Source organism: Streptomyces sp. NPDC107517, assembly GCF_055582645.1.
Genome location: NZ_JBVJPM010000025.1, coordinates 1 through 103,298 on the forward strand (window position 1 = coordinate 1; position 103,298 = coordinate 103,298).

General features: G+C 69.6%; 81 protein-coding genes. 41 read left to right on the forward strand and 40 right to left on the reverse strand.

Going from position 1 to position 103,298, the window contains the following annotated elements; translation table 11 throughout:
- Positions 1 to 64: 64 nt before the first annotated feature.
- A complete protein-coding gene (locus ACZ67T_RS36640) occupies positions 65 to 1,126 on the reverse strand; it encodes an RNA-guided endonuclease InsQ/TnpB family protein (protein ID WP_469990065.1) in 1,062 nt (353 codons plus the stop codon).
- Positions 1,127 to 1,391: 265 nt separating this feature from the next.
- Here ACZ67T_RS36640 and ACZ67T_RS36645 point away from each other — a divergent pair, with 265 nt between their 5' ends.
- Positions 1,392 to 2,066 (forward strand): phosphatase PAP2 family protein, encoded by a 675-nt coding sequence (locus ACZ67T_RS36645; protein ID WP_469990067.1) that lies wholly within the window; start codon positions 1,392 to 1,394, stop codon positions 2,064 to 2,066.
- A gap of 17 nt (positions 2,067 to 2,083) precedes the next feature.
- Here ACZ67T_RS36645 and ACZ67T_RS36650 read toward each other — a convergent pair whose 3' ends face one another.
- The 21 genes from ACZ67T_RS36650 to ACZ67T_RS36750 all read right to left on the reverse strand — a co-directional run bounded on the left by ACZ67T_RS36650 (position 2,084) and on the right by ACZ67T_RS36750 (position 29,919).
- Positions 2,084 to 3,448: a glutamate-1-semialdehyde 2,1-aminomutase gene (locus tag ACZ67T_RS36650; RefSeq protein ID WP_469990068.1), complete on the reverse strand. Its 1,365-nt coding sequence runs from the start codon at positions 3,446 to 3,448 to the stop codon at positions 2,084 to 2,086.
- 7 nt (positions 3,449 to 3,455) lie between these two features.
- Positions 3,456 to 4,007, reverse strand: coding sequence for a dTDP-4-dehydrorhamnose 3,5-epimerase family protein (locus ACZ67T_RS36655; protein WP_469990070.1), 552 nt, complete (start codon positions 4,005 to 4,007; stop codon positions 3,456 to 3,458).
- A 53-nt stretch (positions 4,008 to 4,060) separates the two neighbouring features.
- Positions 4,061 to 5,290, reverse strand: coding sequence for a polysaccharide pyruvyl transferase family protein (locus tag ACZ67T_RS36660; protein ID WP_469990072.1), 1,230 nt, complete (start codon positions 5,288 to 5,290; stop codon positions 4,061 to 4,063).
- Positions 5,287 to 6,234: a glycosyltransferase family 2 protein gene (locus ACZ67T_RS36665; RefSeq protein WP_469990073.1), complete on the reverse strand. Its 948-nt coding sequence runs from the start codon at positions 6,232 to 6,234 to the stop codon at positions 5,287 to 5,289. Before ACZ67T_RS36665 ends, ACZ67T_RS36660 begins: the two co-directional genes overlap by 4 nt.
- The gene (locus tag ACZ67T_RS36670) at positions 6,231 to 7,517 is read right to left on the reverse strand and encodes a hypothetical protein (RefSeq protein WP_469990075.1); all 1,287 of its coding nucleotides are present in this window, start codon (positions 7,515 to 7,517) and stop codon (positions 6,231 to 6,233) included. Before ACZ67T_RS36670 ends, ACZ67T_RS36665 begins: the two co-directional genes overlap by 4 nt.
- Positions 7,518 to 7,522: 5 nt before the next feature.
- Positions 7,523 to 8,821, reverse strand: a complete 1,299-nt coding sequence (locus tag ACZ67T_RS36675; RefSeq protein WP_469990077.1) for a DUF4910 domain-containing protein — start codon at positions 8,819 to 8,821, stop codon at positions 7,523 to 7,525.
- On the reverse strand, positions 8,818 to 9,843 hold the full coding sequence (locus ACZ67T_RS36680; RefSeq protein WP_469990078.1) for an NAD-dependent epimerase/dehydratase family protein: 1,026 nt from the start codon (positions 9,841 to 9,843) through the stop codon (positions 8,818 to 8,820). Before ACZ67T_RS36680 ends, ACZ67T_RS36675 begins: the two co-directional genes overlap by 4 nt.
- A 3-nt stretch (positions 9,844 to 9,846) precedes the next feature.
- On the reverse strand, positions 9,847 to 10,494 hold the full coding sequence (locus ACZ67T_RS36685) for a PIG-L deacetylase family protein (RefSeq protein WP_469990080.1): 648 nt from the start codon (positions 10,492 to 10,494) through the stop codon (positions 9,847 to 9,849).
- A complete protein-coding gene (locus tag ACZ67T_RS36690; protein WP_469990082.1) occupies positions 10,491 to 11,285 on the reverse strand; it encodes a glycosyltransferase family protein in 795 nt (264 codons plus the stop codon). Before ACZ67T_RS36690 ends, ACZ67T_RS36685 begins: the two co-directional genes overlap by 4 nt.
- On the reverse strand, positions 11,282 to 12,517 hold the full coding sequence (locus ACZ67T_RS36695) for a class I SAM-dependent methyltransferase (RefSeq protein ID WP_469990084.1): 1,236 nt from the start codon (positions 12,515 to 12,517) through the stop codon (positions 11,282 to 11,284). Before ACZ67T_RS36695 ends, ACZ67T_RS36690 begins: the two co-directional genes overlap by 4 nt.
- Complete coding sequence (locus ACZ67T_RS36700; RefSeq protein WP_469990086.1) at positions 12,514 to 13,755, reverse strand: glycosyltransferase; 1,242 nt, start codon at positions 13,753 to 13,755, stop codon at positions 12,514 to 12,516. Before ACZ67T_RS36700 ends, ACZ67T_RS36695 begins: the two co-directional genes overlap by 4 nt.
- Positions 13,756 to 13,757: 2 nt before the next feature.
- Positions 13,758 to 15,062 carry an O-antigen ligase domain-containing protein gene (locus ACZ67T_RS36705; protein WP_469990087.1) on the reverse strand — a complete coding sequence of 435 codons (1,305 nt, stop codon included), beginning with the start codon at positions 15,060 to 15,062 and terminating at the stop codon, positions 13,758 to 13,760.
- Between the two features lies 1 nt (position 15,063).
- Entirely contained in the window at positions 15,064 to 16,599 is a 1,536-nt protein-coding gene (locus tag ACZ67T_RS36710) for a right-handed parallel beta-helix repeat-containing protein (protein WP_469990089.1), read from the reverse strand.
- A 193-nt stretch (positions 16,600 to 16,792) separates the two neighbouring features.
- Positions 16,793 to 18,751 carry an alginate lyase family protein gene (locus ACZ67T_RS36715; protein ID WP_469990091.1) on the reverse strand — a complete coding sequence of 653 codons (1,959 nt, stop codon included), beginning with the start codon at positions 18,749 to 18,751 and terminating at the stop codon, positions 16,793 to 16,795.
- Entirely contained in the window at positions 18,748 to 20,931 is a 2,184-nt protein-coding gene (locus ACZ67T_RS36720; RefSeq protein WP_469990093.1) for a bi-domain-containing oxidoreductase, read from the reverse strand. Before ACZ67T_RS36720 ends, ACZ67T_RS36715 begins: the two co-directional genes overlap by 4 nt.
- 30 nt (positions 20,932 to 20,961) lie before the next feature.
- A complete protein-coding gene (asnB, locus tag ACZ67T_RS36725; RefSeq protein WP_469990094.1) occupies positions 20,962 to 22,896 on the reverse strand; it encodes an asparagine synthase (glutamine-hydrolyzing) in 1,935 nt (644 codons plus the stop codon).
- A gap of 3 nt (positions 22,897 to 22,899) precedes the next feature.
- On the reverse strand, positions 22,900 to 24,420 hold the full coding sequence (locus tag ACZ67T_RS36730; protein WP_469990095.1) for a Wzz/FepE/Etk N-terminal domain-containing protein: 1,521 nt from the start codon (positions 24,418 to 24,420) through the stop codon (positions 22,900 to 22,902).
- Entirely contained in the window at positions 24,417 to 25,784 is a 1,368-nt protein-coding gene (locus ACZ67T_RS36735; protein WP_469990096.1) for a YveK family protein, read from the reverse strand. Before ACZ67T_RS36735 ends, ACZ67T_RS36730 begins: the two co-directional genes overlap by 4 nt.
- Positions 25,781 to 27,061 (reverse strand): glycosyltransferase family 4 protein, encoded by a 1,281-nt coding sequence (locus tag ACZ67T_RS36740; RefSeq protein ID WP_469990098.1) that lies wholly within the window; start codon positions 27,059 to 27,061, stop codon positions 25,781 to 25,783. The genes ACZ67T_RS36735 and ACZ67T_RS36740 overlap by 4 nt, the downstream gene beginning before the upstream one ends.
- Positions 27,051 to 28,367 carry a nucleotide sugar dehydrogenase gene (locus ACZ67T_RS36745; protein ID WP_469990099.1) on the reverse strand — a complete coding sequence of 439 codons (1,317 nt, stop codon included), beginning with the start codon at positions 28,365 to 28,367 and terminating at the stop codon, positions 27,051 to 27,053. The genes ACZ67T_RS36740 and ACZ67T_RS36745 overlap by 11 nt, the downstream gene beginning before the upstream one ends.
- Positions 28,368 to 28,440: 73 nt before the next feature.
- On the reverse strand, positions 28,441 to 29,919 hold the full coding sequence (locus ACZ67T_RS36750; protein ID WP_469990101.1) for a sugar transferase: 1,479 nt from the start codon (positions 29,917 to 29,919) through the stop codon (positions 28,441 to 28,443).
- A gap of 1,222 nt (positions 29,920 to 31,141) precedes the next feature.
- Here ACZ67T_RS36750 and ACZ67T_RS36755 point away from each other — a divergent pair.
- Both ACZ67T_RS36755 and ACZ67T_RS36760 read left to right on the forward strand, forming a co-directional pair.
- Positions 31,142 to 31,474 (forward strand): ClpX C4-type zinc finger protein, encoded by a 333-nt coding sequence (locus ACZ67T_RS36755; protein WP_469990103.1) that lies wholly within the window; start codon positions 31,142 to 31,144, stop codon positions 31,472 to 31,474.
- Between the two features lie 246 nt (positions 31,475 to 31,720).
- Positions 31,721 to 32,038: a hypothetical protein gene (locus ACZ67T_RS36760; protein WP_469990105.1), complete on the forward strand. Its 318-nt coding sequence runs from the start codon at positions 31,721 to 31,723 to the stop codon at positions 32,036 to 32,038.
- Between the two features lie 174 nt (positions 32,039 to 32,212).
- On the opposite strand, the gene ACZ67T_RS36765 is transcribed toward ACZ67T_RS36760, so the two are convergent.
- The 3 genes from ACZ67T_RS36765 to ACZ67T_RS36775 form a co-directional block, all read right to left on the reverse strand.
- Positions 32,213 to 33,064, reverse strand: coding sequence for an ABC transporter permease (locus ACZ67T_RS36765; protein ID WP_469990107.1), 852 nt, complete (start codon positions 33,062 to 33,064; stop codon positions 32,213 to 32,215).
- Positions 33,065 to 33,073: 9 nt separating this feature from the next.
- On the reverse strand, positions 33,074 to 34,390 hold the full coding sequence (locus ACZ67T_RS36770; RefSeq protein ID WP_469990109.1) for an FAD-binding protein: 1,317 nt from the start codon (positions 34,388 to 34,390) through the stop codon (positions 33,074 to 33,076).
- 285 nt (positions 34,391 to 34,675) lie between these two features.
- The gene (locus ACZ67T_RS36775) at positions 34,676 to 36,658 is read right to left on the reverse strand and encodes a lamin tail domain-containing protein (protein WP_469990110.1); all 1,983 of its coding nucleotides are present in this window, start codon (positions 36,656 to 36,658) and stop codon (positions 34,676 to 34,678) included.
- 233 nt (positions 36,659 to 36,891) lie between these two features.
- On the opposite strand from ACZ67T_RS36775, the gene ACZ67T_RS36780 reads away from it, so the two are divergent.
- On the forward strand, positions 36,892 to 37,593 hold the full coding sequence (locus ACZ67T_RS36780) for a hypothetical protein (RefSeq protein ID WP_469990112.1): 702 nt from the start codon (positions 36,892 to 36,894) through the stop codon (positions 37,591 to 37,593).
- Between the two features lie 281 nt (positions 37,594 to 37,874).
- Here ACZ67T_RS36780 and ACZ67T_RS36785 read toward each other — a convergent pair whose 3' ends face one another.
- The 4 genes from ACZ67T_RS36785 to ACZ67T_RS36800 form a co-directional block, all read right to left on the reverse strand.
- Complete coding sequence (locus ACZ67T_RS36785) at positions 37,875 to 38,096, reverse strand: helix-turn-helix domain-containing protein (RefSeq protein ID WP_469990114.1); 222 nt, start codon at positions 38,094 to 38,096, stop codon at positions 37,875 to 37,877.
- Positions 38,096 to 38,587, reverse strand: a complete 492-nt coding sequence (locus ACZ67T_RS36790) for a DUF2975 domain-containing protein (RefSeq protein WP_469990116.1) — start codon at positions 38,585 to 38,587, stop codon at positions 38,096 to 38,098. The genes ACZ67T_RS36785 and ACZ67T_RS36790 overlap by 1 nt, the downstream gene beginning before the upstream one ends.
- A gap of 466 nt (positions 38,588 to 39,053) precedes the next feature.
- Entirely contained in the window at positions 39,054 to 39,428 is a 375-nt protein-coding gene (locus ACZ67T_RS36795) for a fic family toxin-antitoxin system, toxin component (RefSeq protein ID WP_469990117.1), read from the reverse strand.
- The gene (locus tag ACZ67T_RS36800) at positions 39,425 to 39,679 is read right to left on the reverse strand and encodes a plasmid mobilization protein (RefSeq protein WP_469990119.1); all 255 of its coding nucleotides are present in this window, start codon (positions 39,677 to 39,679) and stop codon (positions 39,425 to 39,427) included. Before ACZ67T_RS36800 ends, ACZ67T_RS36795 begins: the two co-directional genes overlap by 4 nt.
- 524 nt (positions 39,680 to 40,203) lie before the next feature.
- On the opposite strand from ACZ67T_RS36800, the gene ACZ67T_RS36805 reads away from it, so the two are divergent.
- From ACZ67T_RS36805 to ACZ67T_RS36850, 10 genes are all read left to right on the forward strand, one after another.
- Complete coding sequence (locus ACZ67T_RS36805; protein WP_469990120.1) at positions 40,204 to 41,472, forward strand: MFS transporter; 1,269 nt, start codon at positions 40,204 to 40,206, stop codon at positions 41,470 to 41,472.
- Positions 41,473 to 42,362: 890 nt separating this feature from the next.
- The gene (locus ACZ67T_RS36810) at positions 42,363 to 43,892 is read left to right on the forward strand and encodes a glycoside hydrolase family 10 protein (protein WP_469990122.1); all 1,530 of its coding nucleotides are present in this window, start codon (positions 42,363 to 42,365) and stop codon (positions 43,890 to 43,892) included.
- A gap of 100 nt (positions 43,893 to 43,992) precedes the next feature.
- The gene (locus ACZ67T_RS36815) at positions 43,993 to 46,737 is read left to right on the forward strand and encodes a glycoside hydrolase family 48 protein (RefSeq protein ID WP_469990200.1); all 2,745 of its coding nucleotides are present in this window, start codon (positions 43,993 to 43,995) and stop codon (positions 46,735 to 46,737) included.
- Entirely contained in the window at positions 46,734 to 48,308 is a 1,575-nt protein-coding gene (locus ACZ67T_RS36820) for a GH12 family glycosyl hydrolase domain-containing protein (protein WP_469990124.1), read from the forward strand. Before ACZ67T_RS36815 ends, ACZ67T_RS36820 begins: the two co-directional genes overlap by 4 nt.
- 83 nt (positions 48,309 to 48,391) lie before the next feature.
- Positions 48,392 to 50,503 (forward strand): glycoside hydrolase family 6 protein, encoded by a 2,112-nt coding sequence (locus ACZ67T_RS36825; RefSeq protein ID WP_469990125.1) that lies wholly within the window; start codon positions 48,392 to 48,394, stop codon positions 50,501 to 50,503.
- Between the two features lie 267 nt (positions 50,504 to 50,770).
- Positions 50,771 to 51,760, forward strand: a complete 990-nt coding sequence (locus ACZ67T_RS36830) for a LacI family DNA-binding transcriptional regulator (protein WP_469990127.1) — start codon at positions 50,771 to 50,773, stop codon at positions 51,758 to 51,760.
- Positions 51,761 to 51,861: 101 nt separating this feature from the next.
- Positions 51,862 to 53,082 carry a sugar ABC transporter substrate-binding protein gene (locus tag ACZ67T_RS36835; protein ID WP_469990129.1) on the forward strand — a complete coding sequence of 407 codons (1,221 nt, stop codon included), beginning with the start codon at positions 51,862 to 51,864 and terminating at the stop codon, positions 53,080 to 53,082.
- A gap of 20 nt (positions 53,083 to 53,102) precedes the next feature.
- Complete coding sequence (locus ACZ67T_RS36840; protein WP_469990131.1) at positions 53,103 to 54,053, forward strand: carbohydrate ABC transporter permease; 951 nt, start codon at positions 53,103 to 53,105, stop codon at positions 54,051 to 54,053.
- A 5-nt stretch (positions 54,054 to 54,058) separates the two neighbouring features.
- Positions 54,059 to 54,895 (forward strand): carbohydrate ABC transporter permease, encoded by an 837-nt coding sequence (locus ACZ67T_RS36845; RefSeq protein WP_469990133.1) that lies wholly within the window; start codon positions 54,059 to 54,061, stop codon positions 54,893 to 54,895.
- Positions 54,896 to 54,970: 75 nt separating this feature from the next.
- Positions 54,971 to 57,004 carry a glycoside hydrolase family 31 protein gene (locus ACZ67T_RS36850; protein WP_469990135.1) on the forward strand — a complete coding sequence of 678 codons (2,034 nt, stop codon included), beginning with the start codon at positions 54,971 to 54,973 and terminating at the stop codon, positions 57,002 to 57,004.
- 431 nt (positions 57,005 to 57,435) lie between these two features.
- Here the strand turns inward: ACZ67T_RS36850 and ACZ67T_RS36855 are convergent, their stop codons facing one another.
- Positions 57,436 to 57,849 carry a hypothetical protein gene (locus tag ACZ67T_RS36855; RefSeq protein WP_469990136.1) on the reverse strand — a complete coding sequence of 138 codons (414 nt, stop codon included), beginning with the start codon at positions 57,847 to 57,849 and terminating at the stop codon, positions 57,436 to 57,438.
- A gap of 214 nt (positions 57,850 to 58,063) precedes the next feature.
- Entirely contained in the window at positions 58,064 to 58,891 is an 828-nt protein-coding gene (locus ACZ67T_RS36860) for an SDR family oxidoreductase (protein ID WP_469990138.1), read from the reverse strand.
- Positions 58,892 to 59,065: 174 nt separating this feature from the next.
- On the opposite strand from ACZ67T_RS36860, the gene ACZ67T_RS36865 reads away from it, so the two are divergent.
- From ACZ67T_RS36865 to ACZ67T_RS36880, 4 genes are all read left to right on the forward strand, one after another.
- Entirely contained in the window at positions 59,066 to 60,181 is a 1,116-nt protein-coding gene (locus tag ACZ67T_RS36865; RefSeq protein WP_469990140.1) for a LacI family DNA-binding transcriptional regulator, read from the forward strand.
- A 119-nt stretch (positions 60,182 to 60,300) separates the two neighbouring features.
- Complete coding sequence (locus tag ACZ67T_RS36870; RefSeq protein WP_469990142.1) at positions 60,301 to 62,727, forward strand: polysaccharide lyase 8 family protein; 2,427 nt, start codon at positions 60,301 to 60,303, stop codon at positions 62,725 to 62,727.
- A gap of 69 nt (positions 62,728 to 62,796) precedes the next feature.
- Positions 62,797 to 63,537 carry a heparin lyase I family protein gene (locus ACZ67T_RS36875; protein WP_469990143.1) on the forward strand — a complete coding sequence of 247 codons (741 nt, stop codon included), beginning with the start codon at positions 62,797 to 62,799 and terminating at the stop codon, positions 63,535 to 63,537.
- Positions 63,538 to 63,833: 296 nt separating this feature from the next.
- Entirely contained in the window at positions 63,834 to 65,090 is a 1,257-nt protein-coding gene (locus ACZ67T_RS36880; RefSeq protein ID WP_469990145.1) for an MFS transporter, read from the forward strand.
- Positions 65,091 to 65,532: 442 nt separating this feature from the next.
- On the opposite strand, the gene ACZ67T_RS36885 is transcribed toward ACZ67T_RS36880, so the two are convergent.
- A complete protein-coding gene (locus ACZ67T_RS36885) occupies positions 65,533 to 66,177 on the reverse strand; it encodes a dihydrofolate reductase family protein (RefSeq protein ID WP_469990146.1) in 645 nt (214 codons plus the stop codon).
- 324 nt (positions 66,178 to 66,501) lie between these two features.
- Here ACZ67T_RS36885 and ACZ67T_RS36890 point away from each other — a divergent pair, with 324 nt between their 5' ends.
- Both ACZ67T_RS36890 and ACZ67T_RS36895 read left to right on the forward strand, forming a co-directional pair.
- Positions 66,502 to 67,011, forward strand: a complete 510-nt coding sequence (locus tag ACZ67T_RS36890; RefSeq protein ID WP_469990148.1) for a hypothetical protein — start codon at positions 66,502 to 66,504, stop codon at positions 67,009 to 67,011.
- 228 nt (positions 67,012 to 67,239) lie between these two features.
- Positions 67,240 to 67,473 (forward strand): hypothetical protein, encoded by a 234-nt coding sequence (locus ACZ67T_RS36895; protein ID WP_469990150.1) that lies wholly within the window; start codon positions 67,240 to 67,242, stop codon positions 67,471 to 67,473.
- A 121-nt stretch (positions 67,474 to 67,594) separates the two neighbouring features.
- On the opposite strand, the gene ACZ67T_RS36900 is transcribed toward ACZ67T_RS36895, so the two are convergent.
- On the reverse strand, positions 67,595 to 68,419 hold the full coding sequence (locus ACZ67T_RS36900; protein ID WP_469990151.1) for a maleylpyruvate isomerase family mycothiol-dependent enzyme: 825 nt from the start codon (positions 68,417 to 68,419) through the stop codon (positions 67,595 to 67,597).
- Positions 68,420 to 68,986: 567 nt separating this feature from the next.
- On the opposite strand from ACZ67T_RS36900, the gene ACZ67T_RS36905 reads away from it, so the two are divergent.
- Positions 68,987 to 69,724: a flavodoxin family protein gene (locus ACZ67T_RS36905; protein ID WP_469990152.1), complete on the forward strand. Its 738-nt coding sequence runs from the start codon at positions 68,987 to 68,989 to the stop codon at positions 69,722 to 69,724.
- Between the two features lie 68 nt (positions 69,725 to 69,792).
- The gene (locus tag ACZ67T_RS36910) at positions 69,793 to 70,803 is read left to right on the forward strand and encodes a phosphotransferase family protein (RefSeq protein WP_469990153.1); all 1,011 of its coding nucleotides are present in this window, start codon (positions 69,793 to 69,795) and stop codon (positions 70,801 to 70,803) included.
- Between the two features lie 140 nt (positions 70,804 to 70,943).
- On the opposite strand, the gene ACZ67T_RS36915 is transcribed toward ACZ67T_RS36910, so the two are convergent.
- Positions 70,944 to 71,645 (reverse strand): 2-phosphosulfolactate phosphatase, encoded by a 702-nt coding sequence (locus tag ACZ67T_RS36915; RefSeq protein WP_469990155.1) that lies wholly within the window; start codon positions 71,643 to 71,645, stop codon positions 70,944 to 70,946.
- A gap of 653 nt (positions 71,646 to 72,298) precedes the next feature.
- Here ACZ67T_RS36915 and ACZ67T_RS36920 point away from each other — a divergent pair.
- The gene (locus ACZ67T_RS36920) at positions 72,299 to 72,661 is read left to right on the forward strand and encodes a hypothetical protein (RefSeq protein WP_469990157.1); all 363 of its coding nucleotides are present in this window, start codon (positions 72,299 to 72,301) and stop codon (positions 72,659 to 72,661) included.
- A 194-nt stretch (positions 72,662 to 72,855) separates the two neighbouring features.
- On the opposite strand, the gene ACZ67T_RS36925 is transcribed toward ACZ67T_RS36920, so the two are convergent.
- A complete protein-coding gene (locus ACZ67T_RS36925) occupies positions 72,856 to 75,492 on the reverse strand; it encodes a PEP/pyruvate-binding domain-containing protein (protein WP_469990159.1) in 2,637 nt (878 codons plus the stop codon).
- Between the two features lie 488 nt (positions 75,493 to 75,980).
- Positions 75,981 to 76,484 (reverse strand): hypothetical protein, encoded by a 504-nt coding sequence (locus ACZ67T_RS36930; protein ID WP_469990161.1) that lies wholly within the window; start codon positions 76,482 to 76,484, stop codon positions 75,981 to 75,983.
- A gap of 516 nt (positions 76,485 to 77,000) precedes the next feature.
- Here ACZ67T_RS36930 and ACZ67T_RS36935 point away from each other — a divergent pair.
- A complete protein-coding gene (locus ACZ67T_RS36935; RefSeq protein WP_469990202.1) occupies positions 77,001 to 78,770 on the forward strand; it encodes a flavin monoamine oxidase family protein in 1,770 nt (589 codons plus the stop codon).
- 160 nt (positions 78,771 to 78,930) lie between these two features.
- Here the strand turns inward: ACZ67T_RS36935 and ACZ67T_RS36940 are convergent, their stop codons facing one another.
- Positions 78,931 to 79,950 (reverse strand): LacI family DNA-binding transcriptional regulator, encoded by a 1,020-nt coding sequence (locus tag ACZ67T_RS36940; protein WP_469990163.1) that lies wholly within the window; start codon positions 79,948 to 79,950, stop codon positions 78,931 to 78,933.
- A 284-nt stretch (positions 79,951 to 80,234) separates the two neighbouring features.
- On the opposite strand from ACZ67T_RS36940, the gene ACZ67T_RS36945 reads away from it, so the two are divergent.
- The 4 genes from ACZ67T_RS36945 to ACZ67T_RS36960 are packed head-to-tail and all read left to right on the forward strand — an operon-like array spanning position 80,235 to position 85,260.
- Entirely contained in the window at positions 80,235 to 82,160 is a 1,926-nt protein-coding gene (locus ACZ67T_RS36945; protein WP_469990165.1) for a glycoside hydrolase family 127 protein, read from the forward strand.
- Positions 82,161 to 82,209: 49 nt separating this feature from the next.
- The gene (locus ACZ67T_RS36950) at positions 82,210 to 83,454 is read left to right on the forward strand and encodes a sugar ABC transporter substrate-binding protein (protein ID WP_469990167.1); all 1,245 of its coding nucleotides are present in this window, start codon (positions 82,210 to 82,212) and stop codon (positions 83,452 to 83,454) included.
- 7 nt (positions 83,455 to 83,461) lie between these two features.
- Entirely contained in the window at positions 83,462 to 84,442 is a 981-nt protein-coding gene (locus ACZ67T_RS36955; RefSeq protein WP_469990169.1) for a carbohydrate ABC transporter permease, read from the forward strand.
- Positions 84,439 to 85,260, forward strand: a complete 822-nt coding sequence (locus ACZ67T_RS36960; RefSeq protein WP_469990170.1) for a carbohydrate ABC transporter permease — start codon at positions 84,439 to 84,441, stop codon at positions 85,258 to 85,260. Before ACZ67T_RS36955 ends, ACZ67T_RS36960 begins: the two co-directional genes overlap by 4 nt.
- A 145-nt stretch (positions 85,261 to 85,405) precedes the next feature.
- Here ACZ67T_RS36960 and ACZ67T_RS36965 read toward each other — a convergent pair whose 3' ends face one another.
- Positions 85,406 to 86,053 carry a TetR/AcrR family transcriptional regulator gene (locus tag ACZ67T_RS36965; RefSeq protein WP_469990172.1) on the reverse strand — a complete coding sequence of 216 codons (648 nt, stop codon included), beginning with the start codon at positions 86,051 to 86,053 and terminating at the stop codon, positions 85,406 to 85,408.
- Between the two features lie 290 nt (positions 86,054 to 86,343).
- On the opposite strand from ACZ67T_RS36965, the gene ACZ67T_RS36970 reads away from it, so the two are divergent.
- From ACZ67T_RS36970 to ACZ67T_RS37015, 10 genes are all read left to right on the forward strand, one after another.
- Positions 86,344 to 87,951 carry a GMC oxidoreductase gene (locus ACZ67T_RS36970; protein WP_469990174.1) on the forward strand — a complete coding sequence of 536 codons (1,608 nt, stop codon included), beginning with the start codon at positions 86,344 to 86,346 and terminating at the stop codon, positions 87,949 to 87,951.
- Between the two features lie 28 nt (positions 87,952 to 87,979).
- Positions 87,980 to 89,401, forward strand: coding sequence for a lipase family protein (locus ACZ67T_RS36975; RefSeq protein WP_469990175.1), 1,422 nt, complete (start codon positions 87,980 to 87,982; stop codon positions 89,399 to 89,401).
- A gap of 567 nt (positions 89,402 to 89,968) precedes the next feature.
- Positions 89,969 to 90,175 carry a hypothetical protein gene (locus tag ACZ67T_RS36980; protein ID WP_469990177.1) on the forward strand — a complete coding sequence of 69 codons (207 nt, stop codon included), beginning with the start codon at positions 89,969 to 89,971 and terminating at the stop codon, positions 90,173 to 90,175.
- 621 nt (positions 90,176 to 90,796) lie between these two features.
- A complete protein-coding gene (locus ACZ67T_RS36985) occupies positions 90,797 to 91,639 on the forward strand; it encodes a helix-turn-helix transcriptional regulator (protein ID WP_469990179.1) in 843 nt (280 codons plus the stop codon).
- Positions 91,640 to 91,955: 316 nt separating this feature from the next.
- Positions 91,956 to 93,155 carry an 8-amino-7-oxononanoate synthase family protein gene (locus ACZ67T_RS36990; protein WP_469990180.1) on the forward strand — a complete coding sequence of 400 codons (1,200 nt, stop codon included), beginning with the start codon at positions 91,956 to 91,958 and terminating at the stop codon, positions 93,153 to 93,155.
- A complete protein-coding gene (locus ACZ67T_RS36995) occupies positions 93,148 to 94,437 on the forward strand; it encodes an MFS transporter (RefSeq protein WP_469990182.1) in 1,290 nt (429 codons plus the stop codon). The genes ACZ67T_RS36990 and ACZ67T_RS36995 overlap by 8 nt, the downstream gene beginning before the upstream one ends.
- A gap of 1 nt (position 94,438) precedes the next feature.
- Entirely contained in the window at positions 94,439 to 96,043 is a 1,605-nt protein-coding gene (locus ACZ67T_RS37000; protein WP_469990184.1) for a carboxyl transferase domain-containing protein, read from the forward strand.
- A 9-nt stretch (positions 96,044 to 96,052) separates the two neighbouring features.
- Entirely contained in the window at positions 96,053 to 98,056 is a 2,004-nt protein-coding gene (locus ACZ67T_RS37005; protein ID WP_469990186.1) for an acetyl/propionyl/methylcrotonyl-CoA carboxylase subunit alpha, read from the forward strand.
- 78 nt (positions 98,057 to 98,134) lie between these two features.
- Positions 98,135 to 98,995, forward strand: coding sequence for a 3-hydroxybutyryl-CoA dehydrogenase (locus tag ACZ67T_RS37010; protein ID WP_469990188.1), 861 nt, complete (start codon positions 98,135 to 98,137; stop codon positions 98,993 to 98,995).
- Positions 98,996 to 99,065: 70 nt separating this feature from the next.
- Positions 99,066 to 99,686, forward strand: coding sequence for a biotin transporter BioY (locus tag ACZ67T_RS37015; protein ID WP_469990190.1), 621 nt, complete (start codon positions 99,066 to 99,068; stop codon positions 99,684 to 99,686).
- Positions 99,687 to 99,806: 120 nt separating this feature from the next.
- Here the strand turns inward: ACZ67T_RS37015 and ACZ67T_RS37020 are convergent, their stop codons facing one another.
- Positions 99,807 to 101,072: an RNA polymerase sigma factor gene (locus tag ACZ67T_RS37020; RefSeq protein WP_469990191.1), complete on the reverse strand. Its 1,266-nt coding sequence runs from the start codon at positions 101,070 to 101,072 to the stop codon at positions 99,807 to 99,809.
- Complete coding sequence (locus tag ACZ67T_RS37025; RefSeq protein WP_469990193.1) at positions 101,069 to 101,413, reverse strand: YciI family protein; 345 nt, start codon at positions 101,411 to 101,413, stop codon at positions 101,069 to 101,071. Before ACZ67T_RS37025 ends, ACZ67T_RS37020 begins: the two co-directional genes overlap by 4 nt.
- A 253-nt stretch (positions 101,414 to 101,666) precedes the next feature.
- Between ACZ67T_RS37025 and ACZ67T_RS37030 the strand changes: the two genes are divergently transcribed.
- The 3 genes from ACZ67T_RS37030 to ACZ67T_RS37040 all read left to right on the forward strand — a co-directional run.
- Positions 101,667 to 102,011: a YciI family protein gene (locus tag ACZ67T_RS37030; protein WP_469990195.1), complete on the forward strand. Its 345-nt coding sequence runs from the start codon at positions 101,667 to 101,669 to the stop codon at positions 102,009 to 102,011.
- Positions 102,012 to 102,067: 56 nt separating this feature from the next.
- On the forward strand, positions 102,068 to 102,412 hold the full coding sequence (locus ACZ67T_RS37035) for a VOC family protein (protein ID WP_469990196.1): 345 nt from the start codon (positions 102,068 to 102,070) through the stop codon (positions 102,410 to 102,412).
- A 671-nt stretch (positions 102,413 to 103,083) separates the two neighbouring features.
- Positions 103,084 to 103,298 (forward strand): hypothetical protein (locus ACZ67T_RS37040; protein ID WP_469990198.1); only part of this gene is annotated, 215 nt, incomplete at its 3' end.

The following is a 103,298-nucleotide window of genomic DNA, read 5'->3' on the forward strand; positions in this document are numbered from 1 at the left end:
TGCTCGTGTTGCTCTTCTTGCTCACTACCTGGAACTGCTTCCTCCGGGACCTGTCGTCCCAGTATCAGGCTGTCCAGCTCAGAGGGGGAACTTCACCTTGATCGACACGGTTGCGCTTGTCGGTGTGGCCGCACTCGCAGCACATCTGCGAGGTGTACGCGGGATCGACGTACACCAGCGGCACACCGGCGCGCCGGGCCTTGTAGACGATGAAGTCTCCGAGCTGGGAGAAGGCCCAGGAATGGAGCGTGACCCGTTGCGGCTTGCGGAGCCGTACCCTCTGCCGGATGCCTGTGAGTTCTTCCAGTGCGATACCGGCCGAGGTGCGTTCAGCCTCGGTCACAATCTTCTTCGCGATGACGTGGTTGGTGGTCGTGGCGTGCCGCTGCTCGCGGCGCGAGCGTTCCTTGAGCCTGCGCTTGGCGGACTTGGTTCGCTTCTTCTGGAGTTTGGCCCGCAGCGTGAGCTGCCGCTTGCGGTACCGGTTGAGGCCGCGCCCCGCGGGCTGGTAGCCGGTGGACGTGGTGGCGATGTTGGCGATGCCGAGATCTACGCCGACGAAACCGTCCGGCTCGTACACGTCGGGCTCGGGTACCTCGCACGTGGCGATCAGGTAGAACACGCCGTCACGTTCTATCAGGTCGGCTTCGCCCTTGCGGAACTCGCGGAGTGTCTTGAGCGACTGTGCCGAGCACACGAACCGCACACCTTTGAGCCGGCCGACCGTCGTCCAGATGCTCACGGTCTGGGCGTCGTACTGCCACGAAAGGCACCGGTCGTCGTACGGCTGAGCCGCGTTCGGCCGGAACGTGATCGGCTTCGACTCGGCCTTGATCCGGCGCTTACTGCCGGTCTTGCCGAGGTTCCCGGCGCGGATGTTGGCCTTCAACGTGGTGTAGGCGTCACGCGTTTTCTTGATCACGTGTTGTGCCGCCTGAGCGCCGAGCCCGAGTTCCTTGAGCTGCGCATAGGTGTGCTTGCGCAACTCGTACTCACGCGGAACGCCGTGCTTGAACGCCACCCGCGACACCCAGCACGCGGCCTTGTTAACGGTGCGCAGGGTCGCCGACAGCGCGGCGGCCTGGTCGGCCTCCGGTATCAGCTTCACCTGCGTCACGATCTTCACAAGGCGGGATCGTAGCGTTGATCTATGTCACCTCGCTGGTAACCAAACCCCAACATCCACAGGGGTCGAAGCGTCGTCCACACCCTGCACGCCCGATCAGGTCTTGTAGCCGTCAGGCGCCACTTCCTTTTAACTCCGTTATTTCCTTGCGGAGTTGTTTTGACACGGCTCGTACGTCTCCGTACGCCAAGATGGTGGATCTGACCTGAGGGAAGCTACACGACGGGGGCTCGCGTTGGATCGCCTGGCAGAAGCGGATCTGGAAGTGACCGGGCGGCCGGCGCCCGCTGTGCTGCCCGCGTCACTGCGGGCGTGGCTCGGGCTGGTAGCGGCCCTTGCCGCGCTGGTGGTCGTCGTGCTCGGGGTCTTGTACGCCGGCCACAATGAGCCTGGCGCGGTGGACAGTTGGATCGTCCCACCGACGGCGGACAGTGTGCGGCCGCCGTGGCGGCACGTGGCTGTGGCCCTGGACCTCCTGGGGGAACCCGCGGGAGCAGCGGCGCTGATCGTGGCCATCGTGACGGGGTGCCTACTGCTTCGGCGTCCTCGCGCGGCGGTGTTCGTCGTTGCCGGGGTCGGCGTCACCGTGGGGACGGTGAGACTGCTCAAGTCCCTGGTGGGGCGCACCATCCACGGCGAGGGCAACCTGTCCTATCCGAGCGGGCACACCGCCTTCGCCACCGCTCTCGCCCTCGTGATGGCGCTGCTGGCGACCGGCCGGCTCGGCGTCGGCAGGGGCGCCGGCACGGTACTCGTGCTCTCCGCGGGGCTGGTGGCCGGCGCCGCCATGGGCTGGGCGGAGGTCGCCCTCGGCTCGCACTACCCGACCGACGCTCTCGGGGGCTGGTGCACCGCGCTGGCGGTGACGCCGGCGACCGCTTGGCTGGTCGACCGGCTCGCCGGCCGCGTGGTCGACGTCGGTCGGATGGCGCGCCGCTGACGGTGCGTCACGTCTGGTCATGCCAAGCGGCGGAATACCGGCTTCACCGCACGGCCGGCCATCCAGGGAGTGGGGTCGGCGGCGTCCAGTGCCTTCCGGTACACCGCGCACGCCTGGGCGACCACGTCGACGGTGCGGTCGATGTCGGCGTCGCTGAGCGCGCTGCTCACCACGAACGACGGGGCGAGCACCCCACCCGCGAGGAGCTGGCGCAGGAACAGGGTGCGGTACTGCTGCGACGGCTGCCGGTTCTCGTCGAGGGTGGCGAAGACCAGGTTGCTGGCCCGGCCCCGGACGGCGATGTGGTCGCCGACGCCCATGGTCGCCGCGGCGTCGCGGACACCGGCGGCCAATCGCTCGCCGAGGGCATGGAGGCGCGCCGTGATGCCCTCCTCCACGTAGGTGGTTTGTACGGCCATCGCTGCGGCCAGGGAGTGCGTTTCCGCCCCGTGCGTGGTGGACAGCAGGAACACCCGGTCGCCCGAGTGCCGCAGCCCGCCCCGCTCCATCAGGTCACGGCGCCCGGCCAGCGCCGAGACGGCGAACCCGTTGCCCAGGGCCTTGCCGAACGTGGAGAGGTCGGGGACGACGCCGTACAGACCTTGGGCTCCCGCCTCGGACCAGCGGAGGCCGGTGATCATCTCATCGAAGATCAGTACGCAGCCGTGCCGGTCGGCCAGCTCGCGCAGGCCCACGAGGTATCCGGGAGTGAGGTCTTCGCTGCTCGGACCGAGTTGAGAGCCTGGCGCAGGCCGGGTGTGCCCGGCAGGTTCGAGGATCAGGCAGGCGACCTCGTCCTGGTACCGGGTCAGCAGCTCCTCGGTGGCGGCCAGGTCCCCGTACGGGAACGCCAGGGTGAGCTCGGTGGTCGCCGCCGGGATGCCGGCGGACATCGGTGTGGTGCCGATGAACCAGTCGTCGACGGAGAAGAACGGATGGTCGCCGCAGATGGCCACCCGCGGGCGGCCGGTGACGGCGCGGGCGAGGCGCACCGCGGCGGTGGTGACATCGGAGCCGTTCTTCGCGAACTTCACCATCTCGGCGGTCGGCACCGTGGCCAGGAAGCGTTCCGCGGCCTCGACCTCCACGATGGACGGCCGGACGAAGTTGCTGCCGCGGCCGAGTTCCCGCCGCACCGCCTCGATCACGCGCGGATGGGCGTGGCCGAGGCTGACCGACCGCAGGCCCGAGCCGTACTCGATGTAGCGGTTGCCGTCGATGTCCCACACGTGGGCACCGTGGCCGTGGCTGATGACCGGGGCAAGGTTCTCGGGGTACTGGTCGTCGCCTTTGGCGTAGGTGTGCGCGCCCCCGGGGATCATGGCGTTCAGCCGCTCGTTCGCCATCCGCGACCGGGGCAAGTGGAACTCTTCGGTGTCCACGCTGAGTTCAGCTCTCTTTCTGTTTCAGGACCTCGGCGAGGCTCGGCGCCTCGCGGTCCCGCTGGGACATCGATGTGGCGGGCAGCGGCCAGGGAATGGCGAGCTCCGGGTCGTCGAAGGCGATCGTCACGTCCTCGGCCGGATCGTGCGGGCGGTCGATCCGGTACGAGGTGTCGGCGGTTTCGGTCAGTGCCTGGAAGCCGTGGGCGCAGCCCGCCGGGATGTACAGGGTCGCCTGTGTCTGGCCGGACAGCTCGAAGAAGGCGCGGCCCAGATAGGTCGGCGAGTCGGGCCGCAGGTCCACGACGACGTCGAAGATCTTCCCGTACGAGCACCGCACCAGCTTGGCCTCGCCCGCGCCGGAGCGCAGGTGCAGGCCGCGCAGCACGCCCCGGACCGAGCGGGACAGGCTGTCCTGGACGAAGGCGTCGGGGTCGAGGCCCACCGAGCGGACCACGTCGGCGTCGAAGGTGCGGCAGAAGAAGCCGCGTTCGTCGGCGTACGGGGTCGGCTCGAAAAGGTAAGCGCCGTCGATCGCCGGGACTTCGGTCGCCTTCATGGAGCCTCCCGCAAGGTGTGGGTTTCGTCGGTCGTTGGAAAACCGGGCCGCTTTCAAGGCGACCGCAGGGTGTGGGCCTGGTCGGTCGCCGCGAACAGGGCCGCTGTCAGGTCGGTGAACTGGTGCTGGAGGCGCTGAGCGGCGTCCTGGTTCCGCTCGTCGAGGGTCCGCCGCAGCTCCGCCGAGCGCTCTTCCAGGGCCCGGAACTGCGCGAGCAGCCGGTCGGCGTCCACCGCGCGCGCCGGGTGGCAGTACGCGCCGAGCCCCATCTGGGCCATGAGCGCGTCGCTCTTCGCCGCATAGCTGAGGGCGAGCGTCGGTACGCCGGTCTTCAGCGCGCAGATCAGGTTGTGGTACCGGGTCGCCACCACCGTGTCGGCAGCCACCATCTCCTTCATCAGGTCGGCCAGTGAGGTCGCCTCGGCCGCGGTGACCAGCGGCGAGTCCACCGCGGCGAGGATCGTGGCGACCACCGACGCGTCGCTGTCGTCACCGGTGATCAGCCGGACGGGCCTGCCCTCCTCGGCCAGCGTGCGGACGAACCGGATCGTCCCGTCGAGGTAGCGCCGGTGTATCTCCTGTGCCCGGGCGCGGTCGTCGTTGCCGCCGTGGAAGTCCATGACTCCGACGCAGACCGGGCCCGGCGGGCCCGAGGGCGTGGTCGCGGGCGGCCCCGGCAGGGCGAACGCGAGGTCCGGATAGACCTCGTCGCGCGCGGTGTTCACGCCCATCGCCCGCATCGCGTCGCGGGACTGCGCGTCCCGGTACGACCGGTAGGTGGCCAGCCGTGCCGACCAGCGCACCAGGGCCCGGGTCGGCCGGTTGCCTATCGCGGCGGCGCCGACGCTGACCAGCGCGACCCGGGTGCGCAGCAGCCGGCCACTCGCACAGAGCAGGAACAGCGAGTACGGGAAGCCCCAGGGCCGCAGCGGCAGCGTGGCCTCCAGGACGCCCATGCCCGGCACGATCACCACGTCGTGCCGGCGCACCCAGGCAGCGGTGCGGACGAGGTCGACGAGTTTGCCCAGAGCCTTCGCCGCGATCGCGCCCGCACGCGACGCCGTCCGGTACTCCCCGCGGTACCAGTGCAGCCGCGTCGCGGGGATCCCGTACCGGGTCGCGACGGCCTCGGGTCCGGCGCACAGCGCGTCCACGACCGCCTCCGGGTGCTCGGCGCGGAGGTACCCGAGCACTGCTTCGAGCGACCCGTCGTTGCCGAGGTTGCCGGAGCCGAGAAGGCCGAACACCCCGACGCGCACCGGGGTTTCCTTCTCCGGCGTCACGCCTGCCTCCCCTCACGGCCGGCGACGAGGGCGTCGACGGAGACGGTGAGCTGGGCCGGGTCGACCGGGGCGCGGTCCTCGACCCGCTCGCCGGCGCCGGGCCGGACCCGGCTGGTCATCCATGCGGCGAGGTGGCTGTAGCACGCGCGCCGGTCCGCCGGGGACAACGGCGCCCGCCGGATCGCCGCGACGAAACCCCACATGTACTCGGCGAGCAGCCGGGGCGTGGGGTGCAGCGGGCCCGACCGGCGCGGGTCCAGGTTGACGCACCGGGCGCGCTTGGACGGGTTCGCGCGCTCGGCGCGGGTCGGGTGGTCACGGCGGAAGTACAGCAGTTCCGGCACCTGGTGGAAGGGCCCGTGCAGGGTGATCTCGGCGACGAAGGTGCGGTCCGCGTGGTGGTAGCTGTCGAGCGGCTTCACGCGGCGCAGCATGTCGGCCCGCATCACCCCGTAGAAGTCGTCGCCGCCGGGCTCGAAGAGCAGACTGCGGAAGCGCTCCGGCGCACGCGGCGAGTCGGTGGCGAGCCCGTACTCGTAGGGGACCTTCAGCCGGCCGTCGCCGTCGATGACCGCCTGGCCGGAGTGCGCGAGGATCACGTCCGGCCGCTCGTCCAGCGCCTCCACACAGCGCCGCAACAGGTCCCGGCCGTACAGGTCGTCGTGGGAGGCCCACTTGAACAGTTCGCCGCGGCACTCGGCGAACACGCGGTTGTGGTTCGGTGTGGCGCCGATGTTCCGGGGTAGCCGGAGGTACCGGATGCGCGGGTCCAGCGCGGCGTACCGGCGGCAGATGTCCTGGGTGCCGTCGGTCGAGGCGTTGTCGGAGATGACCAGCTCGAAGTCCTCGTAGGTCTGGCCGAGCAGGGCGTCGAGCGACTCGGCCAGGTACTCCTCGCCGTTGTACACGGGCAGGCCGATGCTCAGCCTGGGGTGGGGGGTCATGACGTCCTCACTTCGGGAGTGGAGTTGTGGTGGCGCTCGCGCAGTGCGGACCGCAGGTGCAGCCACCAGACGGCCGAGCCGCTGACGGTCGCCGCGGCGACGCCCCAGGCCGAGCCGACCGTGCCGGCGACGGCCGCCCCGCCGAGCCCGCCGCCGACGTAACAGGCGGAGGCGAACAACTGGCTGCGCAGGCTGCGCCGGGCCGCGCCGAGCGCGCGCAGCCCAGCCGCCGCGCCGGTGCCGAGGCCGGCGCCCGCGACGCTGAGCGTGACCGGCACGATGAGCTCCGCGGCGGAGTGCCAGACGCCGCCGAGCACGAGATCGCCGAGCCGGTCCGGCATCAGCAGCAGCGCCCCGCCCCAGAGCAGCGCGGCAATGGCCTGCCCGCCACCGAGCAGGAGGCAGAAGTGGCCGAGGCGGTCCGGAGCCCGCCGCAGCACCCGTGCCGCCTCCGGGACGGTGACCAGCGAAAGGCCCATCAACACGGCGAGGAACGGGCCGAGCAGCAGTTCGGCGCCCCGGACCGCGCCCACCGCGCCGACTCCGACGATCGCGCCGAGCCCGTACGCCCGCAGCTGGCTCGCGCCGCTGAGGCTGACGTTCTCGACGAGGTACCGGTAGCCGAGGTCGCGCTGCTCACGCAGCCATCCGCGCGCTCCGGTCAGTTGTGGCCGGATTCCGGACTGGAGGCAGCCGTACCCGGCAGCCACTGTGGCGGACGCGCCCCAGGCGAGCACGAAAGCGTCCACGGTGTCCACGTGGGCCGCCACGACCAGGGCGGGGACGAGTGCGACGCCCCACACGAGGTCGTTGACGAACGCCTTCCGCCCGGTGCCGGCGGCGAAGAACGAGAACCGCCATGCGTCCTGCAACAGCAGCCCCGGCAGCATGACACCGAGGCAGGCGAAGGCGATGCCCACGCGGCCGCCGAGAGCAAGGCCGACCACCACGGCCGCGGCGCCGAGCGCGGCACCGACGCCGAGCGCGGTACCCGTCGACCGGGCCACCGCCCCGCGCCAGGACGCGTCCGACACGCCGCTGAAGCGCACGACGAGCGGGTCGGTGGCAAGGCCGCGGGAGACGTTGAGCACCACGCCGTAGGTCACCCAGGCCAGGCTGAACACGCCGAACGCGGTCACCCCCAGCGAGCGGGCCACGTAGATCCCCACCACGAAGTTGCTCAGGCTGGAGGCGGCCTGGTCCGCCAGTCCCCAGGACAGCCGGCCGACGAGGGCCCGCCGGGCGGACCCGGCCGGTGTCGTCGCCTCTCCCTCGGTGGTCATCGGCGTCATGCCTTGATCAGCCCGGCGCCCTGCAGGGCGTCGGCCGCGCCGGCCACGGCGCTGAACGGCAGCCCGGACCGCTCGGCGACGTCCAGCAGACTGTGCTCGCCGTCGGACAGACTGAGCACCCAGAGCATGGCCATCTGGGCCTGTCTGGTGTCGCTGCGGCCGCCGAGCGCGTCGTACAACCCCCGTCGGCCCAGCTGTGGTTCGCCGTAAGGGCTGAGGTTGACGTAGCGCCGGTTGCGGTCGAGGACGCCGAACGCCTCGCGGCAGACGGCGAGGGTGTCCGCCATCGCCTCCGGGGAGACGAAGTCCGGGTTGTCCGCCGAGGTGTGGTACTCGGGGTACCCGGCGTACGGGGTCCGGCTGAGCGAGCCGACGCCGAGGTCGAACCCGGGCGAGCAGTACTGCCGCTCGTCGTAGCCGTACGGCGTGAACTCGTTGACGTGGTGCGGGCGTTCGGAGTCCGCCAGGACGTGCCGCATCACCCGGTCGATCTCCGCGTCGCCCCGCCTGCTCTGCTTGTACGTCAGCTGTCCCGAGTCGCCGGCGCAGGCCAGTACGAGGCCGTGCTTGACCCGCTCGATCCGCTCCGCGTTGCGGGCCAGCCACGTGATCGCCCCGATGGTGCCGGGCGCGAAAATGAACCGGTAGGTGTAGTACGGCGTCTGCTGCGCCAGCGTCCGGGCCAGGTACGTCGCCACCGCGATGCCGGCCAGGTTGTCGTTGGCCAGCGAGGGGTGGCACACGTGGCAGGAGACGATCACCTCGTCGGAGACCTGCCCGGGGACGACGTGCTCGGCGTAGGTGAGATGGCCGTCGGCGAGGGTGGAGTCGACGCGCACCTCGTAGTCGCCGTCCGGCATCGCGTCCAGGGTCTCCTGGGCCAGGCAGAACCCCCATTCCGGCTTGTAGTAACTGGTGCGGTAAGGCACCCAGTTCGGGTGCTCCGGCAGGGTGTGCAGGTGTTCGCGCAGCTCGGCCAGCGGCAGGGTCGCCGACACCGGCACGCTGTAGCCGAGCACGTGCAGGCTGGACGCGGCGAAGTCGACGATCCGGTTGCCCGAGGCGTCGGCGACGTACGCGTCGCGGATGTTCCACTCCTGCGGCACCGTCCAGTCGAGGACCTGCGTCCCGGTCGGCACCTCGTGCACCTGCAGCGGAACGTACTCGCCGATGATGTCCAGCGTGGCGCGCACACCGTCGCCGGTGATGCTCCGGCACAGCGGGTACAGCCGCTCCACCAGCGCATGCATCTCCTGGCCCGCAGAGGTCGTCGTCTGCGCGCCGGCCGCGGTCATCGGCGCCACCGCAGGGTGTCGTCGACGGTTCCGGCGTCGGACGCCGCGCGCAGCACGGCGAGGCGGGTGAAGCGGCTCTCGAAGTCCTCCCGGGTCAGCCCGAACTTCCGGTAGGCGTCGGCGAGTTCGAGTGCGCCCTGCTTCACCGTCCACTCGCATTCGAAGCCGGGGATCGCGGCGCGGAAGCGGGAGAAGTCCACTCGGTACGACCGCGGATCGGCACCGGTCTCCCCCGTGATCACGACCTTCGAGCCGGACACCGCCGCGGCGACCTGCTCGGCGATCTCGGCGACCGTGACGTTGTTGATCTCGCTGCCGATGTTGAACGCCCGGTCGTGCACGGCTTCGCGCGGCGCGGTGAGCGCGGCCGTGAAGGCCCGTGCGATGTCGGCGGCGTGCACCAGCGGGCGCCAGGGGGTGCCGTCGGAGAGCACGAGCACCTCGCCGGACAGGAGCGCGTGGCCCACCAGGTTGTTCAGGACGATGTCGGCGCGCAGCCGGGGTGAGTAGCCGAAGGCGGTGGCGTTGCGCATGAACACCGGGGTGAAGTCGCCGTCGGCCAGGGCGTGCAGGTCGTCCTCCACCCGCACCTTGGACTCCGCGTACGGGGTCACCGGCCGCAGCGGGGCGTCCTCGGTCACCAGGTCGCTGCCGCCGGCGGCGCCGTAGACGGAGCACGTCGACGCGTACAGGAAGCGCCGCACTCCGGCGTCGCGGGCCAGCCGGGCGAGACGCACGGACGCGTGGTGGTTGATGTCGTAGGTGAGCTCCGGTGCGAGGGATCCCAGCGGGTCGTTGGAGAGCGCGGCCAGGTGGATCACGGCGTCCACCCCGGCCACGTGGTCGGCCGTGACGTCGCGCAGGTCCACCCGCGGTCCCTGCGGGTCCGCGGGCTGCGGGCCGAGGACGCAGTCGGCGAACAGGCCGGCGTCGAGGCCGACGACCTCGTGTCCGGCTGCCGTGAGTACGGGGGCCATGACGGTGCCCAGGTATCCCTGGTGTCCGGTGAGCAGTACGCGCAAGGTTCAATCCCCCAGGTCGAGAGTGAGTTTGGTGACGGCGAACGCCTCGGCGTAGCGCGCGTGGCATTCGATGCCGCGGATCCGTGCGAGACCCAGGAAGGCCTCCCGGTCGTACCAGGGCCGGTGCCGCTGCGAGGGGTAGTGCTCCTGCAGCAGCCGCACCTTCTGTTCGGCGATCTCCGGCGACAGCGGCTGGTACGCCGCCGGGCGGCCGAGATCGCCGTCCCACTTGACGATCTCGTAGCCGAGTACGAGGTGGTCGCGGAACGCGGTGGGCATCAGCTGCGCCAGGCCGCGGTGATCCTGGTGCGCGTCATCGGTACGCGGCGCCAGGATCAGATCCGGCTCGGTCTGTCCGCGCAGTTCCTCGACCGCGGCCTTGGCCTCGTCCCAGTGCACGGGCATCCGGCCGTCCGGCAGCTTGAGCACGGTGAGGCGCAGGTCGGCGCCCGGGCAGAAGGCGGCGAGCGCGGCCCGCTCCTCCTGCTCCCGCTCGCTGCCGCCGCCGGAGAGCACCAGCGCGTCGACGCGGAGTCCCGGTCGCGCGAGGCACAGTGTCAGCAGCGTGCCGCCGGCGCCGATGGCGATGTCGTCGCAGTGCGCGCCCACCGCGACGATCCGTTCCAGGGGCCCGGCCCCGAGCCGTATCACGCGCTCACCCCGGCGCTGTCCCGCTCCCACACGGCCCACGGGCGGTCGCCACGGGCGTAGGCCTCGTCGAGCGCGGCGCGTTCCTTCACGGTGTCGGTCGGCTTCCAGAAGCCGCGGTGCTGGTGCGCCACAAGGCGGCCCTGCTTGGCCAGTCGGGCGCATCCGTCGGCGACCAGGTCCCCGTTCTCCGGTATGTGGTCGAAGACCTCCTGGCGGAGCACGAAGTAGCCGCCGTTCTCCCACAGCGGCATGTCGCTCACCGCGGTGATGCCCCCCACCAGGCCGTCCTCGCCCAGGTCCACGCAGTGGAACGAGGACTGCGGCGGCACCACCATCATCGACGCACCGGCGTCACGCCGGGCGAACCGGTCGATCATCTTGGGCAGCGGGGCGTCGGTGAGCACGTCGGCGTAGTTGGCGAGGAACATCTCGTCGCCGTCCAGGTGGTGCCGCACCCGGCGCAGCCGCTCCCCGATCGGTGACTCGATGCCGGTCTGCGCGAACGTGATCGTCCAGTCCGAGATGTCTGTGGAGAGCAGCTCGGTCCGCCCGCCCCGCAGGACGAAGTCGTTGGACGTCGTCTCCTCGTAGTTGAGGAAGAAGTTCTTGATGTGGTGCGCCCCGTATCCGAGGCACAGGATGAACTCCTTGTGCCCGAAGTGCGCGTAGTAGCGCATGACATGCCAGATCAGCGGTCGCGGGCCGACCATCGCCATCGGCTTGGGCACGTCGTCGTCGGCGCCGCTGCGCATCCGCATCCCGTACCCGCCGCAGAACAGTACGACCTTCATGATGTGCCCTCGACAATGCTCAGTTCCGGGATGGGAAAGACAAGGCGGCCGCCCCACTCGTGCACGAAGGACAGCTGCTCGACCAGCTCGGCCCGCAGGTTCCACGGGAGGACGAGGACGTAGTCCGGTTTGTCGGCGGCTATCTGCTCGGGCGGCAGGATCGGGATGCGGGTGCCGGGGGTGAACCTGCCGTGCTTGTACGGGTTGCGGTCGACCGTGTACGCGAGCAGGTCGGGCCGGATGCCGCAGTGGTTGAGCAGGGTGTTGCCCTTGCCCGGGGCGCCGTAGCCAACGACCGTCTCGCCGCGCTCGGCCGCCTCGATGAGGAACTTCAGGAGGTCCCGGCGCACCTTGGCCACCCGGGCGGAGAACTCGGTGTACCCGGACAGCTCCTGCAGCCCGGCGGCCTTCTCCCGGTCCAGCACGTCGGCCACCTGGTCGCTGGGCTCGCCGGCCACCTCGGCCGGCCGGGCCCACAGCCGGATGGAACCGCCGTGCGTGGGCAGCAACTCGACGTCCACGAGCGTGAGTCCGCCGCTGGCCAGGGCCCGGATCGCGGACGCGACCGTGTAGTACTGGAAGTGCTCGTGGTAGATCGTGTCGTACTGGTTCTCCTCGATCAGGGTCAGCAGGTGCTGCACCTCGATGGAGACCCAGCCGTCGTCGGCGACCAGGGCGCGCAGCCCCTGGGTGAACCCGACCACGTCGGGGATGTGCGCGTACACGTTGTTGGCCACGACCAGGTCGGCCGGGCCGTGCTCGGCGCGGACGCCCGATCCGGTGTCCGGGTCCAGGAACGCAGTGAGCGTGGGCACACCGGCGTCCCGCGCCGCTGCTCCGACGTTCACCGACGGCTCGATGCCGAGGCAGCGGATCCCCCGGTCCACCACGTGCCTCAGCAGGTATCCGTCGTTGCTCGCGACCTCGACCACGAAGGCGTCGGGGCCGAGACCCACCCGCTGTACGGCGTCGCCGACGAACGTGCGCGCGTGCTCCACCCAGGAGGTCGAGAAGGAGGAGAAGTACGCGTACTCGCTGAACGTCTCCTCCGGCGTGATCAGCGGCGGGATCTGCGCGAGCCAGCAGTCGGTGCAGACCCGCAGGTGCAGCGGGTACGCGGGCTCGGCCTTGTCCAGTTGGTCCGCGGCGAGAAAGCTCTCACACGGCGGGGTCGCCCCCAGATCGACGACGCTCGCCAGCGTCGCCGAGCCACAGAGTCGGCATCGTGTCATCTACTGTCCCCATCCCCCCTGTTCGCGTGGGTGTCCCCGCCACGAACCAGTGCTGACCGACCCGCGATCGCGGTGCGGTACTCCTCCACCAGGCGCTCGAGGCCGACGGCCGGGCTGAAGCCCTGCTCGTACCGGCGCCGGGCCGCCCGGCCCATCTCCTGGTTGCGGTCCGGCTCGGCCGCGATCCGTCGTATGCAGGACGCGAGCGAGGCGGGCTCGCCCGGCCGGTGCAGCAGCCCGGTCACGCCGTCCTCGACGAGTTCGACGAAGGCGCCATGACCGGCGGCGACGGTCGGGACCCCGGCCGCCATCGCCTCCACGACCACCAGGCCGAACGCCTCCAGCCACGTCGAGGGAGCCACCACGGCGACCGACCGCGCGATCGCCTCCTGGCACTGGGCCGGGTCGTACAGGCCGACGTAGCGCACGTCGTCCCGGCCCGCCGCCCAGGCGGTCACCTCTCCCTCCAGCGGCCCCGTACCGGCGATGACGAGCGGCACACCCACACCGCCGTCCGCGGCGAGCTCGTCCCACGCGGCCATGAGCAGCCGTACGCCCTTGGCCTCCGCGAGCCGGCCGAGATAGAGCACATGCTCGCCGGCGCCATCGCGGCAAGTGCCCGGGTCCGGCACGAAGTTGTGCTTCACCGCCAGCCGCTCGGGGGGCATGCCGGCGCTCACCAGGACGTCGCGCTGCGCCGCCGAGATGCAGAAGAACCGCTCCACGCCGGACCACCACCGCCGCCGGTTGACCGACAGGCTGACCGCGAGCGGCACCGTCGCCAGACGGGAACTCCGGTAGCAGCCGTGCCGGACGGCGGGCAGCGGCGTCGACCCGACGCACTCGGTGCACGGCCGGCCGTCCCGCTGCAGCGTGCCCGGAGGGCAGACCTGGGTGTAGTTGTGCAGCGTGGCGACGGCGGGCACGCCTGCGTCGGCGCAGGCGGCAAGGACCGCCGGCGACAGGAGCGGGAAGACGTTGTGGACGTGCACCACGTCCGGGCGCTCGGCCCGGAGCCGGGCGGCGAGCTCCGTGCGGACCGCCGGGTTCCACGGCACGAGCAGCGGCACCGCGACCTTGCCGAGCAGGGACCGGGCGGCGATGTCGTCGCTGCGCCGCTCGAACACCTCGACCCGGTGGCCGGCCGCGCGCAGCAGCTCCACCTCCTGGTCGACGACCTTGTTCTCCCCGCTCGGCTGCGCCGAGCCGTAGTGGTTGTGCACCACGAGGACGTGCATGGTCAGGACACCTCCGATCTCCGGGCCCACCGTGGGACGCGTTGTCGAGGGGCTGGGGGCGTGGGGAGCGAAGGTGCCTCGACAGGTGCCGCCAGGAGCGAGGCGGCCACGGCCAGATGCAGGAGATACGGCGAGGCGTCGCCGAGACCGGCCTCGGTGTACGACGCGATCGCGCAATAACTGATCAGGAAGATCGCGCAGGCCCTCTGCAGCGACGGTGGCCGCAGCAGCGCCACGCCGCCCAGCACGATGATGATCGCCGCCACCAGGGCGACGCCGGTCAGACCCTGCTCCTGGTAGACGGCCAGCCAGCTGTTGTCGATGGGCAGACCGTCGAACGACTTGTCGCCGAGGCCCATGCCGAACAGTTGCTCCGTGGTCGTCCGGGGAGCCGCGAGGAGGGCGTCCCAGACCTTGGCCCGACCGGTGAGGTTGGAAAAGTTCTCCTGGCTCTGTCCGCGCAGGAACCACGTCTGGAGCGCGGAGGCGAACCCCACCGCGGCGACCACGGCGCACAGCACCGCCCAGGTGAAGAACCGCCGGGCCGCGGCGCTGGTCAGCAGGAGCGAGCCGATCGCCAACACCAGCCCGATGACCAGGCCGAGCGTGGCTGTACGGGTGTGGGTCAGCGCGAGCAGGACGAGCGACGGCACGATGACCAACGCCGCGCTGACCCTGTCGGTGCGGCGTCCGAGGACGAGCAGCACGGTGAGCCCGATGATCACGGCGGCGTACTGTCCGATCTGCGGCGGGGTGAGCGGCCACAGCGCGCCGACCAGGCGTCCGCCGTAGAGGTCGGGCAGGGCGGCGCCCGGTGAGACGACCAGGCCGGCGGCCACCGACCCGAGCACCGCGAAGTACATCCGTATGTGGTGCCGTACGAACGTCAGGCCGCCGTCCCACCAGCGGCTGAGCAGCCACAGCGTGCCGATGAAGAGAGCCAGCCGGGCACAGCGGAACAGCGCGCCGAACCCGGACTGCAGGTCCACGCTGGAGATCACGCTCGGCACCAGCAGCAGGGTGAGCAGCAGCACGAAGGCGCTCGGTCGGATGCGCAGCCGGAGATTGAGTGCGAGCGCCAGCGCGAACGCGGCGACCAGCGCGCCCATGGTGACCATCTGGATGAGGGAGCGGGGCAGCGGGATGATGGTCTCCGCCCCGGCGGAGCCGAGCGTGTTGAGGACCAGCAACCCCCAGACGGTCCCGACGAGTTTCGCTGCGCCGGCCGGGCGTCGTCCGGCGCCGGGCTGCGGGTCCGCCGCGTCCGCTCCGCCCGGCAGTGCGCCGCGCCGCAGGTCGTTGCTCATCTCAACCACCGGCCTGCGGGTCGAGGGTGCTGCTCGTGTCCTGCTGGTACGGCGTGCTCTGCCACTGCCCGAAGTCGAGCACCTGGCTCGGGTCGTGGGCGACGAACTGCCATGGTCCGACGTAGACGTTGTCGTGCCAGCGGTTGTGCTGCCCGGTGGTGATCGCGTCGGCCACCCGCTTGCCCTGGTAGGGCGACCAGTCCGGATACGTGCCGTAGTTGGCGAGGACCGCCATGCGATCGCATTTCACCGTGCACTTGAGGACGGACTTGTCCAGCACGAAGCGGTTGTCGTGGATGTCCACCCGCTGGGTCTTCCACCGGCAGTCGGCGTAGAGCGGTGCTTTGGCGATCGCCGGCTGCGCGCAGCGGCCGGTCTTGGGAACCAGCAAGGTGCAGTCGCCGGACGAGGTGTTGGCCGGGCTGTTGCAGAACCGGTCGGCGTTCTCCCACAGGGTGATCCCCGACCAGTTGTTCTCCAGCACGTTCCGGTAGATCTCGATCTTGTCGGTGCGGGCCTTGATCCGTGGTTCGCCGCCGGACTCGGACAGGTAGACGGTCGCGTACGGGAACGTGTCTCCCTTTTTGGCCTCTCTGCTGCCCTCGACCCAGTTGTTGCGCCGGATCGTGTTGTTCCGGATGACCGCGTTGTAGCTGGTCTCGTAGATCAGCGCGGCACCGTCGTTGGCCTCGAGCACGTTGTTCTCGATCCGGAAGTCGTTGTTGTTGGTGTCCGCCCACAACCCCGTTCCGCGGTTGTCGTGCACCCAGTTGCCGCGTACGTCGGCGCCGTCGACAGCCCAGAACTTGATGCCTCCGGTGCAGCCGCAGCCCTCCTTGCGCCGCTCCCAGTCGCCGGTGTTGTTGCCCACGATCTCGTTGTCCTCGACGACCAGGTCGCGGAGGGCGCCGCCGCCCTTGTACGCGTTCATGCCGTACTGACCGTTGTCACGCAGGCAGTTGGCGCGGGTCTGCTGGCGGGCACCGGCCATCAGCCCGGCTCCCGAGTTGTCCTGGATCGTCGCGTGCTCGATCACCCACCCGTCGGCCGAGTCGTGGTTGACCACGCCCTCGTCGAGGGGCGCCACGAAGCGTTGAACGGTCAGGTGGCGGATGGTGACGTCGCGGGCGGTGCCGCCGAACGCGTACTGGTTCTTCTTCTGGCCGTCGAGCACCGCGCCCGGCGCACCGAGGTAGCGGTCCCCCTTCTTGGGGATGACCTGGGCGAACCGGTCCGGGTCGAGCCGGTGCTTGCCGGGTCGGAGCCAGAACGTGGTGTTCGGAGGGCTCTTCTTGGTCTTCGCCGCCAGGTCGCCGACGACCCCGGGGTCGACCGTCACCGCGCCCGCCGGCGCCTTCGCCGGTCCGGCCGCGGGCTTGTCGCACACTCGGGCCACGGATCGGGCCGCGGACGTGGCGGACGCGGACGGCGCGGCCTTCGACTCCGCCTCGGCTCCCGGTGTGCTCTCACAGCCGGTCGCCGCCAGCAGGACCAGTGCCAGCGCCGCCAGCGCCCAGCGCCCCCTCTTGATCCTCACGTGCCCCCCTGGAACCCTTCCGCCGGACCTTGCCGGAGCCACGGGCCCCGGCACGCGCAGCGGCTGCGTTGTCGTCAGGTGCCAACGCTCCACGTGGTCGCTCTCCTCCGCCTTGCAGTTGCACACACCAGTCTCCGCTCGCCCGCACCGATCCATTCCGGCCCTCCTCTCCAGCCTGATCCGTCAAAGGTCCCTAGCCGCGGAACCTGAGCACGGTGGTGAACCCCTCCGAGCCGTCGGCGAAGCCGGTGCCGACCAGCGTGGTGGTGGGTTCCTTGCGCCCGAAGCCGGCGGAGTACCAGCCCAGCGGCGGGTCACTCTCGCCGCGATGCGCCCGCCAGCTCAGCTGCTCGGGCAGGTCGAGCATCGCGGAGCGCCCCTCGCCGTCCCGGATCCAGGTGAGCACCGCCCGGCTCCCCACCAGGTCCGCGGCGATCGCCGGGCCGAGGTGGAACGCCAGGCGCACAGCCCGACGCGGACCGCTCACCTCGTCGACCACCCTCAACTCCTGGTCTGCTGCAGCCAGTTCCACCCGGCGGCGGTGCACGGAGTTCTGGTAACCGTCGTGCTCGGCAGACCAGCGGGACACACCGTCGTCGGACGCGTCCGCGACCAGGACACGGCTGCGGGCATGCCGCGTCCACAGGAACGGGCCGCCGGACACCGACTGGTCACCGCCGTCCAACTGCAGGGTGTTGTGGCCGAGGGTCGACCGGAAGTACTGCCGCCACTCGGGCTGCCCGTGGTAGCAGAACGTCCCGGGGTCGGCAAGCACGTCGACCCCGTCGTGCCGGACCTCCACGGACAGTGCGTCCGCGTGGGCATGCGCGGCGATGGACAGGAAGCCGTGCGGGCCGCCGTCGCAGCGGCACCAGATCTCTCCCCCACCGCGCAGAATGGTCATGCCCGCGTCGGCGAAGTGGGCCGGGCGGCTTGCCGGGCGGATCACGGCCGGTGCGGAGTCGTTCTTCGAGTACGGCCGGATGAGCCCGGCAAGAAATGGGGTCCGCACATCGGTGCCGGTCACCGCCGGCCACCAGGCGAGCCGGCCGAACACGGCGTCCCCGGTGGCCAGCAGCGAGGCCCAGCGGTCGGTTCCCGCGCCGTCCACGACCAGACCGTGACCGTCGTCCGCGTCCCCCTGGCGCGGCGGCCGCAACCGGCTGTCCACGACGGCCGCGAGCGCGTCGGTCATCCGCAGCAGCACAAGGCGGACGGACGCGGGGACCGGCACTTCGGCGGCATCCGCCTCGGCCAGCGCGGCCAGGCCGAGCTCCAGCACCAGTCCGTGATACTCCGTGGCCAGCTCCCGGTTGAGGCCGGAGGCGAAGGTGTTGCTGCGCAGATGCCGCTCCAGCGACCGCAGCGCGCCGGCTCGCCAACTCGCCGAAGAGGGGAACCACCCGAACGCGCAGGCCGCGGCGAACTGCCCGGCGGACTCGGCGATGACGTGGTTGTTCGCCGATGATCCCCGGCTGGGGAAGGCGGCCAGCCAGCGCTGGTGGTGCCAGATCTGGTTCAGGGCCACCGGGTTGCCCTCGAACAGGTCGGCCGCGCCGGGCCAGCCGTCGAGCAGCCGGCGGATCCACACCCAGGACAGCAGCCGGATGCCGAGCTCGATGCCGCTGATCCAGTGCACACCGCGCAGCGGTGGGTTGGCCGTCCACCAGGACCGCAGGTGCTCGGCAACCCGCTCGGCGTACCGCTCGTTCCCGGTGATCGCGTAGGCGGCGGCGAGCACGGTGAGGTACTGGTGCCGGGACAGTTCCCAGATCTGCTTGATGTCCCCGACCGTGTCCTCGTTCCGGTACGGCACGTCGAAGGCGTAGCCCGACGGAGCCCGGCGCCCGGTCTTCGGGTCACACCACCAGTCCGGGTCGGTCAGGTCGTCGCGCTCCACCCCGAAGTACTGGACGCGCCCGTCCATCAGACGGTCCGCCTCGGCGATGAGACGTTTCGCGGCGTCCGGCGGTACTGAGGCGATCGTCCCGGCAGGCAGTACCGCGGTGAACCGGGCGTCGGTCACGCTCGGGCAGGCCGGTCGCGCCGACCGCCACCGCCGCCTGCGCACCGCGTCGCCCGCCCGGCCGCCGACCTCCCGCGGTCCCATCCGCGAAAGGCGTCGCAGGTACCAGCCCGCGCTCATGGTCATCGCGTCCTCGCCAACGTCACCGGCGCACCGCCGGCGAGGCCGGCCTGCACGGCGAGCGTGGTTGCCGTGGTGGCGACCAGCGACTCCAGCGGCACCGGCATCGGCCCGCCGGTCCGCACAGCCTTGATGAACGCGGCCAGCTCGGCGTTCTGGCCCTTGTCCCGTGCCTTGGGCAGCCGCGAACTGACCCACCGCTTGGGGCCGTGGACCGAGGCACGGACGAAGTCGTCGAGCCGCAGCACCTTGCCGTCCGCGACAAGGTCCAGCGTCTCCTTGGGGAAGCTGGGCGCGCCGGTGGTGACGTAGCTGATGGTGGCGGTGGAACCGTCCGGGTAGCGCAGCACGACCTGCAGGTCCTCGTTGCCGGACGTGGCGACCGCGTACACCGAGACCGGGTCGGCCCCGAGCAGCCAGCTCGCCGTGTCGATGAAGTGTCCGCCCTCGCCTGCGAACCGCGAGCCCTCGGTGCCCTGTTGGAGGTACCAGCTGCCGTGCTGCAGCCGGCCCGCGTTGACCAGGTAGCGCAGGTTCCCCGGACCGGTCCGGGGGCCGAAGCGCTCCTTGGCCTCGTTCAGCATCGGTGCGAACCGGCGGTTGAAGCCGACCTGCAGCCGGTCGTTGCCGGACTCCTCCACCGCCGCGACTACGTCTGCCAGGTCGTCCTCGGTGAGGGCCAGGGGCTTCTCCACGAAGACCGCCTTGCCGGCGAGGAGTGCCTTACGGGTCAGTTCGGCGTGCGAGCTGTGCCGGGTGACCACGAACACCGCGTCGATGGACTTGTCGCCCAGCACGGCGTCGAGATCGGTGGTCGCCTCGGCGAAGCCGAACTTCCGCTGCGCGTTGGCCGCGGACAGCGCCGTCGTGGTGACGACTGTCGACAGTTCGACGCCCTCGCGCTGTGCCAGGTGCGGCAGCAGCATCGACGTCGCGTAGTTTCCCGCGCCGACGAACGCAAGGCGTACCGGCGCCTTGGCGGACCAGGCCGGGGTGGAGACGCCGCCGCTGCGTGGCTTGACCGCGGGCACGGCCACCGCCGGGGCCGTTGCCTCCCCCGCGTGCGTGGCGTACCGGAACAGCACGGCCACGGCCTTGAGGTCGCCGTCCTTCAGGCTCCGGTACGTTTCGACGGCGTCATCGAAGTCGGCGATGTGGGAGACCAAGGGCTCCACGTCGACGCTGCCGCGGGCGACGAGATCGAGGAAGCACGCCAGGTTACGGCGCTCGGTCCAGCGCACGTAGCCGATCGGGTAGTCCCGGCCCTCGAGCTCGTACTCCGGGTCATAGCGCCCGGGGCCGTAACTCCGCGAGAACCGGACGTCGAGCTCTTTCTCGTAGTACGCGTTCCAGGGGAGGTCCAGGCGGCACTTGCCGATGTCCACGACCCGGCCGCGGTCCCGGCAGAGCCGGGCGGCCAGCTCGACGGGCTGGTTGCTGCCGCCGCCGGCGGCCAGGTACACCTGGTCCACGCCGTGACCGCCGGAGAGTTCGGCGACGGCGGCTTCCACGGCCGCGGACGCGGGGTCGCCGCAGGCAGCAGCGCCCAGGCGCGCGGCGAGCTCGCAGCGCGCCGGGTCTGGATCGACCCCGACGACGCGAACCCCGGAGGCGACAAGAAGCTGCACCACCAACTGGCCGATTAGCCCGAGGCCGATGACCAGTGCCACTTCGCCGAGCTGTGACTCGCCTTGGCGGACGCCCTGCAGCGCGATCGACCCGACGGTGCCGAAGGCGGCGTGCCGCGGGGCGAGGCCGTCCGGCACCGGGGCGTAGAGGTTCTTCGGCACCCAGTTCAGCTCGGCGTGCAGCGCGTGCTCGTTGCCGGCGCAGGCCACGAGGTCGCCGACCTTCACATCGTCGATCCCGGTGCCGACCTGCTCGACCACCCCGCACAGCGAGTAGCCCAGCGGCGTGTAGGAGTCCAGTTTGCCCATCACCTTGCGGTAGGTGGCGGGCACCCCGTTGGTGGCCACGCTCTGCGCGACCTTGGCCACCTGGTCCGGCCGGGAGCGGGCCTTGCCCAGCATCGACATGCCGGCCTCGGACACCTTCATGAGCTCTGTTCCGGTGGATATCAGCGAGTAGGCGGTGCGGACCAGCACACCGCCCGGCTTGCAGCCCGGCACCGGCACGTCGAGCACCGCCAGCTCGCCGCTCTTGTAGTTCTGCACAACCTGCTTCACGCGAAGTCCCCTTGTTTCTACGTCGTCGTTCTACGCGGTCGGGCGAGCGCTCTGGCCGGACCCGGAGGTCGCGCCGCGATACCAGTACTCGAGCGTCAGCACGTGCCACAGGTGCTTGGAGAAGTCCCGCTGCCCGGCGGCGTCCTCGGCGACCATGCGCGCCAGGGCGTCGCGGCGCAGGAGCCCTGAACCGACGAGCACGCCGTCGTGCACCACCTCGCGCACCAGCGGTGCCAGATCCCGGCTCATCCATGCGCGCAGCGGGGCACTGAACAGGCCCTTCGGCCGGTACACGATCTCCCGGGGCAGGATCGAGGTGGCCGCCTCCTTGAGGACGGCCTTGCCCTGCCGTCCGACGATCTTGCGGTCCCCGGGCACGGCGAACGCCGCCTTGACCACCTCGACGTCCACGTAGGGCACCCGCACCTCGGTCGAGGCCGCCATGCTCGACCGGTCCGTGTAGGCGAGATTGAGGCCGGGCAGGAACATCCGGGCGTCGCCCAGGCACATGCGGTTGACGAAGTCGTCGAGGTCGTTGTCCTGGTAGATGTCCGCGTGCTCGGTCAGCACGTCCTGGACCGTCCCGGCCAGGTCCGGATCGACCAGGGCGAGCAGCTCGTCCTGGTCGTACATGGTGTAGCTGCGCCGGAACGCGGTCTCCTCCGGCAGGTCGGCGAAGGAGAGGAACCGCTTCGCGAAGCGCACCGACCGATACCCCCGGCGGGCCGTGGCGACCGGCAGCCGGTTCACGGCTCCGGACAGGCCGCGCCGCAGGGGGCGCGGGACGCGCTGGTAGCGCAGCGCGAGCAGGTTGGCCAGGTGCTTGCGGTACCCGGCGAACAACTCGTCGGCGCCCATCCCCGAGAGCATCACCTTGACCCCGGCCTCGCGGGCGGCCTGGCAGATCAGATACGTGTTGATCGCCGCCGGGTCGCCGATCGGCTCGTCCAGGCTGTACGTCATCTGCGGCAGCAGATCCAGCACGTTCGGCGCGATCTCGATCTCGTGCAGGTCGACGCCGAACCGCTTCGCCACCTGCCGGGCGTAGCGCAGGTCGTCGGGCATCGCCTCGAACTTGGCGTCCTCGGCGCGGAATCCGATCGTGTAGGCGGAGATGCCGGGCTGATGGCGGGCCGCGAGGGCGGTCAGGTAGCTGGAGTCGAGGCCGCCGGAGAGGAACGTCGCCACGGGTACGTCGGAGAGCATGTGCCGCCGGGTCGACTCCTCGACGATCGCCGCCAGGTCCGGCTGCTCGCCGCTGCGGGCCCGCTCCCGGCCTTCGGCGGCGACGTCCTTCAGGTGCCAGAACCGGCCGCGCTCCACCCGGCCGTCGGGCCGGCACTTCAGCCAGCTCCCCGGCGGCAGTTTCTCCGCCTCCCGGAACGCGCACCGCGAGTCCGGCACCCAGTAGTAGAGGAGCGAGGCCACCAGCGCCGCGTGGTCCACCTCCAGTGAACCGCCGGTGGCGGCGGCGAGCGCCTTGAGTTCGGAGGCGAAGACCAGGCCCCCGCCGCGCCGGAGCAGGAACAGCGGCTTGATGCCCAACTGGTCGCGGACAAGCACCAGTTCACCGGTGCGCTCGTCGAAGATCCCGAACGCGAACATGCCGCGCAGCCGGGACAGGCAGTCCGTGCCCCAGCGCCGCCAGGCCTCGAGGACCACCTCGGTGTCGGAGGTGCCGCGAAAGCGCACCCCGGAGGCTGACAGCTCGGCGCGCAGTTCGGGCGCGTTGTACAGCTCACCGTTGTAGGTGAGGGCGAGACCGTCCGAGACCATCGGCTGGGCGCCGGTCTCGGACAGGTCGATGATGGACAACCGGCGGTGCCCCAGCTGCACTTCGCCGTCGCCGACCCGGTGGCCGTACCGGCCCGACCCGTCGGGACCGCGGTGGGCGAGGGTATCGGTGAGCCGGTCGGTCACGGCCTTCCCGTCCGGCCATCGATACGTGCCTGCGATGCCACACATGTGTTACCGCGCCTCCTGGTCGTTGTCCGGGACCCGTGAGGCCCACACCGGCAGCCGCTCCGCGCGCCGCCGGCCCGCCCCGTTCTGTACGGCCGGCCGCTCGCTGCGACCGCGCAGCGCGGTGTGCAGCCCGTCCCACAACGTGCCGTCGGACCGGTCACGCGGATCGGGGTCGATCAGCACCACACCGATCACCGGAATACGCTGGTCCGCGAGTTGCCGCGCCACGGTGTGCAGCCATGCGGCGCTGCCGTGCCCGGCCCGTACGACGAGCACGGTCTGGGTGCCGAGGTACTGGAGGTCGGTCCACGCGGTGCCGGGCTCGACCGAGCCGACCCCGACTCGGCGTTCCTGACGCGGCACGGTCTCGGCACGCTCGCCGCTGACCACGGTCGGGTCTCCTGGCTTGGTCCGGCGGCCCGCGAGCTGCGGACCGGGCAGACCGTCGATGACGGCCACCGGCCCGTCCGCCGCCAGTGCCCTGGCCAGGTCCACGGCGATCACACTCGTACTGCGCGCACAGCCGAGTTCCAGCAGCGACACCGGTTCCGCGGAGCCGCGCACGGTACGGGCAAGGGTCGCGGTGAGCCGCTCGCGTGTCGCCCGGGTCCGTCGGCGCTGCCACCGCCGGCCCGACCGGCCGGGCAGCTCCGCGATGACCGAGGCGCCCAGGTTCGCCGCGATGTCCCGGCGCAGCACGGGCCGGTCCGCCACCACCGTGCCGACGGCGGCCAGCGCGAGCCCGAGGACGAGCCCGAGGGCGAGCCCGATCGCGGCGCTGGTGGCCACGGCCTTGGGCAGCGAGTGGTGCACGGCGCGCGGCGCGTCGACGATCTGAGTGCCGGCCACGACCTTGGGCGTGCCGGTGCGCGCCTCCTCGGCGCGCTGGTCGAAGTCGGCGATCCGTGAATTGAGCTCGGCCCGGCGGGCGAAGAGCGACTCCATGCTCGCCGACGCCTTCGGGTCGCTGTCCGGCGACCGGTCTCCGATCTCCTTGTTGACCTGGGCGAGTTCGCCCCGCATGCGGTCACGCTGGTCGGCCAGAGCCTTGGACTCGGCCTTCGCGGCTTGCTCCATCCGTCTCACGTGGTCCGCGACGAACGCGTCGGCCAGTGCCTTGGCCCGGGCCACCGCCTGCGCGTCGCTGTCACCGGTCACTTCGATCTGCAGCAGGTTGTTGGTCAAGCCGGTCGCCTCGTAGTCCCGCATGAAGTCTTCCGGCTTCTCGGAGGACTTGAGGGACTGCAGGGCCTTGTCGGCGATCCGTGTGGTCCGCAACAGCTCCACGTCGGTGCGGATCAGCGTCCCGGTGTCGTTCGGCTGGTCCTCCTGATGCGCGACCAGCACCTTGGCCACCGCGCTCGGCGGCGGTGGCCGCAGGACCGACACCGCCGCGCCGACCAGCAGCCCCACGAGTGCCAGGGAGCACCAGAGGCGGCGGCGCCTGCGCACCGCCACCACCAGCGCTTGCAGGTCGAACAGCGGAGCGGCTGCCGACGACTCCGTAGTCGTGCTCGTCGTCACGCCGAACCTCCCGTCGCGTGGCCGCGCACCGCGAGCGCCACAGTGGCGGCATCCGGTGGATGGCCTGCAGAGCGCGTCGGACGGGCCAGGACCATGCCGGCCACGACGATGCCGACGACCTCGTGCCTGCCGTCTGCACACGCCTCGGCGATGCCGGCGAGCTCCTCCGCGGTCCAGCTGCCCGCACTGAGGACGACCAGGGCACCGGACTCGGTGTCGCGGTCCGGCACGGTCGGCCGGTCCACCGAAACCTCCACCACCCGCAGCAGCAGATCGCCCTTGGCCTCGGCGACGAGCAGCCCGGCGGCCCGGCGGGCGATCTCGTCGCCGTCCGGTACGACGACCAGCAGTCGCCCGGGGCCCGGCAGCTGGTCCCGGAGGCGAGTGCACACCCGCCGGTAGCGGATCCGCCTGCCGGCCTCGTCGCCGGACGTCCGCGGGGTCGGCATGTCCCACCTGGTGTCGGCGCCGAGAAGTCTGCGGATACGGGTCCGCCGGCCACGGACTTGCGGTCGGTGATCGCGCCGTTCACCAGCCACGTCCACGGTGCCGAGCAGCACGGAGCCCAGCGCCGCTTCGATCTCCGGCTCGGTGCGCAGTCGGCGATTCACCCGTGCGGCGACGAGATGACCGATGACGGCGAGCAGGAAGAACAGCAACGCCCCGGCGACGATGAGCTGCGTCCTCGTCGGCGGCACCTCGCCGGTCGGCCGGGCCGCCGGGCCCATGACGACCATGCCGGCCTTGTCGGTCGCCGGGTCGGCCTCTTCCAGCTTCTTCATGGCCTCCTCCAGCGAGGTGCGCAGCTTCTCGAGCTCGGTGCGGGCCTGCACGCTCTCCACGGTCTGCCCCGGATCGGCCGCATTCGCCAGGTCGGTGATGCGGCGGTCGGTCTCCGCCACCTGCTTGCGGAGCGCCTCGGTCCCCGTGGCCGGGTCGGGGTCGGTGCTGCCGCCTGCGATCCGCGCGGCATAGCTGACGAATTCCTGGGCCATCCGGTCGGAGAGGCGCTGTGCGCGCTCGGGGGTGCCGGCCGTGCCCGAGATCTTGATGATGTTCCCGTCGGCGGCCTTGGCGCTCACGTGATCCCGCAGGTCGCTGCCGCTGACGCCCTTCCAGCCGAGGCCGGCCGCCGCGCGGTCGACCACCGACGAACTGGTCGCGAGGTCCACCTGGGTCAGGAGCTCGCGCTCTTCCCACTGACCGGGCAGCAGCACCGATGCCGACGCCGTGTACCGCGGCGGGAACAGCACCGAGGTGCCGTAGCCGACGAGCGCGCCCACCACGGTGAGGACGGCGAGAAACCGCCAGCGCCGACGGAGAATCCGCCCGAGCGTGACCAGACGTATCGTGTCGTCGCTCATGGCCGCCGCCTCCCCCGTGCCCGGACCGGGGCGCCCGCCGCCACCGGGGTGTGGTCACGGCACGCAGCGGCGTAGGCGGCGAGCAGCGACGCCTGCGAGTTCTGCCACGAGAGCTGCCCGCTGATCCGCTCCTGGCCGATCTTGCCCATCCGGGCCCGTCTCTCCGGATCGTCAAGGAGCAGCGCGATGAGTTCGGCGAACGCGGCCTCGTCGTTGGCGGGCGCGTACACCGCGGCGTCACCGGCGGAGACGCGCGCCTCTCGAAGGTCGAACGAGACGATCGGCCGGCTCATGGCCATGTACTCCAGGACCTTGTTCATGGTCGACACGTCGTTGAGCGGATTGCGCGGGTCGGGGGAAAGGCACACGTCCGCGGTGGACAGGTAGCGCACCAGGTCGGCGTCGGGAATGCGTCCGGTGAACTGCACCTGCTCACTCAGCCCGAGCTGCCGGGACAGCTCCACCATCGCGTCGAAGGCGTCCCCGGCTCCGACGAACACCGCGTGCCAGTCGGTCCGCCCGAACTCGTCGCGCAGCTTGGCGAGGGCGCGCAAGGCGTAGTCGACGCCGTCCTGCGGGCCCATGACGCCGAGGTAGCAGAGCAGATGAGGCTTGCCGCGCTTCAACTCCGGCTCGGGCGGCACCGGTTGGAACCGTTCGATCGCGGGTGCGCTGCGCACCACGAAAACGTCCTCGGGGCGGCGCCCGCCGCGGAGCACGGCGACGTCCCGGTAGCTCTCGTTCGTGGCGAGCACGACGTCCGCGGCACGATAGGTCAGCCGTTCCAGCGCGCACACGGCGCGGTAGAGCAGATCCTCACCACGGTCGAACCGGGAGAGGTACAGCTCGGGCACCAGATCGTGCTGGTCGAAGACGAACCGCGCGCCGCGCCGCTTCAGCCACAGTGCCGGCAGGAACAGCAGGTCCGGCGGGTTGCAGGCATGGACCACGTCGACCGGGCCGACCTTGCGGGCCAGCCGGGCCGTGTGCCACAACGCCGATCCGTACTCCCGCAGGTAGCCGGCCGGTCCTCCGGTGGCGGCGCGCAACGGGTAGCGGTGGATCCGCACCCCGTCGATCTCCGCCTCCGGCTCCGTGTCCCGTGTGCTGCCCCGGGGGCAGATGACGTGCACCTTCCAGCCCGCGTCGCGCAGCGTCAGGCACTCCTGCCACACCCGCCGGTCGAACGGCACCGACAGGTTCTCCACCAGGATCAGCGCGCGACGGTTCGCCCGGTCGCCGCTGGTTGTGTCATCGAACGATGTGTCACCAAGCAAGGCCCACGTACCCCGGTTCGGTCCGACGCGCTTCGGCGTCGGGAAGGCGGATCAGGTCGACAATCACCGGGTCGTCGCCATGGGGCAGCGCCGAAAGGACGGCTGGATCCCTGGTCCCGACCAGGCACACCTCGGCGTGCTCGAGCACCTCGTCGACGGAGTCCGCGAGCAGCTGCGCGAGGTGCGGCAGCCGGGTCTCGATGTACTCGCGGTTCGCGCCGATCAGCCGGGAGAGGCTCACGTTGGCGTCGTAGATCTTCAGGTCGTAGCCCTTGCCGAAGAGCCGCTCCGCCAGCTCGACGAGCGGGCTCTCGCGCAGGTCGTCGGTGCCGGGCTTGAAGGACAGCCCGAACAGTCCCACCCGGCGCTTGCCGGTGCGCTCGACCAGGTCCACCGCGCGTTGCAGATGTGCGGAGTTGGAGGGCAGTACGTGCGTGAGGATGGGCACCGAGACGTCTGCCCGCTGCGCCGCGTACACCAGGCTGCGCAGGTCCTTGGGCAGGCAAGAGCCGCCGAAGGCGAAGCCGGGCCGCAGATAGGCGGGACTGATGTTCAGCTTCCGGTCCGCCAGGAACACGTCCATCACCTGGTGCGAGTCCACCCCGAGCGCCTGGTACACCGCACCCAGCTCGTTCGCGAAGCCGATCTTGAGGCCGTGGAAGGCGTTGTCCGCATACTTGATGGCTTCGGCCGTCGGGACCGGCACCCGGAACACCTCGCCGGGCACGCCTTCGTACAGGGCCGTCACCGCGTCGCCGCTTGCCGGGTCGAGTTCGCCGATGACGGTCTTGGGCGGGTCGAAGAAGTCCCGCACGCTCGTGCCCTCGCGCAGGAACTCCGGGTTGACCGCGACCCCGAAGTCCGCCCCGGCCGTGCCGCCGACGTACTTCTCCAGGATCGGCACCAGCAGGTTCATGCAGGTGCCGGGGAGCATGGTGCTGCGGAACACCACGGTGTGCCGCCCGCCCCGTTCGGCCAGCGCGGCGCCGATCTGCTCGGTGACGCGCTCCAAGTACGTGGTGCACAGGCTGCCGTTGGGCTCCGAGGGCGTGCCCACGCAGACCAGCGATATCTCGCTGCCCATGATCGCCTCATGGACGTCGGCGGTGGCGCGCAGCGCTCCGGTCCGCACGACCTCGGCGATGAGCTCGCCGATCCGCTCCTCGACCACCGGGGCCTTGCCGTCGTTGACCAGATCCACCTTCACCGGGTTCACGTCCACCCCGATGACCTCGTGGCCCATGCTGGCCAGGCACGCGGCTGACACGCAGCCCACGTAGCCGAGCCCGAAAACGCTGACTCTCATGACCCGTCCCTCCCCCCAAGCAGGCCCTTTTGGCCTGCGGTCCGCGCGCCGATCGGCCGACGCCCCCCGCGCATCAGTAGGCCCCCTGCCCGTGGAGCACCGCACGCAGCGTCTTCCACAAGATCACCGCGTCCAGCGCGAGCGACCAGTCCTCCACGTACCGCAGGTCGAGGCGTACCGCCTCCTCCCACGGCAGATCGCTCCGTCCGCTGATCTGCCAAAGACCGGTGAGCCCGGGCTTGACCAGCAGCCGCCGCCGGATGTCCGGGCCGTACGCGGCGGACTCCTCCGGCAGCGGAGGCCGCGGGCCGACGAGCGACATCGATCCCGTGAGTACGTTGAAAAGCTGCGGGAGTTCGTCGATCGAGTACCGGCGCAGCACTGCTCCCACCCGCGTCACCCGCGGATCCCGGCGGAGCTTGAACAACAGCCCTGCGCCCTCGTTGCGCTCGGCCAGCTCGGCACGTGCCCCGTGAGCCCCCGTGACCATGGTGCGGAACTTGAAGATGGTGAACTCACGGCCGTCCTTGCCGACCCTGCACTGGCGATACAACGCCCCACCCCGGCTGTCCACCAGCACGAGCAGCCCGACAAGCACCATCAGCGGCGCGAACAGCACCAGCAGGACCGCCGCGCCCATCCGGTCGACGACCCCCTTGATCGCCCGGCGGCCACCGGTGAAGGTCGGCATGCTGACCCGCAGAAGCGGGATCCCGAGCACCGCGTCGACGTGCAGTCGCGGGCCGGCCACTTCCATCAGCACCGGGGCCACGACCATCTCGGCATCGCTGCCTTCGAGGTTCCAGGCCAGCCGCTGCAGCCGGTCCGGGGACCAGTGCTGATCCGGTGTGACCGCGACGACACGGTAGCCGTCGCGGCGGACGTGGCTCGCGACGTCCGCCAGTGGGCCGACGACCGGGACTCCGTCCAGTTGGTCACCGTCGGGCCCGAGTCCGTCCGGTGTGCACACCGCCTCCACCCGCCAGCCGAGGTGCGGAAACTTGCGGGTTCGGGTGATCAGGTCGCGCACGGTGGCCGGGCTCCCGGCGGCGAGCACCGGTCTCAGGCACCGTCCTTCCTTCCGCTGTTTGTGCAGCGAGAGGCGGAGGACATACCGCGCGGTCATCGTGACGAGCGCGATCGCGGGGATCGCGACGAAGATCCAGAGCTTGATGTTGCGCGAGGTGAGGGCGATTCCGCCGAGCGCCAGGACGACGGTCGCCGTGAACAGCGAGCGTCCGAGCCGGCGGAATTCCTCGGCACCCTGGCCGAGCACGGCCGGAGCCCACGCCCGGCTCACCGCGAGCGATCCCAGCACCAACAGCTCGGTGCCGAATGCGAGAATGCCCCACTTCTCATGCCAGTTGGCCGCGTCCCGGGCCCCGAAGAAGTTGCCGATCGCCCCCACCACCAAGGCGGTGGCCACGGTGTCGCTGGTCACCACGGTACGGCGGTACCGCTGCTCCCACTCGTTCGCGGGCTCGCTGATCGCCCCATTCGCCAGACGCCCACGCGCCGACTGAAAAGGGTCGACTAATCCCCCCTGCCGCACAGAACCCCCCTGGTCCCCAGTGGTACGACGTGATCGCCCCGCACTGCCCCTCCCCCCGGGAGGCCCCCGCCTCCCGCACGCTTCCTCCCCTCGGGAGCCCCCGCCCCCGCGCCGCGCTGTTCTTCCCCCACGGGAGGCCCCCGCCCCCCGCGCATCACATCCCGGCTGATCCAGCGCTACTTGAACAACCTGCCCTGGCGGCAGCACCGTCGCAAGACGCCAAGACTCGATCCCCCATGTCTTGCGTCAGAGACGCTGCTGCCGGCCGTCCGTTGCACCAGACCTAATAGATCATCATTTGTCGCTCAGTGTCCGTGCATGTGAAGCAGCGTCAATCTAGACCATCGGGGCCCATCTGAAGATAGAGATGTGTGTAATTTGTGCTCAAGTTTTGAAGCCGGGCCCATGGATCGATGCCCGCCCACGGCTGCTTTGATGACGAACATGCCTTGTGACCTGTGAAGACTCGAGTTTTGCGGGCTACTGGCACGTCACCGGAACCCGCCCGAACGGACCCCGGCCTGCGAGCCGCACGCTCACGCCTTCAGGCGCTCGCGCGGTGAAGTGGCCACGGACATCTGCCTGTTGGCCGACGCCGTGACCGCTCACTCGCTTCCAGAGAGGCCACGGCCGCCCTGACTCCAGGGCACACTGCGAAAGTTGCGTCGAATGGCTTGTTCGCAGCGGTTGGCCTCGATGACACACGGCAGCCGAGTGCCGCAGGGCGTCTTGACGGCGCATGGGATTCCGCGCCAGGAAACGCGACGTCTCGCAGTCAGTGCCGTCGGATACGAGTTGTGGAACGTCGCCGGCAGCGAGCTTCGCCACTACGGCCGGGACGAGGCGCAGGACAGGCAGGAGTTCCTCGACCATCACAGGCACCTCCTAGGGTTCTACGGGCGGGCGGCTGCGGAGGGCCACGCCGCAGTCAAGGCAGTGTGGGCTTGAGGCCGACGCAGCCGGCGTCGTGAACCGTGCCCCGGCGTTCGCAGGGGCGGGGCGCACCAGCCTCGGGTGATTCGCTCGCCGACGTCGTCCAACCTGCTGTCCCGCAGAACGTGTTGGTCCGTCCGCGAGCCCGGCGATTCCGACCCCGACCCCAACCTTCGTCCTGACTGTCGCCACGAAGAACGCACGGCGAGCGTGGTGAACCCCGCGGACTCTTGTCAGGAGGATCCTGACGGATTAGCTTCGTCAGGGACATCCTGACGAAAGGCCCGTCATGAACCGCTGCTCCTTCTGCAACCGTTCGGCCGACGACGTCGACACCCTGGTAGCCGGCGCGGGTGTCTACATCTGCAACGACTGCGTGGCATTGAGCGCCGAAGTCATCAAGAACAAACCCGCCGGACCAAAGCGCACCACCCCCGTCTGGGAGGGTGTCGACGACGACGCTCTCCTGACACACCTGCCTCGCATCGACGCTATTCGGCACCAGGTCGACGACGATCTCCGCTCCTGGGTCGGCGAGGCCCGTCGGCGCGGTATGTCCTGGGACCGTATCGGCGAAGCACTCGGGATGCGCCGCCAATCGGCGTGGGAACGGTTCTCGTGACCGGCCCGGAACCCTGCCGGAGTCACACGTGGTCAACGGCCCGGATCGATGCCGACGACGCCGCTGACGATGTCGGTCCACTGACCGAATGTGCCGCCGGCGAATCCAGTCCCTGCCCGGTCCGAGACGGAGGAATTGACTCTGTTCGGCCGGTCATGAGGGCCTGCGGAGCTATGGACGGGCCATGCGCCGGGTGTCATCATCACGCTGCCGTCGGGCATGGGCCCCGGCACGCAGGGAGAGACCGTGACACCGTACATCGCCGTGCCTCTTGTGCTGTTGGCGTTGTTCTACGCCGCCTCCGGTATCGCGGCGGTCACCCGCAGCTGGGTACTCCCCATGAACCGCCCCCATGTTCACGCCCCGCGGGTCTACGGCTGGGGACAGCTGATGGTGGCCTTCGCGCTGTGCTGGCAGACCGCCTTCGGGCTGCTGTTGACCAGCGAATCCGGCATGCGGCCGTCGGGAACGCTGATCGGCAGCGCGATTCTCGTGGCCGGCCTCATCGTCATGTTGGTGGGACAACGCGCCGACGGCAGGCGCAAGCGCGGCGGCACGCCGTAAGCCTTTCCCGAGCGGTCACGTTCGGAGCCACAGACCGTGCGACAAGGGCTGCTGTTCCGGCTGCGCCCAGGACGCCGTAGCAGCCCCTCGTGGCTCTGGGCGCGAGCTTCCAGACCGCCCTGCACCTCGACGTCGACCCCATCCAGGACGCTGTCCTCACCGACCTGTCACGCCTCAAGAAGCCCCGCTCTTGATCCGTTTACGGACTCTGAGGCCCCTCACGGCCGGACCGGTTCCGGGATCGTCATCCCTCGAACCGCTCCGGTCGGGGACGCGAGCGTGCAGCAGCCCTCTAGCCACCAGCTCCAGGGTGACCGCGACCGACACCGCCTGTACCGCCACCAACGCGATGAGGACGAAGAGTTGTACCGAGCCCGCCTGCACGGGTGAGGAGCCTCCGAGGAGCATGCCGACGTACGCGCCGGGCAGGGTGACCAGCCCTACCGTCCGGGTCTGGTCGAGGCCGGGGATGAGAGCGTCCGACGCGGCCGGGCGCGTGATCTCCAGGCGTGCGTCACGTTCGAGAAAGCCGAGAGCCATGGCCGCCTCGACCTCGCCACGACGGGCTTCGAGTTCCTCCAGCGCGCGTCGCCCGGCGATCACGGTGGCGGTGAGTGCGCCACCGATGAGGATTCCGGTCACCGGGATGAGCGCGATGCCTTTCAGGGGCAGCAGTCCGGTCAGCAGGAGAGGCACGAGGGTGGGCAGGACGCCTGCGGCAATCGGAACGCCGGACCACCATCCGGTGCGGTTCCGGGTGATGCGGCGGCCTGCTGTGAACGTTGCGACGGTGAACATCACCATCACGAACGCGAGCAGCAACGGCACTTCGTGCATCACGGCGCCGACCACCAGGGAGACCACGGCCAGCTGGCCGGTGGCCCGCACTCCCGCCGTGAGGATGTCCTTCCAGTAGCGGCGCCGGTCGCGGGCGTCGGCGAACCGGGCCAGTGCGGCAGTGCTCGCCGCGACGGCGAGCAGGGCCGCCATGACGATGCCCAGGGTGGCGTTGACCGGGAGCAGCATGGCCTCTCCTCATGATCGGGCGAAAAGTTCGCCGGTCGGGCGGCTCGCCCCTCGAGTCGTCAGGGCGCGCACGGCTTCGCGCCAGTCCGCGACGAAGCCGATGTCACAGTGCCGGAAGATCGGGGCCTCGGGGTCGTGGTTGATCGCCCCGATGGTTCGGGCCCGTTCCACGCCGACGAGGTGGTCGCGGCTTCCGGAGACGGCGATCGCAAGATAGAGGCGAGGGGCGATGGAACGCCCGGTGATGCCGAACTGGCGGCTGTGGGCGAGTGCTCCCGAGTCGGTGACCTTGCGGGTCGCCGCGAGTTCGGCCCCCCACTGACTGCGGAGCTGGTCCAGTTCGCCATGGGCGTCCGCGGGTACGCCGGCGCCGAGCCCGATGACGACGGCGGCGCGCTCCAGTGCGTCGTGGTCGTCGGCCGGGTGGGTGCGAAGGGTGCGGATGCCGGATTCGGCGATGCCGTCGAGTACGCGTACGGGCAGTGAGCGGCGGGGGCGTGCGGCGGGCAGGGGCAGACTGCCCGTATGGAGGGTGGCGATCCGGACCTGAGCGTCGAGTGGTGCGGGCTCGACACGGATTCCGGTGAGGTCGCTCATCAGTCCTGCCCGGAGGTGGGCGCCCAGGCGGGCGAGCACTTCCCGGTCCCAGCCGGCCGAGGCACCCAGCACGGCCCAGGGCGGTCCCGTGTGCCGGGCCCACTCCGCCAGGGCGCGTGACACAGGACGGGCGTGCGTGCCTGTCAGGTGGAGAGCCAGGTCGGCTCCCCAGGAAGCCAGTTCACCCGTGTCGGTGGGCGGGCCGGCGACGACGACGTGGCCGCCGATGTCCGCGGCGATCCGCGCCGCCTCGCCCACGAGAGCACGTGCCGAGGTGCTGGAGGGATCGGCGGTGACCGCCAGCACGGCGGGTCCGCCGGGCGAGCCGTTGCGCTGTGGCACCGATGGGCCTGCCTCCTCGGCCGGAGCGGCAAGGTGCTCGGCAATGAGGTCGAGCAGGAGATCGGCCTGGCCTGCGCCGCCGTCGAGAAGGATGGGGTGGCGCTTCGGGGCCGCGCCCCTGGTGGCGACCACATGGGTGGGACTTTCCGAGGCCGGGCGGGCGTCGGGCAGGTCCTTGAGGTCGAATGTCGTGACCGGGGCGGTGAGGGGCCAGGTGTGCGGAGCGGCCTTCGCTGCCGCACAGGACCGCTCGGCAACGGAGATCACCGCCGGCAGGCGGATCTCGACCTCCCGCTCCCCCTCGTCCTGTTGGAGCACGGAGCGCAGTGTGTCCGGCCCGGTGCGGTCGAGCGTCAGGACGGGACCGGCGAACGGCAGACCTCGCACAGGCCAAGGACAAAAGGGCAGCCGACCCGGCCATGCACGAGCGCGAACCGCGCTTGCTGGACGACGCAACGGAGTTGGTCCTCACGCTCCTGCCCGAGGATCTCTGAGCTCCCGGAAGCACGGCGGGACGAGGTGGTCTCGGGAACCGGCACGACGAAGCTCCTGGCAGTCAGCGGTGGACTTGGCCGTCACCCCGTCTGCCAGGAGCTTCATCTCTGTGTACTGCTTGCGCGCCTTACCTTGGCGGCGGTCCCGTGCGCGCGTCGTACCCCGTGGTCGGCGAGATCAGCAGGGGAAGGTGCCGCTGTAGAGGGCGTGTCCGTAGGAAGAGCTTCCGGAGCCGAAGCCGTAGATGCCGTCGTCGCTCCAGACCGCTTCGCGGAAGCCGTTGACGCAGGCCGAGGTCGGCGCCATGGCGAAGCCCTCCACGTTGTCGGTCGGCATGACGGCCGGGTTCGTGTAGGTCACGTCCGGAACGAGCGCGCCCCCGGCGTTGACCTTCATGAAGGTGTGCGTCTCGCCGCAGGTGTTGTCGCAGGAAGCGATGACGCGCTGGGTGCCGGCGTCGAACGTTACGTCCATCACAGAGGCCTTGCCCGTCGCGACAGTGCCGAACGTGGTGAACGTGCCGTCGGAGTTCAGACCGTAGACGTGCAACGTGCCGTCCCACTCCAACCCGGCGAAGAACAGGCCCGATCCGTGCAGCGGGTAGTTCGCCGGGTTGTACGCGGCGCCGGTGAGCGGGTCGACCCAGCCGTTCGCGGTCAGCCAGCTGTCCGGTACATAGCCGACTCCCTCGAAGCCCAGGTTGGCGTCGTCCTTGTCGCCGGTGTTGAGCTGCGGGAACTGCGAGGTCATGTCCCACTGGTGAATCGGCGTCAGCGTCGATCCGGTCGCCGCCGGGTCGAACTCCATGATCGTGTCCTTAGGCGCCGTGTTCTTGGTGTTGTCGCGCTCGGAGGTCACGTAGATGTGGCCGTTACCGCCGACTGTCACACCCTCGGAGTCCGGTTCGCCGGAGCCGCCCGTGAAGCGGATCTGTTTGCCGGTCGCGCTCCAGGTCGCGTCCGGGATCCACTTGCCGTTGCTCTTGACCAGCTTGTACAGCCAGTTCTTGTTCTTGGCTGCCCACAGCACCGACGGGTTCGCCGGGTCGAACGCCAGACCGCTCACGTCCCGTCCTTCAGGGCCGGTGGACGTGGTGAACGCGCAGACATTGTCCGCGATCGTGACGTCAAGGCCGCCCGGCCACGCCAGGGTGCCCGCCGGGGCGGAACCCGTACCGGAGGGCGCCTCGGGGGTGCAGCCGCTGGTGAGCGAGCCTCCGCCGCCCAGCAGCTGGCCGCCCTGACCGCCGCCACCGTCATCACCGCCGCTGCCCGAGCAGGAGTTGGCGCTGCCGAGCGTCGCGGTCACGGCGGTCCGGAACCCGCCGGTGCCGTTGGCGCAGCGCTCGTTGGACGGCTTGGCACCGTCGGTCGCCCAGGTCGTCGAGTCGATGGTGTTGCCGCTGCTGTCGACGAGGAAGACGGAGTCGTTGTCGCCCAGCCCGGCGGTGGAGTTGAACGTGACGTAGCCGCCCGCGGGGATGCTGGTCGCGCTGGGCGAGGAGGACGAGACCGAGGCCGCGGAGTGGGAGGTGTCGTTGTCGACGTACTTCCACGATCCGATGCTGACCGCGCTCGTTCCACCGTTGTAGAGCTCCACGGTGTCGGAGTCGTTCGAGGTGACCTCGTTGATCCGCACCCGGCTCGCCGCCGGGATCGACGACGGGCAGCCCGAGGCGTTCGACGCGCCGAACGTGGTCGCCGAGGTCGTGGTCACCCACGCCCCGGAGCCGTCGCCGCCGCAACGCGCCATCGCCGGCTTCGCCTTGTCGGTCGCCCAATCGACACGGTCGACCACCGTGCCGCCGGACGTGTAGATCACCAGCTTGTCCGCGTCACCGAGCCCCTTGGGCGAGTTGAAGGTGACGAAGCCGCCGGACGGGATCGTGCCGGCGGACGGGCTGAACGACTGCGGCGAGAAGCTGTCGTCGGACATCTTCCAGCCGCTGACACTCACCGCCGTCGAGCCTGTGTTGTACAGCTCCACCGTGTCGTTGTCCGACGAGGTGACTTCGTTGATCCGAACGTTCTGGTAGCCGGCCGGGTCCGCGGCAGCCGCAGGCTGAGCGGCCGCCAGCATCCCTGTGATGAGCAGTCCTGAAAGCGTCAGAGCCGCGGCGCACACAGAGGCGACGCCGGCACGCGAGTGTGAGGTAGGCACGAGGCGGAACTCTGTCGACACGATCTTGAAACGGCGTGTACTCCAGCTGAATACCACCTGCTGACCACCGGAACGTCAGGCCCACGTCGCCGCATCGCGATGCTGCTCGATACCTCAAGGCGCGTTGGCACGGCCGACGCCGGTGAGGGAACCGCGGACTCGGCAAGTTCGTGTTCTCGTACGGGTGGACGAGAAGTGAACAAAGACCGGGCGAGGTTCGCGGGGAAGAAATCATGCAGATTATCGAGGTGACCGGCTATGCCGTCCGATCCGCTGCCATCACCATGCGACGGACGGGAAAGCCATTTGAGTTTGTGATCTTCCCGATGCTGCATGTGGCTTCGCCGACGTTCTACTCCCAAGTCCGTCTCAGGCTCAGAGAATGCGACCTCATCGTCGTCGAGGGAATCCGAGGAAGGTCGGCCGGAGTGAGCACCCTGACTCTCGCCTACCGGTTCGCACCACGCCGGCGGCGCAACGGCCTTCAGGAGCAGAGCGACGGGCTGCTCCTTCCCGAGGGCGTGCCCGTCGTCAACCCGGATGTGACCGCGGCGGAGGCGCTCGCGGAACTGAAGACGCTGCCGCGTTCGACGTACCTGCTGCTCATGATCGCGGCGCCCGTGATGGGCCTGGTGTTCGCGCTGCGCGGCCCGCGCGCCTTCCTCGACGAGGACCTGGTGGTCGAGGACCTGCCCTCGACGCTGCGGGCGGAGATGATGGCAGACAATGCTGTCGGGCACGCGATGACGGGGCGGCGCGACCAGCGGTTGCTCGACGCGCTCGGCGAAATTCACACGGAGCGCGGCGAGGAACCGCTGCGGGTTGCCATCGTCTACGGGGCCGGCCACGTACCGGCGATCGTGTCGGGGCTGTGGAATCGTTACGGGTACCGCCCACGCGAAGCGGAATGGCTTACCGTCCTCATCCCGTCATAGCCCCCGAGCAATACCAGAACCGAGCGAACCGGCCGCCGCCCGGTAGGGCGATGGCCGGCTGCCTCAGGGAGACGTCTCCCCGACGAGGCGGGGGCGGTACTGCGGGTGATCGGCGCTCCACCTCCATGGGGTCCAGGTGCCATGGGGGGCCAGCTCCCATTCAGTCCACGTGCCGTGGGGTCCAGCTGCCATGCGGTGCACGTGCTGTGTCACGACCGGCGGTGCACATGCCGTGTCACGACCGGCGGTGCCAGGCGCGATCACTCCCGCCCCGGCGCACGTCATCCGCCCGCGGCGTCCTCGGCCTCCCAGCGCAGCAGGTCGCCCGGCTGGCACTTGAGCACATCGCACAGCGCGGCGAGCGTCGCGAAGCGCACCGCCTTGGCGCGGCCGTTCTTGAGTACCGCCAGGTTGGCGGGCGTGATCCCCACCCGCTCGGCGAGCTCGCCCACGGACATCTTCCGCCTGGCCAGCATCACGTCGATGTCGACGGCGATCGGCATCAGATCACCTCGTCCAACTCGGCCTGCATCTGCGCCGCTTCGACATCGCGCGCGACAGCCTGCGCGAGCAGCATCCGCAGCACGAGCACGATGAGCGCGACTCCCAGAATGGCCAGGCCGATCCCGCCCATGATGACGGTGACGCCCGGGTCGTCCCGCTGGCCCGGCGCATTGACGCCCGTGACCGCGAACCACAACAGGGCAGCCGCCACGATCGCGCCGATCACACCATCCACGTAACGGAAGGCGGCGTGGGAGAACACGGTTCCGCGTCGCACCATTGTCACCAGCCGCCATACGCAGACCCCGGCGACCTGGACCGACACCATGCCCAGGATCGTGATCACCCGCATCGCTGTCAGCGGCAGCGTCCCGTCCTCCGGGTCACTCCCGCTGACCAACACCCACACCATCCCTGCCTGTACGAACACGGTGCCGGCCAGCACCACCACGAGCACGGCGCGCAAAGCACGCACGGTCAGCTTGCCCACGACCCATCCTTCCATCGAGTTACGATGAGAATCTATCGAATTTCGATAGGCGAAGCAAGCGCCGGAAGAACCAGAGGGCGGGCGGTGGCTTCGTCGCACCCCGGCGGGACGCCCCGCCCTCCCCGGGCATGACGTTCGTGCGAACCGTCCTGACGTTGCGGAGCGCGCCAGCTTGCACTCAGCGGGTTGTGGCGCTTGACCGCCGGGCAGCGCCAGTATGGGGCGAACATGACCTCCGAACCGACAGCGGCCGACAAGGCCGAGAAGTTCGATAAGCCCGAGAAGTCCGCACCGCCTCGCGCAGGCCCGGCATCGACTGGCTCCGCAGCTCGGCGCGGAGTGCGAGATCGGCGAGGAGGCCGCCGAGAAACCGCGCATCGCCCGAAGGGCCGTTCACTCTGTCACTTCTGGCGGGTGCCTGAGATCGACTCGCGATCCACTTCCTCGAGCGCCATGACCTTGACTCTCAGTTCCGCGTCCAGGTGCGGATCTCCGCCGCGGCGCTCCTTACGTCGACGGCGTCGCGTGCGATGCGCTCGGCGAGGTCGGCTGCCGTCTTTGCGCCGACGGTGACAAACAGCCCTGACGCGCTCAGGTACGCGGCGGCGACAACGGCGGCGAACAGCTTGTTGCGCGCCTCCAGGGCCGGCACGCGCACCAGCTGGTGCATGAGGGCTGCCGCCCGATGGTGCGGTTCGGTGTAGACGTAGACGTCCATCACCTTGTCGGCGTGGCGGGCGACGGCCGCCTGCAGGCTGCCGAAGTCGGTGACTTCCGGGTCGCCGGGCAGGCTGCGGTGGGCCAGGTCGAGGAGCCAGGCCCGGTCGATGTGAACGATCACGCGGCGCGGCCGTCCTTGCGGGCAGAGGCGGCGCCATGACCGTCGGTGCCGAAGCGGTCGTCGAAGTGGTCGGCCCACTCGCCCACGAAATGGTCGGCGGCGACGAGGAAACGGTGGCGCAGATCGTTGGCCTCGTCAGCGAGGAGCTGGCGGGCGTACTCGTTGACTTCCATGCCGGCGGCGGCCGCGCGTTCCTCGATGCCCGCGTACACCGCTTCATCGACCCGCACGTTGATCTGCTTCTTCGCCATGACACCACTGTAGCGCCCCGTACAAGACGCTACCATTGATCCGCAGAAGAACCAAAGTTATCTTCCGGAATGATCCTTCTCGGCCACAGATCAATGTCCGGCGCTTTTTACTCAGCCGAGCCAGTCGGCAAGGCCAGCACTTCGACGGCGTCGCGGTGGCCGTGGCAGTGGCAATACCGGCCGTGCCACTGGTGGGGGGGTGATGTCGACGCGCGGGCGGAGCCTGAGGCGGCCCCAGGCTCCCGATGGCCGGGCTAGGCGTCCGGCGTCGGCTCAGTGATCTGCGTGATTGCCGGCGTTCGGTCGGACGCTGTCGCTCCCTGTTCGTTTCTGCGCGCCGTTCCTCTACTCTCGAGGAGGTCATCAACTACCGCATGACATCTGCCCGGTGACGGAGTCGGCGTGGGGTGCGCGTCCCCGCTCCACGCCACACTGGACGGCTTCAGGCGCAGCCACGGGTCGGCACATCCGGACGCCGGCGACTCCGTGTGGCGCGTCCCGCCGGGCGGCGAAAGGGATGCGTCGTGCCTTCGGCTTCGGCGAACTACCGTACCCTGCTGCGCACTTCGGGGGTCGCAGCCTTCTTCCTTCCCGCCGCTGTCGGACGTCTGGGCATCGCCATGACGGGGATCGGCATCGTCTGGCTGGTGCACGCACGCACCGGGTCGTATGCCGCCGCGGGCCTCGTCACCGGCGGATTCGCTGTCGCGGACGCCGTCGCCGGGCCCCAGATCGGCCATCTGGTCGACCGGTTCGGGCAGGCGCGGGTACTTCCCTACGCGTTGGGCGCACATGCCGGGGCCGTGGCGCTTCTGCTCACCGGCGCCGTTCCGGACCTAGTCGCCGGAGTGCTCATCGGGGCAACGCTTCCCCAGCTCAGTGCCTTGTCCGCCGCCCGCTGGTCCGCCCTGCTCTCCGGCGAACGGGCTGCCGCACTGCCCACCGCCTTCGCCTTGGAAGCCCTGGCCAACGGCGCGTCCTACCTGGCCGGCCCGGCCCTGGTGAGCGCCCTCGGTGCAGCGGGCCGCCCTGGCACCGGAGTGCTGCTCGCCGCCGCGCTCGTCGTGGGCGGTGGGCTCGCCCTCGCCACCCAGCGCCGCACCATGCCGCCTCTCACCGGACGCGCCGAACGCCGACACGCCGGACGCGCCCTTCTCCGCTCCGCGTTCCTGCGGCAGGTCGCGCTCGGCCTCGCGCTCGGGGTGTTCTTCGGCGCGATGCAGGTGTCCGTCACGGCGTACGCCGTCGGACGCGGTACGCCGGATGCGGCAGCGCTGCTCTACTTCGCATCCAACTGCACCAGTCTGGCCGGCGGTTGGGTCTACGGAGCATGGCGCCAAGGCGGCTCACCCCGGCATCACCAGGCCGCAGCCGCCGCCTGCCTCACCCTCGCGAGCCTCCCGCTGACCTTCCTCGACGCGCCCCTCGCGGTCGGCGCCACCCTCGCCCTGACCGGACTCGCCGTGCCGGTCCTACTGATCCTCGCCTCCGTGCGCACCGAGTCGTCGGTCCCGCGGGCCGTCCTCACCCAGGCGTTCACCTGGGGCAACTCCGCAAGCGCGGCAGGAATAGCGGGTGCCGCGGCGGTCGCGGGGCGAGTGGTGGACGCGGGCGGTGCGCACGGCGGTTTCGGTGTAGCGGCGGGGGCCGCCATGGTGATGACAGCCCTGGCGCTCGGCGGTCTGCGGAACTCATCACCGGACATGCCGAAGGCGTCCTCGCCCGCGGAGACCTCGCGGCCGAACCGGCCAGTCACACGGCGGGATTCGTCCACGCACCGCGAGGCACCTTGAACTCCATGGCCGACAACGGCGCCCCGCTCTGTCGTGCGTGCAGCACGTGCCAGGCGAACGGTCCGGCTCACCTTTGGGATGACCTTCACGAACAGCGCAGCACATGCCGAAGAGTGGGAAGAGGCGCGCACTTTCCGCCAAACCGGCTATCGCCCGCTCTGCATGGCAAGTTCAGGTCTTTACGACACTCCCTTCGCCCTCTAGAGAAGGGAGCGCGCCGCACGGCCACCAGACGACCAACTCATCGCTCTGCGCTCGCTCTTCACCTGAGCCAAGCGGAACGGGCCGAAATCTTCCGTAACCCCACCTGCCGTATCAGGGTCGGGCCACACGAGTTTTCCGTGCTGCAACCTCGCCTCCCGAGCACGTCGACTGGACCGGCCGTAGCACCGGTGTCGTCGGCGGCCGAACAGTGCGCATCTCCACCGGGTGTTCGGGCTCGACGAGAACACCGGGATGCGCTACGCGAATTCGGCACGGGCGCCGCTGAACGAGGCCGCTGAACAGCCGCTTCAGGGAAATCTGCTTGACCGGTCCACGCCGAGGAGTGCGACGGAGGTGCGAGCCCGGATGTGCCGTCATCGGAGAGTGGGATCGCTCTGTCGCCGCCACCGGAGAGCGGAATCACCTGGTCGCTCCGCGGCATGGGCTTCGTCGCGGGGCGTGGGGCTGGGCCGCTCGATTGCGTTCAAGTTTACGTATACGTAAGGCAGTTGTGATTCATCACTTGACAGGTGCGCATCACCGCGCCACTTTGGGAGCGCTCCCACCATCAAGACTTGCGCGCTTCCCCACCCTCTGCACCCCACATCTTCGAGGCATGAACCCGAGGCATGGGCGCTGTCGCGCGCCCGTGTCCCGGCTGCTCTCGGCCGAGGAAAGCGGACGTCATGATTTCGGTAAAGCGCTCCAAACCCGGCGGCCGACGCAGGCTGCCCGGCCTGATACTCGCCGCGTGTGCCGTGCTCGCGCCCCTGGGGGCTGTGCCGGCCGCGGCGGCTGAGCACGGCAGCCTGCACGACCTTGCCGTAGCGCACGGCAAGTACTTCGGCTCCGCCACCGACAACCCCGAGCTGTCCGACACCGCGTACGCCGGCACCCTCGGCTCCCAGTTCGGTCAGATCACCCCGGGCAACTCCATGAAGTGGGACACCACCGAGCCGCAGCAGGGGCAGTTCAGCTTCGCCAAGGGCGATGTGATCACCGCCTTCGCGCGGGATCACGGCCAGACCGTGCGCGGTCACACGCTCGTCTGGCACAGCCAGCTGCCCGGCTGGGTCGGCTCCCTGCCCTCGGCGCAGGTGGAGGCGGCCATGACGCATCACATCACCCAAGTGGCCGGTCACTACAGGGGTGAGGTCGCCGCCTGGGACGTCGTGAACGAACCGTTCAACGACGACGGGACCTTCCGTACGAGCCCGTTCTACAACGCCATGGGCAGCGGTTACATCGCCACCGCACTGCGAGCCGCGCACGCCGCCGATCCCGACGCCAAGCTCTACATCAACGACTACAACACCGAGGGTCTGGGCGCCAAGAGCGACGCCATGTACAACCTGGTGAGCGACCTGGTGGCCGAGGGTGTGCCGATCGACGGCGTCGGGTTCCAGGGGCACCTGGCCGTCCAGTACGGGTTCCCCGGCGGCATGCAGCAGAACCTGCAGCGCTTCGCCGATCTCGGGCTCGACGTGGCCGTCACCGAGCTCGACGTGCGCATGCAACTGCCCGCCGACGCGACGAAACTCGCCACCCAGGCCACCTACTACCGCAACGTCGTCGAGGCCTGCCTGGCCGTGGCGCGGTGCGTCGGCATCACGGTCTGGGACTACACCGACAAGTACTCGTGGGTTCCCGGTGCGTTCCCGGGGCAGGGTGCGGCCAATCTCTATGACGAGAACCTCCAGCCGAAGGCCGCCTACGCCGCCGTGCGCAACGCGCTGGGCGGCGACGACGAAGGGGGCGGTGAACCGGGTGCGGTCAAGGCCCAGTACCGCAACAGCGACTCGGCCCCCGGCGACAACCAGATCAAGCCCGCCCTTCAATTGGTGAACACCGGCGGCAGCGCCGTCGACCTGTCCACGGTGAAGGTGCGCTACTGGTTCACCGGCGAGGGCGGGGCGACCACCTACGGCACATGGTGCGACTGGTCCCCGCTCGGCTGCTCCACCATCACCCTCCGGGTGGCCGCATCGACCTCCCCGACGGCCGGCGCCGACCACTACCTGGAAGTCGGTTTCGGCAGCGGCAGCCTGGCCGCGGGCGCCTCCACCGGGGAGATCCAGCTGCGGCTGAGCAAGACCGACTGGTCGAACTTCGACGAGGCCGACGACTACAGCCGTGCCACCGACACCGCCTACGCCGACGCCCCGAAGGTCGCCGTCTACATCGGCGGCGACCTCGCCTGGGGCGTCGAACCCTGACGATCGGCACCACCCGAACGGCCCTCCCTCTACGACACCCGCCAACGGAGGCTTTGTGTCCATCTCACGAAGAACGTTCAGCACTGCCTTGAGCGGCAGCCTGATCGCGATGGGGCTCACCCAGGGCACCGCCGTCGCCAGGCCCGCCGCTCCGGCGGGCGGCGCGGCCCGGACCGCGGCGGCCGACGACCCGTACACCCAGGCGTTCCTCGCCCAGTACGGCAAGATCAAGGACGCGGCCAACGGCTACTTCAGCCCGGACGGCCTCCCCTACCACTCCTCCGAGACACTGATGGTCGAGGCGCCGGACCATGGTCACGAGACCACCTCCGAGGCCGTCAGTTTCTGGATGTGGCTGGAGGCGGCGTACGGCCGGGTGACCGGCGACTGGGACCCCTTCAACCAGGCCTGGGCGATCGCGGAGCGCACGATCATCCCGCAGCACGCCGATCAGTCCACCGCCGGCTCGTACAGCCCGAGTTCCCCGGCGACGTACGCTCCCGAGTGGCCACTGCCCGACAACTACCCGTCTGCCCTGGACAGTTCGGTGCCGGTCGGATCGGATCCCATCGCCACGGAACTGGCCTCGTCCTACGGCACGATGGACGTCTACGGCATGCACTGGCTGATGGACCTGGACAACACCTACGGCTACGGCAACAAGCCGGGCACCGGCGGCGAGTCGGGACCGGGGGCCGGACCCTCGTTCATCAACACCTACCAGCGTGGTGCGCAGGAGTCGGTGTGGGAGACCATCCCGCAGCCGACCACCGATCTCTTCAACTACGGGGGACCCAACGGCTTCCTCGATCTGTTCGTCGACGACGCGAGCTATGCCAAGCAGTGGAAGTACACCAACGCCCCGGACGCCGACGCCCGCGCGGTGCAGGCCGCCTACTGGGCGTACCGCTGGGCCTCCGCCCAGGGCAAGGGGGACGAGATCGCGGCGTCGGTGGCCAAGGCCGCCAAGATGGGCGACTACCTCCGCTACGCCATGTTCGACAAGTACTTCAAGAGGATCGGCAGTTGCACGGATCCCACCTCCTGCCCAGCCGCGTCCGGCCGTGACTCCCAGCACTATCTGCTGTCGTGGTACTACGCCTGGGGCGGCGCGGCCGCGGGCAGTGGCGGCGGGTGGGCCTGGCGCATCGGTGACGGTGCCTCCCACCAGGGCTACCAGAACCCGCTTGCCGCATGGGCCCTGTCCAACGTCCCCGCGCTGACCCCCAAGTCGGCGACGGCGCGCACCGACTGGGCGAAGAGCCTGACCAGACAGCTGGAGTTCCTGCAGTGGCTGCAGTCCGCCGAAGGCGCGTTCGCCGGGGGCTGCACCAACAGCTGGGACGGGAAGTACGGGGCGCCGCCGGCCGGCACGCCGACGTTCTACGGCATGGCGTACGACTGGCAGCCGGTCTACCACGACCCGCCGAGCAACAACTGGTTCGGCTTCCAGGTGTGGGGCATGGAGCGCGTCGCCGCGTACTACTACGTCACCGGCAACGCCACCGCCAAGGCCGTACTGTCCAAATGGGTCGCCTGGGCCTCCGGCCAGACCACGGTCGGGGCCGACGGCAGCTACCGCTTCCCCTCCACCCTCAACTGGGCGGGCAAGCCCGACACCTGGAACCCGACGTCCCCCGGGAACAACGCGGGACTGCATGTCTCGGTCGTGGACTACTCGAACGACGTCGGGGTGGGCGCCGCCTACGTCAAGACGCTGACCTACTACGCCGCCAAGTCGGGTGACGCGGCCGCCGGGGCGCTGGCCAAGGCCCTGCTCGACGCGATGGCGCTGAACGCCGACGACAAGGGCATCGCCGTACCGGAGACCCGGGCCGACTACAACCGGTTCGACGACGAGGTGTTCGTACCCGACGGGTGGTCGGGCGAGATGCCGGGCGGCGACACGGTCGAACCGGGCGTCACCTTCATCGGCATGCGGTCCTGGTACCGGGACGACCCGGACTGGCCCAAGGTCCAGGCGTACTTGGACGGCGGTCCGGCGCCCACCTTTACGTACCACCGGTTCTGGGCCCAGGCGGCCCTCGCGCTGGCCTTCTCGATCTACGCCGAACTGCTGGTGGAGGGTGACGGCGGCGGCGACACCGAACCACCGACAGTGCCCGCCGGGCTGGCGGTCACCGCGACGACGAGCAGCAGCGTGTCGCTGTCGTGGTCCGCCTCGACCGACGACGTCGCCGTCACCGGCTACGACGTGTACCGCAACGGGGTACTGGCCGGCAACGCGACAGGACGGACGTTCACCGACCAGGACCTCGCCGCATCGACCGAGTACAGCTACGCGGTGGCGGCGCGCGACGCGGGCGGCAACACCTCTGCGCTCTCCACGGCCGTGACCGCCACCACGAAGTCGGGCGGCGGCGGCACCGGCGCGGTGAAGATCCAGTACAAGAACACGGATTCCTCGGCCACCGACAACCAGATCCGGCTCGGTCTGCAGGTCGTCAACACGGGCAGCGCACCGGTCGATCTGTCGACGGTCAAGGTGCGGTACTGGTTCAGCTCCGAGGCCGGTGCGAGCACCTTCTCCACGTACTGCGACTACGCCGCGCTCGGGTCGTCGAACATCAGCCACACGGTGGTGACGGTCAGCAGCCCGAAGACCGGCGCCGACCACTATCTGGAGGTCGGTTTCACCGGCGGCGCCGGCAGTCTGGCCGCCGGCGCCTCCACCGGCGAGGTCCAGCTGCGGCTGAACAAGACGGACTGGTCGAACTTCAGCGAGGCCGACGACTACAGCCGTGCCACCAACACCGCCTACGCCGACGCGCCCCGGCTGGCCGCCTATGTGGGCTCCGCTCTCGCCTGGGGAGCCGAGCCGTGAGCGGACCCGGCACGGCCGAGGCGGCCCGGTGCCGCAGCCGTTGGTTCCCGGTCCTTGCCACCACCGCAGCGACGCTGCTGCTCGCCGCCGCGTCCATGCTCACCGGCGCCGCTGTGGCCGCGGCCGCGCCGGTGACCGACTGCACCGCCTGGGGGACGACCGCGCTCCAGGGCGGCGAGTACATCTACCAGCAGAACGAATGGAACTCCACCGCGCGCCAGTGCGTGAACGTCGACCCGGAGACCGGGGCGTGGAGCGTCACGGAGTCGTCCTTCTCTCTCCCGACCAACGGCGCCCCGGCCACGTATCCGTCCAGCTACAAGGGCTGCCACTGGGGCGCGTGCACGACGGACAGCGGACTGCCGCTGCGCGTCGACACGCTCGGCAGTGCGCGCACCTCTTGGGCCACGACCCAGACCGACGCGGGTGCGTACGACGTCGCGATGGATCTCTGGTTCAACTCGACTCCCGTCACGGACGATCAGCCGGACGGCACCGAGGTGATGATCTGGATGAACCGCCGCGGCGCAGTCCAGCCGATCGGATCCCGCACCGGCACAGTGCAACTCGACGGCAAGGCGTGGGACGTCTGGACGGGGCCCGGCGCCTCCGGCTGGAAGGTCATCTCGTACGTACTGCAGCAGGGCGCCACCGAGTTCGCCGATCTGGATGTGAAGAGCCTGATCGACGACGCCGTCACCCGCGGATCGCTCGATCCCGCGCACTATCTGATCGACGCCGAGGCCGGGTTCGAGATCTGGCAGAGCGGCCAGGGCCTCGGCACCAGGAGCTTCTCCTTCACGGCGAGCGCCGACAGCGCCGGCGGGAGCGACACCGTGGCGCCGTCGGCGCCGGCGAACCTCCGGGTCACCGGGACGACCAGCACCACCGCCGCCCTGTCCTGGACACCGTCGACGGACAACACCGGCGTCACGGCGTACGACGTCTACCGGGACGGCGTGAAGGCGGGGACCACGGCCACCCCGTCCTTCACCGACACCGGACTCACCGCGTCGAAGGCATACACCTACACGGTCAGGGCCCGGGACGCCGCCGGGAACACGTCGGCGGTCTCGGCCGCGGTCACGGCGACGACCGGGCCGGGCGGCGGCACCGGAAGCGGCACGCTGAAGGCGCAGTACAAGAACAACGACACGGCCGTGGGCGACAACCAGATCAGACCCGGTCTGCAGCTGGTGAACACCGGCGGGCAATCCGTGAACCTGGCGGATGTCACCGTCCGCTACTGGTTCAGCGGTGAGGGCGGCGCCACCACGTACAGCACCAATTGCGACTGGGCCGTGATCGGCTGCGGCAGTGTCACGCACCGCGTGATGTCCTCCACCGGCGCCGGTCCGGGATCCGACCATTTCCTGGAGGTCGGCTTCGGCAGCGGCACCCTGGCCGCGGGCGCCTCCACCGGCGAGATCCAGCTGCGGCTGAACAAGACCGACTGGTCGAACTTCGACGAGGCCGACGACTACAGCCGCACCACCGGCACCACGTTCGCCGACGCCTCGCACGTCGGGGTCTATGTCGACGGCGACCTGGTGTGGGGCACCGAGCCGTGAGCACCCCGGAGCCCCGGAACAACCTCTCGACCTGCCTTCGGGGAGTGCCCGAAGGAGCACGCAGGAAAGGAATACGGAGCCGCATGAGATCACGAAGTTCCACCCGGCACGGGATCCGCAGAAGGTTCGCCGCACTCGCCGCCCTGGCGCTCGGGGCGGCCCTGGCCGTGGCCGTCCCCACCCAGGCCTCCGCCGCGGCCCGCGTCGACAACCCGTACACCGGAGCCAAGGCCTATGTGAACCCGCAGTGGTCCGCCAAGGCCGCCGCGGAGCCGGGCGGCAGTGCCATCGCCGACGAGCCCTCGTTCGTCTGGATGGACCGCATCGCGGCCATCGAGGGCGCGGGCGACGCGATGAGCCTGCGCGAGCACCTCGACGCGGCGCTCGACCAGGGCGCGAACCTCTTCCAGGTCGTCATCTACGACCTCCCGGGACGCGACTGCGCCGCGCTGGCCTCCAACGGTGAACTCGGCCCCACCGAACTCGACCGGTACAAGACCGAGTACATCGACCCCATAGCCGGCATCCTCGACGACCCCGCCTACGCGGACCTGCGCATCGTCACCATCATCGAACCTGACTCGCTGCCCAACCTCGTCACCAACGCGGGCGGCACCGCCGGTTCCACCACCCAGTGCGCGACCATGAAGGCGAACGGCAACTACGAGAAGGGTGTGGGCTACGCGCTCCACACCCTGGGGGCCATTCCCAACGTCTACAACTACGTCGACGCGGGGCACCACGGCTGGCTGGGCTGGGACACCAACTTCGTGCCGGCGGCACAGGAGTTCAAGAAGGCCGCGACCACTGAAGGCGCCACCGTCGCGGACGTCCAGGGCTTCATCGTCAACACGGCCAACTACTCGGCTCTGAAGGAGCCGTACTTCAAGGTCACCGACTCGGTGAACGGCACGACGGTGCGTCAGTCCAAGTGGGTGGACTGGAACTTCTACGTCGACGAGCTCTCCTACGCGCAGGCCCTGCGCACGGAAATGGTCAACCAGGGCTTCGCCTCGAACATCGGCATGCTCATCGACACGGCCCGTAACGGCTGGGGCGGCTCCGCCCGGCCGACCGCCGCCGGCCCGCAGACGAGCGTCGACGACTATGTCAACGGCGGCCGGACCGACCGGCGCATCCATGCGGGGAACTGGTGCAACCAGAAGGGGGCCGGCATCGGTGAGCGGCCCACCACTGCCCCGGAATCCGGCATCGACGCGTACGTCTGGGCCAAGCCCCCGGGCGAGTCGGACGGCAACAGCCAGCCCATCGCGAACGACGAGGGCAAGGGCTTCGACCAGATGTGCGATCCGACGTACACGGGCAACGGACGCAACGGCAACAACCTGACCGGCGCGCTGCCCGACTCGCCGCTGGCGGGCCACTGGTTCTCCGCGCAGTTCCAGGAGCTGCTGCACAACGCGTACCCGCCCCTGGGCGGCAGCAGCGGCGGCGACACCCAGGCGCCCACCGCGCCGACCGGCCTCACGGTCACGGGCAAGACGAGCGGCAGCGTCTCGCTGTCCTGGACGGCGTCGACCGACAACACCGCTGTCACCGCGTACGACGTGTACCGCGCAGGGGTGCAGGTGGGCTCCTCGGCGACCACCTCCTTCACGGACACAGGGCTCACCGCCTCCACGTCGTACAGCTACACGGTCAAGGCCCGCGACGCGGCCGGGAACGTTTCGGCGGCCTCCTCGGCGGTGTCGGCCACCACGTCCGAAGGGGGCGGAACCGGCACCGGCACTCTCAAGGTCCAGTACAAGAACAATGATTCCTCTGCCACCGACAACCAGATCCGGATGGGCCTGCAACTGGTCAACACCGGGACCACCGCGGTGAACCTGTCCACGGTGAAGGTGCGCTACTGGTTCACTCCCGAGTCCGGGGCGAGCACCTTCAGCACGTCCTGCGACTACGCGGTCATGGGGTGCGGCTCCCTGACTCAGAACGTGACGACGTCAGGCAGCTCGGCCGCCGGGGCCAGCCACTACCTGGAGGTCGGCTTCGGCAGCGGCACCCTGGCGGCGGGGGCCTCCACCGGAGAGATGCAGTTGCGCTTCAACAAGACCGACTGGTCGAACTTCAACGAGGCCGACGACTACAGCCGCTCCACGAACACGGCGTACGCCGACGCGTCGAAGATCGGCGTGTACGTGGGAGGAACCCTGAGCTGGGGCACCGCCCCCTGACCTGACCCGACCTGACCGGCCTCATGGCCCCGGTACGACCCTGTCCGCCCCCGTCGCCGCATGCGTTCCGCGGTGGCGGGGGCGTACCGGTGTGACGTGCGTCGTCGAAAATTGTCGAAAATCTCGGCCATGCATGGACGCCCCCAGGGTCCGTACCTAGTCTCTCCGTTGTCATTGCGCAGGTGAACGCGCAGACCGACGCGTCGAAAGCATTCGATGGCGGTTCGGTCACGGGAACAGCAGGACAGAGAAGACAGGCAGCTCAGGATGGTCGGCATCACCGAGGTGGCACGGCACGCAGGCGTCGCCGTCAGCACCGTCTCGTACGTGCTCAGCGGGAAGCGCCCCATATCGCCGTCGACTCGTCAGCGCGTCCTCGATTCCGTCGCTGTTCTGGGCTACCGGCGGTCTGCCTCCAGCCGTTCGCACGCCATCGGGCTGGCCGTGCGCGTCGATGACGGCGCGCACCGGCCGCTCCTCGCCGAGTTCATGCTGGCCGCGAGCGTCGCCGCGCGCCGCCACCACAGCAACATCCTGCTCCTCACCGACCACGCCGACCACGGTGTGCTGGACGCCGCCCTGCTCGACGGCCTGATCCTGATGGACATCGGGATCCGTGATCCGCGGCTGGAGACCGTGCGAGGGCTGCCGGTCCCGACGGTACTCATCGGCCTGCCTCACGACCCGGCCGGCCTGACCTGCGTCGACCTGGACTTCCGTGCGGCCGGAGGCCTCTGCGTGGACCACCTCGCCGACCTCGGCCACCGAGAGGTGATACTGCTCGGCGCACCCGAGGCCGCGTACCGGCGCCGCGCCGGATTCGCCGTACGGACCGTCGCCGGCGCCCTCGAGCGGGCCGCGGTCCGAGGGGTCCGGCTCACACACCGGTCGGTCGAGGGGGACTGGGACAGCACGGCGGGCACCCTGACGCGGGTGCTCCAGGAGCGCCCGGACGCCACGGCTCTGATCGTGCAGAACGAAGCCGCGACCCCGCACCTGGCGCCCCTTCTGCGCGGTTTCGGCCGGGCCCTGCCCGAGGACATGTCCCTCGTCGTCGTGGGCTCCGACGCGGTGGCGACCGCGGGCACCCCTCAGTTGACCTCGATCGCAGTCCCCGCCGCCGAACTCGCCGAGCGAGCCGTCGAACTGCTCAGACAGCTGCTCGACCGAAGGAGTTCCGACACCGGCGGGGCGCCCACGCTGCTGGCGCCTCGGCTCACCGTACGGGCCAGCAGCGGGCCGCCTCCGGCCTCCTGATCTGCATCTCTGCCGCCATCTGCCTGTGCCCTACGGCGAACTCGCCGTGCCCTGGCGCAGTCGTCCGCGCGGCCATCCCTACAACCCCGAAGGGCACACCTTTGTCCCCCCGCACCCGCGCAGCCACTGCCGCCTGCGCCGCACTCGCCCTCACCACGACGTTGAGCGGCTGCGGACTCATCACGGCCGACACGCCGCCCAACACCCTGACCGTCTCGGACTACTACACCGCTGAGCCGGGCAACACGGCACTGACCGAGATCCTCCGCTCCTGTGGGCATCAGACCGGCGTGACCGTTGTGCGCGAGGTCATGCCCCGCGCGCAGCTCGTGCCCAAGCTGTTGAGGGACGGTGCCGCGCGGTCCCTCCCGGATCTGGTGCTGAGCGACAACCCGGACCTGCCCAAGCTGGCCTCGACGGGAGCGCTGCTGCCACTCGAAGGCCGGGTGAAGAGCGAAGGGTTCTACGAGAGCGTCCTCAAGGCCGGCACGTACAAGGACAAGCTGTACGGCGTCGCCCCGGGGGTGAACGGGCTCGCTCTCTTCTACGACAAGGCCGTCTTCCAGAAGGCAGGTCTCAAGCCGCCGACCACCTGGAAGGAGCTCCGGAGAAGCGCGGCCGAGCTCACCGAGGGCCACCGCTACGGTCTCGCCCTCTCGGCAGTCGCCACCGAGGAAGGCTCCTGGCAGTACGAACCCTTCTTCTGGGGCGCGGGCGCGGACTTCGCGCACCTGAACTCGTCCGAGTCCGTGTCCGCGCTGACGTACTGGACCTCGCTCTTCCAGGACGGCTCGATATCGAAGTCGGCGCTGAACTGGCAGCAGTCGGACGTGGCGGAGCAGTTCATCGGCCACCACGCCGCCATGATGATCAACGGCTCCTGGCAGCTCGCCGCGCTCTCTGCCGAGAAGGGGCTCGACTACGGCGTCGTGCCGCTCCCCACACAGAGAAGCGACGGCCCCTCGATCACCCCGCTCGGCGGCGAGACCTGGGCTGTGCCCAAGGGGGACAAGCAGGACAAGGCCGTCCAGGTCCTCAACTGCGTCCTCAGCCAGGACCACATGATCCAGTGGGCCCGGCTGCGAGCCGACGTACCCGCCGACCCGGCGGTCGCGGAGCGACTGGTGAAGGAGCAGCCCGACCTCGCCCCGTTCGTGGCCAGCGCGCCCACCGCCCGGTCCCGCACCGCCGAGTTGGGCACCGCCTACCCGGCCGTCTCCAAGGCGCTGTACACCGCACTCCAGCACGCCGCCATCGGACAGCTGAGCCCGGCGAAGGCCCTCGCCGCCGCTCAGCGCGAGGCCCGGTCCGCAGACCACTGATCAGGCGAGGTTCCTTCATCATGACGACTCTTCTGGACAAGCCCGTCCACGCCGCAGCGCATCCGGACCGCCGGACCGCCGGCCCCGCACGCCGGGCGCGAGTGGCACGCATGAGTTTCTACGTCCCCGCCGTCCTCTACCTGGTGATCTTCTTCGGCTACCCCGTCGTCGCCAACCTGATCATGTCGTTCCAGGACTACACGGTGACGTCCTTCTACGACGGCGGTGCCCCCTTCAACGGCCTCGCCGACTACACGGCGATCTTCACCGACGAGCTGTTCTCCACGTCCCTGTGGAACACAGCTGTGTTCACCATCGCCTCGCTGATCCTGCAGTTCGCCATCGGCCTCGGCCTGGCCCTGTTCTTCCGCCGTCGCTTCGCACTCAGCAGCACGCTGCGTGCCCTGCTCCTGCTGCCCTGGCTACTGCCGCTTCTGGTCTCCGGCACCGTCTTCCGCTGGCTGCTCGACCAGGACTACGGCGTGGTCAACCAGGTACTGCTCAGCCTGCACCTCATCAACGGCCCCGTCCCCTGGCTGGTCAGCCCCGACCACGCCATGACCGCCATCGTCATCGCCAACGTCTGGATCGGCATCCCCTTCAACATGGTGATCCTCTACGGCGGCCTGCAGTCGATCCCGCCTCAGCTGTACGAAGCCGCCTCGCTCGACGGCGCGGGCGCCTGGCAGAAGTTCCGGCACGTCACCTGGCCGCTGCTGCGCCCGACCACCTCCGTCGTGGTGATGCTCGGACTGATCTACACCATCAAGGCGTTCGACGTCGTCATGGTGCTCACGCAAGGCGGCCCCGCGAACTCCACGCAGCTGCTGTCCACCTGGTCGTACGCCCTCTCCTTCACGAACCTGCAGTTCGGCCAGGGCGCCGCTGTCAGCAACGTCCTCATCGTCATCGCCATGCTCTTCGCGCTCGTGTACCTGCGGGCCGTGCGCGCCGAACAGTCCGAGAGGTAGTCCCGATGTCGTCTCCCGCAGCCCTGCGTGCTGCCCGCCGCTGGAGCAGCACGGCGATCGCCCTGGTGATCGTCGGCGTCCTGCTCTTCCCGCTGTACTGGATGGTCAACGCCTCGCTCCAGCCCGGTCATGCCCTGCTGAGCATCCCGCCCAAGTGGTTCCCCACGGATCCCACCCTCGACGGATACCGTGCCGCCGTCGACACCCAGGGACGGCACCTGGTCATCAGCCTCTTCGTGGCCTGCGGCAACGTGCTGATCACCCTCGCCCTCGCGGCTCCGCTGGCGTGGTCGCTGGCAAAATTCCGCCTGCGCCGGGCCGCGCTGCTGCTGTTCGTCCTGCTGATCGTGCAGATGGTCCCGGGCATCGTGAAGGCCAACTCGCTCTTCGCGCTCTACAGCAACCTCGGGCTGCTCAACAACACCGTCGGTCTGATGCTGGCCCAGTCCACGCTGTCCGTGCCGTTCGCCGCGGTACTGCTCCGCGCCCAACTGCGTGACATCCCCACCGAGGTCATCGAGGCCGCGGCGCTGGACGGTGCGGGTTCCTGGCGCACCTTCCTGCGCATCGTCGTCCCCATGAGCCGCAACGGCCTCATCACCGCAGGCCTGTTCGCGTTCCTGTTCTCCTGGGCCGACTTCCTCTTCGCGATCACCCTCACCTCCCGCGACGCGGTCACCCCGGTCACCGTCGGCATCTACCGCTTCATCGGCGCCAACGCCACCGACTGGAACGCCCTCATGGCCTCAGCCGTCCTCGCCTCCATCCCGGCGGCGGTACTGCTCGTCATCGCCCAGCGGTACATCGCCGTCGGGATCACCGGAGGCTCGGTCAAGGACTGACCGGAACCGGACACCAGGACCAAGCACCCCCGTCTTCTTTTGCACGGGCTTTTTCTTTCGCACAGGAGATACACCTTGAGCACCTTCCGGGAACACGACGGCGGCCTGGAGTGGCACGGCGGGCACGAGTCGCTGCGCATCGAGCCCTGGGGGCCCGACTCCGTCCGCGTACGGGCCTCCCTCGGCCCGCTCCGCGACGACATCCCCGGCGCCCTCCTGGAGCGCCCCGGCACCAGGGCCGACATCACCGTCCCGGACCTGACCGGCCTGAGCGTCTTCAAGAACGGCCTCGGCTCCCCCACGGACCCGGTACCCCCCGCCCGCCTGGTCAACGGCCGCATCACCGCCGAGCTGACCATCGACGGCGTACTGCGTTTCGTCCGCACTCAGGACGGCACGGAACTTCTCGCCGAGCGCCCCGCCCATTTCTGGTGGCCCGGCACCCGTGTCCACACTCCCGTCGGGCACGGCTACCACCGCTTGGAGCAGAACTTCCAGGCATACGAGGGGGAACGGCTGTACGGCCTCGGGCAGCGGCAGCACGGCCTGCTCGACCAGAAGGGCACCGTCATCGACCTGGTGCAGCGCAACACGGAGATCACCATCCCGTTCGTGCTGTCCAGCCGCCGCTACGGCCTGCTGTGGAACAGCCCCGCCGTCGGACGGGTCGAAATGGTGCGGACCGGAACCCGCTGGGTCGCCGACAGCGCCCGCCAGATCGACTACTGGATCACCGCCGGCGACCAGCCCGCCGACATCCTGCGCTCCTACGCGGACGCCACCGGCCACGCCCCCGCGTTCCCCGACTGGGCCACCGGTTTCTGGCAGTGCAAACTGCGCTACCGGACTCAGGAGGAACTCCTCGAGGTCGTACGCGAGTACAAGCGCCAAGGTCTGCCGATCTCGGTGATCGTCGCCGACTTCTTCCACTGGACCCGCCTGGGGGACTGGAAGTTCGACCCCGCCGAGTGGCCCGATCCGGCCGCCATGGTCCGGGAACTCGACGAGCTCGGCGTCAAGCTCATGGTCTCCATCTGGCCGTCGGTCAACCGCTCCAGCGAGAACTACGACGAGCTGGAGCGCCGCGGCCTGTTCGCCGCCAACGAGTACGGCACCCCGGCCCACGCCACGTGGATCGACAAGGGCGCCGACCATCGCGTCATGGTCTCCTTCTACGACCCGACCAACCCCGAGACCCGGGCGTACGTATGGTCCAAGGTCCAGGAGAACTACCAGCGCCTCGGCATCAATCTGTGGTGGCTGGACGCCTGCGAGCCGGAGATGAAGCCCGGCCACCCGGCCAATCTCCGCTACCACGTCGGCCACGGCCAGGAGGTCGCCAACCTCTACCCTCGCGAGAACGCCCGGCTGTTCCACGAGGGCATGGCAGCCTCCGGCAACACCGACGGCATGTCCTTCTCCCGCTCCGCCTGGGCGGGCAGCCAGCGCTACGGCACCGCCGTGTGGTCCGGCGACATCGGCACGGACTTCTCCGCCCTGCGCGCCCAGATCGCCGCGGGCCTCAACATCGGCCTGTCCGGCATCCCCTGGTGGACCACCGACATCGGCGGCTTCCACGGCGGCGACCCCGACGACCCCGCGTACCGCGAAGTCCTCGTCCGCTGGTTCCAGTTCGGCGCGCTCTGCCCGATCTTCCGCCTGCACGGCTTCCGGCTGCCTTGGCTGCCGCTGGGCGGCGAGATGACCGGCGGCCCCAACGAGGTCTGGTCGTACGGCGAAGAGGCGTACGAGATCATGCGGGGCTACCTGGAACTGCGCGAGCGCCTGCGCCCGTACGTCGCCGAGCAGATGGCCACCGCCACCCGCGAGGGACTGCCCCCGATGCGCCCGCTCTTCCTCGAGTTCCCCGAGGACGAGACGGCCTGGACGGTCGCCGACCAGTTCCTGCTCGGCCCCGATCTCCTGGTCGCTCCGGTCACGACGGCCGGCGCGACGCGCCGCGAGGTCTATCTGCCGGCGGGCGCTCGCTGGAGGTGCGCCTGGACGGACGCGCCGTACGAGGGAGGCGCTTGGCACACGGTCGACGCCCCACTCGACCGGATTCCACTCATGCTGCGCGACGACGCCCAACTGCCCGTGAACGGCTGACGGAGCGGGCGGACGGTGGGAGACCTGAGGGCACCGGAATTGCCTTGATCGCGTGGCGTCCATCCGGCCGCTCAGCTCGCACGTAGTCTGCGCCGCGACCGCTGCCCGTCACGCACGAGGGCGACTGTCTTCCCGGAGTGAGGATTGCCCCGTTCAGTCGGAACGGCGGGGATCCGCACGACTTCGACGGGCGCGGTCGCGGTCGCGGTCGCGGCAACAGCTTCGGCGGCGAGCTGCATGGGCCCGGTCTCCCCGCAGCCCCGGCCGGCAAGCCAGCTCCCAGATCGGCACAGTCGCAGGTGCGGCAGGTCGTCGATGCGCTGCGAGCCATCTGCAAGGCAGCTCAGCAGGGCCTCGCTCTCGGCCAGTTCAGGGAGCAGCGCAGGAGCCGGCATCGCAACATGGCACGGCTTCTTCCGCTGCTCTCTTGCTTACCGATCGGAGCGAATCTCCTGCCGAAGGCGCACATTGAAAGTCCGTAGAACTTGCACGACATCTGATTGGTCTGCCACGTTCTCGGTGCCCTCCGCTCGCCATACCAGCCGGGAGAACGCATCGGCGGATTCGCGTGTCTCGGCGCGACACAACAAATGCACCACCGACCTGCCGGTCTGTAGCTTGCCCTGCCAGGCCACCCGATCTGCTCTCGTCAGGTGGCGCTGGTCACTTCCGTCGAGCTGGGACTCGTAGAGATGCAGGCCCGCGGCGATGAAGTCTGCCGCATTCTTCAGCTTCTGCTCCCTCAGCCAACGCCGGTCTTCATTACGGCCGGTAACCCACGTGCCGAGTAACACACCAGCCAACCCGATGAGCGCTCCCGCAAGGCCCGCCAAGAGATTCCCCATGCACACCACCCCCCTCAAGACGCCAATGGTCCCGATTTGCACACCGCCCGCGGCCCCAGCCCCAACGCGAAGTGCCACTTGACCGCACCGCTGCGGCGACAGCCGGACGAATCCAGACGCCTCCAGGCTAGACCCGCTCGACGATCCGGATCTGCTGTTCAAAAGCAGTCTTATCGAAGCGTGAGCGTGTCGGCCGCGTCGCATCCAGGAGCATTCAGGCGCCCAGGGCGAGGAACTGGCGGGCGCCGCGCAACCTGGTATGCAGTTCGCGCTGGGTGGCGCGACTGTCGAGGCGGACATCGAGCGCCCCGGGAAACGCGCTGTCGGCCCGCAATCCCGCAGGAAGTCGGGAGACGTCGAGCCCATCACGCTCGGCGATGAGGACTCCGAGCTCATGACGGCTCACGGCATCGGCTCCTGCCAGATGGTGAACACCGTTCGCCTCACCAGACGCAAGCTCCAGCAGGGCCGCGGCCAGGTCTCCGACATGCACGGGGCAGCGGATGTCATCAGTGAACAGGACACCGTCGCGCATGCCGGCCGCGAGGTCGTGCACCACGCGTTCGTGCGTGGACAGCCGGTCGCCGATGATCAGCGAGGTGCGAGCGATGACGGCATCCGGGTGTGTGAGGCGAATCCCCGTCTCCGCGGCGGCCTTCGCCGCGCCGTAGGGGGTGACAGGGTCGGGGAGGCAGGGTTCGTCGTAGTGGACGCGGGCTCCGGAGAAGACAGCGTCGCTGGATACGTGGACCAGGCGGCAGCCATACTTCGCCGCGGCATTCGCCAGGCGGAGCGGGCCTTCGGCCGTGACCGCCCAGTCGGCTCCGCCGCTCGACGCGTTGACCACGAGATGCGGCCCGACATCGGCCATGACGGCGTCCACGTCCCTGGCACTCCGCAGGTCGAGCGGATACCACTCGACCTCGGAAGCGTTGCCAGGCCTGGTCGCGTACGTCGCCGCTGTTGTGTGCCCACCGGCCACGGCCCGCCGGATCAACTCAGCGCCCAGGAAGCCGCTGCCGCCGATGATCAGAACCTTCATGCAGCCAAACACTAGACCGGCTCACGGCCCCGGCCGACAGCTGTACCAGCACTTTCTCCGCATATCATCCTGCATTCGGACACAGCGCCAGTTTAATCGGTCAGTAACCGGTCACTCAATCCACGCCCTCCGGTCTATGCTCCTCGCACCAAATGCCGTGGGCAAGGAGGAGCGATGCGGGAGAGCGTCGAGGAGCGGCACAGGCGGTTGCTGCGGATCGTGCGGGAGCGCGAGAGCGTCCGGGTGGCCGAACTCGCGGCGGAACTCGGCGCATCGGTGGAAACGGTGCGGCGGGACGTGACGGCGCTCGCCGACATCGGTCGCGTCCGCAGGCTCCACGGCTCCGTGGCCTGGCCGACCGCGCCGCTCAACGCGCGCGATGCGCGGCTCGCCCGGAAGGCCCCCGGCCCGTCCCCTAGCGGGCTCCTGCTGGGAATGGTGGTCCCTACGGCCAACTACTTCTACCAGTCGGTCATCCGCGGCGCCCGCGAGGCCGCCACCGCGGCCGGCGCGCGCCTGCTGGTGGGCATCACGGAGTATCACCGCGACCGGGATGCCACACAGATCAGGAACATGCTCGAGGCCGGCGCGAACGGCCTGCTCCTCACCCCCAGTTGGAGCGTCCACGGCCCCACCGAGACGGACGCCCTCCATCTTGCGGAGCTGGCGGTGCCGACCGTACTCGTGGAACGCCGGATCCCTCTCGGCCTGCCCGGGGCGAACCTCGACAGGGCGGCCTCGGACCACGCGGGCGGCGCCTCGATGGCTGTACGGCACCTGGCCGGTCTCGGGCACCGGCGTATCGCTCTGCTCTCCCGGCACACGCACACCTGGCCCCACATCCGTCGCGGCTACCAGGCCGCAATGGACACGCTAGGCCTCCCGGACGACGACATCTCCTCGACGACCGACGCCCACGGGCACTACGTCGAGTTCGACCACCACGCCGAGCGACTGACCGCCCTCATCGCCTCGGGGGAGATCCGGGCCGCCCTCGTCCACGACGACACCGACGCGGCCAATCTGCTCCAGTGGCTGCCGGCCCAAGGGATCCGCGTACCCGAGGACTTCGCGCTCGTCTGCCACAACGACGAGATCGCGGCGCTCACCGACCCACCCATGACCTCGGTCTCTCCCCCGAACCACGCGCTCGGCGAGACCGCGGTGAAGCTGCTGCTGCGCCGCATCGAGGATCCCGGCGTCGAGCACTCCGCCGTGGAATGGCTCCCGCGGCTCCTGGTGAGGAAGTCCTGCGGCGCTCCGGAGTCCGTTCAACTGCCCAGTAACTGACCGATTATTGCCCGCTTCATCTTTCAGTCTTGACGCCGGTCAAAGCCGGAATCCAAGCTGCGCAACGACACGCCGCACTCAAGTCGGCGAGATTCCCGTCTTGCACAGATTGGTTCCCCATGGCTACTTCCGTGCGTCGCCGTGCCTTCCTCCACGCTGCCGGGGGTACCGCTCTGGCCCTCGGGCTCTCCGGTACCGCCACGATCGCCTCCTCGTCCGCCGCCTCTGCCGCCGAACCCGCTGCCGGCACCGAGGAGTTCGCCGCTCTGCGAGCCAGGTGGCGGGATCTCGTCCTCGGGACCGGTTTCAGTCCTACGGCCGAGCCGTTCAAGACCCTGCTCGCCAACCTCGGTACGACCGCGCAGAAACACCTCTCCACGATGGCCCCCGCGAGCGGCTCGCTCTGGCCCGACGCGGTGTGGGCGGACCCGGACCCGAACACCGACGCAGCGTCGTACGCCTTCTCCGCGAAGATGAACGACAGTTACAGCAGGCTGGGCGCCATGGCCCAGGCGTGGGCGCAGCCCGGCACCGGCCTGACAGGTGACGCCGAGCTGCTGGACGCGGTCCTCACCGGCCTCGACCACGTCAACTCCGAGGTCTTCAACACGGCCACCCAGCAGTACGGCAACTGGTGGAACTTCCAGATAGGCGCGCCTCAGGCCCTGATGGACACCTGCGTCCTGGTCCATGACCACCTCACCGCCGAGCAGATCGCGAAGTTCTGCGCGGCCGTCGACCACTTCGTCGCGGACTCGGTGTTCGACAACTACTCCGGCACCAGCACCGGTGCCAACCGCGTCGACCTGTGCCGCAGCGTCATCCTGCGCGGCATAGTGGGCGAGGACGTGGCGAAGGTCGAACTCGCGGCCAGGTCCCTGGCCCCGGTCTTCCCGTACGTCACCACCGGGGACGGTTTCTACGCCGACGGATCGTTCATCCAGCACCGTAACGTCCCCTACATCGGCGGCTACGGCGCCGTGCTCCACGATGGCGTCGGCCGCCTGCTGGCCCTGCTGCGCGGCTCCGACTGGGAGTTGAACGACCCCAACACCCAGCTCTTCCTCGACACCGTCGACAAGGCCATCGCCCCGTTCATCCACAACGGCCTGATCATGGACAACGTGTCCTCCCGCGGCATCAGCCGCTTCGGGACCTCCGAGCACACCCGCGCCATCGGCCTCCTCGGCACCCTCGTGCTGATCGGCCAAGGGGCCGCTCCGGAGGAGAACGCCCGGTGGCGAGGCATGGTCAAGGGCTGGATGCAGCGGGACTCGTACGCCCCGCCGCTGGAGAACCCCGGTCTCAGCCTGACCCGGGCGGCGCAGCTCCAGTCCGTGCTCGACGACACCACGGTCAAGCCCGCCCCCGAGCCCGTCGAGCACCGGCTCTTCCACAACATGGACCGCGTCACGCACCGCCGCCGCGGCTGGGCCGCCTCGGTCTCCATGGCCTCCGGGCGGATCGCCCACTACGAGTTCGGCAACGGCGAGCACGCCCGCGGTTACCACACCGGTGCCGGCTGGCTTTCCTGGTGGGGCTCCGACTTCGGCCTGGGTCAGTACTCCGACGCGTTCTGGCCCACCGTCGACCCGTACCGTCTCCCCGGCATCACGGCCTCCCGCAAGCCGCTCGCCGACGGCCAGGGCGGCAATTGGGGTCAGCCGTGCCCGGACGTCGACTGGGTCGGCGGCACCACCGACGGCGAGTTCGGCGCCACCGGCCAGCACCTCAAGGGCCTCGAATCCACCATGAACGCGAAGAAGTCCTGGTTCTGGCTCGACGACTCCGTCGTCTGCCTCGGAGCGGGCATCACCTCCACCGACGGGTACGCGGTGGAGACCACGGTCGACAACCGCGCCCTCGGCGCCGCCGGTGCCCCCGCGCTGACGGTCGACGGCAGGTCCCAGCCCGCGCAGCAGGGTTGGAGCCGGACCTTCGAGGACGCCGAGTGGGCACACATCGAGGGCCACGCCGGATACGTCTTCCCGTGCGGGGCCCGGCTGAGCGCGGTCCGCGAGGAGCGCACCGGCGCCTGGAAGGACATCAACACCGGCGGCCCCGCCGACCCGATCACCCGCCGTTACCTCACCCTCTACACCGACCACGGCACCGACCCCACCGATTCCACGTACGCCTACGTGCTCCTGCCCGGCGCCAGCGCAAGGACTACTGCCCAACGCGCCTGCGACCGGGGGTGGTTGAAGATTCTCGCCAACAGCAGCGACCGGCAGGGCGTACGCGTCGCCAAGCTCGGCCTGACCGCGGTCAACTTCTGGGCCGCGGGCACGGTGGACACGGTCACCGCGAGCGCCCCCGCCTCCGTCCTCATCCGCGAGCACCGCGACGGCACCGCCACGGTGGTCGTCTCCGACCCGGCTCGCCAGGCCTTGTCCCTCCAGGTCACCTGGCACAAGCGGGTGTCGAAGGTGCTTTCCAGGCCGACCACGGTCACCGCCACGACCGGATCCTCTCTCAAGCTCACCTTCGGTGACCTCACCGGCGCCTTCGGCGCACCCCTGAAGATCAAGGTCAGGCTGGGCTGACCTCCCGCACGCGCGGGCCCGCCGACGGCGGCGGGCCCGCGTGCAACTCCCCCCACCAAGGAGAAGACTGTGCACCGACGCAAAGTCCGTACCGCCCTCGGCGCCGCGCGCGCCAGGACCGGCAAGTTCCTGCTCGCTCCGGCCGGCGTCGGCGCCGCGATGACACTCCTGACGACATCGCCCGCCAACGCAGCCGTCCTCTGGACGGCCGACCCCGCCTCCGGCGCCGCCGCCTTCGACTACACCGCCTGCGACGGCGGACAGATCTCGACGACGAACTGGAACGACGGCCACGGCGACATCTTCAGCCTCAACAAGCCGGCGGGGATCGACCGCTGTGAGGCGGCGGGCGCCGCCGGCCGCACGTGGAGCAACAACTCCACCTACTGGTGGGGCTGGTACTTCGACACGAACTCGGACAACGCCCAGACCGTGTTCCAGTGGAAGTCCTGGGGCACCGGTGACCAGCAGCAGCAGAACTACCCGGTCATCATGAAGGTCGAGGGCGGTCAGCTGAAGGTCTGGTACGTCGCGCCGGGTGAGACGTGGCAGTCGGTCGGCACCGTACCGTGGACGGCCGGCAGCTGGCACAAGCTCGAGCTGAGCATCACCACCCGCTCGGACAACACAGGCTCCTTCGAGGTGTGGATGGACGGGACCAAGGCCGCAGGCAAGACCGGCATCCGCACCTGGGACGACATGGGCAACAACCCCCGATGGGGCACGTACGGCACCGGCATCAACGGCGTCAACTCCCACGTCTGGATCGACGACCTGAAGCTGGGACAGTCCCGCGCGGACGTCGACTAGACGACCACCTTGTCAGGGGCGCCCCTCAGTTGCCCCTCAGACCGCCCCTGGCAAGTCCCGCCGCATGAGCCTCCGCGTGCCTGGCCGCTTCAAGACCCCGCACCCGCCGACGTGTTCAGTGCAGCGAGCGCTCGGTTCGGCCGAAGGCGAACGGCAGGGATCACACCTTGCCTGGCCATTAGGGTCCGGTCATGCCGGCGGAAGCAGCAGGGGACGCCTCGGAACGGACGCGAGAGATCCGTGACGAGTCCGATGACTCGACTCGGCCCTCCGATCGCCCGACTCGGCCCTGGGAGGTGCTCGCCCGCCATCGCAACTTCCGCAAGCTGTTCCTCGGCACCTCGATATCGCTGCTCGGATCGAGTGTCACGACGGTGGCTCTCCCACTGACAGCGGTGGTCTATCTGCACGCTTCGCCGACTCAGATGGGCCTGCTCGGTGCGATGGGTCTGCTGCCGCATCTCATCCTCGGGCTACCGGCCGGGGTCTGGGCGGACCGCGTTCCGTATCGACGCATTCTCACCATGACCGACTTCGCCCAGACACTGGTACTCGGCTCCGTACCGATCCTGGCCACGTGCGGGTTGCTCCGGATGTGGCACCTCTACGCGGTCGTGACGCTGGCGGGCGTTGCCAGTCTCTTCGAGACCATAGCCGCGCAGTCCTTCACCCCGCTGCTGGTGCCGCGGGAAGAACTGCTCCCTGCCAACAGTGCGCTGATGCTGAGCAACGCGACAGTCAACACGACAGGGTCGGCCCTGGGCGGCTTTCTGGTGACGGTGCTCAGCGCACCGGTGGCTGTCGCTGTCGACGCCCTCTCCTTCCTGATCTCCGGGCTGTGCAAAGCATCCATCCGCCACTCCGGGCGGATCGCTGGTTCGGGCACCACGCGCGACCTTTCGCTGCGGACCGACATCCTCGAAGGGCTGCGCGCGGTGTTCTCCCACCGGATCCTCCGCGCTGTGATACTCGCGGCCGCGATCGGTGCGTTCGCGGGTCAGCTGCAGGCTGTCGTCCTGGTGCTGTTCTTCGTCCGGGACCTGCATCTGTCTTCGGGCCTGGTCGGAGCTGCGATCGCCGTCAGCGGAGTGGCAGGCATCCTCGGAGCCACCATGGCGACCTGGTTCACACGAAGGGTCGGACCGGGCCGGGCCTTCATCTCCGGCGTTCTTCTCGCCTCGTCCGGTGGTCTCGTGGTCGCCGCTGCGGTCGACCTCTCCCCCATGTCGCAGGCCGTCCTGGTTCTGGCGCAGGTCCTGCGCGGAATCGGCCCCTCGATCTACGGCGTCAACCAGCAGACCCTCCGCCAGGCCGTGATCGACCCGTCGCTGCTCTCCCGCGCCAACGCCACCTGGCGCTTCCTCGTATTCGGAGGACAGTCGCTCGGCGCCCTGGTCGGAGGCATGCTGGGATCCATGATCGGGCTCAGGGCCACGCTGATCACCAGTGGCTGCATGATGCTGGTCGGTGCGTCAGCCGCCATCGCGTCGCCGTTGCGCTCACTTCGCGAGCTCCCCGCCCGTCAGCTCCTCGACGGGAAGAGCACGGCTTAGGAGTGTTGTTCCGTACGCTCTGCGCGATGGACGCGGGACTGCGCCGCAGGGTCGCCACGGGGCCGCTGCGGGCAACCGAGTCGTCATAGTGCCCAGCGCCCCTTGGTACATGCGGACTGGCTCGATGTGGACACCCACTTGCCGGGTTCGGGTAGCGCCGTACGGCGCAGCGGATGTGCAGGCCCCGTGGGCCGCGCTCCACCCGTCTCGAGGCGACGGTGGGCGACCGGAACACCGGCCCCAGGTCACGCTGGGTGACCTGCCCGGCTCACCTCGAGCGACGCTTTCATTGATACGGAGGCCTGGCCGGCCGGCGCCGCCGGCCCGTGGCCGGCGCCTGGGCGGCCCGTCGGTGATCGTGACCCCGCTGCGGTCTCTCGGACGCGTGACAGGGCGGGCCGTACCCGTTCCGCGAAGACACGGGCCCTCCGGGCGCGGGGCTTCAGTCGTCGCTTCCGATACCGCGATCAGGTGCGCTCATGTCTCCCGTGGCGGGCGTGCCGTCGGCGAGCCCGTAACGCAAATACACGGTGCCTTTGGGACTGGCTGTCGGGGGTTCGAGGAGGGTGACGTTGGTGGGCACCGCGCCCTCGTCGAACACCTTCTTGCCGACGCCGAGCACGATGGGGTGCAGCCAGAGGTCGAGCCGGTCGAACAGCTTCTCGCGCAGGAGGGTCTGCACGAGGTTCAGACTCCCGACGACCTTCACGTTTTCGTGGCGATCACGGATCTCGCGCACCGCCTCGCCCAGGTCCCGGCCGAGCAGCGTGGACCCGGCCCACGAGAGGTCCGGCCGGCCGCGCGAGGCCACGTACTTCGGGACGCTGTTGAAGAGCGTAGCGATCTCGTTGTCCTCGCCCCCCTCCTGATGCGGCCAGTAGGCGGCGAAGATCTCGTACGTCCGCCGGCCGAGCAGGAGGGCGTCCGTGCCTTCGTACGCGGCACCGATCTGTGCCCCGGCAACCTCGTCCAGCAAGGGCGCCTGCCAGCCGCCGAACGGGAACCCCACAGGGTCCTCGTCGGGACCGCCGGGCGCCTGCCCGACGAGGTCGAGGGTCGCGAACAGCTCGATATGAATGAGACCCATGGCTTTGCTCCTGATCAGTCGGATTTATCCGTCAAGAGATAGACCTGCGGATGCCCGCAGACTCATCGCCACGCCGGAACCCGGCTCCACCCCCAGGACGACAACCTGTGCCAGCCAGACCACAGCACGACAAAATGGACTGTCGTCGGGATACACCGCGACAGAACCCGCTCAGGTCATTGACTTACCCCGCAGGTACGTCAGCAGGTACTGCCCAGTACTTCCTCAGCCTCCTGACGCGCCCCCGACGGACACCGCTGAGTCCGCATCCGTTGCCCCTGGCATTCACCTGACATGCGCCCCGAAGAGGCATACGGTGAACTCATGGACGGGACACAGTGGTTGACCTCATGTCACCCCGATCCCGCACTGGTGTATGAGCAGTGGGAGAAACCACCGCACCTGGCCTCGATACCCGCCGGTGTCCGGTTCGACGTGCTGCGGCTGTTCCAGCCGCTCGCCCTGACCGTTCTGTGGGAACTCGGTGATCTGGCCCAGCAGGTCCCGGTCCTCGAGGAACACCTCCAGCGCCGCCCCGCCTTCTACTTCCTCGCCGAGCCCGGCACCGCCCGGAACTGGCAGTCCGACCACCACAGCGTGCTGCTCACCACCGGCGAGGACCTGGTCCTCCCCTCCCCCAGCGCAGACGGGATCGCCGGCGTTCAGCGCCACGCCTTCCTGTGGCGTACCCCGCCGGACGGCAGCGGCCGCCTCGCCGACCACGAGACCTTGGCCACCGCGTACGCGCATGCTCGCGATCCCGAGCGCCAGGCAGCCCGCATCAGGGCCGCCCGCTCCGTGTTCTGGGGCGCCCAGCACACCCGCCGCAGCTGACCTCGCGGTGAACCGTGGAGCCACCTGCCGAACTCCGCCCGCCGTGTTCGCGATGCCAGGTCAGGGACGGAGTACCGGCGCTCCGTCTCGGCGTAATGTGCCTGGCCAGCGGAAAGCCAACCGAGCGAAGGAGTGCGGACGCCTCTGCGCGCCGACACGTCGCGATGTGGGCGTGATGGAGAGCCGCTGCTCTTCTTTCGGGGCGCCCGCTGCGTACAGAATGCCGCCATGACGATGAACTCGGCTGCTGCCGAACAAGTTGCCGCTGCCGTCGAAGCCCGGAGCTGCGGAGGCGCTGCTCTGGTCGCTGTCGACGGCATGGGTGGCTCCGGTAAGTCGACGTTGGCGACGGCCCTCGTCGAGTTGTGCGGCGCTGCTGTGGTGCACGGGGACGACTTCTACCGCCCCATGGACGCAACGGAGCGCGCCGGGCTGGATCCTGTGGAGGGCTACCACCGCTAGGGCAGGCCGCCGCGTCCGGGCATGCGCGGCCATGCTCACCGGACTTCGGGGCGAGCGCCAAGCCGTCACGCCGCTGGGCCCAATGAGTCTGGCGCCCCGCGAGGGGCGGCTCCTGCAACCGCTACGGCGCCGTGAACAGGTTGGGAAATCCCGGGGCGCGCCAGGGCTTGCGTCCCCAGGCGAGGATCTTGCCGCGGGCGATGGCCCGGTTCGGGTTGCACCGGCCCAGCGCCAGCAGGAAGAACGTGACCGGCTCGGCCTCGATCGTGCAGTCGGGGCGGTGCGGCGACTCGGCGCTCACGGTCGCGACGCCGTCGGCGAACGTCACCCCGAAGCGGGAGCCGCCGCGCACGCGCAGCGCGTAGCGGCCGTTATGGCCGGCCGCGGCCCGCTCGTTGACGACCCGGGGCATCGCCAGGGTGAGGAACGGCAGGGTCAGCTCGACGCGTTCACGGTCGATCATGTGGGGCCGGCGCAGGGCGACGGCTATGTCGTAGCCGTGGCCGAGTATGTGGGTCAGGAGGTACGAGCCGAGGGTCGCCAGATCCATCGGGCCCAGAGGCGTGAGCGTCGGTTCGTCCGCGGCGCGCAGGCAAGCCGCTTCGTTGAACGCGAGCGCGTGGCGGACGATGCCGTCCGCCAGCACGACGCCGTCGCGCTCGGTGAAGGCGGCGAGGGAGGCGTCGTTGGCCGCGGCGAGGCTGCCCGGGGTGCCGTCGCCGTACGGCAACCGGCGGCCCTCGGCGAGGCCCGCCATCAGCTCGTTCGCCATCACCAGGTGAGCGGCGGCCTCGCCGACGGTCCACCGCGCGCCGGGAATGGGCACCGCGGTGTCCGCACACGACCGCAGCAGGGCGGCCGTCTCCTCCGCCACAGCGGCGATGGCTTCGAACTGGCGCGAGCGGGCGCCGGTCTCTGGACCGGGGGAATTGGAAGGGGTGATCACGGACGAGAACACTGGACCAACTCCGCACATCTGTCCAGTGGCGGCGACTCCGCCCACGCTCCGGAAACCAACCTGCTCGCCGGAGAGGTCTGCATCGCCGGGGGCACAACCGACCGTCCCACCACGAAACTCGGGCCGGACCCTGCCCCGGGTGCTGATCTTCTTCGAGACGACCTGATCACATCCACCTGCCACATCTGGCACTGACAGCCGACGGCTCGGACGCCCTCCCCCGCTGCCGGCGCCGACGTGCCAGGAACCAGCCGAAGCACCGCCGCAGCCTCGGGACCCCGGCCACGGGGTCCGCCCCCATGTGGCCGAACACCTCCGGCCCGGCAGCTCAGCCGCCCACAGATCACCGGCCGGAAGAGGCAGCCCATCCGTGGGAGTCGTGGCCACGCCCATGTGCCCAGCCACTCGCCACTCCTCGGCAGCCGCCCGCATGGGCAACCACCAGGGCCATTCGGAGGCCTCGGCTGTGGCGGTCGCCGCCGACCGGCCTCCGCGCTGGGCAAAGTTGGACGAGTCACCGCGCACCGGGTGGCGACCGGGCTCCAGGAGGACCGTATGACCGCTTCATCACCCGCCACCGACACACCTCCGGCCCGGTACGACGACCTGCGGGCGCTGGTCATCAACTGCACCCTCAAGCGCTCGCCGGAGACGAGTAACACCCAGGGCCTGATCGACCGCAGCACTGCCATCATGCAAGCCCAGGGAGTGCACGTCGACGTCGTCCGGGCCGTCGACCACGACATCGCCACGGGCGTGTGGCCCGACATGACGGAGCACGGCTGGGAGACCGACGCCTGGCCGGACCTCTACCGTCAGGTCATGGCCGCCGACATCCTGGTGCTGGCCGGCCCGATCTGGCTGGGCGACAACAGCTCCGTGACGAAGCAAGTGATCGAACGGCTCTACGCCTGCTCCAGCCTTCTCAACGACGCAGGACAGTACGCCTATTACGGCCGCGTCGGCGGCTGCCTGATCACCGGCAACGAGGACGGCGTCAAACACTGCGCCATGAACGTCCTCTACAGCCTGCAGCACCTGGGGTACACCGTCCCGCCCCAGGCCGACGCCGGATGGATCGGCGAGGCCGGCCCCGGCCCCTCCTACCTCGACCCGGGCTCCGGCGGCCCCGAAAACGACTTCACCAACCGCAACACCACCTTCATGACCTGGAACCTGCTGCACCTGGCCAGGGCGCTCAAAGATCTCGGCGGCATCCCCGCCTACGGCAATCAGCGCACCGCCTGGGACGCCGGCTGCCGCCACGACTACGAGAATCCTGAACACCGATAGCGGAACGCCGCGGACAGGCTTGGGCAACGGCCTTCAGGTTCGTTCGCCCCCACGGGTAGCCTGCCGCCATGGTTACAGGCGAGCGGGCCGAGCCCATCGGTTCCCATCTTGAGGACCAGGACTGGGGTGCGACGCGCGCCTGGGTGGGGAAGAAGCTGTCCCCGGCAGAACGCATCGAGGGAGTCACGCGGTTGCGTGGCGGCTGGACGTCGGAGATGCGCCGCTTGGACATCTGCGGGCCGGACGACCACCGAGGCGATCATCTGGCCGGCACGCGACGCTCGTTGGTCCTGCGATCATTCGTCAAGCCCTTCTTCGTTCGGCACGCGGAGGGCCTGCTGACCCGCGAGGCAGCCGTTCTGCGTCTGCTCGACGACACGGATGTGCCCGCGGCCGGGCTGGTGGCCGTGGACGCAACAGCGCAGTACTGCGATCACCCCTCCTTGCTGATGTCCCTGTTGCCCGGGACCGTGCGCTTGGGCGACGAAGGGGCCGAGCGCCGTGCCGGATTGCTGGCGAGCCAGTTGCAGCGCATCCACCGGCTGCCGGTGACCGCCGAGGCACGGCCGCGCGTCTATCAGGCGTGGACCTCTCCCGAGCGGGTGAGTCCGCCCGAAGACACCGATCAGCCTGAGCTGTGGCAACGGGCCGTGGACGTGATCAGGCGTGAGCCCCCGCAGTACCGGGCCCGCTTCCTGCATCGGGACTTCCATCCGGGCAATGTCCTCTTCACAGGCGACGGCGAAGGTCTGCGGATCAGCGGTGTCGTCGACTGGGTGGAGACTTCCTGGGGGCCGGCCGACCTGGACGTGGCCCACTGTTCGACGGCCCTGGCTCTGCTGCACGGGGTTTCCACGGGCATGCGCTTCGCCGACCACTATGTCAGCGCTGGAGGGACGCTGGACGAGGATCGCTCCGTCCATCTCTACTGGCGACTGCTGGACGCCTTGGCCTTCGCTCCGGACGCCGAGAAGGTCGCCCTCCCTTGGCGCGAGGTGGGTCGTGCCGATCTCACTCCCACCCTGCTGACCCGACGGTTGGAGGGGTACCTACAGGCCCTTTTCGACCGCTACGCCTGAAGCGGGTCCCGTCATCCCGCGAGCAGGAGACCGGCACCGGGACCGCCATACGGCGAGTCGTTCGAGGCGTGTTCGCCACTGCCTGCCCTGGCCTGGCCTCTGGTGCACCCTGCCGGCTGAAAGTCCAACGTTCCAGCAGGTCAGCGAATACTGGACGACGAGATGTCAGGCACCGGAACGGGGCGGAGCACCGTCAGAGACTCTTCCTGGCGAGCCACCATCGCGAAGGAGAACCTGTCGATTTCGAGGCAGAGATCGACATCGTCTGGGTGGTACCCGCTCCGCAGTCCACCGGCAAGATCGGCCGCGGCGCGAGAAGTCCTGGCGCGGTGAAGATACGGGGCCGCCTCGACATCGTCTCCGGCCACACATTGACCGATGTATTCAGCGCAGGCCAGGTCCTCGTCGGCCTGGCCTCCGTCGCCGGTGACAACGAACGTCACCGGACCGGAGTCCTTGGTCCGCAGGTACCGCGCGGTCGGGCCGGACACCACGAAGCTCGCGCACAAGACCAGTGGCGCGTTCGCGACGGCCAGCGCGCCTACCGTTCCTGCCGTCGTCTTCTGCACCAGCGTGCGGCCGGCGAAGTCGCAAGTCCTCAGCAGGCCAGGCGAGTTCACCGCGTCGAAGCCCGCTGCTGGAGCTCCGTCCTTCAGAGCCAGCCAACCAGGCCGGCTCTCCTTCAGGGCGAGTGCCTCACTCTCAGTCGAAGCCAGGACGATGCTCTCGACGCCACGCGAGAAGGCCCAGGCAGCCACGGTGAAGGCGCGCATGACGTCGATGACGACAGCCACACGGGGAACTTCAGTCAACTCTGGGATGCCGACGAAGTGATGGTCCATCGCGCCATTCTCGTACCCTTGGGCCATCCGAAGGGCACAATTTATTAAGATTGCTGCCGGGATGACGATCCGTCTTCGGCGGGGCATGGCACGGGAGTTGAGCGGCTGCGCACGACCGGTCCAGGCCCGGCCCACGCGGACCGGGTCGGCAACTGGTGGGCAATCGGCACTGGCTTCGCGACGACCCTTCGCAGCTGCTGCGGCTGCTGCCTCTCACGGCGTTCGGCGTTTTCGTCGTCGCGTCCGTGCTTCCCCTGCATCTCGAGGTCGCCGGGACGGCTTCTGACAGATCCGAGACTGGCCCGCCGTGTGCCTGACGAGGACGGTGATGGCCGGTCGGGCGGCTCCCGGGGTGGCCATCGCACGACGCTGGTGATGGGCTGCTGGCAGTGCGGGCAGTGGCGTGTCACGGTGGGTTCCAACGCAGCGCGCTCTGCCCAGACTTGGCAATGTCCACCGGTGCGGGCGACGGGTTCGGGCGGTGGCGGGAGCACAGGATGTGGTGCGGGGTGGTGGCGTCTCCCCCGAGCCGGCAGGGCCGTTCCTGATCGCCTGATCATTGAGGAGCCGACAGGCCGTCATCATCTTGCCGCGGGCCTTCGACGATCAGCATCCCGCTTGTAAAATTCGCGCCACATCACCGTGGGGGGATCATGGATAACACCACAGCCCAAACACCACCCGACGCATCCGCGAGACGAGGACCCAAGCCCTGGGTGATCCTCTGTCTCGTACTGGCCGCAGTCGTTCTTGCCCTCGGAGGGTTCCTCGCCGGTCGCGGCACCACAACTGGTAGTGACGATAAAGGCAAAGAGAACTGCTCCAAGCTTCAGGAGCTCGCCCAGGACAAGCTGCGAGACGCAGAGGCACTCGAGAGCCTCCAGGACAGGCAGGACGATAGGCTCGCCAGCCTGCGCATACACGCCTACCTCATCAAGCAGAACCCTGGCTGCTTCACCGCCGAAGATCGCGCGGAAGCTCAGGCCATGCTGGACCAGTTCAACAACGTGCACTGAGCAGCCAGAGCTGACGGCGGGCCCGCCGTATGTCTTCCTCATCCTCGTGCCGGCCCGAGTGGAGGCGTGAGCAAGGAACTCAGTGCGAAGGCAGGCGGCGCAATACCCATTGCGCCGCCTGTCGCCTGCCGGCGCGGGTGCAGCCGACGTGCGGGCCAAGAAGTTTCCCGCCACCGCCGAGCCCGCACTCGTCCTCAATCGTGTACGTCTTCGGATCGCGTCACCCTCAACGCAACTCCGCTCCCCCACCGCCCCCGCCCTTCCGCGGCCTCCCCCTGCGTCCTGACCACGCCCATGCTCCCGTCCACCGTGATGACGTCGCCGGTCTGGATCCGCAGCACCGCGTCCCGTACGCCGACCGCCGCCGGGATGCCGTACTCGCGGGCCACGACCGCGCCATGGGAGTTGGCCCCGCCCATCTCCATCACGAGGCCGCCCGCCGTCAGGAACAGCGGGGTCCAGCCCGGATCGGTGGACGGGGCGACCAGGATCTCGCCCGGCTCCAGGTGCGCTCCGACCGGATCGGTGACCACGCGCGCGCGGCCCGTGATCTCGCCCGCCGACGCCGCGGTGCCGACCAGGTCACCGGGCGCGTGAGGCGTGGTCTGCGCGTGCTGCGTCACCTCGGGTTCCGTCCCGTCGGACAGGAGGACGCGCGGGATGTGCCTGCGCCGCATCTCCCGGTCGTAGTCCGCTTTCCGCTCGGCGATCCTCTGGCGCAGGTCCACGTCCGTCGCCCGCATCTCCTCGAAGTCCAGGAAGAAGACGTCCTGCGCGGCGTCGATGCGTCCCAGTGCGTGCAGTTCGGCTCCCCGCTCGGCGATGCGCTCGCGGAGGGCACCGAAGAGCGTGATCGCCAGATACTTCGGATACTCGCGCAGGCCGGCCAGCGTGCGGGTGCGGTGCAACGCGAAGCGGATCAGGCGGCCACGCCCCTTCGCGCGCCGCGCGAGCCGGTCGATCATCGCTTCCGCCTCGGCCGCTCCGCGCGCGAACACCGCGTCCGGCCGGGCCTGTTCGTCCTCCAGACGCAGGTAGTTGCGCACGACGCCGATGACATACGTGGGGTCGTCGGACCAGCGCGGAAGACCGAGGTCGATCTCGGCGACGGCGCGGTGACCCCACTGGTTCAGAAAGGCGCGGATGCCGTGCTGCGCGTCCTCGGGCAACTCACCGTCGCGATAGCGGGCGACCAGCTCCTCGACGTCGTCGTCCTGGAACACCCGTACCACGTCACGGTCCTCACGGATCGTACGCGCCAGGTGCCACAGGTCGAGGTCAATCTCGGTGGTGACGTTGTTCGGCAGGCTGCGCAGAACCGTGTGCAGCTCGCCGGGTTCGGCACGGACGAGCTTGCTGGTGAGCGCGAGCATCGCAAAGCCCACCAGGGCGGTCGGGGCGACCGTGGGCAGCACCGGGACCACGCAGTCGCGCAGGGCTTCCTCGATGGACTTCTTCTCGGCGGTCCGCAGGAGTTTCGTCTCCGTGCGCCGTACGCGCCGCACCGCCGCCTCGGGGTTGGCAAGGGCGCGCAGCGCGGTGGAGGGGGCGTGGAACCTGCGGGCGAGGCGTGCCGTCCGCTTGACCGCGGGCCAGGGTGACGTATGCGTCAGGGACAGATGCGGATCGTCGTACAGGCCGCGCAGGACCTGTGCCGATCGCGCCTCCATGACGTCGAGTACGCGCGGGACGAAGGCCCTTCCCGTCTTACTGCGCAGGACGTTGGTGACGTCGATGAAGACGCGGCCGGCCGACTCGGTGCAGCCGTCCGACCTCGGGTCACCGATGATGATCCGGCCGACGGCCCCGGCGATCTCCCGGAGCGCGGCGCGACCGGCCGGAGTGATCGGCCGCTCCAGGCCCTGGGCGAGGCTGAAGCAGAAGTACACGTGGAAGCCGTCGTGGCCGTCGGCGCGTTCGGGCACCGGGAAGAGCGTCGTGATGGGCCGTGACTGGGTGAGATGCATCTCGCCCCACGCATCGATCGCCCACTCGGTGTCCTGCGGACTTCCGTAGTGCGCCTGCACCTTGGCGCCGAGTTCGGCGAGCTCGAGGACCTGGCGGTCGGTGAGGCAGGGCGCGTGGTTCTCGCCGATGTCGACCTTCTCCGTGCCGCCCCCGGCCAGGGGGCAGATGAGGAACCGCTTGTCGCCCAGGCGCCGTTCGACGATCTCGCCGCCGCCCGCTCCGCCCGCTCCGTCCACGACGAAGTGGTCCGGGTTGACCGCCCCGGAGACGACGGCCTCTCCGAGGCCGGGGCTCGCGTCGATGACCACTTGATCGCGCTTGCCGGTGACGGGGTTGGCAGTGAACATCACGCCGGACACCGCCGATGCCACCATCCGCTGTACGACGACGGCCAGGTGGACCGAGCCGTGGTCGATCCCGTTGGTCCCGCGGTAGCTCACCGCGCGGTCGGTCCACAGCGATGCCCAGCAGTGGCGCACCGCGTCGAAGACGGCGTCCGCACCGACGACGTTCAGATATGTGTCCTGCTGCCCGGCGAAGCTCGCGAACGGCAGGTCTTCGGCGGTGGCACTGGAGCGCACGGCGACGGGCACATCGTCGCCGAATTCCGCGTACGCGGCGAGAATCGCCTCCTTCAACTCCCCCGGCACCGCCGCCTCGAGGATCCGCCGCCTCGCCTTGTCGGGCCGCAGGCCCGCGAGGCCGTCCGTGGCCGAGATCATCCGGTACGCCTCGGTGGTGACACAGAAGCCCTGCGGCACAGGCAGCCCGGCCCTGGTCAGTTCGCCGAGGTTCGCGGCCTTGCCGCCCACGGTGTCCAGCATCGTGACGTCAATGGAACTGAAGTCGAGGACGAGCGGCATGGCGTTCCTTCCTGCCTGTGGTGACCGTCCAGTGACGCTGGACCGTGCCTTTATTCATCATGCGATGAATAAAGGGTGTACGTCAATCCGCTCAGACCCCACCCTCACCGACAGACACAGACCTGACCTTCTGGAACACGCCTCGCCCCAGTAGGGCTCTGCGCGCCGAGGCGAGATCCACCGGCCGACGAAGGACCGCGCGCAAGCCCTGCGTGAATGGGCGGCCGGCCCGTACGAGCCAAAGAGTCGCGCCACGATCGCCCGGCGAAGTTTCACCGCATCCGTCGCGGTCCGGCTGATCCGCTGCCGCTTCCGGCCCTCGTTCATCGTGACCGGGCGGATGGACACACTCGGTCGACGTCCCACGACCACCTCCAAGATCAGGCCTTGGAGACAATCTGCGGACCGACGAGCAGCAGTCGTGCGACGGGCCGAGCGCTACGGTCGGCGCGTCGGCCGGGTGCAGTGCGCGAACGGGCGCCCCCCGATCACACAGCTCGCGGTTCCAGATCGACCCCGTCACGGAACCGGAACCCCAGGGCGTGAACGAGCGCGAAGACCAAGTCCTCCGCCAGCGGATCACACTCAGCCACCAGGGCAGCCCTGAGCGCCACCGGGTCCGGCTGAAGGCCGGCCCCTCGAGACCAGGCTGCCGCCAGTTCGCCTACTTCGACCCAATCGCCGATCCGCTCACCGGGGACGCCGTAATCCCGCGCCATCTCCGGCGACAAAGCACAGTGCCACGACAGACCATCGGGACTCGCTGCCTGAACTGTCGCGAAGTCGCTGTCGACCACATGAGAGACCAGGACAGAAGCACGCGTCTCGTGGACGACCGAAGGGTCCGGATCCGCGATAGGGCACGCCTGCAGGATCTGCCACTCGCCATCACGCGCCCACCAGAACGGCACACCGGCCCAGGCGCGTATCGCCGCCAACTCCGTCAGCGGCCGGCCGGCTCGCGCCACGATGAAAGACCCCGAGAACCCCATGACCGGGAACCGTAGCCGCGATCACGCGGCCGCAGCGGCGGCGTGGCGGAAGGACGTGCGGGGTGGCGGGCACCAGCCAGACGACCACGCCGGCGGCGAGCAGGAACGCCAGCCCGCTGCCCAGGATCAGCCCGTCGTAGACGCGTGCGGAATCCAGGGCGAGCAGTGCGCCCGCGAGCAGCGCTCCGCCTGCGGCGCCCGCTTCCCGGATCATCCCGGTTCGCGCGAACCACTGGGTTGACCAGGCTCATGAGCCCGCCGATCGCCGCCAGGCTCAGGTCTGTGCGCTGCAGCAGGTAGAGCAGCGACACCGGCAGATACATGCCTTCCGGGGCGCTACGAGGCCTTCCGGTCGACCGCCGCGCCGGCGGACCTGGTCGACCGCGACCGCGCCGCTCTGGAGTGCACGCCGCAGGCGCAGCGAGGCAAGGCCGTCGCCGGCTGTCCGGCCGCCGGACGACGCGCCTGCCACAGGCCGCCCACTCGATGTCTGGATTGGTAGCTTATGGGAGCTTGGTGGTCGCAACAGGCGGCAGCACCAAGGACATCCGCACCAGGAGGCTGCCGCAGATGGGCACACCAACGCGCCGTGCCGTACTCAAGGGGGCCGGGGCGCTGAGCGCCGCCACCGCCGTCGACGCGACGCTGGGAACAGTGGCGCATGCACATCCGCAGGACGACGTCATCGACGTCGCGGTCATCGGCGCCGGGGTGTCCGGGGCGTATGCCGCCTGGCGGCTGCTGGGACCCGAAGCCGGGCGCAGCAGCACGCTGGACAGGCTCCGCCGGCGCCGCGGCGGCCGCCTCGCGGTGAGCCTGTTCGAGGGCAGCGAGCGCATCGGCGGCCGCCTGCTGTCCGTGACGCCACCCGGCATGCCTCACCTGCGCGCCGAGCTCGGCGGGATGCGCTACCTGACCAACCAGCCGGTGGTGGCCGACCTCGTGGACCATCTGCGGCTGCCGACCCGCCCCTTCCCGGTCGACGAGCCGCACAACCTCGCCTACCTGCGCCAGCACCGCTTCACGCTGAGTCAGTTCAGCGACCCGCGGGTCGTGCCCTACGACCTGCCTGCCGCGATCCGGGGCAAGTCTCCCGACGACGCGCTCCAGTCGGTCATCGAACGCTTCGTCCCCGGCGCCGCCACAATGAACCCCCAGGCGTGGGACAAGATCAAGCCCACCGCGACGGCCGAGGGCCGGCACCTCTACGACATCGGCTTCTGGAACCTGCTGCTCGACGCGGTCGGGCAGGAGGGGTGGACGTTCCTCCGCGACGGCCTCGGCTACGGCTCGGTGGTGGACAACGTCAACAGCATCGAGGCCATGGAGGCGTCGGTGGCGGACTTCGTCGGCTCCCCGGCGCCGCAGTTCCGGCTCCTGGACAAGGGTTACCAGACGATGCCCGAGGAACTCGTGCGGCGGTTCGAGGCCGAGGGCGGGAAGGTCCACCTGCACCACCAGGTGCGCCGCATCGACCGGGAGACGGTCCACGGCGAACAGGTGCTGACCCTTGCCCTCGCCGTCTGGCCCGGGGGCCGGCCGCTCACCGTCCGGGCGCGCCACGTCATCCTGGCGATGCCCCAGCGCTCGATCGAACTGCTGGATCCGGACTCCTTCCTCTTCGCCGGCGACCAGTTCCTGTCCGACCTCGGCTCGATCGTGCCGAGGCCGGCCTCCAAACTCTTCCTCGGCTACGACCGGCCGTGGTGGGAGGACATCGGTCTGCAGGCCGGCCGCTCGGTGACCGACCTGCCCCTGCGTCAGGTCTACTACTGGGGCGTCGAGGGCCGACAGAGCGGCGCCGATCCCGCCGACCGCAACGCCCTGCTGCTGGCCTCCTACAACGACCTCGGCGACGTTGAGTTCTGGAACGAGCTGCTCAAGCGGCCCACACGCCTGGCCCCGGTGGCGGTCACCCGGCCGCCGCGCCCGATGGACACGGCGGCGCCGGGAACACTGGTCGAGGAGGCCCAGCGCCAGCTGCGCGAGCTGCACGGCCCCCGTGCCCGTATCCCCGAGCCGACCTCGGCCCACTTCCAGGACTGGGTGCAGGACCCGTACGGGGCGGCCTACCACTTCTGGCGGGCGGGGGCGAAGAGCTGGGAGATCATGCCGCGGATGCGTCGCCCGCTCCACGACGCCAACCTCTATGTCTGCGGATCGGCGTGGTCGACGGGGCAGGGCTGGGTCTACGGTGCGCTCACCCAGGCCGAGTTGATGCTCGAGGAGCATTTCGGCCTGCCCCGCCCGGCATGGCTCTCGCCGGGCGTCTACCTCGGCCCGTAGGACCGGCCGGTCGGCCCCAGGACCGGTCAGAGGGCGTCCGACTTACCTTGGGCTCCTGCGCGCAGCGTTTACCAGGGCCTGCCGGGTCCTTGGTGGGTGCCGGCGCCGCCGCGCAGGTGCCATCGAGGGGGCTGCTCGGAACCGTCCCCCTGGCAGGCCCTCAACTGGACTCCCGCACGATCAGACGGCACGGCACCGTCTGCACGCCCGGTCGTGGCTCGGCCTCGATGGCTTGCAGAAGTTCCAGGGCGGCGATCCGGCCGATCTCGGCGAGGTTCATGTCGACGGTGGTGAGAGGCGGACGGCTGGCCAGTGCCATGGTGTCCCAGTTGTCGTAGCCCACGACGGCGACGTCTGTCGGGACGCCCACACCACGCTCGCGCAGCGTGTCCGCCACCCCCCGGGCGATCTGGTCGTTTCCGCAGAAGAAGCCGTCCGTGTCGGGTGCCGTCCGCAGCACCGCTTCGGCAGCCCTGCGCCCCCACGCCTCGCTCCACTCCCCGAAGTGACTTCGCCCGGTGGACAGTTGCAGTCCGGCAGTCGCCAGTTGTTCGGCCGCGTACTGGGCCCGCTCGCGGGCGGCGGCGTGGTGTTCCGGCCCGGTGACGTGCGCGATCCGCGTACGCCCGGTGGCCACCAAGTGCTCCACCGCGAGGCGGGCGCCTCCGCGGTCGTCGGTGACGACGGAGGTGTCGGCGGGGTCGGTGGAAGGGGAGAGCGCGTACACGACGGGGACGGATCCGACACCTGGCAGCGGGGGCCGGGCGTCGGTACGGCGTCCGGTGACGATGATGCCGTCCACGCGGCGGTCCATGAGGTTGCGCAGGTGGTGCTGTTCCCGGATGGAGTCGCCCCGGGTGTCGCAGAGCAGCACGGAGATCTTGCCCGCGCCGAGCGCGTCCTCGGCTCCCAGAAGGACCGGCGTACTGAACCGGCCGATGCCGTCCGTCGTCATGAGTCCGACCGTCCAACTGCGGCCGCTGTGCAGGCTCTGCGCGTACTGGTTGGGCCTGAATCCCAGCTCCTCCACGGCCTGCAGCACCCGCTGACGCGTCTCGGGACGCATCCGTCCGCCGCCGTTCAGCGCCTTCGACGCCGTGCCGACGCTGACCCCGGCGAGGGCGGCGACATCGGCGAGCCGGGCCCGGCCGGCCGAAGCGGAGCCTGGAGCAGAGGTCACGGGCAAACCTTTTTCCTCGAGGGATGCGTACGCCCGACATGCTGGCAGGGGGCAGGGGGATCCGCCAGCCCCGGGAAACTTGGAGAAACTCTTGCCGCATGCCTTGACCCGACACGTGGGCTGCCCTGTACTTCTCGGCGAGAAAAGGGTTGCTCAAACAAGCGTCGCGATCCCGCCGTCCGCCTTCGGTCTCCCCTGCGCAACCCCGGCGTGCCACGGCAGGAGGCCGCTCGCCAGAGCCGCCGCACGACCGACTCGTCCCGCCCGTCACCCCCCGGAGAGCCATGCCCCGCTCACGCTCCGCCCTGCCCGCGTCGGGACCCGTCCGCCTCGGTCCGGGCGCACGTGCCGCTCGTCGCCCCGCCAACGTCTTGATCGAGGCGGGCTTCTGGTACACCCGCCAAGAGATCAACGCGCATGTCTCCATCCCCCAGGGGCCGGAACTGCTCGAGTCCGCCGGGAACCTGCACAATCTGCGGCTGGCGGCAGGAACTGCCGACGGCGATTTCCGGGGCGACTACCCCTTCGTGGACACGGACGTGTACAAGTGGCTGGAGGCGGCGGCCTGGCAGCTCGGCCGTTCCCACTGCGACGAACTCGCCGACGAGGTCGGCCGCATCGTCGCCCTCGTCGCCGCGGCCCAGCAGCCCGACGGCTACCTCAACACCTGGTTCCAGCTGGTGAAGGACGGCCGGCGCTACGAGGACCTGCGCTGGGGCCACGAGTTGTACTGCGCGGGCCATCTCATCCAGGCCGCGGTCGCGCATCACCGTGCCACCGGCGGCTCCGAACTCCTGTCCGTCGCGGTCAAGTTCGCCGATCACCTCACGTCCGTCTTCGGCCCGCCCGGCAGCGGCAAACCCGTCGACGGGATCGACGGCCACCCCGAGGTCGAGACGGCCCTGGTCGAGCTGTACCGGGAGACGGGCGAGCGCCGCTACCTGGACCTGGCCGGCTACTTCGTCGACCGGCACGGCCACGGCCTGCTCGGCGGAGAGGTCTACTGCCAGGACCGCGTCCCGCTGCGCGAGGCGACGAACGTAGAAGGTCACGCCGTACGGCAGTTGTACCTGCTCGCCGCCGCGGCCGACCTGGCCACCGAGACCGGGGACACCGAACTCCGCGCCGTGGGCGCGCGGTTGTGGCAGGCCATGACCGCCACCAAGACACATCTCACCGGCGGTCTCGGCGCCCACCACGCCCAAGAGGACTTCGGTGACCCCTACGAACTGCCCAACGAGCGTGCCTACTGCGAGACCTGCGCGGCCATCGCCTCCATCCAGTGGAGTTGGCGCATGGCCCTGCTCACCGGTGAGTCGTGCTACTCCGACCTGATCGAACGCACCCTCTACAACGGCTTCCTCGCCGGGGTCTCCCTCGACGGCGAGCGCTGGCTGTACATCAACCCCCTGCAAGTCCGCGACGGCCACACCGATCAGGGAGGCGACAAATCGGCCCGCCGCACCCGCTGGTTCCGCTGCGCCTGCTGTCCGCCCAACGCCATGCGCCTGCTCGCCAGCATGGAGCACTACCTGGCCAGCGCCGACGACACAGGTCTGCAGATCCATCAGTACATCGCCGGCCGTTACGGCGAAGGCGACATCACGTTCCGCTGCGAGACCGACTACCCGTGGCACGGCACCGTCGCGCTCACCGTCGAGGAAGCTCCCACCGACCGCCCTCGGACCCTCGCCCTGCGCATCCCTTCGTGGTGCCGCGAATTCCGCGTGAGCTGCGGATCGCGCGTCTACGACCGGACGGACGCTCCCCTCGACGGCGGCTGGCTGCGCCTTGAACGCACCTGGTCACCGGGCGACCGGATCGTCCTCGAACTCGGTCTGGATCCGCGGCTCACCGTGGCCGATCCCCGTGTCGACTCCGTACGCGGCTGCGTCGCCATCGAACGGGGACCGCTCGTCTACTGCCTCGAAGGCGTCGACCACCCCGCCGGCGAACTCGACGACATCGTCCTGGACACCACAGGACCGCTCGGCGTGAAACACCGTCCGGACCTGCTCGGCGGTGTCACCACGGTCGTGGCCGCCGGCCGTCGACGTACCGGCGCGGACCGGGGCTGGTGGCCGTACACCCCAGCGGGCACCCGCCCCGCTCCCGACGACGGCGAAGCCGTCGAGCTCACCGCGATCCCCTACTACTCGTGGGCCAACCGCGAGAACGGCGGCATGCGCGTCTGGCTGCCCACCACATGACATCCCGCCCGGCTGTGCCGCGCCCCTTCTACGACAACGAGGACTCCCCGTGACACCGACCCGCCGCATCCTCCTCGCCACGCTCGCCGCCCTCGGCACCCTCGCGTCGCTCACCGCCTGCTCAGGCGGCTCCGGCAGCTCGGGATCCTCCGGCGCCTCCGACGGGACGTACACGTTCTGGGACCCGTACCCGCAGTTCGACGCCTCCTCCCCCTGGGGCAAGCGCGTCAGCCGGTGCGGGACGAAGGCCGAAGTCACCGTCAGGCGCACCGCGTACGACACCACCGACCTCGGCAACAAGGCGCTGCTCGCGGCTCAGCAGGGCAACGCGCCCGACGTGATGCTCGTGGACAACCCGGTGGTCTCCACGCTCGTCAAGGCGGACATCCTCAACAAGACGTCCGACCTCGGCCTCGACACCTCGTCCATCCAGAAGAACATCATCGGCGCGGGCACCGTCGACAAGTCCGCCTACGGCATCCCGATCGGCGCGAACACCCTGGCCCTCTACTACAACAAGAAGGTCTTGTCGGCCGCCGGCGTCGACCCCGCCTCGGTCAAGGACTGGGACTCCCTCACCGCGGCGCTCAAGAAGGTCAAGTCGGCCGGGAAGAAGGGCATCACGTTCTCCGCGATCAACACGGAGGAGGGCAGCTTCCAGTTCCTGCCGTGGTTCTGGGGCGCGGGCGCCGAACTCACCGAGCTGAACTCGCCGAAGGGGGTGGCCGCGCTGTCCCTGTGGAAGAGCTGGACGGAAGGCGGCCTCGCTCCCAAAGACGTGCTGCAGAACACCCAGACGACGAGTTGGCAGGAGTTCGCCACGGGCGACTACGCCTTCGGCGAGAACGGCACGTGGCAGCTCGCCAATGCCAAGAAGGCCGGTTTCGGCTACGGGGTCATCAACATCCCGGGACAGCACGGCGGTTCGGCTCCGGTGCCGACGGGTGGTGAGTTCGTCACCGTGCCCGTGCAGAAGGACACCGCGCGCTATGACGTCAGCAAGAAGATCGTCACGTGTCTGATCAGCGACGCCAACCTCCTCGCCAGCGACACCACACTGACCTATGTGGCGCCCACGTCCGCCGTCCAGGCCGAGCAGGTCAAGCGGAGCCCGGAACTGGGCCCCTGGGTGGATGCCGTGGCCGCGGCACGCGGTCGCACCAGCGGCGGGCTCGGAGTCAAGTACCCGACGATCTCCCAGCCGATGTGGACGGCGGTCCAAGCCGCGCTCTCGGGCGGCAAGAGCCCCAAGGAGGCGCTGGACACGGCTCAGTCGAGCGCGCGGAAGGGCTAGGGCGACCGTGACCATCGCCCGAGTCGACCTGCCGCCGCGGGGGCCGGCCCCACGGGGAACACATGGTGGCGGCGCGCGGGACACCGCCGCCTCGCTCCACCGCCGGCTGCGCCGCCGCGGCCGCCTGACGGCACTGGCCTTCGTCGCCCCGCTGATCGCCTACCTCGTCGCCTTCTACCTGTATCCGCTGTACCGGAACCTCGACCTGAGCCTGCGCGACTACACGGTCCGCTCCTTCGTCGCGGGCGACGCCCCGTTCAGCGGGTGGGGAAACTTCCGCACGGTCCTGGACGACCCCGCGTTCGGTCCGGCGCTGCGTCACACGATGACGTTCACGTTCGTGTCGATCGCCTTCCAGTACGCGGCCGGACTCGCCCTCGCCGTCTTCTTCAACCGGCACTTCCGCCTGGCCCCCACGCTGCGCGCCCTGTTCCTCGTCCCCTGGCTGCTGCCACTGATCGTGTCCGCGTCCACCTGGTCGTGGATGCTCAACAGCGAATCAGGCGTGGTGAATTACGCACTTCAGCTGGTCGGAGCGGGCCAGGTCGGCTGGCTCACCTCACCCGACTGGGCGCTGACCTCGGTGATCATCGCCAACATCTGGATCGGCATCCCCTTCAACCTGGTCATCCTCCACAGCGGCCTGCAGAACATCCCCACCGAGCTGTACGAGGCCGCGGCTCTGGACGGGGCGAGCGCCTGGCAGCAGTTCCGGCGCATCACCTTTCCACTGCTGCGACCCGTCTCGGCGATCACGCTGCTCCTCGGCCTCGTCTACACCCTCAAGGTCTTCGATCTGATCTGGATCATGACAAAGGGCGGTCCCGGGGACGCCTCCTCGACTCTCGCGACCTGGTCGTACCAGCTCGGATTCGGCACTCTGCTGCCGAAGTTCGGTCCGGGCGCCGCCGTCGGGAACATCCTCATTCTCATCGCGCTCGTCTTCGGGCTGCTCTACATCCGCGTACAGAGGAGGCAGGAAGCGTGAAGCCGCGCACCGGCTCCGGCCGTCACACCCTCATCGGCCTCGTTCTCACCGCGCTGATGCTGTTCCCGGTGTACTGGATGCTCAACGTCTCCCTCACCCCGCAGCAGGACATGCGCAAGTCCCCGCCCGACCTGCTGCCGCTGCACCCCACCTTCGAGGGCTACGAGGCCGTCCTGCAGGACCAGCTGCCGAATCTCGGCATCAGTCTCCTCATCGGTCTCGGCACGGTCGCCCTCACCCTCCTGCTCGCCGCCCCCGCCGGCTACTCACTGGCCAAACTGCGCCGGCGCGGCGGCGGTGCGCTCGGACTGTTCCTGCTGGTCGCGCAGATGATTCCCGGCATCGTCATGGCGATGGGTTTCTACGGCTTCTTCCTCGACCTCGGCCTGCTGAACTCCTGGTGGGGCCTGATCATCGCGGACTCCACCATCGCCGTTCCGTTCGGCGTCATGATCTTCACCGCGTTCATGTCGGGCATCCCCGGCGAGCTGATCGCCGCCTCACGCATCGACGGCGCCGGCGCCCTGCGCACCTTCTGGTCGATCGTCCTGCCGGTGAGCCGCAACGCCGTGGTCACCGTCTCGCTCTTCACCTTCCTGTGGGCCTGGTCCGACTTCGTCTTCGCCAACACTCTCGACGGTGGCGGCGAACTGAGGCCGATCACCCTCGGCATCTACAAGTACATCGGGAACAACAACCAGGAATGGAACGCGATCATGGCCACCGCCGTCGTCGCCTCCATCCCCACAGCGGTCCTGTTGATCCTTGCCCAGCGCTACGTGGCTGCGGGCGTGACCGCCGGCGCGGTGAAGGACTGACTTGCTTCCGGGCTCCCGTGGTCAGCCGAAGACGAGCGCGACGTCAGGCCTGGGCCCTCGTCTGGATCAGGCCGGGCCAGGCCTCGCGAGCCCGGCGTGATCCAGACGAGGGCCCCTAAGCCCGGCATGATCCAGACGAGGGCCCCTAGTACGGCAGGCCTTCGGCCGCCGCGTGCAAGGCGGCCAGGAGGCATGCGGTGATTTCGCTGCCGGACGCGTCGGGGTCGGCCGCGTACCGTCGGGCGAAGTCCTCAGCCGCTGCGCGCAACGCGCCGTTGAGGGTTGCCGCGTGGACGTTCACGCGCAGGTCGTCCGAGCCGGCGCCGGATCGCTCGGCGAGCAGCTCAGTCAGTACCGGCAGAGCGTCGTCATGCGCCTGGAGCCAGACCGAGCGCAGGGCCGGCTCGGTGGACGTCATGCGGATCAGGTCGAGAATGACCGGCGTGGTGGAGGGCAGCTCGCCGATCCGGCAGACGTCCGTGAAGAACTCCAGCAGGCTCGACTGCGGTGGCCAGTGGCGCAGTTGGTCCATGACGAAGTCGAGTCCCGCGGTGAGCAGGGGAAGGACGCAGCTTTCCTTGGTGGGGAAGTGTCGCCACAGCGTGCGGGCGGAGATGCCGACGGCCTGGGCTATCTGCTCGCCGGTCGTGGCCGTGACGCCCTGTGAGGTGAACATGCGGACCGCCTCGTGGGCGATTTCGAACCGGAGAGCCGCCTTGCGCCGCTGAGCGAGGAGTGGCCTGGCATCCGCCTCCACCGTCCGCCCGCGGTCCGGGAATGGCGTCTCACGCACGCTCGCTCCACCACCTTCTCTCGGTTGCGCAGCATAGCGAAGACGTCTGGAACTGACGCATGCAGACGTCTTGTCAGTCAGTGACACGTCAACTTACTCTGCCGTAAGTAACCAGCGGGTAACCACAGTTCTCCCGCTCGCTACTTGGCATGTGCGCATCAAATGCCTGATCCACTTGCCACGTCTCACGTTCGTAGGTCCTCTTACCGCGTCCCCCGACCGGCAGGGTCGGGGGACGGTCAGCCGCCGATCGGACGGCGGCATCTCCCCCTCCCTCGAAGGAGTTACGCATGCCCACGCCCAGCAGGCGCGCGCTACTCGCCGGCGCCGCCGGACTCGCAGCCGCCGGCGCCCTTTCGCCGACGGCCGCATCACCCGCCTCCGCCGCGCCGACCCGTGTCCGGCTGACCGAAGAAGACCACCGAGTCGTCGTGATCGGATCCGGCTTCGGGGGTGGCGTGGCAGCGCTCAGGCTGGCACAGGCCGGTGTGCCGGTGACCGTCCTGGAACGCGGCCGCCGCTGGCCGACAGGACCGAACGCCGAGACGTTCCCGCATGTCTCGGGGCTCGACAAACGGATGCTCTGGTACGGCACCCTCCCGGCAGCCGCCAGGCCGCTCGCGCGGCTGATCGGCACCCCGCTCGACTTCACTCCCTACACAGGGCTCCTGGAACCCGTGCTCGGCGACAACATCCTGAGCGTCTGCGCGGCCGGGGTCGGCGGTGGTTCGCTCGTCTATCAGGGCATGACCCTCCAGCCCTCGGAGCCGGTGTTCAACACCTGGCTGCCCGAACAGCTCGACTACCGGCGCATGGACCGGATCCACTATCCGCGGGTCGCCGCCATGCTCCGGGTCGCGACAGCGCCCGAGGAACTGATCAGCACCTCCACCTACTACGCGGCCCGGGTGTTCGCCGAGCGGGTCCGCAAGGCCGGATACGACGTCTCGAAGATCCCGATGCCGATCGACTGGGACTACGCCCTGGCCGAACTGCGCGGCGAGATGAAGCCGTCGTACACGAACGGCGACTGCGCACTCGGCGTCAACAATGGCGGCAAGCACTCCGTCGACGTGACCTACCTGCGTCAGGCCGAGGCCACCGGCAAGGTCACCGTGGCGACCCACCACAACGTCACATCCGTGGCGCGGGCCGGCGACGGCCGCTGGGAGGTGCATGTCGATCGCACCGACGACTCGGGACGTGTGCTGGAGCAGAAGGTCCTCTCCACCCGTGCCCTGATCATGGCGGCAGGAAGTATCAACACCAGCAAGCTCCTCGTCCGCGCGGGAGCCACTGGCGCCATCCCCGATCTGCCCGACGGGCTCGGTGAGGGCTGGGGCACCAACGGCGACCGGATCTACACGTGGTCGAACCTTCAGGAAGACTTCGGGAGCGAACAGGGCGGCCCGGTGGTCTTCGGCAGCAAGGCATGGGAGGACCCGGCCACCGCGAACACTGTCATCCAGGCGTCACTCCCGCCGCTGGGCCTCGACACCAGGACGACCATGCTCGTCGGCTTCGGTGTCAGCCCCGACCGCGGCCGGTTCCTCTACGACCCCGCCACCGACACCGTGTCGCTGCACTGGCCCCGCAACGGCGACACCGGCAGTCACCGGACGATCCAGCAGCGGGTTACGGACATCTCCAAGGGGATCGGTGTGCTGACCGACACGAACTCCCTCGTCAACAGCACCTGGCACCCCCTGGGCGGTGCGCCGATGGGCACGGTGTGCGACCTGGAGGGCCGCGTGCAGGGCCAACGCGGCCTCTACGTGCTCGACGGTGCGCTGATCCCGGGCACGACGGGAGCGTGCAACCCGTCCATGACCATCGCCGCGGTCGCGGAACGGGCGATGGACGCCATCACCGCGCACGACATCGACACAGTCATCTGAACTCTCCACGACGAGCGAGGAGCACGCCATGAACCGCAGAGAAGCCCGTTCCCGATCCCTCCGCACCATCCGCTCCGGCAGCCCCGCAGCCCCGTCGACAACACCTCCCACCTGCCGTGCCGTTCCGGCTCGCGTGAGCCTGCTGGCCGGCGTCGTAGCGGGCGCCGTGTGCGTGTGCCTGTCGACGGCGCCGGCCTCGGCATCCGCCGCGGAGCCCGTCGTGTCCCGCGGCGTCACCATCCCCACGTTCTACAACCCGCCGACCGAACTGCCCGCCGCCAACGGCACGTTGATCCGTACCGAGGCGTTGCCGCTCGGGCTCAGCATCCCCGGCCTGGACGGCCGCCCCATGCCGGGCACCGCGACCCGCTTGATGTACAAGTCCACCGACTCCGCCGGGCAGCCCGTCGCGGTGACCGGGGCCTACATCGAGCCCTCGACCACCTGGAAGAAGCCCGGGCCACGCCCCCTGGTGGCCGTGGCTTCGGGCACCATGGGCCAAGGTGACCAGTGCGCACCCTCGTTCGCGCTGCAACATCCGCTGACCCTCAACGGCAACACCGTGTCCGTGGGCTACGAGGCCCTCGCCATCTACCGGATCCTGGCCACCGGGGCAGCAGTAGTCATCACCGACTACGTCGGCCTCGGCGCCACCGACCGCCTGCACACCTACGTCAACCGGCTCGACCAGGGGCACGCCCTGTTGGACGCGGCCCGCGCAGCCCGTGCCGTCCCCGGGGCGTCAGTCACCACGAACTCCCCGACCGGCCTGTACGGCTACAGCCAGGGCGGCGGCGCCAGCGCGGCCGCCGCCGAACTCCAGCCCTCCTACGCCCCCGACGTGCAACTTGCCGGAACCTACGCCGGCGCTCCACCCGCGAACCTGACGTCAGTCATCAAGGGCATCGACGGCAGCGCACTGGCCGGAGCGCTGGCCTGGTCGATCAACGGCTTCGCCCAAGCCGACCCCGACCTGCGGGCGGTCGTGGAATCCAACATCAGCGACGCGGGCAGGGCCGCGCTCGAGGACGCGTCAACCATGTGTGTCGGCGACGCGCTGTTCGGCCTCGGCTTCACCCACAGCAGCACCTGGACCAGCAACGGCAAGTCCATCGGGGACATCATCGCCGCAGACCCCCGAGCGAAGGCCGCCCTGGACAAGCAGCGCATCGGCACACGTAAGCCGGCCGGACCGGTGCGTGTGGCCACCGGTGTCCAGGACGACATCGTGCCCCACGCGCAGGTCCGACAACAGGCCGTGGACTGGTGCGCCAAGGGTGCCGACGTGACCTACGAGGCCATCAAGCTGCCCAACCTCGGCGACAAGATCCTCACCAACCACCTCGTGCCTCTCATCACCGACCAGGGTGACGCGATCTCCTGGCTGACGGACCGGCTATCCGGCAAGCCGGCCACCTCCAACTGCCAAACGATGCCCCTCCAGCCCTGACGCGCCCCCCTTCTGCCGGGACAGCGGCCTCAGGCGGAAGGGGGCCTCCCCGGGCCGCCTACGCTGCCGGCAGCAGAGGCCACATTGACCTCACCGAGTGGCCGGGCACCATCATCGCGCCCCCCTGGCAACGCACATCGCTGGCCGCCGGAATCACGCCATGGACGCAGGACCTGCAGGACTCCTCGGTGGCGTCATCGGCGCCGCAGTCGGCGCAGTCGGCGCTACGGCATCCGCATGGATCACCGGAAGGAAGGCAGAGCGACAGGCCGAGGTCCAGTCCGAAACGCAGTTGAGGCAGGCCCGCCTTCAGATGGACGCCGAGCGGACTCGTGCTCTTCGCGAATCACGAAAGAGTGCCTACCTGGCCTTCGCCGAAGGCTGTCACCTGGTACACGGAACGCTGAGCGAAGCGGGCATCAAACTCGGCGGCATCGCGGAAACCGACCCTCCCGAGGAACGCGAAGAGCGCCGCAGGCCGCCCGCCGCCTCTGGAACGAGGCACGGACTCAGAACCGCCGGCTCGACCGTCTCCAGCACATCGTTTTCGTGGAAGGTCCCAGCGAGATGGGCACCGCCGCGCAAGCGGCAACAGGCGCTTTGGTGCCGTTTTTCGGCGCGGTCATCGACTGGCTGCACGCGGTTGACCATGAAACAGAGACGCCGCGGCACGGGGCGGAGCAGGACAGAACGCACATCGAGGCATACGGCAAACTCCTGGAGTTCCTGTACGCCGCCTCGGACACCACCTTGCCGGACATCCAGGACCGATGAGCCTGGGGTACTCGCGCGGTTTCAACACCCGACTTCACCATGAGCGATCCACCCCGCCGAGGCCATCGAAGCCGACCGCGCCTTCATCGCCCGCCCGCCATTCGCTCTCCGTCGGCACCTGCCCCTGCGCCTACGGCATCGGCTGCGTCCCTGAGCACGCCCGCGCGTACCGAGACCAACGCGTCTACAAATCGACGCGGCAGCGGACGGCCTCGGAACTTGAAGGTCCGACAGCCCGCGGCGCACGGCAAGTTGGTCTTCGGGACCGAGTTGCGTTCCTAAGGCGTAACCAACAGGCGAGAGAGTGCGTCAACAAGCCACGTACATCACCGGGTCCGATACGGAGCCGACTCTTCGCCGCCTGATTTGGGGACGCCGCCCATGCATTGGGCGGCGTCCCCAAAGCGACGGTGCCCAGCCGGAAGGTGCTGGTAACGGTACCGACCGGGACAATTGTCCGTGCGGAGTCAGTACAGAGACGCCGGGTTACCCTTGAGTAGGGCACCTGACCTGCACTGATCCATTCGCGACGGTGTCGGCGCCGCCCGTACGCGGAACCCCACGCCGGCCGCTCCCACCTGAGCCACGGCACCAGGAAGCAGCCAGAGTAGGACCACATTCATGCAGCGCGACAACTCCACCGACCAGACCCGCCACAGGCATCTGCCGGAGGAAGAGGTGGGTCTCGCGGTGCTACTGCGGGCCTGGCGGGCGCGAGCAGGCCACAAGTTGGGCCTCGGTAAACCGCTTCCGCAGGTGGAGGTCGCAGCACAGGTCGGCATGAGCGAACGCTGGTACCGGGACCTTGAACGCGGAGCGACGCCCCGCCTCGACTCCCGGACCCTGACCGCTCTGGCGGGCGCGCTGCGGCTGTGCGCGGACGAGCGGGCGACCCTCTTCCTCTACGCTGCCGGCGGGGAGCCCTTCCCCGCCGTGTCGCCCGCCGACGGCGTCGATCTGACGCCGCTGCAGCACCTGCTCGACCTGCAGCCCGCGCAGCCCGCCTATCTCACCGACAACGCGTGGAACGTGCTCGCCCACAACGAGGCCATGGCTGAGTGGTTCCCGTGGGTGCAGGTACCCGGCGCCAACCTGATCCATTGGGGGCTGACCGACCCGGAGGCCCGTCGGCAGTTGGCCGACTGGCCCCAGCACGGGCGGGCTTACCTCGCGATGCTGCGCTACGCCATGGCGCAGTACCCGGGGCACCCCGAACTCGCGGAGATCCTGTTGACGGCACTCGCCGACCCCGAGTGCCGGCGGATCTGGGACGACGGCCCGGTCATCATCGCCAACCGGGACGGGCACACGTTCCGTCTGACTATCCCCCGCTTCGCTCCGCACGCCGTCGATGTCGTCTCCCAGGTACTGCATCCCGTGGGCCATCCCGGACTCCGGCTCACCTTCCTCAGCCTGCTGCCGGGGGCCGACGCGACAACCGGCACCGGCCGCCTGGACGGCTGAACGCTCACTCTGGCCGATGCCGGCGGCGCGTTCAACAGTTGCCGACCGGCAAAGTTTTTCCGGTCCGGATACCGGCAATCTTCTGCCGGTCCGCTTTCTGCCGCCCGAGGGCGACCGGCAGAACATTGCCGGTCGGAATCCGTTGACTTCCGCTACGCCGAGTTGCGAATCTCTTTAAGACCGAGCCCATAGGGGCCCTCCTGCTTGCGGAGTGCACGGCGGTGGACGGTGGTGACACCCGTCCGTTCCGCTCTGATTTGATTCCAGGCTCGGAACTCGACTGAGGAATACTTCGGGAGCTATTTTGCATGCCTTCATGAACATCAAGAAGACGATAGGGATAAGTAACGACTTCTGGAACGTCACCGCCGAATCCGGGATGGCCGGGATTGTCGCCGAAAACCGCGGTGCCGGGCGCTATGCCACCCGGGCCGACGGCCACGAGTTCCTGAACATGTCGTCGTACTCGTACCTCGGTCTGGACTCCCACCCGGCGCTGATCCGCGCGGCGGCCGACGCCGTCACCGAGAACGCCTCACTGAACACCTCGGTCTCCCGGATGCGCGTGCACTTCGGGATTCTCAAGGATGCCGAGGACGCGCTCTCGGACCTGTTCCGGGTCGAGGCGGTCACCCTCGCCTCCTGCGCGGCGGCCGCCTGGTCCGCGCTGCCCCTGGTGGCGTCCGGCGCCTTCACCGGCGACGCGCCGCCGCTCATGGTGTTCGACAAGCATGCGCACTTCTGTCTCAACGCGATGAAGCCGAGCGTCGCCGACGAGGCCGAGGTCACCACCATCGCGCACAACGACCTCGACGCCCTGGAAGAGCTCTGCCGCACCCACCGGAACATCGCCTACGTGGCCGACGGGGTGTACAGCACCGGCGGACAGGCGCCGGTCCGTGAACTCCTGCGCCTGCAGGAGAAGTACGGGCTCTTCCTGTTCTTCGACGAGGCACACGGAGTGTCGACCTGCGGCGACCAGGGGCGCGGCGTCGTCCTCGACGCCATGGGCGAGATCAACGACCGCACGCTGATCATCACCTCACTCAACAAGGGCTTCGGCGCGTCCGGCGGCGCGATCTTCCTGGGGCCGCAGGGCTCCCGGCACCGCCGTGACCTCGCCCTGCGCTACGGTGGTCCGCTGACCTGGTCACAGCGGATCAACACCGCCGGTCTCGGGGCGGTCGTCGCCTCTGCCGCACTGCACCGTTCGCCCGAACTCAAGGAACTGCAGCACCGGCTGCAGGAGAACATCGACTGCTTCGACGCGCTGGTGCCGACCGCCAACAGCGGCGACGGACTGCCCATCCGGTTCATCGACATCGGCTCGGAGGAGAAGACCGTCCGTATCGGTCAGGCTCTCCTTTCCGAGGGCTATTACACCTCCGCCCTCTTCTTCCCCGTCATCGCCCGCGGAAAGGCGGGGCTGCGCATCATGCTCCGGGCGGACATGACGCGTACCGACATCCAGCGATTCGGCCGTCTGGTCAATGAACTGCGGAGCCAGAATGACTGAGCAGAAGATATCCCCGGCCGACGGAAAACTACAGCGCGGCAGAACGCTGACGGTCGATGACGCGATGACGGACGAGGCGGAGCAGGCCTCGCTTCATCACGTGAACCGTCGCATCATGGCGCTCTCGTGCCTGCTGGTCTTCATGGCCCAGATGGCGACCACCATCTACCTGCCCTCGCTGCCCATCGTGGCGCACGACTTCGGAATGTCGCGCAGTTATGCGGCTCTTTCCATCTCGGCGTTCGTGATCGGCGCCGCGGCTCCGGTGGTCCTGTGGGGTGTGGCTGCGGACCGGTACGGCCGCCGCGGCCCGCTGCTGACCTCGCTGGCACTGTTCGTGCTCACCAGCGCGGCGATCGCACTGATCCGGTCCCCCGAAGGGCTGCTGGTGCTGCGTGCGTTGCAGGGCATCGGCGCCGGGGGCAGCGCGATCATCGCCCGCATCCTGGTGCGTGATCGCTGGAACGGCGACGAACTGGCCCGCCGCCTTTCCGTGCTGTCGATCGCGTTCATCACGGCGATGGGTGGCGGCCAGTTCCTCGGCGGCCTGGTCGGCAGGTACGCGCACTGGGAAGCCGGCTTCGTCGTCCTCGCCACGGTCGGCGCGGTCGCGGCGGCCCTGACCTTCACCGTGCCGTTCGAGTCGGGCCGCACCGTACAGCGGCCGTCGGAGGTATTGCGCATCTGCCTCACCATCAGCAGGCAGCCCGGCTTCCTGCTGCCGGCCCTGGCCGGCGGCGCGGGGTTCGCCACGATCGTGCTGCTGCAGGAGGTCAGCCCGTTCGTCTTCCAGGAACACTTCGGGCTCGCCACAGACCAGTACGGCAGCCTCGGACTGCTGCTCGGCGCGGCCTACTTCGCCGGAGCGATGACCGTCAACCGGCTGGTGTCCAGGGCCGGTTCGGGCCGCCTGATGACCGCCGGATCGATCGTGATGACCGCGACCGGCGTGCTGATGATCGCGCTGTGGTCGGTGCCCGGCCTGCCGGACACCGGCGTTCTGGTGGCCTTCGTCGCGCTGTACTGCGTGACCACGTTCGGGCAGTCCGTGCTGTTCCCCAACAGCATGGCCACCGCCGTCACCAGCCAGCAGGGGCACGGCGCCTATGCCGTCTCGCTGTGCGGCTTCCTCCAGCAGTCCATGGCGGGTGTGGCCGCGGCCGGCGCCGCGCTGCTGCACGCCGACCTCGCCTGGGCCACGGTCGCCGCCGCACTGGGGGCCTCGGCCTGGCTCCTGACCCGGATCGCCGTGCCCACGGCAGTCCTCAAGGCAGGGAAGTGACATGGCGGTTCTGCGTTCCCACATCAGCCCTTCCAGCGAGGTGTTCCGCCGCAACAGTGCGGCTTACGGAACGCTGCGCGAGCAGATCGCGGCGGCCCGCGCCGCCGCGATCGCCGGCGGCGGCGCCGAGGCACAGGCCCGGCACGCCGCGCGCGGCAAGCTCACCGCGCGGGAGCGGGTGACCCGGCTGCTCGACCCGGGAACCCCATTCCTGGAGATCGGCCAGCTCGCCGCGCACGAGGTGTACGAGCAGGCCGTCCCGTCGGCGGGCATCATCACCGGTGTCGGCATGGTGGAGGGCCGGCCCACGGTCGTGTTCGCCAACGACGCGACCGTGAAGGGCGGTACGTACTACCCGCTGACGGTCCGCAAGCACCTGCGAGCCCAGCAGGTCGCCCGCGAGAACGGGCTGGCCTGCATCTATCTCGTCGACTCCGGAGGCGTCTTCCTGCCGATGCAGGAGGACATCTTCCCGGACGAGAACCACTTCGGGAAGATCTTCCGCAACATCGCGGAGATGTCCGCGATGGGCCTGCCGCAGATCGCGGCCGTGATGGGCTCGTGCACCGCCGGAGGCGCGTACATCCCGGCCATGTGCGACGAGACCGTGATCGTGCGCGGCAACGGGTCGATCTTCCTGGGCGGTCCACAACTCGTACGGGCCGCGACCGGCGTGATCGTCGACGCCGAGACCCTAGGTGGGGCCGATCTGCACACCGCGACCAGCGGTGTCGCCGACCATCTCGCCCTCGACGACGAGCACGCCCTCACCCTGGTCCGGGAGATCGCAGCCCGAAGCGGCACGGGCACCCCGGCCGCACCGCCCGAGACGCCGGTGGAGCCGCTGTACGACCCCGCCGAACTGCCGGGCATCGTCAGCGCCAACCCGCGCGAGCCGATCCCGGCGCGGGAGATCCTCGCCCGGCTCCTGGACGGCAGCGAATTCACCGAGTACCGCGCCCGGTTCGGCACGACGATCGTGTGCGGCACCGGCCGGATCGGCGGCTACCCGGTGGGCGTCCTGATCAACGACGGCGTGCTCTTCTCCGAGAGCGCCCAGAAGTCCGCTAACTTCATCGAACTGTGCTCGCAGCGTGGCGTCCCGCTGCTCTTCCTGCACAACATCAACGGGTTCATGGTCGGCGCCGAGTACGAGGCGGGCGGCATCGCCAAGCACGGCGCCAAGATGGTGAACGCCGCGTCCTGCGCCGCCGTCCCGAAGTTCAGCGTGCTGATAGGCGGCAGTTACGGCGCGGGCAACCTCGCCATGTGCGGCCGCTCGATCGGCCCGCAGCTGATGGCCATGTGGCCCAACGCCAAGACGTCCGTGGTCGGCGGAGAGCAGGCCGCGACCGTTCTGGCGCTGATCAAGAACGAGCAACTGGCCAAGCAGGGACGCTCGTTGACCCCGGAGGAAGAAGAGGCCTTCAAGAAGCCGATCCGGGACAACTACGACCGCGAGGGCCAGCCCCTCTACGTCGCCGCACGCCTTTGGGTGGACGCCGTGGTCGACCCGGCCGACACCCGTGAATGGCTGACGCTGAGCCTTGCCCTGGCCGCGGCAGCACCGCAACGAGAGACACGCTTCGGCGTGTTCAGGATGTGATGGTCCATCATGGTGAAACGACTCCTGATCGCCAACCGGGGCGAGATCGCCCGCCGTATCGCCCGCACCTGCCGACGCCTCGGCATCGAGTACGTCGCCGTCCACTCCGAGGCGGACGGCGCCGCGGCCCACCTGGACGGCGCCTTCGAGCAGGTCCTGATCGGCCCCTCTCCCGCGGCCGACAGCTACCTGCGCGCAGACACCCTGATCGACGCGGCCCTGCGGACCGGCTGCGACGCAGTCCACCCGGGCTACGGATTCCTCTCGGAGAACGCGGAGTTCGCCTCCGCTGTCGCCGCGGCGGGCCTGGTCTTCGTGGGGCCGGGCGCGGACACCATCGCGGCCATGGGCGACAAGGCCACCGCGAAGCGGCTGATGGGCGAGGCGGGCGTGCCGGTCCTGCCGGGCTCGGCGGACGCCACCGAGTCGGCGGACGACATCCGGGCACACGCCGACCGCATCGGCTACCCGGTGATCCTCAAGCCCGTCGCCGGAGGCGGCGGCAAGGGCATGCAGGTCATCGAGCGGGAGCACGACCTCGCCCCCGCCGTCGAGGCCGCGGTCCGCCTGGCCCGAGCCAACTTCGGCGACGGACGCCTGCTGATCGAGCGGTATCTGCGCAGGCCCCGACACATCGAGGTCCAGGTCTTCGGCGATACTCACGGCAATGTGGTGCACCTCTTCGAGCGCGAGTGCTCTCTGCAACGCCGCCACCAGAAGATCGTCGAGGAGGCGCCGGCCGCCAACCTCCCGGCGGACGTCCGTCAGGCGCTGCTGTCGGCGGCCGTACGCGGCGCACAGGCCATCGGCTACACCAACGCGGGCACGTTCGAGTTCATCCTCGACACGGACAGCGCTCGTGCGGGTGACAGCGGGTTCTACTTTCTGGAGGTCAACACCCGCCTCCAGGTGGAACACCCGGTCACCGAGGCCATCACCGGCCTCGACCTGGTGGAGTGGCAGCTGCTGGTCGCCGCGGGCGAGCAACTCCCGCTGTCGCAGCATGAGATCGCCGCATCAGGTCACGCCGTCGAGGTCCGCGTGTACGCCGAGGACCCTGATGCGGACTTCCGACCCGCCCCCGGCCGGGCGCTGGCCGCCCGGTGGCCCACCGAGCTGCGGGTCGACGCGGCTTTCGACGGCGCGGGCGACGTCCCGGTCTTCTACGACCCAATGATCGCCAAGCTCATCGCGCACGGCCCCGCCCGCCCCGCGGCGCTCGCCCAACTCCTGCACGCCGTACGCTCCACCGCCCTCCTCGGCCTCACCACCAACCTCGGGTTCCTCGCCGATCTGCTGCGCGACACCCGGGTACGGGCCGGGCTGATCGACACCCACCTGGTGGACGAGTTCGCCGCCCGCGCTGCCGAGCACCGGCGGGACCTCGAGCCGGTGGCGGCCGCCTGTGCGGCCGCGATGAGCCTGCCCGCGCGCCCCGCCGCGCGCGGAGCCGAGTCACCGTGGAGCGGTTCCCTCGGGGCTCTCGACCGGCGACTGCTCGACCGGCACGCCCCGCTGGGCCGGGTCGCCTGCCGGGTGGGCGGCCGTTCCCTCGAAGCGGCGCTGCTCTCCCGTCGGGAGAGTGCACTCACGGTGGCCGTGGCGGGCGAACCGTTCACCGTCTCGTGCACGCCGGACGGGGCGCTGATGCGCGGCACGGTCGGCGAGGCGCTGTGGACGGGCCTGCGCCGGGCGGACGGCTGCGAACTCGTCGTCGACGGCCGTCGGCTGACCTTGACTCTCGATGTTGTCGGCGAGGACGACAGTGCGGCCGGCGGCGACGCGGTGACCTCGCCCATGCCGGGCACTGTGGTCCAACTGCCCATGGGTGTAGGTGACTTCGTGCAGCAGGGCGACACGGTGGCGATCGTCGAGGCGATGAAGATGGAGAACCGGGTGCTCGCCCCTGCCTCCGGCGTGGTCGAGGAGGTCCGCTGCGCTCTCGCCGACATCGTCTCGGCCGACCAGGTCCTCGTCGTCATCGCGCCGCAGCAGAGCGAAGAGGCCGCCTGAGCCGCGTACTCACTCCCCCACCGCATCCAGTCACCAGTCATTCAAGGCAAGACCAAAACGGAAGAAGTGATACATCAAATGAACCCCATCAGTCGTGTGGGAGTGGTCGGCTCGGGCGCCATGGGTGCCGGAATCGCCGAAGTGAGCGCCCTGGCAGGCATGGACGTGCTGGTCGTGGTCTCCCGCGAGGCGTCGCTGACCACCGGGCGGCACCGCATCCTCGCCTCCCTCGACCGCGCCGTCGCCAAGGGCAGACTCGCCGCTGCCGAGCGGGACGCGGCCGCGGCACGCATCGGATTCACCATGGATCTGGGCGAGTTGGCCGACCGGCAGCTGGTGGTTGAGGCGGTCCGCGAGGAGGAGACGCTCAAGCTGGATCTCTTCGCCACCCTCGACAAGGTGGTCGAGGACCCGGAAGCGATCCTTGCCTCCAACACCTCCTCGATCCCGATCATGAAGCTGGCCGGGGCCACCAACCGCCCGTCCCAGGTCATCGGCACCCACTTCTTCAACCCCGTACCGGCGATGTCCCTGGTGGAACTGGTCGGCTCCCTGCACACGTCCGACGTGACCATGGACCGGGCCGAGTCATGGGTCGCACGGGTCCTGGGCAAGCAGCCGATCCGCTCCAAGGACCGGGCCGGCTTCGTGGTCAACGCCCTGCTGGTGCCCTACCTGTTGTCCGCCGTGCGCATGGTGGAGACGGGCTTCGCCACCGTCGAGGACGTCGACCAAGGCATGGTGCTCGGCTGCTCGCACCCGATGGGCCCACTGCGGCTGACCGACATGGTGGGCCTCGACGTTGTGGCGGCCGTGGCCGACGCGCTGTACGCAGAGTTCAAGGAGCCCCTCTACGCGGCTCCGCCGCTGCTCTCCCGCATGGTCGAGGGAGGACTGCTCGGCCGTAAGTCGGGCCGCGGCTTCTACGCGTACCCATAACCAGCGCCCGGACCGGCACTCGCACTCGCACAACAGCCTCACAGAACATGCAGAAACGGACACGCCTGACGTGAGCACTGTCTCCTCCATCATCTCGCCGACACCCCGTCCCGCGGGACGGGTCCTCGCCGACCTGCTGCCGACCGAGGGCGCCGCCCTGACCCGGGCGCGCGATGCCGCGCTGGTCCTCGGCGGCGCCGCCGTGACCGGCATCGCCGCGCAGTTCGCGGTACTGGTGCCCGGGTCACCGGTCCCGGTGACAGGGCAGACCTTCGCCGCCCTGCTGGTCGGCATCGCCCTCGGAGCGCGGCGCGGGGCGCTGGCCCTCGCCGTCTATGCCGGCGCGGGCGTCTGCGGCATGCCCTGGTTCGCCGAGGGCGCCTCCGGTGCGGCCATGCCCACCTTCGGCTACGTGCTCGGACTCGTTCTCGCCGCCGCCGTGGTCGGCGGCCTGGCCGTGCGTGGCGGCGACCGGAGCCCGCTGCGTACGGCCGGTGTCATGGCCCTGGGCAGCATGTGCGTGTATGCCGTCGGAGTGCCGTATCTCGCGCTGTCCCTGCATCTTTCCCTGGACCGGGCGGTGGCCTTGGGCGCCGCTCCCTATCTGGTGGGCGACGCTGTGAAGGCGGCCCTGGCGATGGGCGCGCTCCCTGCGATGTGGCGCGTACTCGGGAGCTCCGACGACTCCTGACGCCGAGACCGCGCGCTGGTCGAATCCTCAACAAGGCACTGTCAGCCGGGCGAGCGCACTGCGGCCAAGCGTGAGAGCGTCCGAGAAGCCAGGTCAGCCGTGCTGGATGCCGAAGCCCTGTCAGCGGGCGCCGGGGGACAGACCCGCCAACCGGCGTTCCAGTTCGGCTCGTTCGACAGTGTTCTCGGTGAGCTCGATTGCCTGCTCATATGCATGTGCGGCGTCTTCGGCGGCGCCGGCGCGGCGCAGCAGCTCGGCCTGGGCCGCGTACAGCGGCTGGTAGCGCGCCAGTCGCCTGTCGCCGAGCAGCGGGGCCAGGAGTTCGAGGCCGGCTCGTGGTCCGGATGCCCACGCGACGGCCACGGCTCGGTTGACCTCGATCACCGGTGAGGGGGAGAGCAATCTCAGCGCACCGTACAGTCCGGCGATGCGCGCCCAGTCTGTCGCTTCCGCGCTCGGCGCCTCATCGTGCAGGGCCGCGATCGCCGCCTGCAGCTGGTAGGGGCCGGGTGTGTGGTGCGCGAGGGCCGTGTCGAGCACCGTAAGCCCTTCCCGGATCCGCCCCCGGTCCCACCGCAGGCGATCCTGCTCGTCGAGGGGGACGAATCGACCGTGAGCGTCGGTACGAGCCGCACGGCGGGCGTCGGTGAGCAGCATCAGCGCGAGCAGGCCGAGCACTTCGGCGTCGTCCGGCATCAGCTCGCGCAGCATCCGGCCGAGCCGGATCGCTTCGCCGCACAACTCACCCCGGACGAGCCGCTCGCCCTCTGCGGCCGCGTATCCCTCGTTGAAGATCAGGTAGACCACGGACAGGACGCCTTCCAGACGGCCCGGGAGCGTGGCGTCGCTGGGCACGCGGTACGGGATCCGGGCCTCGGCGATCTTGCGCTTGGCGCGGACGAGGCGCTGCGCCATCGTCGTCTCGCTGACGAGGAACGCGCGGGCGATCTCTTTGGTGGACAGGCCGCCGAGGGTCTTGAGCGTCAGCGCCACTCGCGCGGGCTTGGCGAGCGCGGGGTGACAGCAGGTGAAGACGAGCCGGAGCCGGTCGTCGGCCACCGCGCTCTCCTCCGTCTCCCCGTGGTGCTCCTGCGCGTCGAGACGCGCCAGCTCGGCCAGGCGTGCGGTGCGGTCGGCGACCGCGCGCTCACGGCGCAGCCGGTCGATCGCCTTGCGGCGCGCCGTCGTCATGATCCATGCGGCGGGTTTGTCGGGCACCCCGTGACGCGGCCAGGTCGCGACTGCAGAGGCAAAGGCGTCCTGGACGGCGTCCTCGGCCAGCTGGAAGTTGCCGAGATGACGGATGAGCGTGGCGACGACCGCGCCCTGCTCCTCACGGAAGACGCGCTCGACGGCGGTGGCCGGATCGCGGTCATGGCCGCTCATGTGCCCCACACCGGGCGCACTTCGGTGCAGGCGTAGCTGGTGCCGGGCATCCGTGCCGCCCACTCCAGCGCGGCTTCCAGGTCGTCCACCTCGATCAGGAGGACGCCGGCGAGGTACTCCTTGGTCTCGGCGAAGGGCCCGTCCGTGATCTGCGGCTCCTCACCGCGCATACGCACCGTTTTGGCCGTCTCGGGCCGGGCGAGTCCCTGATGCGCGACGAGCACGCCGGCCTCGCTTACTGCCTCGTCAAAAGCGCGCCAGCGGGCGTTCTCCGCCCGGAATTCCTCGGGCCCGGGGCCGCCTTCGACCGGCTGGTAGTTCAGCAGTGCGTACCGGGGCATGCAGCCTCCTCTGTCCTGTGTGAATGACCGGTGTCCTGTGTGGATGACCGGCGCGATGCGGCCTCCGGTTTCATCCTTGACGACGCCGCAGGGGCCCTCTGGTCGACACCCCGGACTGATTTCACCGGCGAGATGTGTCCTGCGTCATATCTCGCGAATTTTCGTCGCGCGGTGTCGAATGCGCGGGGCGTGGAGCGTCGTCGCTGACGAAGCCGCGAAAGGCGCGGCTCATACACCCTTACGGGGAGTGACCATGCCCACGTACGCACTGCTCAGCCACCTGCCCGCCGACAGCAACCCCACGGAGGGTGAGCGGGAAGCGTTCGCCGCGCGCTGGCAGAAGTTCCACCGGGACGCCAAAGAGTCCGGGGTCTTCCGCAGTCTGCAGGGACTCGGCGGGACGGACACGGCGACGACTGTACGGGTGCGCGACGAGGAGACTGAGATCACTGACGGGCCGTTCGCCGAGACCGAGGAGTTCCTCGCGGGCTTCTTCCTGATCGAGGTGGACGACCTGGACGCTGCTCTCGCGTGGGCGGCCCGTATCCCCAACGCGGCCTACGGATCGACCGAGGTGCGCCCGGTCTGGGGCGCATGACCCGCCTGGCCCTGCCGCTCGCACCCCCGAAGAACACAGCACCGAAAGGAGCCGTCATGGCTGCCCGACTCGAAACGATCATCTACCCCGTCAAGGACCTCGAGAGCGCGAAGGCCGTGTTCACCGCCCTCCTGGGGGCCGGTCCGGTCAAGGACGAGCCGTACTACGTCGGCTTCGACTGCAACGGACAGCGCATCGGACTCGACCCGAACGGACACCGCAGGGGCCTGACCGCGCCGGTGCCGCACTGGGTGGTCGACGACATCGAGGAGTCGCTCAAGGACCTCACCGCCGCGGGCGCGACGGTGCAGGAAGCGCCGCACAACGTCGGTGACGGGAAGCTGGTCGCCCGGCTCAACGACGCCGACGGCAACGCAGTGGGACTGATCCAGATCCTCTGACGGGACATGTGGCGGTCCCGGCGGGCGCGGCAGGCTAGGCGAGGTCAGCCCGCCGCGCCATCGGGATCCCGCTCCGCGCGTTCCCGTTGTCTGGCGGGGTCGGGGCGGGACTCGGTCTTGCAAGAGGCGGGCGGCGAAGAAACCGAAGCGCTCAAGGTCCGGTGGAGGGACGTCTCTCCCTCGCCGCACCCAACTTGCCCTCCCCTCCACCGAACATGTGACACCGCCCCACCGGCCGTCCCCACGAGGCATCAAGCTACCGTGAAGGCCAACCGAGAAAGCGTCAGGCGGCCGATGCCGTCGCGGCCCTGCGCCACCGCTTCCCGTCACCCCTCCGTGACCGGCTCGCCCGCCTCGCGGCGCTGACCGAACCTTTCGTCGTGGCCCTCGCACTCGTCCCCTCCGCGCGCAACCGTCCGCCAGGAGCGCGGCCCTGATTCGGGTCGCCGTGGTCGTCCTGGTCGCAGCTGCCGGGAATCGGTCGACAGGGCGCACTCGCCGCCCTGTCCGCCACTGTCCGGTTCGACTCGTTCCTCATCCGCCCCTACGAGGCGGACCCGCCGACCAGCGCAGTCATCTCCTGCTCAGGGGCAGTCAGGGCAGGGTCACGAGGTGGCGCCATGGCGCATGGATGACCGTAGACTCCCGGCACACGGGCGGGGGTGAGCGGGATGGGGCGATGGCGCACCAGGGCTCTGGGGCTGGTGATGGTGACGGTCTGTGCGGTGGCCGGCTGCTCGGGCGGCGGCAACTCCGCCAAGAAGCACCGCGCAGGGCCTGTCACCGGTCCGGGCGGGCAGCACGGTGGCTGGACCTACGACTACGTCACGAAGGATTTCTCGTCGTCCGTCGTCGATATCGCTGCCGCCTCGGCCAAAGATGCCTG

Bases quoted from the DNA above. Each gene is read 5' to 3' on its own strand.
- ACZ67T_RS36655 (WP_469990070.1), bottom strand. From the start codon at position 4,007: ATGAAGGCGACCGAAGTCCCGGCGATCGACGGCGCTTACCTTTTCGAG.
- ACZ67T_RS36665 (WP_469990073.1), bottom strand. From the start codon at position 6,234: ATGACCCCCCACCCCAGGCTGAGCATCGGCCTGCCCGTGTACAACGGC.
- ACZ67T_RS36670 (WP_469990075.1), bottom strand. From the start codon at position 7,517: ATGACCACCGAGGGAGAGGCGACGACACCGGCCGGGTCCGCCCGGCGG.
- ACZ67T_RS36675 (WP_469990077.1), bottom strand. From the start codon at position 8,821: ATGACCGCGGCCGGCGCGCAGACGACGACCTCTGCGGGCCAGGAGATG.
- ACZ67T_RS36690 (WP_469990082.1), bottom strand. From the start codon at position 11,285: ATGAAGGTCGTACTGTTCTGCGGCGGGTACGGGATGCGGATGCGCAGC.
- ACZ67T_RS36695 (WP_469990084.1), bottom strand. From the start codon at position 12,517: ATGACACGATGCCGACTCTGTGGCTCGGCGACGCTGGCGAGCGTCGTC.
- ACZ67T_RS36700 (WP_469990086.1), bottom strand. From the start codon at position 13,755: ATGCACGTCCTCGTGGTGCACAACCACTACGGCTCGGCGCAGCCGAGC.
- ACZ67T_RS36705 (WP_469990087.1), bottom strand. From the start codon at position 15,062: ATGAGCAACGACCTGCGGCGCGGCGCACTGCCGGGCGGAGCGGACGCG.
- ACZ67T_RS36715 (WP_469990091.1), bottom strand. From the start codon at position 18,751: ATGACCATGAGCGCGGGCTGGTACCTGCGACGCCTTTCGCGGATGGGA.
- asnB (WP_469990094.1), bottom strand. From the start codon at position 22,896: ATGTGTGGCATCGCAGGCACGTATCGATGGCCGGACGGGAAGGCCGTG.
- ACZ67T_RS36735 (WP_469990096.1), bottom strand. From the start codon at position 25,784: ATGAGCGACGACACGATACGTCTGGTCACGCTCGGGCGGATTCTCCGT.
- ACZ67T_RS36745 (WP_469990099.1), bottom strand. From the start codon at position 28,367: ATGAGAGTCAGCGTTTTCGGGCTCGGCTACGTGGGCTGCGTGTCAGCC.
- ACZ67T_RS36755 (WP_469990103.1), top strand. From the start codon at position 31,142: ATGAACCGCTGCTCCTTCTGCAACCGTTCGGCCGACGACGTCGACACC.
- ACZ67T_RS36765 (WP_469990107.1), bottom strand. From the start codon at position 33,064: ATGCTGCTCCCGGTCAACGCCACCCTGGGCATCGTCATGGCGGCCCTG.
- ACZ67T_RS36780 (WP_469990112.1), top strand. From the start codon at position 36,892: ATGCAGATTATCGAGGTGACCGGCTATGCCGTCCGATCCGCTGCCATC.
- ACZ67T_RS36785 (WP_469990114.1), bottom strand. From the start codon at position 38,096: ATGCCGATCGCCGTCGACATCGACGTGATGCTGGCCAGGCGGAAGATG.
- ACZ67T_RS36800 (WP_469990119.1), bottom strand. From the start codon at position 39,679: ATGGCGAAGAAGCAGATCAACGTGCGGGTCGATGAAGCGGTGTACGCG.
- ACZ67T_RS36810 (WP_469990122.1), top strand. From the start codon at position 42,363: ATGATTTCGGTAAAGCGCTCCAAACCCGGCGGCCGACGCAGGCTGCCC.
- ACZ67T_RS36825 (WP_469990125.1), top strand. From the start codon at position 48,392: ATGAGATCACGAAGTTCCACCCGGCACGGGATCCGCAGAAGGTTCGCC.
- ACZ67T_RS36830 (WP_469990127.1), top strand. From the start codon at position 50,771: ATGGTCGGCATCACCGAGGTGGCACGGCACGCAGGCGTCGCCGTCAGC.
- ACZ67T_RS36840 (WP_469990131.1), top strand. From the start codon at position 53,103: ATGACGACTCTTCTGGACAAGCCCGTCCACGCCGCAGCGCATCCGGAC.
- ACZ67T_RS36845 (WP_469990133.1), top strand. From the start codon at position 54,059: ATGTCGTCTCCCGCAGCCCTGCGTGCTGCCCGCCGCTGGAGCAGCACG.
- ACZ67T_RS36855 (WP_469990136.1), bottom strand. From the start codon at position 57,849: ATGGGGAATCTCTTGGCGGGCCTTGCGGGAGCGCTCATCGGGTTGGCT.
- ACZ67T_RS36860 (WP_469990138.1), bottom strand. From the start codon at position 58,891: ATGAAGGTTCTGATCATCGGCGGCAGCGGCTTCCTGGGCGCTGAGTTG.
- ACZ67T_RS36865 (WP_469990140.1), top strand. From the start codon at position 59,066: ATGCGGGAGAGCGTCGAGGAGCGGCACAGGCGGTTGCTGCGGATCGTG.
- ACZ67T_RS36870 (WP_469990142.1), top strand. From the start codon at position 60,301: ATGGCTACTTCCGTGCGTCGCCGTGCCTTCCTCCACGCTGCCGGGGGT.
- ACZ67T_RS36885 (WP_469990146.1), bottom strand. From the start codon at position 66,177: ATGGGTCTCATTCATATCGAGCTGTTCGCGACCCTCGACCTCGTCGGG.
- ACZ67T_RS36890 (WP_469990148.1), top strand. From the start codon at position 66,502: ATGGACGGGACACAGTGGTTGACCTCATGTCACCCCGATCCCGCACTG.
- ACZ67T_RS36895 (WP_469990150.1), top strand. From the start codon at position 67,240: ATGACGATGAACTCGGCTGCTGCCGAACAAGTTGCCGCTGCCGTCGAA.
- ACZ67T_RS36905 (WP_469990152.1), top strand. From the start codon at position 68,987: ATGACCGCTTCATCACCCGCCACCGACACACCTCCGGCCCGGTACGAC.
- ACZ67T_RS36910 (WP_469990153.1), top strand. From the start codon at position 69,793: ATGGTTACAGGCGAGCGGGCCGAGCCCATCGGTTCCCATCTTGAGGAC.
- ACZ67T_RS36915 (WP_469990155.1), bottom strand. From the start codon at position 71,645: ATGGACCATCACTTCGTCGGCATCCCAGAGTTGACTGAAGTTCCCCGT.
- ACZ67T_RS36920 (WP_469990157.1), top strand. From the start codon at position 72,299: ATGGATAACACCACAGCCCAAACACCACCCGACGCATCCGCGAGACGA.
- ACZ67T_RS36925 (WP_469990159.1), bottom strand. From the start codon at position 75,492: ATGCCGCTCGTCCTCGACTTCAGTTCCATTGACGTCACGATGCTGGAC.
- ACZ67T_RS36930 (WP_469990161.1), bottom strand. From the start codon at position 76,484: ATGGGGTTCTCGGGGTCTTTCATCGTGGCGCGAGCCGGCCGGCCGCTG.
- ACZ67T_RS36945 (WP_469990165.1), top strand. From the start codon at position 80,235: ATGCCCCGCTCACGCTCCGCCCTGCCCGCGTCGGGACCCGTCCGCCTC.
- ACZ67T_RS36970 (WP_469990174.1), top strand. From the start codon at position 86,344: ATGCCCACGCCCAGCAGGCGCGCGCTACTCGCCGGCGCCGCCGGACTC.
- ACZ67T_RS36975 (WP_469990175.1), top strand. From the start codon at position 87,980: ATGAACCGCAGAGAAGCCCGTTCCCGATCCCTCCGCACCATCCGCTCC.
- ACZ67T_RS36980 (WP_469990177.1), top strand. From the start codon at position 89,969: ATGGGCACCGCCGCGCAAGCGGCAACAGGCGCTTTGGTGCCGTTTTTC.
- ACZ67T_RS36985 (WP_469990179.1), top strand. From the start codon at position 90,797: ATGCAGCGCGACAACTCCACCGACCAGACCCGCCACAGGCATCTGCCG.
- ACZ67T_RS36990 (WP_469990180.1), top strand. From the start codon at position 91,956: ATGAACATCAAGAAGACGATAGGGATAAGTAACGACTTCTGGAACGTC.
- ACZ67T_RS36995 (WP_469990182.1), top strand. From the start codon at position 93,148: ATGACTGAGCAGAAGATATCCCCGGCCGACGGAAAACTACAGCGCGGC.
- ACZ67T_RS37000 (WP_469990184.1), top strand. From the start codon at position 94,439: ATGGCGGTTCTGCGTTCCCACATCAGCCCTTCCAGCGAGGTGTTCCGC.
- ACZ67T_RS37005 (WP_469990186.1), top strand. From the start codon at position 96,053: ATGGTGAAACGACTCCTGATCGCCAACCGGGGCGAGATCGCCCGCCGT.
- ACZ67T_RS37010 (WP_469990188.1), top strand. From the start codon at position 98,135: ATGAACCCCATCAGTCGTGTGGGAGTGGTCGGCTCGGGCGCCATGGGT.
- ACZ67T_RS37020 (WP_469990191.1), bottom strand. From the start codon at position 101,072: ATGAGCGGCCATGACCGCGATCCGGCCACCGCCGTCGAGCGCGTCTTC.
- ACZ67T_RS37025 (WP_469990193.1), bottom strand. From the start codon at position 101,413: ATGCCCCGGTACGCACTGCTGAACTACCAGCCGGTCGAAGGCGGCCCC.
- ACZ67T_RS37030 (WP_469990195.1), top strand. From the start codon at position 101,667: ATGCCCACGTACGCACTGCTCAGCCACCTGCCCGCCGACAGCAACCCC.
- ACZ67T_RS37035 (WP_469990196.1), top strand. From the start codon at position 102,068: ATGGCTGCCCGACTCGAAACGATCATCTACCCCGTCAAGGACCTCGAG.